Here is a 114492-nt window from a genome sequence, read left to right as displayed (position 1 = left end):
CGAAGTAGCTCGTCGCGCCTGGGCCGATGGCAAGCGCAGCGCCGTAGCCATGGTGCCGAAAGGCGAATGGGGCGACCGCGTTCTCGAAGCTTTTCGCCAGAGCTGGCAAGCCAAGGGCGGCACTTTCCTGGGGGTTGAGCGCATCGACCAGCCTGTTGCCCTCGCCCAGCAGGTGGCCGATCTATTCCAATTGCGTAACAGCGAAGGTCGCGCGCAGCGCCTGCAAAGCACCACCGGCGCGCAAATGGCCGCGCAGCCGAGCCGTCGCCAGGACGTCGACTTCATGTTCCTGGCCGCAACCCCTCAGCAAGCTCAACAGATCAAGCCGACCATGGTTTTCCAGTACGCAGGTGACGTTCCGGTCTATGCCACCTCACACCTGTTCACCAACAGCAACGATCAGGCGATGTATAACGACTTGAGCGGCGTGCGCTTCTGCGAAACGCCTTGGCTGTTGAACGCGACCGACCCGCTGCGTCAGCAGGTCACCGCGCAATGGCCACAGGCATCGGGTAGCCTCGGCCGACTGTACGCCATGGGTATCGATGCCTATCGTCTGGCGCCGCGTCTGACCCAGCTCAAAGCTTTGCCTGAAAGCCGTATCGACGGCCTGTCCGGTAGCCTGGCAATCGGTCAGGGTCAGCGCATCGAGCGTCAGTTGCCTTGGGCTCAGTTCGTCGATGGCAAGGTTCAGCGTCTGCCGGACACCGCTCCTTGACCGCAAGCTATACGCGACAGACCGCAGGGCGCGAGGCCGAAGCCTACGCCCTGCGGCACTTGCTGCGACATGGTTTACAACTGATCACGCAGAACTGGTCATGCAAACGGGGCGAGCTTGATCTGGTCATGCTCGACGGCGATACAGTAGTATTCGTCGAAGTTCGCTATCGACGCCACGCCGGATGGGGTGGCGCGCTGGAAAGCGTCGATTTTCGCAAGCAGGGAAAGCTCACCCTGGCCGCACAATGGTTTCTGCAAAGCGAGTCGAAATGGGCAGATTCCCCCTGCCGTTTCGACGTCGTGGCAATCAATGGCGACCCAGGCGCGGCCCCCGCGCTGAACTGGCTGCGCAACGCTTTCGACAGCTGATGGCATCGATCGCAAAGCCATGCCAGCACGCTCGCCGGAACACTCAACCCACACCGTTTTTTTTGCTCTTTGCTTTGCGGGCTGCACAGTTTTGTGCCGGGAAGCCGATGACCTGCTTCAGACGTCGCCCGACCAGCCGCCCCTATTAAGGTTTTCATAGATGGACATGCAATCCCGAATTCGCCAGCTTTTTCAGGCCAGCATCGATACCAAGCAACAGGCGATGGACGTTCTTGCACCTTACATCGAGCAAGCCAGCCAGGTGATGGTCAACGCCCTGCTCAACGAAGGCAAAATGCTTGCCTGCGGCAACGGGGGGTCGGCCGGCGACGCACAGCATTTCTCGTCCGAGTTGCTCAACCGTTTCGAGCGTGAGCGTCCGAGTCTGCCAGCCATCGCGCTGACTACCGATACCTCGACCATCACCTCGATCGCCAACGATTACAGCTACAACGAAATCTTTTCCAAACAGATCCGTGCGCTGGGTCAGCCAGGCGATGTGCTGCTGGCGATCTCCACCAGTGGCAATTCTGCCAACATCATCCAGGCGATCCAGGCCGCACATGACCGGGAAATGATCGTCGTGGCCCTGACCGGTCGCGACGGCGGCGACGTCGCGTCGCTGCTGCTGCCGGAGGACGTCGAAATCCGCGTTCCGGCCAAGGTCACTGCACGTATTCAGGAAGTCCACCTGCTGGCGATCCATTGCCTTTGCGACTTGATCGACAGCCAATTGTTCGGGAGTGAAGAATGATATCCAAACGTCTCAGCCTGCTGGCCCTGACGCTCTGCCTGGGCATCAGCGGATGCAGCTCGGTGATCAATGTCAGCCGCGAAGCGCCGATCGATGACGATCGCGGAACCCGCACTTTCGGCAGCAAGATCGATGACTCGCTGATCGAAACCAAGGTCGCCGTCAACGTGGCCAAGGCCAGTCCGGACCTGGACAACGCCTCGCACATCGTCGTGACCAGCTTCAACGGCGTGGTATTGCTCGCTGGCCAAACCCCGCGGGCCGACCTCAAGCAACTGGCCGAACAGACTGCCAGCCAGGTGCAGAAGGTCAAGAAGGTCAATAACGAGCTGCAGGTCATCGAGCCCTCCTCCCTGCTGGCGCGCAGCAACGACGCCTGGCTGACCAGCAAGATCAAGACCCAGATGCTGACCGACAGCGCCATTCCAGGCTCGCGGATCAAGGTCGTGACCGAGAACGGCATCGTCTACCTGCTCGGCCTGCTGACCCAGGCAGAAGCCACCCGCGCGACCAACCTGGTTCAGGGCGTGGCGGGCGTTCAGAAGATCGTGAAGTTGTTTGAGTACATCGATTAATACGCCGCAGTCGAAAACCTGCGAGAGTGAGCTTGCTCACGAATGCTGAGCTTCAACCAACAGATATCTCGGGAATATGCTGCCCCTTCTTGAGCGAGTTCATTCCCATAAGGTTCGGTGGTATGAGACACAAAAAAAGGCGACCCCTCGGGATCGCCTTTTTCGTTACTGCGCAGGGTGTTACTTGACCACTTTCAGACTCGGCCGGCCGCTCGGGCGGGGCGGCTCGTCGTCTGGTGGCAGATCGTCGTCCACGTCCAGGTCTTCATCCTCATCCACTGCCGGCTCCAGATCGAAGACCATGCCCTGGCCGTTTTCACGAGCATAGATGCCCATGACCGCGGCCACAGGAACAAAGAGACTGTGCGGAACGCCGCCAAAGCGGCCCTCGAAGCTCACCGCGTCATTGTCCATGTGCAGGTGGCGCACGGCGCTGGGTGAGATGTTGAGGACGATCTGGCCGTCGTTGGCGAAACCTTGCGGCACTTGCACCGCCGGGTATTCGGCGTTCACCAGAATGTGCGGCGTGCAATCGTTATCCACGATCCACTCGTAAAGCGCGCGGATCAGATAGGGGCGACTGGAGTTCATCGAACGGTTCCTTAGGCCTTAGCGCATGTCGCGTTCGGCAGCAGACAGACTTGCCTGGAATGCCTCACGCGCAAACTGGCGCTCCATATAATCAAGCAGCGGCTTGGCAGGCCGCGGCAACTCAATACCCAGAATCGGCAGGCGCCAGAGTATGGGCAATAGACAGCAGTCGACCAGACTTTGCTCGTCACTGAGGAAAAAAGGCTTTTCCGCGAACAGTGGCGATACGCCGGTCAGACTTTCGCGCAGTTCCTTGCGCGCCTGGACACGGGCAGCTTCTTTGCTGCGAGGGTCCAGAATGATATCCACCAACGCACACCAGTCCCGCTGAATCCGGTGGATCAGCAACCGGCTGTTGGCCCGGGCCACAGGATATACCGGCAGTAAAGGCGGATGCGGATAACGTTCATCCAGGTATTCCATCACCACCGTCGACTCATACAACGCCAGGTCTCGATCGACCAGCGTCGGCACGCTGCCGTACGGATTAACCTCGATCAATTTGGCAGGCTGACTACCCCCCGCAACATCGATGATCTCGGCGCTGACACCTTTCTCGGCGAGCACGATACGCACGCGATGGGAATAGTGGTCGGCGGGGTCGGAGTAACAGGCCAACCGATTGGTCACGCCCATGGCGGTCCTCCTCGCTTGTTGAATTTGGAAAGCACAAAAAAAACGAACGCGCCCTGAAGGCGCCTCCGGCAACATCCACAAGAAGCAGGTGTTCGTCGCGGGCGACAAGATAGCTCATTTACTCGAAGTAAATTCTGCAATCTTTCGCCCGCCACTATACCCGCTCTGCGGCCATTACCCGAGCGAGGCTCTCCAGAGCGCGTTTCGTTTGCAGCCGAACCAACCTCAGGTCAATGCACATCCTTCCAGTATTCGCGCTTGAGCAGGTACGCGAAGATGAACAGGATCGCCAGATACAGCAGCACGTATGTACCGATGCGCTGATGTTGCAGCTTGACCGGATTCGCCGAGTAAGCGAGGAAGGTCACCAGATTCTTCACTTTCTCGTCGAACTGCTCTTCGCTCAGCGTTCCGGTCTTGGGCACGATGGTCAGCTGATCGCAGGCTTCGTGGGTCAGTGGCGAGCCGGTAAGCGGGTCGTATTGCTTCTTGCCATCCTCGACCACCTGCACCTGCTTGCAGCCAATCACTTGGCGGCCCTGCAGCCCCACGAGCACATTGGGCATGCCCACGTTCGGGAACACCTTGTTGTTCACCCCCCAGGGGCGCGCAGGATCCTCGTAAAACGACCGCAGGTAGCCGTAGAGCCAATCCGTACCGCGCACCCGCGCTACCAGCGTCAGATCCGGCGGTGCAGCGCCGAACCAGGTCTTGGCGTCGGCCGGTTGCATTCCGGCAACCATGTGATCGCCAATCTTGGCACCGGTGAATACCAGCTTATCCAGCATCAACTCGTGAGGAATGCCGAGATCGTCGGCGACACGCTCGTAACGCTGGAATTTCGCGCCATGACAACCCATGCAGTAATTGACGAAGGTTCGCGCCCCATCCTGCATCGCGACCTTGTCGGAAACATCGATATCGACGCTCTCCAGCTCCGGGCCGCCATGCTCAGCAGCGAATGACAACGCAGGCAGCGCGACGAGGATAAAAACAGCCAGTAGCTTTTTCATCAGCCGGTCACCCTTTCTGGAACCGGTTTTGTCCTCTCCATCCGGGTATAGAACGGCATCAGAATGAAGTAGGCGAAGTACACGAAGGTACACACCTGGGACAGCAACGCGCGTCCGGGGCTGGGGGGCAGCACGCCGAGAATCCCCAGAATCACGAACGCCACACAAAACAGCAGCAGCCAGACTCGGCTCAGCCAGCCCTTATAGCGCATGGACTTGACCGGACTTCGATCCAGCCAAGGCAAGACGAATAGCACCGCAATCGCCGCGCCCATCGCCATGACGCCCATGAGTTTGTCAGGAATCGCACGCAGGATTGCGTAGAACGGCGTGAAGTACCACACGGGGGCGATGTGTTCCGGCGTCTTGAAGGCATTGGCCTGCTCGAAATTGGGTTTCTCCAGGAAATACCCACCCATTTCCGGAAAGAAGAACACCACTGAACAGAAGATGAACAGGAACACCACGACGCCGACGATATCCTTGACGGTGTAGTACGGATGAAACGCGATGCCGTCCAACGGCTTGCCGTTCTCGTCCTTGTGCTTCTTGATATCAACGCCGTCCGGGTTGTTCGACCCGACCTCGTGCAGCGCCAGTACATGCAGCACCACCAACCCGAGAATCACGATCGGCAACGCCACTACGTGCAAGGCGAAGAAGCGGTTCAGGGTGATGCCGGAAATCAGATAGTCACCGCGAATCCACTGGGTCAGGTCATTGCCGATCACCGGGATTGCGCCGAACAGCGAGATGATCACCTGAGCCCCCCAATACGACATCTGCCCCCACGGCAGCAGATAGCCCATGAAGGCTTCTGCCATCAGCGCCAGGTAGATCAGCATGCCGAAGATCCATACCAGCTCACGCGGCTTCTGGTACGAGCCGTAAAGCAGACCGCGAAACATGTGTAGGTAGACGACGATAAAAAACGCCGAGGCGCCAGTGGAGTGCAGCAGCCGCAGGATCGAACCGTATTCGACGTCACGCATGATGTACTCGACGGACGCGAACGCCTCCTCTGCCGATGGCGTATAGCTCATCGTCAGCCAGATGCCGGTGATGATCTGATTGACCAGCACCAGCAGCGCTAGCGAACCGAAGAAATAGAAGAAGTTGAAGTTTTTGGGCGCGTAGTACTTGCTGAGATGGTCTTCCCACATCGAAGTGGCAGGGAAACGCGCATCGATCCAGTCCATGAACTTGCTCATTACGCTTTCTCCTGATCGACACCAATGACGATGATTGAGTCCGACTCGTAGGAATGCGGCGGCACTGGCAGATTGAGCGGTGCAGGTTGCGCCTTGTAGACGCGCCCGGCCAGGTCGTAGTGAGAGCCGTGACAAGGACAGAAGTATCCGCCGACCCAGTCTTTACCGAGATCGGCGGGCGCTACTTCGGGGCGAAACGTGGGAGAACAGCCCAGGTGGGTACAGATCCCGATCAACAGCAGCATTTCAGGTTTGATCGAACGAACAACAGGATCAACGTAGGCAGGTTGAGTGGAGTTCTTGGACTCGGGGTCTGAGAGCTGCGCGGTAATCTTGTTCAGGTTGCTGAGAATTTCTGCAGTGCGGTGGACGATGAAGACCGGTTGCCCGCGCCATTCGGCAATCATCTGCTGGCCTGGCTCGATCTTGCTGATGTTGACCTTTACGGGTGCGCCTGCCGCCTTGGCTTTTGCGCTGGGAAACCATGACCCCACGAACGGGACCGCAGCGCCCACCGCTCCTGCTGCGCCAACCACGGAGGTGGCCGCGACGAGGAAGCGACGCCGGCCTGCATTCACGCCGTCATTGCTCATTCCGTCCTCTCCCATCAGCTTGTAGAAACCTGCTTGGCCAGGCTTCCTTTCGAATTATTCTTTTAGCTGTCCAAAATCCTGCCGAATGGTCATCGAAGATCTTCACGTCCCGAGGACGCTATCTTTCGGCGAAAAGCGGGAGCCCTGTGCAGAGGCGTCCATGGATGATTCGTGTCGTCACAATCAATAATAGACGCCCATAAAAAAACGCCCAGTTCCGTAAGGAAACCGAGCGTTCTTTTTGAACGAAAGCGAATTAACGCTTCGAGTACTGCGGACGCTTACGCGCTTTACGCAGACCGACTTTCTTACGTTCAACTTCGCGAGCATCGCGAGTAACGAAGCCTGCTTTGCGCAGAGCGCTACGCAGAGTTTCGTCGTAGGACATCAGAGCGCGGGTGATACCGTGGCGGATTGCGCCAGCTTGACCACTCACACCACCGCCGATGACGGTGACGTAGATGTCGAATTTTTCAACAGTCTCGGTCAGTTCCAGCGGCTGACGAACTACCATGCGGGCAGTTTCGCGACCGAAGAACGAGTCCAGGGAGCGGTTGTTGATGGAGATGTTACCGGTACCTGGACGCAGGAAAACGCGTGCGGTTGCGGTCTTGCGACGGCCAGTGCCGTAATTTTGAGTCGCCGACATAATGAACTATTCCGTTAAATCTTCAGTTCTTGGGGCTGCTGAGCAGTATGAGGGTGTGCAGCGCCCGCATAGACTTTCAGCTTACGATACATGTCGCGACCCAGCGGGTTCTTAGGCAGCATGCCTTTGACCGCGGTCTCGATCACGCGCTCAGGAGCTTTGGCGATCAGCTTTTCAAAGTTGATCGACTTGATCCCGCCCGGGAAACCGGAGTGAGAGTAGTAGATCTTGTCGGAGGTCTTGGCACCAGTAACGCGGATTTGCTCAGCGTTGATCACGACGATGTAGTCGCCAGTGTCGACGTGCGGAGTGTATTCCGGTTTGTGCTTGCCACGCAGACGGCTCGCGATCTCAGTGGCCAGACGACCCAGGGTCTGGCCAGCAGCGTCGACGACATACCAATCGCGCTTTACTGTTTCCGGTTTAGCGGTAAAAGTTTTCATTCTTTATAGCCTCAAAGGCCGCCCTGAAAAATAGACGGCGGAGCATACTCATTAGTACGGTCTTTGACAAGTCAAAGGCCGCCGGGCACGAACGCTATAGGGGGCTCGGGTCAGCGCGTTCGATCGCAGCGGTGTCTTGTGTCGCGGGGCATCACTCCCACGACAAAGAGACGCGGAATTATGCAGATTGCGAAAAAAAATTCAACCTGCTTTTATGGCTCTTTTCAAAAGGAGAGCCAGATGGACTATCGCAAACTGGGTAGAACCGACCTCAACGTCAGCGCAATCTGCCTCGGCACGATGACCTGGGGCGAGCAAAACAGCGAGTCCGAGGCCTTCGCCCAGATCGAACGGGCAAAAGCGGCGGGTATCAACTTCATGGATACCGCCGAGATGTATCCGGTGCCGCCAAAGAAAGAAACCTATGCCAGCACTGAAACCATTATCGGCAACTGGTTCAAGAAGAACGGCGATCGCGCCGACTGGATTCTGGCCAGCAAGATCGCCGGGCCTGGCAACGGTATCGACTACGTTCGCGACGGCCAGCTGAAATTCAACCGCGACCACATTGTTGCCGCCGTGGATACGAGTCTCAAACGTCTGCAGACCGACTACCTAGACCTTTACCAGTTGCACTGGCCGGAGCGCAGCACCAACTTCTTCGGCAAGCTGGGCTACACCCACAGCGACGAGCAGTTCACACCGCTGCTGGAAACCCTTCAGGCGCTGGACGAGCAGGTCAAGGCTGGCAAGATCCGCCATGTCGGCCTGTCCAACGAAACGCCTTGGGGCACGATGAAATACCTAGCCGAATCCGAGGCTCACGGCTTGACGCGCCCGGTGTCTATCCAGAACCCGTACAACCTGCTCAACCGCAGCTTTGAAGTGGGCCTGGCGGAGGTTGCGATCCGCGAGCAATGCGGTCTGCTGGCTTATTCGCCGATGGCCTTCGGCCTGTTGTCCGGCAAATACGCGAATGGCGCACGACCGGCGAAATGCCGTCTGAGCCTGTACAGCCGCTTCACCCGCTACTTCAACCCGCAATCGGAAGCAGCCTGCGCACGCTATGTCGCCCTGGCCCGCGAACACGGCCTGGACCCGGCCCAAATGGCCTTGGCATTCGTAACCGGCCGTGCGTTCGTGACCAGCAACATCATTGGCGCGACCACGCTGGAGCAGCTGGAAAGCAACCTGGCCAGCGCTGAGCTGGTGCTATCGGAGGAAGTGCTGGCAGGAATCGAAGCGATTCACAAGGATCAGCCAAATCCGGCGCCTTAATCGCATTCGTAGATACTGATTAACAACCGTGGGAGCGAATTCATTCGCGAAAGTGGTTCAGGCGATAAAGGTGCGTCGCCCGTACCGATCTCTCGCGAATGAAGTCGCTCCCACAGGGTTTTGTATCCCATCAAAGATGTGTGGTCGCGCGGCGAACTCTGCGAAACGCTACAAAGACCGAGCAATAATCTCTTTCATGATCTCGTTGGTGCCTGCATAAATCCGCTGCACCCGAGCATCTGCCCAGGCCCGGGCGATCGGGTATTCCCACATGAACCCGTAACCGCCATGCAACTGCACGCACTCATCGAGCACTTTGCATTGCAGGTCCGTGGACCAGTACTTGGCCATGGCCGCCGTTGGCACATCCAGCTTGCCTTCCAGATGCAACTCCAGGCAGCGGTCGATGAACGTGCGACCGATCTGAACCTCTGTGGCGATCTCCGCCAGCTTGAAGCGCGTGTTCTGAAAGTCGGCGACGGCCTGACCAAATGCCTTGCGTTCGCGCGTGTAGTCCAGCGTCCACTGCAATGCTGCTTCGGCTGAAGCGATAGCGCCGATGGCGACTGTCAGCCGCTCCTGTGGCAACTCCTGCATCAAATAGGCAAAGCCCATTCCGGCTTGCCCCAGCAGGTTCTCCTTGGGGATTCGTACGTCCTGAAAGAACAATTCCGACGTGTCCTGCGCCTTCATGCCGACCTTCTCCAGACGCTTGCCCTTCTCGAACCCCGGCGTGCCCGCCTCCACCAGAAACAGGCTGGTGCCCTTGGCGCCAGCCTTGGGGTCGGTCTTGGCGACCACGATCACAAGATCTGCGAGAAAGCCGTTGGTGATGAAGGTTTTCGAGCCATTGATGACGTACTCATCGCCATCCAGCACTGCGCTGGTCTTGACGCCTTGAAGGTCGGAACCGGCGCCCGGCTCGGTCATGGCAATGGCCGTGACCAGTTCGCCGGAGACCATCTTTGGCAGATACTTCTGCTTCAGCTCCTCGCTTCCGTAGTGGAGGATGTAAGGCGCGACGATGTCCGAGTGCAGGGAAAATCCAATGCCGGTCAGGCCCAGCCGGTAGATTTCCTCGATCACCACGGTGGTGTAGAGAAAATCCGCCGCCATGCCGCCGTATTCTTCCGGCAGGTGCGAACACAACATGCCCTGCTCCCCTGCGCGATTCCAAAGCGTGCGGTCGACATGCCCCTGCTTCTCCCATTGCGCATGAAAAGGCGCGGCTTGCTGCTCGAGAAACTTGCGGACGCTGTCGCGGAAAAGCTCGTGCTCGGAGCTGAAGAGTGTTCTTGGAAGCATGGGACACCTTGGGGTGGGGAATTGTCGGACACAATTGCAGCGAGAGCGTATTCCCAGCCGATCAAAGACGACACTGGACACATCCGACAAAAAATAAGACGATCACGCCGTTGCTTGACCACTTTCCCATATAAGAACAAAAGATTATGTCTATTCAACACACCGTGCCATTGCGGCGCGTCAGCATCCTCGCAATCGACGGGATCTTCGCTTCCACCCTTACCCAGGCCAAGGACTTCTTCCATTTGGCCAGCCTGCGCTACGGCAAACAGCTGGGCCAAGGCCTCAAAGCCGCCTTCGAAACCCGCCTGATCAGTCCGGACGGCAAACAGGTACGCAGCTTCAGCGAGGTGGTGCTGCCGGTCGACGGCGCGCTGGAAAACGCCGACATCATTATCCTGCCCGCCTTCGTCGACAACTTCGACATGCTGCGCGAACGCTATCCACAGATCTTGCCTTGGCTGCGCGAGCAACATGCCCGAGGCGCTGTGTTATGCGGCGAGGCCAGTGGCGTTTTCTGGCTGGCCGAGGCCGGACTGCTCGATGGCAAGGAGGCAACCACCTATTGGCGCTTCTTCAACGAGTTCGCCGAGCGCTTCCCCAACGTGCTGCTCAATCAGGAAAAGCACCTGACCGACGCCGACAACCTGTATTGCGCAGGCGGCAGCATTTCGGCATGCGATCTGTATATCTATCTGATCGAGCGCTTCTGCGGGGCCAACGTCGCGCAAACCGTCGCGCGCGACATTCTGTATGAGGTGCAGCGCAGCTATGCGCCGGGTCGTATGGGGTTCGGCGGGCAGAAGCTGCATCAGGACGTGATCATCCTGCAGATCCAGCATTGGCTCGAAGAGCATTTCGCCGACAAATTCCGCTTCGAGGATGTCGCACGGGAGCACGGCATGAGCATTCGCAATTTCATGCGCCGCTTCCAGACCGCAACCGGCGACAAGCCGTTGCACTACCTGCAACGGCTGCGCATCGAAACCGCCAAAGGCCTGCTGTCGGGCTCGCGTAAGAGCATCAAGACCATCAGCTACGAAGTGGGCTATGACGACGCCAGCTTCTTCGCGCGGCTCTTCCGGCAACATACCGAACTGTCGCCGAATCAATATCGCCAGCAATTCCAGCAAGCCGCCTGAAACCCTGTAGGAGCCGGCTTGCTGGCGAACCCAGTGGTCAGTCAGTCACATCGTAGTGACTGATTTGACGTGTTCGCCAGCAAGCCGGCTCCTACAACGATCGCGGTATCAGGGTTTGTGCGCGCGGGACAGGAACTCGTGGGATTGCATCTCCAGCAAACGGCTCAACGTGCGCTGGAATTCGAAGTTCAAGCGACCGCCGGTGTACAGATCCTTGAGCTCAACCTCGGCCGAAATGATCAGTTTGACGTTGCGATCGTAGAATTCATCGACCATGTTGATGAAGCGGCGAGCAATGTCGTCGGTAGTGACGCTCATCTGCTCCACACCACTGAGCAACACCGCGTGGAAGATTTTGCCGAGTTCGATGTAGTCGTTCTGGCTGCGCGGGCCGTCACACAATTCGCGGAAATCGAACCAAGCCACGTCATCACAAGTGCGTAGCGCCGTGATCTGGCGGTTCTCGATGATCAACACATCGTTTTCGATAGCCTTGGTGCACTCGGGAGTCAACGCGCGGAAGCTTTTGCGCATACTCTCCTGGGCGGCATCGTTCAGCGGGAAATGGAACAGTTCAGCCTGCTCCAGATGACGCAGACGATAATCCACGCCGCTGTCGACGTTGACGATGTCGGTGTTCTGCTTGATCAGCGCAATGGCCGGCAGGAAGCGCGCACGTTGCAGGCCGTCCTTGTACAGACCGTCCGGCACGATGTTGGACGTTGCGACCAGGGTCACGCCGTTCTTGAACAGCTCTTCCATCAGCGTGCCGAGGATCATGGCGTCGGTAATATCGGACACGAAGAATTCGTCGAAGCAGATGACTCGCGCTTCGCCCGCGAACTGCTTGGCGATCAGCGTCAGCGGGTTCTTCTCGCCTTTGAGGTTCTTCATTTCTTCGTGCACACGCTTCATGAAGCGGTGGAAGTGCGTGCGCATCTTGTCCTGAAATGGCAGCGCTTCGAAGAAGGTATCGACCAGATAGGTTTTGCCACGGCCAACGCCGCCCCAGAAATACAGGCCCTTGATCACCGTGACGTCTTTCTTGCCAAACAGCTTGCCGAACAAGCCCGGCTTGTTCTGATCGGCTGCGACCAGATCGTCGTACAGACGCTGTAGATGACGCACCGCATTTTCCTGGGCGGCATCATGGAAGAATTCGGGTTTTTTCAGGTCGTTCTGATAACTTTCTAAGGGCGTCATATTCGCTGGCTAGGGAGCAAAAACGGGCCGCCACTGTAGCGATGGCCCGTTGGAATGGCAATTAATCCTGTTGTGGCGCCAAGGCCAGTCTCAGGCTCTGGACCGCAGCATCACGGGAGGCAGCATCGGCGAACGCAGGGCTATCCGCGACGCACGTGCCTTCCAGCCATACGGTAAAGGCCTCGCCTTCTGTCCGAATGTCCAGTTCGCCACCTTGCTGCAGTTGTTTGGTCACCGCGCCAGCAGCCTTGCCGTCGGCGAAATTGCGCGACAACAGTAGTTGCTCTCCATCGGCCGCCAACAGCCGGAAACGGAAGCTGCCATCGTCTTCACGGAAGCTGACGAAACGCGCGCCTTTGCTGGCCTTTTTCTTGGTCGCGGCGACGGTTTGAGTGCTCGTGCGGAAAGATCGCAGGCCAACCGCCTCACGCAATTCACCGAGGAACGGCGTAGCGATGCGTCGGGCCTTCTGCGCGCCAGCCTGCAGAATGTCTTCCAGATCGGCTGGGCGTTCGATCAGACGATGATAGTTCTCGCGGGCTTCGCCCAATTCGCCATCGAGCAGCGTGAACAGCCGCTGCTTGGCGTCGCCCCAGCCCATACCTTGCAGCAGGTCGGCGCGGAACTCGTCGCTTTGTGCTTTGCTGGCAAACCCTTGGTACAGGGTGAACAGGTGCGAGCTGTCCGGATCCTTGGCCTCACCCGGCAGACGCGAGTCGGTGACAATGCGCGAGATCGCGTCTTTCATCTCCTTGGCGCTGCTGAACAACGGAATGGTGTTGTCGTAGCTCTTCGACATCTTGCGGCCATCCAGCCCCGGCAAGGTCGCGACGCCCTCCTCAATCAGCGCTTCGGGCATGACGAAGAATTCCTTGCCATTGCCGAACAGGTGGTTGAAACGCTGACCGATGTCGCGCGCCATTTCCACGTGCTGGATCTGATCGCGTCCCACCGGCACCTGATGGGCGTTGAACATCAGGATGTCCGCGGCCATCAGCACCGGGTAGCTGAACAGCCCCATGGTGATACCGGCATCCGGGTCTTCGCCGGCTTCGACGTTCTTGTCCACCGAGGCCTTGTAAGCGTGCGCGCGGTTGAGCAGGCCCTTGGCGGCGACACAGGTCAGCAGCCAGGTCAGCTCGGGAATTTCCGGGATGTCGGACTGGCGGTAGAAGGTCACGCGGTCGACATCCAGGCCGGCCGCCAACCAGGTCGCGGCGATTTCCAGGCGCGAGCGCTGAATGCGCAGTGGGTCATCACACTTGATCAACGCATGGTAATCGGCCAAAAAATAGAACGAATCGGCGTCGTTCTGGCGGCTGGCGACGATGGCCGGGCGAATGGCACCGGCGTAATTGCCCAAATGGGGCGTACCGGTGGTGGTGATGCCGGTCAGGATACGAGTGGTCATGGCGGGTCGCTTATTCTGGGTCTTGCAATCAGTTCGAAAGGCGCGGCAGGACCAGATCCTTGAGGTCGGTCAGCTTGCCGTGAAAAAAGTGTCCGCATTCTGCCACTTTCAGCAGCTCATGGGGGCGTGAGAGTGCGTCAGACCAGGCATATACGAGTTGTGGGTCGACGACTTCGTCGGTTTCCGGCTGGATAAGCGTCAACGACCCCTTTTGCGGCAGCGCGCTCGGATTGGCAATACGCATGACCGCAGGTGCGACCATGAACAGATGACTGAGGGTTTCGCCGCGGGCTTCAAGGCGACCGCCCAGGGTTGCGGCAACGAAACCGCCGAAGGAAAACCCGAACAGCGTCATCGGCAGATCGGGATGTTTTTCGCGCAGCCAGATCGCGGCAGCTTCGGCATCGTCGACTTCGCCCTGCCCCATGTCCGAGCTGCCAGCACTCTGGCCCACGCCCCGGTAATTGAAACGCAGGGTAACGTATCCAGCGTCCCGCGCCGTGCGTTGCAGGGTCGAGATGACCTTATTGAGCATCGTGCCGCCCTGAACCGGGTTAGGATGGCAGATCAGCGCCACGCCCTTGGCCCCTTCCAGGTCAAGGTAGAGGGCGTCGAGTTGGCCCACCGGGCCGTCGATGAATACAGGGGTTTCACGCATGAGCAAGAATGAACTCCGTGACCTTCAATTGGGTCGACTCGTCTAGCTGATTGTCTGCAACTGGCATATCGACGACGCGTCGCCGCTATACAGCGCAGGTTCGAGCCGTTAACGTAAAGCAAAGCCGTTTATAGAGGAAGGACTCGTGGATTACTCGCTCTTAGTTTGGTTGCTGCCGACTATTGCCCTGATCGTTGGTGTAGCCATCGGTTTCTTCGTGGCGCGCGCGCTGCCCAACGCCGCGCCTAACAGCACTCAGCGCCAGCTGGATGACGTTCAGGAGCGTTTTGACACGTATCAGCACGAAGTGGTGACTCACTTCAACAGCACGGCTAACCTGGTGCAGAAACTGTCCCAGAGCTATCAGGATGTACAGGAACACCTGGCCGAAGGCGCGAACCGCCTGGCCACCGATGACATCACCCGCCAACGCCTGCTCGCCGCGCTGCACCCCGACGCTCTGCAAGCGCCTCGTGACCGTCTGACTCCGCCGCGCACCGTCGCCGAGCCGCCGCGGGACTACGCGCCGAAGTCGCCCAACACGCCGGGCATGCTGGACGAGCAGTATGGGTTGAAGAAGTAAGCCGATACACATCGACAAGCCCGCCCCTGCAGTATCAGGGACGGGCTTTTTTTTGGGTTCGGAAAAGCCTTACGCAAATGCCGGAAAAGGCTGGTTACGGGCTCTTTGCGCGCGCCATATGCTCTCCTCCGATTTTTGGGAGGGGTCATGCACATCATCAAGACACTTGCAGCCTGCGTGATGTTGGCGGGCTGCGTTTCGCCCGGTTGCATCGAGGATTGCTACATCACTGAACAGCAGCAATATGAGTCCAGGCTGGATGCGTTGTGCGACAGGCATACGTTTGACAGGCGTTGCGAGGGGCGTTCGCCTTCAGCTTTTGCCCTGTGAGGGTGAGCACCTGAGTTTGATTCTGGTCGTGGAGCCTACACTTGGATCTGGAGAGTAACTTGCTCAGCTCACGAAAGGGACATTCAAGCTCACTCCCACGGGGGAATCGCATCGCGAGACAACCGCACAAACAAAAAACCCGCCATCACTGGCGGGTTTCTGTACAGCGAACGATGTTTAGATCGCGCCGCGAGTCCGCAGCAGATCCAGCACTTGCTTGACGCTGTCTTCGACGTTCAGGGTCTGGGTGTCGATCACCAGATCAGCATCCAGCGGAACGTCGTAGGGGAAGGACTCACCCGGGATGTTGTCCTTGCCCGCGGCATACAGGCCCTGGGGGTCGCGTTCGCGGCAAGCCTGAGGCGAAGCCTGGACGTAGACCGTGATCAGACGATCATCACCGATCAGCGCCCTGGCGTTCGAACGACCAGCCGCATCCGGTGCGACGAACGCGGCCAGGGTCAGCAGGCCCGCTTCGTTGAACTGGCGCGCCACATGCGCGGCACGCCGCCAATTCTCGGTGCGCCCGGCGCGATCCTGCGGCAGACCTTTGTTAAGGTCATGACGCAGATTTTGGCCATCAAGCACGTACACCGCGCGGCCCATGTCGAACAGCTTGCGCTCGACGGCATAAGCCAGGGTGCTCTTGCCTGCGCCGGACAGGCCGCTGAACAGAACGGTAGCCGGTTTCTGGCCAAAACGCTGAGCGCGCTCTTCAACCGAAACGTGAGCCAGTGCGCCGTGGTGGTTGCCTGCACCGGCAGCGACCGGCTTGGCGATGATCATGCCCGCCGCGACGGTGCCGTTGGTCAAGCGGTCGATGACGATGAAGGCGCCGGTGGTGCGGTTGCTGTCGTAACCGTCCAGGGCAATCGGCGCGTCGAGGCTGATCTTCACACGGCCGATTTCGTTCAGTTGCAACGCACTGGCGGGCCCCTCTTCCAGCGTGTTCACATCGACCCGATGGGTGATGCTGGCAATCGAACCGGGCACGTAGGAGGTAGCGCGCTTGATGTCGTATTTCTTACCCGGCAGCATCGGTTCTTCGGCCATCCACACCAGCATGGCGTCGAAGGCATCGGCCACCTGCGGGACGTTGTCGGCATGAACCAACAGGTCGCCACGGGAGATGTCGATTTCGTCTTCCATGGTAAGGGTCACGGCCTGACCTGGGCCGGCGTGCTCCAGCTCGCCCTCGAAAGTCACGATGGATTTCACGCGGCTGCTCTTGCCCGAAGGCAGAACGACGATTTCATCACCCTTACGCACGATACCGCTGGCCAGCGTACCCGCGAAGCCGCGGAAGTTGAGGTTCGGGCGGTTGACGTACTGCACCGGGAAGCGCAGATCGTCCAGGTTGCGGTCGTTGGCGATCTCGACGGTTTCGAGGATTTCCATCAGCGACTTGCCGGTGTACCAAGGTGAACGCTCGCTCTTGTTCACCACGTTGTCGCCCTTGAGCGCCGACATCGGAACGAATTCCATGGTGCTCGGCTTCAGGGAAATACGATCGGCGAACTGCAGATAGTCAGCCTTGATCTGCTCGAAGATGTTCTCGTCGAAGCCGTTGAGGTCCATCTTGTTGATGGCAACCACGATGTGCTTGATGCCCAGCAACGAGGCGATGTAACTGTGGCGACGGGTCTGAGTTTGCACGCCATAACGGGCATCGACCAGAATGATCGCCAGGTCACAGGTGGAAGCACCGGTGGCCATGTTGCGGGTGTATTGCTCATGACCGGGGGTGTCGGCAATGATGAATTTGCGTTTCGCGGTGGAGAAGTAGCGGTAGGCAACATCGATGGTGATGCCCTGCTCGCGCTCGGCCTGCAGACCGTCCACCAGCAGCGCCAGATCAACGTCGTCGCCGGTGGTGCCAGACTTCTTGGAGTCGCGAGTAATGGCTTCCAGGTGATCTTCGTAGATCATCTTGGAGTCGTGCAGCAGACGGCCGATCAGCGTGCTCTTGCCATCGTCGACGTTGCCGCAGGTCAGGAAACGCAGCATTTCCTTGCGTTCGTGCTGGCCCAGGTAGGCGAGGATGTCCTCGCTGATCAAATCAGATTGATGCGACATGACAACCCCTTAGAAATAACCTTGACGTTTTTTATCTTCCATCGAGCCTGCACCGTCGTGGTCAATGACTCGGCCTTGGCGCTCGGAAGTTCGCGTCAGGAGCATTTCCTGAATGATGTCCGTCAGGGTCTCAGCCTCAGACTCGACAGCGCCCGTCAACGGGTAGCAGCCAAGGGTACGGAAACGCACCTTCTTCTTGACGATACGAGCTTTCTCCTCATCGCTGAGGTGCTCGAGGATTCGATCGTCGTCGATCATGATCAGGGTGCCGTTCTTCTCGATGACTTCGCGCTCGGCGGCGAAGTACAGCGGAACGATCGGGATGCCTTCAAGGTAGATGTACTGCCAGATATCCAACTCGGTCCAGTTGGAGAGCGGGAATACGCGGATCGACTCGCCTTTGTTGACGTTGCCGTTGTACACGTTCCATAGCTCGGGACGCTGGTTCTTCGGGTCCCAGCGGTGCTTGCTGTCACGGAAGGAATACACGCGCTCCTTGGCGCGGGATTTCTCTTCGTCGCGACGGGCGCCACCGAAGGCGGCGTCGAAACCGTGCTTGTCCAAGGCCTGTTTAAGGCCTTGGGTTTTCATGATGTCGGTATGCTTGGAGCTGCCATGGGTGAACGGGTTGATGCCCTGCGCCACACCTTCCGGGTTGACGTGGGTGATCAGATCCAGTCCCATTTCCTCGACCATCTTGTCGCGGAAACGATACATTTCCTGAAACTTCCACTGGGTATCGACGTGCATCACCGGGAACGGCAGCTTGCCTGGAAAGAACGCCTTGCGTGCCAGGTGCAGCATCACGGCGGAATCCTTGCCGATCGAGTACAGCATCACCGGGTTATCGAACTCGGCGGCGACCTCGCGGATGATGTGGATGCTTTCCGCCTCCAGCTGTTTCAGATGCGTCAGTTTGTCGACCATGGTTACTCACGGGATAACGTACTTGTATGGAAAGCCTACGGGCTTTGTCGAGCGAGGCACTTTATCATGAGGCCCGATTCTAATCAGTGACCCATATAGATCGAAACGATCTAACCATATAGCTCAGTCTTTGGACCCGCTCCGCTGATTTCCCGTCCTCAAACCCAAAAATTTCTATAGCTCTGTGGTTTGCCGGCGGCAGCGATTCTCAGGACCTTACCGCCGATAGTCGCGCTGCTACAGGTGCTTAAGCTGTAGATCACCTATGCTCACGGCGCTGATCAAATGGGATTCGGGCAATCGATGAACAGATGCTCCAGCGCGAAGCGTCGTGCCAGATAGTCACCCAGCGCCTGAACACCATATCGCTCGGTAGCATGATGGCCGGCGGCGATGAAGCTGATGCCATTTTCCCGGGCGCTGTGAAATGTCTGCTCCGACGCTTCGCCACTGAGATACAGATCGACACCCGCGAGCACGGCCTGATCGATATACCCCTGCCCGCCTCCCGTGCACCAGCCGACACGACGGATCATTTCGCTGCCTTCTATCAGAAGTGGCTCACGCCCGAGCGCGCTCTGCACGCGATGGGCGAAATCACGGGGGGTCATCGGCTCTGACAACGATCCGACCAATCCCACGATGCGCGCATTGTCTGGATCGAGCGGCCCTTCGACGTTGATGTCCAGTTGCCGCGCCAGTTGCACGTTATTGCCCACTTCGGGGTGCAGATCCAACGGCAAGTGGTAGGCCAGCAGACTGATGTCGTGCTTGAGCAGGGTCTTCAGGCGTCGCTGCTTCATGCCGGTGATGCAGGGGCTTTCGCCTTTCCAGAAATAGCCGTGATGCACCAGAATCAGGTCGGCGTTGGCCTGGACCGCAGCGTCGAGCAAGGCCTGGCTGGCCGTTACTCCGGACACGATTCGGGTCACCTGCGGACGTCCCTCGACCTGCAGGCCGTTGGGGCAATAATCCTGAACGCGCCCACTGCCCAGATAGCGGTCCGCTTCCTCGACCAGAGTGCTCAGAGAAACAGCCATAAAAGTCTCCTAAATAGGCATTCCAGACCGTGTCGGTCCTCGTATAATGCCCGCCATTATGGCGCAGGCAAGCCTCAAACCCTGCGCATTCACCTTAGGACTCTCTAAATGTTCAAAGCACTGCGTTTTCTCGGCTGGCCGTTGCTCGCTGGTGTGCTTATCGCTTTATTGATTATCCAGCGCTACCCGCAGTGGGTTGGCCTGCCGAGTCAGGACGTGAACCTGCAGCAGGCGCCACAAACGGCGCTCATTCAACAGGGTCCGGTCTCCTATGCCGATGCGGTCAGCAGCGCGGCGCCAGCGGTGGCCAACCTGTACACGACCAAGATGGTCAACAACAAGCCAAACCACCCGCTGTTCGAAGACCCACAGTTTCGTCGGTTCTTTGGCGACAACCTGCCCAAGCAACGCCGGATGGAATCGAGCCTGGGTTCAGCGGTGATCATGAGCCCTGAAGGCTACCTGCTGACCAACAACCACGTGACCTCCGGCGCAGACCAGATTGTCGTGGCGTTGAAGGATGGTCGCGAAACGATTGCTCGAGTCATCGGCAGCGATCCTGAAACCGATCTTGCAGTGCTGAAAATCGATCTGAAGAACCTGCCCTCCATTACCCTCGGCAGATCCGACAGCATTCGTATCGGCGATGTCGCGCTGGCCATTGGTAACCCGTTCGGCGTCGGCCAGACCGTCACCATGGGCATTATCAGCGCCACGGGTCGGAACCAGTTGGGCCTCAACACTTACGAAGATTTCATCCAGACCGACGCGGCGATCAACCCCGGCAATTCGGGTGGCGCACTGGTGGATGCCAACGGCAACCTGACCGGCATCAACACCGCGATTTTCTCCAAGTCTGGCGGTTCTCAGGGCATCGGCTTCGCGATTCCGACGAAGCTGGCGCTGGAGGTGATGAAGTCGATTATCGAACACGGCCAAGTGATTCGTGGCTGGCTAGGCATCGAAGTGCAGCCCTTGACACAGGAACTGGCTGAATCCTTTGGCTTGAAGGATCGCCCTGGGATCGTTGTCGCCGGTATCTTCCGCGACGGCCCCGCGCAGAAAGCCGGCCTGCAACTGGGTGACGTGATCTTGAGCATCAACGGCGAACCCGCCGGGGACGGGCGCAAGTCGATGAACCAGGTCGCGCGCACCAAGCCTTCGGAAAAAATCGCGATTCAGGTCATGCGCAACGGCAAGGAATTGAAACTGTTGGCCGAAATCGGTCTGCGCCCGCCACAGACTCCGGCGCCTGCGGCTGAGGATTGATCCCAGACAGCATCGCTCACCCATTTGAACAGGCGGGCGGTGAATAAAACTGTGGGAGCGAATTCATTCGCGATACAGCATCCCAGACGACACACCTGCATCGCCTGAACCATTTTTCGCGAATAAATTCGCTCCCGCAGTGGGTTTCGCGTTCGGCCTCCTATCGCAGAAGGCCGAATGGCTGGTTCTACAGATCACCCAACGCGTCAATCAGCGCTTGATTCTGCTCAGGCGTGCCGATCGTGATACGCAGGAATTGCGCGATACGCTCCTGCTTGAAGTGACGCACGATCACGCCCTGCTCACGCACTTTGGCCGCAAGACCGGCAGCGTCGTGTTTGGGGTGGCTGGCGAAGATGAAGTTCGCTGCCGATGGCAATACCTCAAAACCCTTACCCTCCAGTTGCTCAACCAGCTTTTCACGGCTGGCGATGACCAGATTGCGGGTCTTCTCGAAGTAGTCGCGATCATCGAATGCAGCAGCAGCGCCAACGATGGCCATGCGGTCCAGCGGATACGAGTTGAAGCTGTTCTTCACACGTTCCAGGGCCTCGATCAGGTCGGGATGTCCTACCGCCAGGCCAACACGCAGGCCGGCCAGCGAGCGGGACTTGGACAAGGTCTGGGTTACCAACAGGTTTGGATAACGGTCCACCAGAGCGATCGCGGTTTGACCGCCAAAATCGATGTAAGCCTCGTCGACGATCACCACCGAATCCGGGTTCGCTTTCAGAATCTGCTCGACCGCATCGAGCGCCATCAGACAACCGGTCGGGGCGTTGGGATTGGGGAAGATGATGCCGCCGTTTGGACGCACGTAATCCTCGACGCGAATCCGGAATTGTTCGTCCAGCGGCACCGCCTGGTATTCAACGCCATAAAGGCCACAGTAAACCGGGTAGAAGCTGTAACTGATGTCCGGGAACAACAGCGGCTTTTCCTGTAGGAAAAACGCGTGATAAGCGTGAGCCAGTACCTCATCGGAACCGTTGCCGAGGAATACGCGGTTGGTATCCACGCCGTAATAGCGGGCCACGGATTGCTTGAGCAGGTCACTGTTCGGATCGGGGTACAGGCGCAGGTCGTCGTTGACCTCGGCGCGCATCGCCTCGATGGCCTTCGGCGACGGACCATAAGGGTTCTCATTGGTGTTCAGCTTCACCAGCTTGGTCAGTTTGGGTTGCTCGCCCGGCACGTAAGGCACGAGATCACGGACAAAAGGACTCCAGAATTTGCTCATGCTCACTTGCCTTCTTGTTGGTTATCGACGATCCGGTATTCAGCACTACGCGCGTGAGCAGTCAACGACTCGCCACGAGCCAGCACCGAAGCGGTCTTGCCCAGTTCCGATGCGCCCTGCTCCGAGCAGAAGATGATCGAGGAGCGTTTCTGGAAGTCGTAAACGCCCAGCGGCGAGGAAAACCGCGCGGTACCGGAAGTCGGCAGCACGTGGTTCGGGCCTGCACAGTAGTCGCCCAACGCTTCGGATGTGTGCCGCCCCATGAAGATGGCGCCAGCATGACGGATCTGTGGCAACCAGGCTTCAGGATCAGCGACGGACAGTTCCAGATGTTCAGGCGCAATGCGGTTGGCGACTTCAATGGCCTGAATCATGTCGGTCACCTTGATCAAGGCACCGCGACCGTTGATCGAAGTGTTGATGATTTCGGCGCGCTCCATGGTTGGCATCAGCCGGGCGATGCTCGCGGCGACCTTGTCGAGGAACTCGGCATCGGGGCTGACCAGAATCGCCTGCGCATCTTCATCGTGTTCGGCCTGAGAGAACAGGTCCATCGCGATCCAGTCCGGATCGGTCTGGCCGTCGCACACCACCAGAATTTCCGAAGGACCGGCAATCATGTCGATGCCGACCTGACCGAAGACGTGGCGCTTGGCCGTGGCGACATAAATGTTGCCTGGGCCTACGACTTTGTCGACCTGCGGAACGCTTTCAGTACCATACGCCAGCGCTGCGACCGCTTGTGCGCCGCCGATGGTGAACACCCGGTCGACGCCAGCGATGCAGGCAGCGGCCAGCACCAATTCGTTGAGCTCGCCGCGCGGGGTAGGCACGACCATCACCACTTCGCCGACGCCAGCCACTTTGGCCGGGATCGCGTTCATCAATACCGACGACGGATATGATGCCTTGCCACCTGGCACGTACAGACCTGCGCGATCCAGCGGCGTGACCTTCTGGCCCAGCACAGTGCCATCGGCTTCGGTGTAGCTCCAGGAGTCCTGTTTCTGCCGTTCGTGGTAATTGCGCACGCGGTCGGCAGCCTTTTCCAGCGCCTGCCGCTGAGCCGGAGTGATGCGAGTCAACGCCAGTTCGAGACGCTCGCGCGGCAGGATCAGGTCGGCCATCGAGGCGACGTCAAGACCATCGAAACGCTGGGTGTACTCCACCAGGGCGGCATCACCGCGCTCGCGCACGTTCTTGATGATGTCCAGCACACGCTGATTGACCGAATCGTCAGACACACTTTCCCAGCTCAGCAGATGATCCAGATGTCGCGCGAAATCCGGGTCAGCAGCGTTGAGTCGGCGAATGGTGTTGGAAATGGTCATAGCATGAGCCTCATTGATTGGCGTTTTCTCAGATGCCTTGTGCATAGGCAGGAGCCTAAAGCTACCAAGCCATCCGCGCAGGCACCTGAGAAATTTGGCTATGATACGGATAGCTGGGCGCAACCTTGGTTCTTGGTCAAAGTTGCGCGAAACAGTCAACCGCGGTGTCGCGACTCCACGGCATTACGCAAGGTGTCGATCAGCGATTGGAGGCGCGCGTGCTGCATTTTCATCGAAGCCTTGTTGACCACTAGCCGCGAGCTGATGTGGGCGATCAGGTCCTGAGGCTCAAGGCCATTGGCGCGCAGCGTATTGCCGGTATCGACAACATCGATGATCTTGTCCGCAAGGCCCACCAGCGGCGCAAGTTCCATGGAGCCGTACAGCTTGATGATGTCGACCTGGCGGCCTTGTTCGGCGTAGTAACGCTTGGCGACGTTGACGAATTTGGTGGCCACGCGCAGACGACCCTTGGGCTCGGCAGCGCCGACAGCACCTGCGGTCATCAGCTTGCACTTGGCGATCTGCAGGTCCAGTGGCTCGTAAAGGCCCTGGCCTCCGTATTCCATCAGGACATCCTTGCCGGCCACGCCAAGATCAGCCGCGCCATGCTCGACATAAGTCGGCACATCGGTCGCTCGTACGATCAACAGGCGCACATCGTCCTGAGTCGTAGGGATGATCAGCTTGCGGCTCTTGTCCGGATTCTCGGTCGGCACGATGCCCGCAGCAGCGAGAAGCGGCAGAGTGTCATCAAGGATTCGGCCCTTGGACAGTGCGATGGTCAACATGGGAAACGTCAGTCCTTATCAGCAAGCGCGTGTCGGGTCGCAATCGGCGCCCGCAACCTTCGAGTCGACGACGCAGACTCGAAGTGAAACGATTCAAGATCAAACCTTCACTCAGCGGCCCTGCTGCCTGTAGGTGATACAGGCAACGGGGCGCTGGAACTACTAGCCCGGTACGCGACGGATCTTCGCGCCCAGCATCTGCAGCTTCTCCTCGATGCACTCGTAACCACGGTCGATGTGGTAGATGCGATCGATCAGCGTGTCGCCCTCAGCGATCAACGCCGAGATCACCAGACTGGCCGAAGCACGCAGGTCGGTCGCCATCACTGGCGCGCCCTTGAGCTTGGCGCAACCGGTGACGATGGCTGTATTGCCTTCAACCTGAATCTGCGCGCCCATGCGGTGCATTTCATACACGTGCATGAAACGGTTTTCGAAAATGGTTTCGATCACTGCCCCGGTGCCTTCGGCGATGGCGTTCAGCGAGATGAACTGTGCTTGCATGTCGGTAGGGAACGCCGGGTACGGCGCGGTGCGCACGTTGACCGCTTTCGGACGCTTACCGTGCATGTTCAACTCGATCCAGTCGGCACCGGTGGTGATTTCAGCTCCCGCTTCGCGAAGCTTGTCGAGAACAGCTTCCAGAATCGTTGGATCGGTATCCTTGACCTTGACGCGGCCACCGGTGGCAGCAGCGGCGACCAGATAGGTACCGGTCTCGATGCGGTCGGGCATCACGCGATAGGTCGCCGAGCCCAGACGCTTGACGCCATCGATGGTGATGGTGTCGGTGCCAGCGCCGGAGACTTTTGCACCCATGGCGTTCAGGAAGTTTGCCAGATCGACAACTTCCGGCTCGCGGGCGGCGTTCTGCAACACGCTGCGGCCGTTGGCCAGTGCGGCCGCCATCATGATGTTTTCGGTGCCGGTCACGCTGACGGTATCGAAGAAGAAATGCGCACCATGCAGGCCACCTTCTGGCGCCCTGGCCTTGATGTAGCCGCCCTCCACGTCGATGATCGCGCCCATGGCTTCAAGGCCACGAATGTGCAGGTCGACCGGACGTGAACCGATGGCGCAGCCGCCAGGCAGCGCGACTTCCGCTTCGCCGAAGCGGGCAACCATCGGACCCAGAACCAGAATCGAGGCACGCATGGTTTTCACCAGCTCGTACGGCGCGACCAGGGTTTTAATGGTGCGAGGATCGATTTCGACACTGAGCTTTTCGTCGATGATGGGCTCGATGCCCATGCGCCCGAACAGCTCGATCATGGTAGTAATGTCGTGCAGGTGCGGCAGGTTGGCGACGGTCACAGGACCATCAGCCAGCAACGTGGCTGCGAGAATCGGCAGGGCAGAGTTCTTCGCCCCGGAAATGCGGATTTCGCCATCAAGACGAATGCCGCCAGTAATAATCAGTTTGTCCATTAGAATCTCGACGCCAATTTGGCTCAGGTGCGCTCGGCCCATGCAGCGCGGCTGAAAAATTTCATGGTGACCGCATGGATGCTGCCATCGGCGATCCATGGGTTCAAATGCGTGTAGATCTGCTGCTGGCGCTTGACTGGACTCAGTGTAGCCAGTTCGTCGCTGATCACGTTCAGCTGGAAGTTGCAGCCTTCGCCTTCAACTTCGACCTGGATTTCTGGCAGCTTACCTTCAAGGAAGCTTTTAACTTCTACGGCCTGCATGCTTAACCTCAATCGGCGCCCTACGCGCGCGGGTCGGCCATCATACAAAAAAGCCCTCTCGTTGCGAACCCTACTTTATAGGAGCCGGACGAGGGGCTTGATCGATGACAGCAATCAATGTTGTTCGAACAGTTCGGTGAGACCCGATACCTGTGCAATTTCTCGCATGTCTTCCGGCAGTGCGCGGACATTGACGGATTTGCCGGCGGCATGTGCGTCGCGCATGAACGCCAGCAACAGCGCCAGCCCCACGCTGCTGGATTTCTCCACCGCCGAGCAGTCCAGCACTATCGCCGGTGCATCACTGGCCTTGATCAGCTCGGCCCCCTGCTCGCGCAGGGCCGGGCCAGTCCGGTAGTCCAGCACGCCGAAGAGCTTCAGCTCGCCGCCACCCACGGCGGTGACACGTGCATCAGTCATTTAACGACCTTGTCGCTGGAGTTTTCAGTCGATTCCTTCGCTTTTGCAACTTCACCGGCCCAGCCATCGATGGTCTTGTCCAGGTTGTTGCCATTGCGCTGCATCGCGTCGGCGAACTGATCACGGAACAGCTTGCCGATGTTGATGCCGTTAATGATCACGTTGCGCACCTTCCACTCGTTATTGATGGTCACGAGGGTGTAAGACACAGGATAGACGGCACCGTTGTTGCCCTTGACCGACATGTCGACGGAAGTACGATCAGCCCCCTCTTCCTTGGCCGGCGCAACGGTAATGCCCTGGTTGTTGTATTCCAGAAGTGCGTTGCCGTAGAACTGGATCAGGCTGCGCTTGAAGTTCTCTTGAAAGCGTTGCATCTGCGCAGGAGAAGCATTGCGCGAGTACTTCACGGTCATGATGCTTTTGGAAATGCCGTCAGCGTCGATCACGGGACCGACGATGCCATTCAAAGCGTCGTAGAAAGCCTGCGGATCGGATTTGTACTTGTCCTTGTTGGCAGCAAGGTCGGCCAGCAGTTGCTTGGTTGTACGGTCCACCAAATCATGAGCGGAGGACGCAGGCGCTGCATTGGCGAACAATGGCAGGGCAGCCAGCAGCACTAAAAGGCCACGGCGCAGAATCGAGATCATGAAAAAACTCCTCATTTGGCGTCTTTACCCACGGAATTAAGCAGGAATTTACCGATCAGGTCCTCGAGTACCAGCGACGACTGGGTGTCATGAATCGTGCCGCCATCCTTCAACAACTGGTCATCACCGCCGACGCTGATGCCGACATATTTCTCGCCCAGCAAACCTGCGGTGAGAATGGACGCTGTGGAGTCGGAAGGCAGATTGTTCACTCGTTTATCCACTTCCATGGTTACACGGCCGGTGAAGGTATCGTGGTCCAGATCGATTGCTGTGACCTTGCCGACGGTCACACCGGCCATGGTCACCTTCGCTCTGACAGTCAAACCGGCGATATTGTCGAAATTTGCGTAAAGTTTATAACTGTCGTTGGTCGTGCTGGCGCTCAGACCGCTGACGCGCAGGGCGAGCAAGAGCAAGGCCAGAATCCCGGCCAGCAGGAACAGGCCGACACCGGTTTCGAGGGTGCGGTTTTGCATCAGAAGTCTCCAAACATCAAGGCGGTCAAAATAAAGTCCAGGCCCAGTACGGCCAATGAGGCGTAGACCACGGTCTTGGTCGTGGCGCGACTGATCCCCTCGGAAGTGGGTTCGCAGTCATAGCCTTGAAACACGGCAATCCATGTGACCACAAAGGCGAAGACAACGCTCTTGATGACGCCGTTGATCACATCGTTGGGGAAGGAAACGCTGTTCTGCATGTTCGCCCAGAAGGAGCCTTCATAGACGCCCAGCCAATCGACGGCGACCCATGAACCGCCCCAGATGCCGACAACACTGAAAATGATGGCGAGCACCGGCAACGAAATGAAACCCGCCCATAGGCGCGGCGCGACGATGTACTTCAGAGGGTCGACGCCGATCATTTCAAGGCTGGACAGCTGCTCGGTGGATTTCATATTGCCGATTTCAGCGGTCAGGGCCGAGCCCGCACGACCGGCGAACAGTAAGGCCGTCACCACCGGCCCCAGTTCGCGCAGCAGGGTCAGGGCGACCATTTGCCCGACTGCCTGCTCCGAACCGTACTTGGCGAGAATGCTGAACCCCTGCAACGCGAGCACCATACCGATGAACACACCGGAAACGACGATGATCGCCAGCGACATCACGCCAACCGAATAAAGCTGACGGACCAACAGTTGAAAGCCGCCGCCGATTCCGCCTCGTCCGAGCAAGGCATGAACCAGAAAAATCCCCGAACGCCCCAGTACTGCAACAATATCGATCGCGGAGCGCCCCATCAGGCGAACACGATCCATTAATGACTTTCTGCGCATCAGCGCTTCCCCAAAAGATCTTCGCGATAATCCGGCGCCGGATAGTGGAAAGGCACGGGGCCGTCTGGATCCCCTGTCATGAACTGACGGATGCGCGGGTTTTCCGATTGCATCAGGTCCTGCGGCGTACCCTGCCCCAGAACCTGACCATCACCGACCACGTATAGATAGTCAGCAATGCTCGCTGTTTCGGCCAGATCGTGAGAAACCACGACACTGGTGATGCCCAGCGCATCGTTGAGCAGGCGGATCAACCGCACCAGCACCCCCATGGCGATCGGGTCCTGCCCCACGAACGGCTCGTCGTACATGAGAATCTGCGGGTCCAGCGCAATCGCACGTGCAAGCGCGACGCGACGTTTCATGCCGCCCGACAGCTCATCGGGCATCAATTCGACCGCGCCGCGCAAACCCACCGCCTGCAACTTCAGCAGCACGATGTCGCGAATCATGTCTTCCGGCAGCTTGGTATGAACACGTAGCGGAAACGCTACATTTTCGAATACGTCGAGATCGGTGAACAACGCGCCGCTCTGGAACAGCACCCCCATCTGCTTGCGAGCATCGAAAAGATCGCTGCGCGAAAGCTTGGGCAGGTTCTGGCCATTGACCCACACCTCACCGCCGCTCGGACGCAGTTGTGCACCCATCAGACGCAGCAGCGTGGTTTTACCACTGCCCGATGGCCCCATGATGCCGGTGACTTTGCCCCGGGGAATGCGGATGTCCACATTATTGAAGATGCTGCGCGTACCGCGTTTGAAGGACATACCCTTCAATTCGACCGCGTAGGCGTTATCGGCACTCATCTAAACTCCTTGCGATGCAGCCTGTCTGTCAGATGCCGCGTCCTTGACGAACGACACACTGTCTGGAAGGGCCGAACAAGCGGCGAACTATAACACCGCCGTCGTACACCGCCAAAGCTCCAACACGGCAAGTCGCAATCAGGGACAAATATTTCAACGCCAGTGGAATTTTCCTGCACTGAGCGGGGCCATCTGCTGAACAGGAACTGACGGACCGAGCGGTTCTATAAACAAAGAGCGACGATGAAGCGTGAGGGTTTTGAACATTGTCGCTATAATCCCGGCCTTTTCACCCGACCGACCCTTTCCCGACATGACCAACGCCCGCGACCTGATTCAATCCGCACAACGCACCATTCGCCTCGAAATCGAGGCAGTAGAAGGCGTGCTTGCTCACATTGATGCCGATTTCGTAAGCGCTTGCGAGCTGATTCTTGCCAGCCAGGGCCGCGTGGTTGTGGTCGGCATGGGCAAATCCGGGCATATCGGCAAAAAGATCGCCGCCACTCTGGCCAGTACCGGCACCCCGGCCTTCTTCGTACATCCGGCCGAGGCCAGCCACGGCGATATGGGCATGATCACCGGCGCCGACATCATCCTGGCGCTGTCGAACTCGGGCAGCACCGCCGAGATCGTGACTTTGCTGCCGCTCATCAAACGTCTGGGCATCAAGCTGATCAGCCTGACCGGCAACGCCGAGTCAACACTGGCCAAGGCAGCTGACATCAGTCTCAACGCGCGCGTCGAAAAAGAAGCCTGCCCGCTGAATCTGGCGCCGACCTCGTCGACCACCGCAGCGCTGGTCATGGGTGACGCGCTGGCGGTCGCTTTGCTGGATGCGCGCGGCTTCACTGCCGAAGATTTCGCTTTTTCGCACCCAGGTGGCGCATTAGGCCGTCGTCTGCTGCTCAAGGTCGAGCACGTCATGCACACCGGCGCAGCCTTGCCTCTGGTGGTCCGCGGTACGCCACTGCGTGACTCGCTGATGGAAATGACTCGCAAGGGCCTCGGCATGACCGCCATTGTCGAAGCGGATGGCCGTCTGGCCGGGATTTTCACCGACGGCGACCTGCGTCGGACGCTTGATCGCGATATCGATATCCGCCGGGCGACCATCGACGACGTCATGACCGTGCACGGCAAGACCGTACGCGCCGAAATGCTGGCGGCCGAGGCGCTGAAAATCATGGAGGACAACAAGATCGGTGCGCTGATCGTGGTCGACGGGAACGATCACCCGGTCGGTGCGTTCAACCTTCAGGATCTGCTGCGCGCGGGAGTGATGTAAATGAGCGTCCATACCAACGAACTGATGCAACGCGGCAGACAGATCAAGCTGGCCGTCTTCGATGTCGACGGCGTGTTGACCGATGGCAGGCTGTACTTCCTTGAAGACGGCAGCGAATTCAAGACCTTCAACACCCTCGACGGTCAGGGCATCAAGATGCTGATCAATTCGGGCGTCACCACCGCCATCATCAGCGGCCGCAAGACGCCAGTCGTCGAGCGTCGCGCGAAAAACCTGGGCATCGCCCACCTGTATCAGGGCCGCGAAGACAAACTGGTGGTGCTCGACGAGCTTTTGCACGAACTGAACCTAAGCTACGAACAGGTAGCCTATCTGGGCGATGATCTGCCGGACCTGCCGGTCATTCGCCGGGTCGGCCTGGGCATGGCGGTCGCCAACGCCGCCGGATTCGTCCGCCAGCATGCCCACGGCACCACCCAGGCCAGGGGCGGCGAAGGCGCGGCCCGGGAATTCTGCGAGTTGATCCTGAGTGCTCAGGGTAATCTCGAAGCGGCCCACGCCGCCTACTTATAGAAGTGGATTTATGCTGAGCAAAAGAATTCGTACCTTCCTGATCCTCGGTGTGCTGGCAGTGCTGCTTGCAGCCGCCGGCTACTGGAATATCAGCCCGGAAAGCTTCATGGACCAGCCCAAGGTCGCCGTGGATGAGAGCGCCATCGACTACTATGCGACGAACGCCCACAGCATCCAGTACCTGCCCGATGGCTCCATGCAGTACGACATGACCGCCGACAAGGTCGAGCATCTGAAGGCCACCGACGTAACGCTGATGACCACTCCGGTGTTGCAGATGTATCGCGGCTCGGAATTTCCCTGGCACGTACAAAGCGTGCGCGCCGAAGTTTCTCCCGGTGGCGACCATGTGGAGCTGATCGACCAGGTTCGTATCAATCGCACCGACGAAAAGAAACGCACCACCATCATCACCAGCACCCGCATGACTGTCTTCCCTCAGAAGCAATATGCGGAAACCGCTCAACCCGTTAGAATCGACGGCTTCAACGGCGTGAGCACCGGTACGGGTATGAAAGCCTATCTCAAAGAAAGCAGGATACACCTGCTATCGAACGCAAGAGGACAGTATGAGGCTCCTTAAAACCCTCCCTATTTTGCTCGGCCTGGGCGCAGCACTGGGAAGCGTGAGCGCCTGGGCTCTGCCGAACGATCAGGATCAGCCTATTCGCATTCAGGCCGACGATGCTCAGCTGGATGACAAGCAAGGCATTGCCACCTACAAAGGCAATGTGATCATTACTCAGGGCTCGATGAAGGTTACCGGCAACACCGTGACCATGACCCGCACGCCGGACGGCGACATCGACGTCGTGACCTCGGTAGGCAACCTCGCCTACTTCGAGCAAGTGCAGACTGCAGGCGACCCCAAACCCGTCCAGGGCTGGGGCGTGACGATTCAGTACCACGCACCGCAAAACCGCATCGTATTGATCGACAGGGCCAAAGTGGTCGATAAGGACAACAACACCACCCAGGGCGAGAAAATCGTCTATGACACGGTCAAGAAGCTGGCCAGCGCCGGACGTGCCACCGGCAGCAAGGTCACCGAAGCTCGTCCGCGTGTCGACATGGTGATTCAACCGAAAAAGAAAACCGACCAGCAGAAGGCCCAGTAATGGCAACGCTGAAAGCCCAACACCTGGCCAAGGCCTATAAAAGCCGGCAGGTCGTACGCGACGTCAGCCTGTCCATCGACAGCGGTCAGATCGTTGGCCTTCTGGGGCCCAACGGTGCCGGCAAGACCACCTGCTTCTACATGATCGTAGGTCTGGTCCAAGCCGATCAGGGCCGCGTTTTGATCGACGATCAGGACGTCAGCCATCAGCCGATGCATGGTCGCGCTCGCGCGGGTATTGGCTATCTGCCACAAGAAGCTTCGATCTTCCGCAAACTGTCGGTATCCGACAACATCATGGCCATTCTCGAGACCCGCCAGGAGCTCGACCGCGCCGGACGTCGCAAGGAGCTGGAGAGCCTGCTGCAGGAATTCCACATCACGCACATCCGTGACAACCTCGGCATGAGCCTGTCGGGTGGTGAGCGCCGTCGCGTGGAAATCGCGCGCGCCTTGGCGACATCGCCGAAATTCATCCTTCTGGACGAGCCATTCGCCGGTGTGGACCCGATCTCCGTGGGCGATATCAAGCAGATCATTTACCATCTCAAGGCCAAAGGCATCGGCGTTCTGATCACCGACCACAACGTCCGTGAGACTCTCGACATCTGCGAAACCGCCTACATCGTCAACGATGGGCAGCTGATCGCAGAGGGCGACGCTGAAACCATCCTGGCCAACCAGTTGGTTAAGGAAGTGTATCTCGGCCATGAGTTCCGCCTGTAATCGGGCGCTGGCAAGCGGCTGGTCGGCATACGCAACATGCGCCTCATCGCCAACCCCGCAATAATTGCCATCACACCCTAGGCAAACACTCCGGTTTCAGGCATATAATTTGCTTAAGTTGGCGCCTCGGCGCCCTAGTAGTGGATGGCGCGCATGTGCGCCGGCGAATAAGGTATTAAGCCCCTGCCATGAAACCTTCGCTAGTCTTGAGAATGGGCCAGCAGCTGACGATGACACCGCAGCTGCAACAGGCCATCCGCTTACTCCAACTGTCGACGCTGGATCTCCAACAGGAAATTCAGGAGGCACTGGAGTCCAATCCTATGCTTGAGCGCCAGGAAGAAGGCGACGATTTCGACAATGTCGACCCCATGGCCGACAACATCGAGCAAAAGCCCAACCCTGACGTTCAGGAACCGACCTATCAGGAATCCGCACCCACCGTCGACAATCTGGAAGACGGCGAATGGAGCGAGCGCATTCCCAACGAGTTGCCCGTCGACACCGCCTGGGAAGACGTCTATCAGACCAGCGCCAGCAGCCTGCCCAGCAACGATGATGACGAGTGGGACTTCACCACTCGCACGTCAGCCGGCGAGAGTCTGCAAAGCCATTTGCTCTGGCAACTGAACCTGGCCCCGATGTCAGATACCGATCGCCTGATTGCGGTCACGCTCATCGACTGCATCAACAATCAGGGTTATCTCGACGAATCGCTCGCGGAGCTGCTGGACGCCTTCGATCCGGAGCTCGACATCGAGCTGGACGAGATCGAGGCCGTGCTGCACCGCATCCAGCAATTCGAACCGGCCGGTATAGGCGCCCGCACCCTCAGCGAATGCCTGCTCCTGCAATTGCGTCAGCTCCCGGCCAAGACCAAATGGCTCGCCGAAGCCCAGCGACTGGTCAGCGACTACATCGACCTGCTCGGCAGCCGTGACTACGCGCAGCTGATGCGCCGCATGAAGATCAAGGAAGATGAACTGCGCCAGGTCATCGAACTTGTGCAGAGCCTCAACCCGCGCCCCGGTTCGCAGATCGAATCCAGCGAAGCCGAGTACGTCGTTCCCGATGTCATCGTGCGCAAGGACAACGAACGCTGGCTGGTCGAGCTCAATCAGGAAGCGGTACCGCGCCTGCGCGTCAATCCACAGTACGCCGGCTTCGTGCGCCGCGCCGACACCAGCGCCGACAATACCTTCATGCGTAACCAGTTGCAGGAAGCGCGCTGGTTCATCAAAAGCCTGCAGAGCCGAAACGAAACGCTGATGAAGGTCGCGACGCAGATCGTCGAACATCAACGGGGATTCCTCGAGTATGGCGACGAGGCGATGAAGCCGTTGGTGCTGCATGACATCGCCGAGGCGGTAGGGATGCACGAATCGACGATTTCACGGGTGACCACGCAGAAATTCATGCATACACCCCGTGGCATTTACGAACTGAAGTATTTCTTTTCCAGCCACGTCAGCACCTCCGAAGGCGGTGAATGCTCGTCCACCGCCATCCGCGCGATCATTAAAAAACTGGTTGCCGCGGAAAATCAGAAAAAGCCGTTGAGTGACAGCAAGATCGCTGGTTTACTGGAGGCACAAGGCATTCAAGTGGCCCGTCGCACAGTCGCCAAATACCGCGAATCCCTGGGGATAGCGCCGTCCAGCGAACGCAAGCGGCTGATGTAGAGGTCACAGGCCACAGCGTTCCAGTGGCAGGCACCCAAGCCTGCCTCTTAATGCACTGGCAACGAAGGAGAAGCTGTATGCAAGTCAACATCAGTGGACACCAACTGGAAGTGACCAAGCCCCTGCGCGAATACATCGAGCTTAAGCTGAAAAAGCTCGAAGGGCATTTTGACAAGATTACGAACGTGCAGGTGACGATGGCCGTCGAGAAGCTCAAACAGAAGATCGAGGCCACCCTGCATATCCACGGTGGAGAGGTGGTCGCCAATGCCGAACATGACGACATGTACGCGGCGATCGACCTGCTCACTGATAAGCTAGACAGACAATTGCTCAAGCATAAGGAAAAGCAGCAAAGCATCCTCAAAGGTGCGGCAGCTCGCTGATACCCCCCATCCATGATCCGACTTGAAAACATCCTGACCCCTGGCCGTTCCCTCGTGAACGTGCCAGGCGGCAGTAAAAAAGCCGTACTCGAAGAGATTGCCAAGCTGATCGGGCGAGAAGTGCCCGAGTTCGAGTGGCAAACCGTCTACGAAGCCCTTATCGCCCGCGAAAAACTCGGTTCTACCGGATTCGGTAACGGAATCGCGATCCCTCATTGTCGACTCAAGGGCTGTACCTCACCGGTCAGCGCCGTGTTGCATCTGGAACGACCGGTGGATTTCGACGCCATCGACGGTGCTCCCGTGGACCTGCTGTTCGTTCTGCTCGTCCCCGAGGCCGCCACCGACGCCCATCTCGAGTTACTGCGCCAGATCGCCAGCATGCTTGACCGAGCCGAAGTCCGTGCCAGTCTGCGGGGTGCGAAGGATAGCGAGGAGCTTTACAACGTGGTGCTTCACGTCCAGAACGGTCACTAACCATGCGCATGATCATCGTCAGCGGTCGCTCCGGCTCCGGCAAGAGCACGGCCCTCGACGTTCTGGAAGACAGCGGGTTCTATTGCGTTGACAATCTTCCGGCCGGCCTGCTTCCCGAGCTTGCCGAGCGTGCACTGATCAACACCGAACTCGCCGAACCGCTGCTGGCGGTGTCCATCGACGCACGCAACCTGCCCAGTCATTTGACCCGTTTTCCACGCATGCTCGAAGAGGTTCGCGATCGGCACATCCAGTGTGATGTGCTGTTTCTGGACGCCGATGAACCGACGCTGCTCAAGCGCTTTTCCGAGACACGCCGACGCCATCCGCTGAGCAACGCCACGCGCTCGCTGGCAGAAGCCATTCGTGACGAAAAAACGTTGCTGGGGCCAATCATCGACTTGGCTGACCTCACCATCGACACGACCCATCTCAACCTTTATCAGTTGCGCGATACGCTCAAGTTGCGACTACTGAACAAGCCAGAGCCGGGCACGGCCTTCCTCATCGAGTCCTTCGGCTTCAAACGTGGCATGCCGGTTGACGCGGACCTGGTATTCGACGTTCGCTGCCTGCCCAATCCCTACTGGAAACCCGACCTGCGCGAGCAATCCGGGCTGGACCAACCAGTGGCGGACTATCTGGCGGCGCAACCCGATGTGGAAGAAATGTATCAGGACATCTCTTCATACCTGACCAAGTGGCTGCCGCGCTTCGCCGCCAGCAACCGCGCCTACGTCACCATTGCCATTGGCTGCACCGGCGGACACCATCGCTCCGTTTACCTGACTGAACGCCTGGGTCAGGCCCTGCAGCAATCGCTCAAGAATGTTCAGGTCCGCCACCGCGACCTAAGCTGAAAGGATCCCCAACGCGATGCCCGCTCATCAAATCACCATCATCAACAAGCTGGGCCTGCATGCCCGCGCAGCAGCCAAGTTCGTCGGCGTCGCCGGCAAACATCCTTGCCAGATCCGGGTCGGTCGTACACCAGACAGCATGGTCGATGGCAAAAGCATCATGGCCGTAATGATGCTCGCCGCTGGCAAAGGCACTGAAATTCATTTGCTGACCGAAGGCGAAAACGAACAGGCTGCACTGGATGATCTGATCAAGCTAATCAACGACAGGTTCGATGAGGGGGAGTGAGCGGTTCGCAACGTACGCTCTTGACTCCTTCACGCTGCGCATTCTGAAATCACCGCCCTACAAACCACGCCCTACAAACCATAAGCATAAAAAAACGCCAGACATGCTGGCGTTTCTCTGGATCAGAGGGCCGGATCGTTTGACCGACCCGGCACCAGATCAGCTAGTTCTGCGGACGCTGTCGCGCAGAGCCTTCACTTTGTCGTGATTGGCTTGCACGCCAGTCAGCTGACGTTGAATCAGGCTTGTCACGTTAACAGGCAGATTTTTCTCTACGGCCTTTTGCGATGCTTCTTTGTAAGCTTTCAGCGCATGGTCTTCACCGCGCTCAACTTCATTCAGCACAGCTTCGTCGCTCTTTCCGGTGACGGCTGCCTTCAGTTCAACCCACAGGCGGTGCAGGCCGCCGGTCGCGCTGGAAGAGTCATCCGGATCGCCACCCAAGGCACGGACTTCAGCTTGAAGCTCGGCAACAGCCGTTTTGCACTCGGTAGAACGAGAAAGGAAATAAGCCTTGATTTCAGGGTTCTTGATATCTTCAGCGGCGGTATGAAAACCTTTTTCGCCATCAATGCTGGTTTCGATCAGATCGTTCAGTACCGAAATCGCTTCTTTGTTGATATCCGTCATTTTGCAGTTCCTTTCTGGCAGGTTAATCGAATAGTGTGTGCAGCTACACTCGATGACCATAGTGTTGCAGCGTGCATGCCAGCTTTTGCTCCTTCAACAAATCTTTATTTTTCATATAGTTATGTTTATTAATGCACGGACATGTCTCGCTTTCTGCATGATCTACGCATTTGCATACATGCAGAATGCACGTATCTTTGAAATTCAATCGAAAGGACCAAAGGCGGCCGGATGAATCCCGAAAAGCTCAAACTTCTGGTGATGCGTGAAATGCCGTACGGCAAATATCAAGGGCGGCTACTTGCCGATCTGCCGGGTGACTACTTGAACTGGTTCGCCCGTAAGGGCTTCCCGGCTGGCGAACTCGGTAGCCTGCTGGCGCTGATGCACGAGATCGATCACAACGGCCTGTCTGCGCTGCTGGATCCGTTACGCAGCAAACCCCGTGAGGTCTTGCGGGGGAATCTACTGAAAACTCCGATTCGTTTTTCCTGACCACTTTTCTTGCCCCTCATGAGACGAGCCACCCGATGACCAGCGTTCAACCTGCAACAAAGGATTTAGCAATCGAACGTGCCCGCGACGAAGCCTTCTGGCGCGATGTAGCGCGCCAATACGATGTTGAGCCTGGCCCGATCAACTTCGAACACGGGTATTTCGGACGCATGACCCGAGAAGTGCTGCGCACTTACGAACAGCATCTGGCCTACGTTAACCGCAGCAATTCGGTGTACGTCCGTGAGCGGTTCGATACCGAGGATAGCGAGATCATTCGCGCCGACCTCGCTCAGTTGCTGGACGTCCCCAGCCGGGAAGTTGCCCTCACCCGCTGCGCATCGGAGTCACTGCAAACGCTGATCCGCAACTACAATGCGTTGCAACCTGGAGACCAGGTGCTGATCAGCGATTTGGACTACAACAGTGTGCGAACCGCCATGCGGTGGCTGGCCAAGCACCGCGGAGTCGAGGTGATCGAGATCAGCCACGCGCACCCGGCCAGCTACGACTCTCTACTCAAGGCCTATGGCGACGCCTTTGCTGCCAATCCCCGTCTCAAGTTGATGGCGCTGACCCATGTCACCCATCGCACCGGCCTCGTCATGCCTGTCCAGGACATCGCGCCCCTGGCCAAGGCCCATGGTATCGACGTGATTCTCGATGGCGCTCATGCCCTCGGACAGCTGGATTTCAACCTTGGTGAGCTGGGCGTGGCCTTCGCCGGTTTCAACCTGCAGAAATGGATGGGGGCACCGTTGAGCCTGGGCTTCATTTACGTGAAGCAGGAGCGGCTGGCATCCATTGACCCGGACATGGGTGACGCGCGTTATGCGCCCGACGATATTCTGGGTCGCGCGCCATATGGCACCCCTAATATTCCCGCCTTGATGACCTTGCCCCGAGTCTTCGCCGAGCACCGGGCTATCGGCGGATCTGCCGTGAAGGGTGCGCGCCTGGCGTATCTGCGGGATCTGTGGGTTCGCGAAGCTCGCAGCATGCAAGGCGTCGAAGTGCTGACCCCGGATGATTCGCGCCTGTATTGCGGGATTACCTCGCTGCGCTTCACTGGTCACGAAGATCAGCAGCTCATGGCCCGACGACTGCTCGACGAACACGGGATTTTTGCGGTGGCCAGAGAAGGTTCGGCATGCGGGCCGTGTATTCGCATTACGCCTGGCTTCGTCACCTCAGCGGAAGATGTCTCGCGCCTGATTGAGGCGCTTCGCGCATTGGCGTGAGCTTTTTTAGAAGCTGAAGAATGCAAAAAAAGCGGCGACCGTCGAAACGGCGCCGCTAAATGCTTCATGGAAAAGCGAACTACAAAGGAATGTTGAAGATACGCGCCCGGATGGATGCGTCTGCGGTACATATGTATTGCGCATCCACAACATTTCTGTGGGAGCGATTATTCGCGATTGGCCGGTACACCTCAAAGAGCTTTATCGACTGTACTGCCGCATCGCGAATGAATTCGCTCCCACAGAAATCCGCGATTGGCTGGTACATCCCAAAGGGCTTAATCGACTGTACTACCGCATCGCGAATGAATTCGCTCCTACAGAAATTCGCGATTGGCTGGTACATCCCAAAGAGCTTTATCGACTGTACTGCCGCATCGCGAATGAATTCGCTCCCACAGATACCCGCGCCGTTGTCTGGCCATCCCGAAATCCGGACAAAAAAACGGCGTTCCGGACCAAGGGAACGCCGTTAAACAGCCATGCAACAACGACTTCTGTAGCAGCGACCCAGCGCTTTAATTCATCATCCGAAAGATTAAAACAGCCCCCTCATGAACGGGAGCTGTCGAGAATCAATCAAAGGGGCGTTTGACACATGTCTCAGTCGAACAGCGCGATCGCTTCGGCGGTCGCGTCGGTGATACGACTCCAGTCACCATTCTTGACCCAGGCGTTGTCGATCATCCAGGTACCGCCCACGCACATCACATTTGGCAGTGCCATGTAGCTTTTCAGGTTGGCTGCGCTTACACCGCCGGTCGGGCAAAAACGCACTTCAGGGAAGGGACCGCCCAACGCCTTGATCGCGCCGACCCCGCCACTGATTTCCGCCGGGAACAGCTTGAAGCGCCGATAACCCAGGGCATAACCGATCATGATTTCCGAGGCGCTGCTGATGCCTGGCAGCAGTGGCAATTCACTTTGCGCAGCGGCTTCAAGCAGATCTTGCGTGCTGCCAGGCGTGACGATGAATTGCGAACCGGCCTCTTCTGCACCTTTGAGCATGTGGCGGTCGAGAATGGTGCCTGCACCGACACACAGCTCTGGGCGTGCATCACGCAGAATGCGAATGGCCTTGAGGCCGAATTCGGAACGCAGGGTGATTTCCAGCGCGTTCAGGCCGCCTGCTGCCAGCGCATCGGCCAGCGGCAGCACGTCCTGTTCACGTGCAATGGTGATGACCGGCAGAATCTTAGCTTTCGCGCAGAGTTCGTCGATCTGGGCAATCTTGCTCGCCATGCTATTCAACGGCTGTTTCACTTGGGTATTTTCCATGGCGGCTGATCCTTTGCTTATGGGCACCAGTAGATCTCTAAAGACGGGTTGAGGAACGCACGTACCGGCATTTTGGCGAGGTCATCGCCGGCCAGCGCCGTGCGCAGGGTTTCCAGTTTGGCCTGCCCGGAAATGGACAGGATCGGAGTCGTTGCCGACGCCAACAGGGAGCGCGTCATGGTCAGACGCTGATGGGGTGTGCTCGGCGCCAGCATCGGCAGACAACGACGCTCACCGTTCAGATCCAGCGCTTCAGCCAAGTTCGGGCTGTCGGGAAACAGTGAAGCGGTGTGACCGTCATCCCCCATGCCCAGCACCAGCACGTCGATCTTCGGCAGTTCCTTGAGCGCTTCGTCGGTAGCGGCAGCGGCCTCATCCACCGTGGTGGTCGGACGATAAAGGCTGAAGAAGCCCGCTTTGGCCGCCGGTCCCTGGAACAGATAGCGCTTGAGCAGTCCGGCATTGCTGTCGGCATGCTCGGTCGGCACCCAGCGTTCGTCGGCCAGGCTGATAACCACCTTCGACCACTCGATCGGCTTCTGCGCCAGCGCCTGGAAGAAGGCGACCGGGCTCTTGCCGCCCGATACGACCAACGTCGCAATGCCATGTGGATTGCTGGAGATAGCCGCGCTCAAACGCTCGGCTACATGATCGGCCAGCGCATTTGCCAGCAGTTCCGGATTATCGAATTGGTTGGCTTTCAAGCCTGCCGGAAATTCAAGTTCACATATCGCCATACCAGGACCTCCCGTCACGAGTAATGAGCGCAATGGAACTCATCGGCCCCCAAGAGCCGGCTGCATAAGGCTTAGGCGCATCGCCCGCCTTCTTCCAGCCGGCAATCAGCTGGTCGCACCATTGCCACGCATACTCGATCTCATCTTTGCGGACAAACAGGTTCTGATTGCCACGCATGACCTCCAACAACAACCGCTCATAGGCGTCCGGAATGCGGGCGCTGCGGTAGGCGTCGGAGAAGCTCAGTTGCAAGGGGTTGCTGCGCAATTGCATGCCTTTGTCCAGCCCCTGATCCTTGGTCATCACTTGCAGCGAGATACCCTCATCAGGCTGCAGACGAATGATCAAACGGTTGCTGATCTGCATCCGCTGTTCCGGGGCGAAGATGTAGTGCGGTGGTTCCTTGAAGTGAATCACGATCTGCGACAGCTTCTGCGGCATACGCTTGCCGGTACGCAGATAGAACGGAACCCCTGCCCACCGCCAGTTACGGATGTCGGCACGAATGGCAACGAACGTTTCGGTGTCGCTCTGGGTGTTGGAGTTTTCCTCTTCCAGGTAACCGGGGACCGGTTTGCCTTCGCTGTAACCGGCGATGTATTGCCCGCGAACCACTTGAGTCGCCAGGCGCTCCGGGGTGAACGGTGCGAGCGCCTTGAGCACTTTCACCTTTTCATCACGGATACTGTCGGCGGACAGATCGCTCGGGGGGTCCATGGCAATCAGGCACAGCAACTGCAACAGGTGGTTCTGGATCATGTCGCGCAGCTGACCGGCCTGATCGAAATAGCCCCAACGGCCTTCGATCCCTACTTTCTCCGCCACAGTAATCTCGACGTGGGAAATGTAGTTCTGGTTCCATTGGGTTTCGAACAGGCTGTTGGCGAAACGCAGCGCGATAAGGTTTTGTACGGTGTCTTTACCCAGATAGTGGTCGATGCGGTAAACGCGGTTTTCCGGCAGGAACCTGGCCACGGCGTCGTTGACCCGCTGCGACGAGGCCAGATCGTGGCCGATCGGTTTCTCCAGCACCGCGCGGGTGCGGTCGGTCAGGCCAACCAGTGCCAGGTTTTCGCAGATCGCGCCATACACCGACGCAGGCGTGGCGAAATAGGCAATCATGGTTTGCGCGTCGCCTACTTCCTCAGCCAGACCAACGTAATCTTCGCCCTTGAGGAAATCCACGTGCAGGTAGCTCAGGCGCTTCTGAAAACGCTCCACGTGCTCATTTTCAAGCTGGGATTCAGGGACGAAGCGACGCAGGCTCTTGTCGATATAAGCCAGGTGTTCCTGAGGCGTACCCGGCTCGCGGGCCAAGGCAAGGATTCGGGTCTCGGCATGCAGCAGTCCCGCACGGTCCAGCTGGTACAACGCGGGAAACAGTTTGCGCACTGCCAGGTCGCCCAGGGCTCCGAACAAGGCAAAAGTGCACGGTTCAACCGTAATCGAGAGCATAATGTTGGTTCTTTTATCAAGTTAGGCTACAAATACCTTTTTTAAAGGCGTTACTCAAGGCCATATGTAGTAATAACCACAACATTTCTTCAAAAAACACATTACGGTGGTGATCATCACAGGCCCTCAGTACGATAGGCCACCTTTGCTACAGGCTAAAGGCCCAGTTGAGCACCTTTTGCATAAATGCTCGCAGACAAGCCTGTTAAAGCTTCACGAGAAGGACTTTGAATGGACCGCGTACGCAACCTTCTGGAGCAGATCCAGAGTCGTCTTGCCGAACTGAACAAGGCCGAGCGCAAGGTCGCCGAGGTGATTTTGGGCAATCCCCAGCAGGCCACCCGCTTCAGCATTGCCGCGCTCGCGCAGGCCGCCAAGGTCAGCGAACCGACGGTCAATCGTTTCTGCCGCTCGTTCGATGTCAGCGGTTACCCGGAACTCAAACTGCAACTGGCGCAGAGTCTGGCCAGCGGTGCCGCTTACGTCAGCCGCGCAGTGGAAGCCGATGACAACCCCGAAGCCTATACCCGCAAGATCTTCGCCAGCGCCATCGCATCACTGGACAGTGTCTGCCAGGTGCTGGACCCGAATCTGATCAGCAAGGCCGTGGATCTGTTGATTCAGGCGCGGCAGATTCACTTCTTCGGCCTTGGCGCTTCGGCTCCAGTGGCGCTGGATGCGCAGCACAAGTTCTTCCGCTTCAATCTGGCGGTGACGGCCCATGCCGATGTGCTGATGCAGCGCATGCTGGCCTCGGTGGCGCATACGGGGGAGCTGTTCGTGATCATTTCCTACACTGGTCGCACCCGTGAGCTGGTGGAAGTGGCACGTCTCGCTCGCGAGAATGGCGCGTCGGTGTTAGGCCTGACAGCCGCCGATTCGCCGTTGGCCAAGGCCAGCACGCTGAGTCTGAACATCCCGCTACCGGAAGACACCGACATCTATATGCCGATGACCTCGCGGATCATTCAGCTGACCGTGCTCGACGTTCTGGCGACCGGCATGACCCTGCGCCGCGGCGTGGATTTCCAACCCCATCTGCGCAAGATCAAGGAAAGCCTCAATGCCAGCCGGTATCCGGCGGATGATGAGTTGGGGTGAGTCGGGCATTTGCCCAAACGATTCGGATTGACGCAAACCCTGTGGGAACGAATCCATTCGCGGAAAAATGTTCCAGACGAAAGAGATGTTCTGGAAGAACCGGCCTCTCGCGAATGAATTCGCTCCTGTAGAAAAGCCGTCAATCACCCCAAGAGACTCGCCTGTAAACTCAACCGCGCCTGCTGCCCCGGCGCCAGGCTCAGGCAATCGTCAACGCCGGACACCGCTTCAACCCGCAGAAACCCCATCGCTTCGCTGCCGCCCACGCCTAATAGCGGGCGACTGCCGGGATGCCAGACGGCGGTGTTGACGCTGTCACGAGCGTCGATGCTCAGCCGGCGCTGCCAGGCGTCATCGTGCAGTTGGAGCGGGCCTGCGTGCTCGAATACGCGCTGACAACTGCCCATCACCCGCAACTCACCTTTCTGCTCACAGACGCTGCGGCTAAGTTCGTCGTACCCCTGCGCGCCTTCCAGGCCTTTAAGTGCGACGTCGGCGATGTCACTGATGCGCCAGTATGCGTGCAAGGCGTGGCCGAACTGGCAAGGCTCGCTGTCTTCGTGTCGGGTTTCCAGGCGAAGGTCCATGCCCTGCCCCAGTTCGGCGTAGAGATCGGCCTGCCAGTCCCACAAGCTCAGACGCCAATGCAGCGAGACGCCCTCTTCATGCTCGTGGCTGTCGATCAGCTTCCAGTCGAGCAACCGCCCCCAGCCGTTGGCAGGCCAGCCACCTTCGCCCGGATGACGCCCCACCCAAGGCCAGCACACCGGCACGCCGCCACGAATCGCACCGACCTGCGGCCACTGAGCCGCGCACCACAACCAGGGTTTTTGACCTGCGGGCTGAAAATGCAGCAATTGCGCGCCCTGGCGACTGAACACGGCCTGACATTGCGGGTGATTGATCACCAACACATCACGCTGCTGATGACGCTCCCACTGAAAAGTCGGCTGAGGCCTGGCCGAGGTGAAAAAGCGTTGCAGAGGATGGTCGAGCGATGCGGTGTCCTTGATGGCCATTGTTTTCTCGTTGGCGATAAGTGGGCCGCCATAGATAACCTGTGGGAGCGAATTCGTTCGCGAGAGGCGCGCTCAGCCGATGCATCCCTATCGCCTGACCTATTTTTCGCGAATGAATTCGCTCCCACAGGCAAACCGCGTATGCCCAGGGTCGGCGGCGAGCCCTGCAAACAATAAAAAAAGCTCCGAAGACCAGAGCTGATACGACACAAAAAAACGGGCAGCCAGGCTGCCCGTAAAGCACACACGACCCTTGATCGTTTGTGAAGCACATCAGAGAGATGTGCGGAGGAGCGGTCCGCACAACGGTGGAGCTTTTAGAACTTGGATTGAATCTTGATACCCGCAACCAGAGCGTTCTGGACTTCGTCCACACCGCCTGGGCTCTTCACGTATTGCAGGTTAGGACGCACGGTCAGCCAGTCGGTGACGTGTACGCCGTAGTAGATTTCCGAGTTGTATTCGGTCTTCTGGATTGGCAGGTAGCCTGGGTTGTCGTAGTCGTCGATACCGTTGACGGCGTTGACCAGGCGACGGTTGTCCTGAGCATCATCGTTGACGTGGATGCGAGCGACGCCGATACCGATGTCATCCTTCGGACGTGCATCGAACGGACCTTTATAGACGAAACCGATCTGCTGATAGTTGTCGACCATGTTGGTGGCTTTGTCATGCACAGTGGCGTTGGCAAAAATGCTCAAACCACGCGATGTGTCGCCGTTGTGGGCGGTCAACTGTTGCTGAGCCACGACCCACCAGCCATGCTTGTCCTTGTGGGACTTGAAGTCACCGCCGGCAATGGCTTGCGGCTGGCCGTTTTCGTTTTCGTACAGGTCATCAGCGCTTGGGTTGCTGACGTAGTAACCCAAACGGTATTCGCCTGGCAGCGAGTTCACGCTTGGCGACCACACCACTTCCACAGGCACCACGGTGCCCTGGGAGCCGCTGCCGCTGAGCTTGAAGCTGTTGCCGGTTTCCAGGTAGGACGGGTTCTGCTCGTAGACACCGATCTGCGCGAACAACTCAGGTGTGATGTTGTATTTCACACGTGCTGCCCACTGGCTGACTGGCCAGTTGTACCAAGTGTTCACGTAGTTACCCACTTGCGAGCCGCAGAACGACAGGTTCTGGAAGTCGCATGGGAAGCTGTTGAAGTCTTCGCCTTCGCCGAAACGACCGACCTTGATGTCCAGGGCGCCGTCGAAGTACTTCTGTTTGACCCACATCTGCGTCAGACGCCAGGTCTGACCGCGACCCCAGACTTCTTGCGAGGAGCTGAGTGTGCCGGCGCGTGGATCGCCAATACGGTCGTTGGAAATGTTGTTGCCGCTACGCTCGGTGATCGCCAGCTTGAATTCCGCGTCATGCCAACCGAGGATTTTCTGCAGGTCCATTTGCACGCCGAACGCGAACTGGTCGCTGTAACGGCCGGTTCTGTCGTCGTTGTAGCCGCCATTGAGGTTGGAAGCCGCCTCGCCTACGTACTCGATCGGAAAATCGTACCCCTTGTCGTACAGTTCCTGGCGCAGACCGCCCCAGTCACCCGTCAAGTGCTCGCTGGCCTTGAAAGGCTCCATGGCGGAGGCCGTTCCGGACAACGTCAACGCGCTCAAAACAGACAACCCACCGATCAGGTGCAGCTGGTTAAGCGATTTGCCTTTTACCTTCTTCATCCCTTAAATCCTCGTTTTATTGTTATTAGCTCTAAAACAGCGTTGTAACCACTTGCTTCGTGTGCCTGCCAGGGCTCTTTTACGGCAGAAAAAATCGCCCCGACAGATGTGCTCCTTGACGCAGTACTCCTGCGCGCGGAATCAGTTGCGGTTGAGCCGCGTAACGTTCCCCATGTTCTCAACCGGCTGCGACTTTCCCAGGACGCCCAGACGTTCGCCGCTCTTGGCATCGAACAGCAGAACCTTGGCCGGATCGAATTGCAAGGTCAAGGTCTCGCCCACCGCTGGCGCCACATCCGGGGCAAGACGGCAGCAAACCTTGCTCTCGTTGAGCGTGACGAAAACCAGCGTATCGGGACCGGTCGGCTCGGTGACCTGCACCTCGGCACGAATGGTCGGCATCCCCGAAGTTTCTCCGGACGCTAGCACGATCTGTTCAGGGCGCAGGCCCAAAATCACCTCACGGTCCTCCAGGCCCGCATCGCTCATGCTCATCGGCAGTTCGCAACGCGCCTGACCACTGTCGAGCACGGCCAGCAGACGGCCATCCTTGCGTTGCAGGCGCAGCGGAATGAAGTTCATCGGCGGCGAACCGATGAAGCTGGCGACGAACAGGTTGGCCGGATCATTGTAGATCTGTTTCGGTGTACCGAACTGCTGAATGATGCCGTCCTTCATGACCGCCACTTTGTCGCCCAGGGTCATCGCTTCGATCTGGTCGTGGGTGACGTAGACCGTGGTGGTCTTGAGGCGCTGGTGCATCAGTTTCATTTCGGTGCGCATCTCGACCCGCAGCTTGGCGTCGAGGTTGGACAGCGGTTCGTCGAACAGATAAATCTTCGGGCGCCGGGCCAGCGCGCGGCCCATGGCAACCCGCTGCTGCTGACCACCGGAAAGCTGACCTGGCTTGCGATTGAGCAGGTGCTCGATCTGCAACAACTTGGCGACGCGGGCCACTTCGGCGTCGATGTCCGGCTGGTTCATCTTGCGAATCTTCAGACCGAATTCGATGTTCTCGCGAACGCTCATGGTCGGGTACAGCGCGTAGGACTGGAACACCATGGCGATGTCGCGATCTTTCGGGCTCATGCCGCTGACGTCCTGATCACCGATCATGATCGCGCCGCCGGTAATGGTTTCCAGGCCCGCGATGCAGTTCATCAGGGTCGACTTACCGCAGCCCGAAGGACCGACCAGAATCAGGAATTCGCCTTCCTTGATCGACAGTTCAATGTTCTTCAGGGTGTCCGGCAGACCGGCCCCGTAAGTCTTGTTTACATTGCGAAGTTCGAGCGTTGCCATGATTACCCCTTGACTGCGCCGGCCGTCAGCCCGCGCACGAAATACTTGCCTGCGACCACATAGACCAGCAGGGTCGGCAGACCGGCGATCATCGCCGCCGCCATATCAACGTTGTACTCCTTGGCCCCGGTGCTGGTGTTGACCAGGTTGTTCAGCGCCACGGTGATGGGCTGTGAATCGCCGCTGGAGAACACTACACCGAACAGGAAGTCGTTCCAGATCTGCGTGAACTGCCAGATCAGGCAGACCATGATGATCGGGGTCGACATCGGCAGAATGATCTGCCGAAAGATGGTGAAGAAACCGGCACCGTCCAGACGCGCAGCTTTGACCAGCGCATCAGGAATGCTCACGTAGTAGTTACGGAAGAACAGCGTGGTGAACGCCAGACCGTAGACCACGTGGACGAGCACCAGACCGGTCGTGGTGCTGGCCAGGCCCATCTTGCCGAGGGTGAAAGACGCCGGCAGCAAAACGGTCTGGAACGGCAGGAAGCAACCGAACAACAGCAGCCCGAAGAACATCTGCGAACCACGGAAGCGCCACATCGACAGTACGTAGCCGTTCAAGGCACCGATGGCTGTGGAGATCAGCACCGCGGGAACGGTGATCAGGATCGAGTTTACGAAGTAGCCCTTGACCGTCGCCCAGGCCTTGACCCAACCGATGGCGGTGACCTCAGTGGGCCAGCTCAGCAGGTTGCCGGTGCCGATGTCTTCAGGCGATTTGAAACTGGTGAGCAGCATCACTACCAGCGGAATCAGATAGATCAACACGGCACCGATCAGCACCGCATAAATCGCGATCCGGCTCAAGCTGATCGAAGGTTTGGCGGCGTGACTAGTCATTGCGCTTGGTCCTCAGCTCGGAATACAGGTAAGGCACGAGGATCGCGAGAATCGCACCGAGCATCAGAATCGCACTGGCCGAGCCCATACCCATCTGACCGCGGCTGAAGGTGAACGAGTACATGAACATCGCGGGCAAATCGGACGAATAGCCGGGGCCACCAGCGGTCATTGCGGCAACAAGGTCGAAGCTCTTGATCGCGATGTGCGCCAGAATCATTACGGCGCTGAAGAACACCGGGCGCAGGCTTGGCAGCACCACTTTCCAGTAGATCTTCGGCATGCTGGCGCCATCGATCTGGGCAGCGCGGATGATCGATTGATCTACGCCGCGCAGGCCCGCCAGGAACATCGCCATGATGAATCCCGACGCCTGCCATACCGCCGCGATAACCAGGCAGTACACCACGCGATCGGGGTCGATCAGCCAGTCCAGACGAAAGCCTTCCCAGCCCCAGTCACGCAACAGTTTGTCCAGACCCATGCCAGGGTTGAGCAGCCATTTCCAGGCCGTACCGGTGACGATCATCGAGAGCGCCATCGGGTACAGATAGATAGTGCGGATGAATCCTTCGCGACGAATGCGCTGATCAAGAAACACCGCCAACAGCACGCCAACTACCAGCGTGATGCCGATAAACATGCCGCCGAACACGGCGAGGTTCTTGCTCGCGACCCACCAGCGGTCGTTATCGAACAGCCGAGCGTATTGCGCCAGGCCCACGAATTTGTAGGACGGCAGGAAAGTCGAATTGGTGAACGACAGAACGAACGTCCACAGGATATAGCCGTAGAAGCCCACCAATACGATGAACATGCTTGGCGCCAGCACCAGTTTGGGTAGCCAGCGCTGCAGTGCATCGAACGGCGAGGCTTTGCTGAACACAGCAACAGAACTCATTGGAAGCATCCACTTCGAAACGATCAGGTCCAGCCCACAGCCGTGCGTGAAACCGGATGAGAAGGTTTCATCAGCACGAACTGCGGCTGGGGTTTACGTGTTACCGGATAACGCTTACTTGGCAGACTTGATGGCCGCACCCAACTTCTTCGCCGCGTCGGCTGGATCAGCTTTCGGGTCGTTGATGTAGTTGGTCACAACGTCAAAGAACGCACCTTGAACAGCCAACGTGGTTGCCATGTTGTGCGCCATGCTTGGTTGCAGGCCGCCGGTTTTGGCATCTGCGAGGAAGTCCTTGGCAGCGGTCTGTGCACACGAGTCGAAGCCGTAAGAGTCCATTTTGTTCAGCATGTCGTTGCGCACAGGGATTGAACCCTTGTTGATGCTAAAGACTTTCTGGAAGTTTTCACCCAGCACGACTTTGGCGATGTCCCGCTGACCATCGGCAGTGCCTTTGTCTTTCTGCTTGAACACCGCCAGGGAGTCGATATTGTAGGTGAATGCCTTGTCGGTGCCCGGGAAGGCTACGCACTCGTAATCCTTGCCAGCGACTTTCTTGGCAGCGGTCCATTCGCTCTTGGCCCAGTCACCCATGATCTGCATGCCGGCCTTGCCGTTGATGACCTTGGCCGCTTCCAGGTTCCAGTCCTGGCCTTTGCCGTCGGGATCCATGTAGGAAGCGACTTTTTTCAGCTCGGTCAGCGACTTGACCATCTCAGGACCGGTCAACGCGCCGTCATCCAGATCGACCAGGGCCTTCTTGTAACCATCGGCACCCATCACCGAAAGCACAACGGCTTCGAAAACAGTGCTGTCCTGCCAGGGTTGGCCACCGTGAGCCAGAGGGATGAAGCCTGCCGCCTTGAGCTTGTCGCCCGCTGCGTAGAACTCTTCGAGGGTGGTCGGGGCTTTTTCGATGCCGGCTTTCTTGAAGACTTCCGGGTTGATCCACAGCCAGTTCACGCGGTGAATGTTCACCGGAACGGCCACGTAATCACCATCGTACTTCACGGTATCGGAGACTTTCTTGTCGAGAAGGCTGTCCCACTTTTCTTGCTTGGAGACTTCCTTCAGAACGTCAGTGTCCAGCAGTCCGGTCGACGCCCATTCCTGAATGTCCGGACCTTTGATCTGGGCGACGCCAGGCGGGTTACCGGCAACGGCGCGGCTTTTCAGCACGGTCATGGCAGTCGAACCGCCACCGCCGGCCACAGCGCCGTCTTTCCAGGTAAAGCCGTCTTTTTCGACTTGGGCCTTGAGCACATCGACAGCCGCTTTTTCGCCACCGGAAGTCCACCAGTGGACGACTTCGACAGTGCCTTTGGAATCAGCGGCCATGGCGCTCAGAGGGAACAACGAGGCGAGAGAAACGAGTGCTGCGAGACGGGTAATCGAATTCATCTATTTGACCTTATTGTTGTTATGCATGAGCAAGTCTTGGTGCTTGCGCTGCATGGATTCTAAACAAGGGGCTCGCGCGGACGGTAACGAAGCGATGCGCAAGTGTCACTGGAAGGTTACATTCGGCAAATCTTCGAATTCTTGAAGGTAGAAGCCGCCTTGCTGGCAAAAGCGCTGGGCCGGACAACGCAATGCTGACCGGCCCTGTGCGTTCGCCAGCAAGCCGGCTTTTACAGGAATGTCCGTGGTGGTGGAGAGTTGGGCTATTGCGCCCCACGCGGCAGATACAATGTCACCCGCAACCCGCCATCGCGCAGGTTCTGCAATGTCACCTCACCGCCATGACTGTGGGCGATGTTGCGTGCGATCCCCAGCCCCAGCCCATACCCTTGCTGATGCTTGCCCGCGAGCCGAAAATGCGGCTCGAAGACCTGTTCAAGCCGCTGTTCGGGGACGCCTGGGCCTTCGTCGTCGACGTGCAGCACGAACGCCTCGGCGTTGTCTTCAATGTACAAATGCGCCTTGTCGCCGTATTTGATGGCGTTATCGATCAGGTTGCCCATGCAGCGACGTAGGGCCAGCGGCTTGCCATAAAACATCGACATCGCCCTACCTTCCACCGTGGCCCGGCCATCGCCAGAGGGCGACAGGTAGGGCTCGATCAGGCAATCGAGCGCATGGTTCAGGTCGACAGGCTCGATGTTCTCGTGAATATCGGTGTCCTTCACGCATTGCAGCGCGCCCTTGACCAACAGCTCCAGCTCATCGAGATCACGGGTGAATTTGACCTGCATCGCCTCGTCTTCCAGCAACTCGACACGCAAGCGCAGGCGTGTGATCGGCGTACGCAAATCGTGGGAAATGGCGCTGAACAGCTGGCCGCGTTCGGTCAGGTAACGGCTGATGCGATCGCGCATGGTGTTGAAGGCGCGTGTCACCTCGATCACTTCACTGCCGCCGCCCTCCACTACCGGCTCGACCTCGGTCCCCAGTGACAGATCCCGCGCGGCATGGGCCAGACGTTTGAGGGGGCCACTTTGCCAATGAACCAGCAGGCCGATGAATACCAGTAGGAAGATACTCGTCAGGCCAATGAACCAGACCTGTTGCGACGGCAGCCCTTCTTCCTCGAGCATGGTGTACGGCTCAGGCAGCAGCGACGCGATATACAACCACTCTCCCGGCGACAGCTCTATCTGGGTCACCAATACTGGCGGATTCACCGGTTCCAGTGTCAGCGCGTAATGCGCCCAGGAGCGGGGCAGCTCGTCGAGCTTCAGGCCGCTGTTGAAGATGCGCAGATCTTCGGGCCGCACGAACCGTACGAGGATATCGGGGTCGGCGCCGAGGTTCTGCCGCAAAACCTGCCCCACCACATCGATCACCGCTGTTTTACGCACGGTGGGTTCCAGCACCTGCATATCCAGCGGACGATCATTGAGGGAAACGAAGAAACGCGTACCACCCATGCTGCGCAGTTGATCGAGCACCAAGGGGCGGAAGGCCACGGGCAATGAGCGGAAATAGCTGACGCTGGCAGACATGGAAAAACCCAGGCTGCGAGCACTGGTGATCAGGCCTTCCATTTGCGTGGCGCGCAATTGGGAAAGCCAGATCAGGCTGGACAGGGTCTGGGCCAGTAATACCGCTAGCAAAGTGAGCAGCAACATGCGCCCCAGCAGCGAGCGCGGCACCGGCAGACGACGCTTTTTCTCGGCCACCATCAGCGGTCAGTAGCCGTTGCTGGCTTGTGGCAGCACGTTGGCCGCCAACAAATAACCACTGCCTCGCACAGTGCGAATCAACCGCGGCGCCTTGCCGGTATCGCGCAGACGCTGACGAAGACGACTCACCGCCATGTCGACGATACGCTCCAGCGGCATCAGCTCACGCCCCCGCGTGGCATTGCCGATGGTGTCGCGATCGAGGATTTGCTGCGGGTTATCGAGAAACAACTTGAGCAGCGCGAAGTCGGCGCCAGAAAGAATCACTTCTTCGCCATCGCTGTGAAACAGACGATGACTGACCATGTCCAGACGCCACTCATCGAACACCAGTACCTCACCGCCCACGCGCTCCTGGCCGAAATGTGCCCGGCGCAGCAGGGCCTTGATGCGGGCCTGGAGTTCACGTGGACTGAAGGGTTTGGCCATGTAGTCATCAGCGCCCAGTTCCAGGCCAATGACCCGATCGGCCTCATCGGAGCTGGCTGTGAGCATGATGATCGGCACATGGGGCTGTCGCGGGTGCTGCCTGACCCAGCGGCATAGGTTGAAGCCATCTTCGTCGGGCAGCATGACGTCGAGAATCAGCAGGTCAGTAGGCTCGTCATTGAACGCCTGACGAAACTCGGCGCCATCGCCAACTGTGCGTACCTGAAAACCTGATCGGCTCAGGTAGGCCTGAAGCAATTCCCGAATCTCCTGATCATCGTCGACCACCAGAATAGATTTACTGACAGCGTTCACTTTGGTCGTCCTTGTAAGCACTAAATTTATTGTTATAGACACTGCGCGTTCATTGCAGGAACCGGTTTGCTGGCGAGGGCGGTGTCAGGCGACATCACTGCGTCAGACAGATCACATTCGTCCGACCGCGGCCCGCAGCAAGCTGGCCCCTACAGGCATTCCAGCGGGTCGGTCAGCCCTGGGTGAGCAAAGCCTGATCCAGCGCCACCCCGGCGCCCATCAAGCCCGGATACTCGGCTGTCACCAGCCAGACCGGCACATCGTTGAAGTAATCCTTCATCAGGCCTTTTTCTGCAAGCGCCTTGTTGAAGCCACTCTGCATGAAGAAGTCGATGAAACGCGGAATCACTCCGCCGGCGATGTACACCCCGCCACGCCCGCCAACGGTCAACACATTGTTGCCCGCCACGCGACCGAGGAACACACAAAACTGTTCGAGCACCGCGCTGGCCACAGGATCGCCCTTGAGCGCTGCCGAGGTGATGGCTGCGGGGGATTTCAGTTCCGGCTCGATATCGTCCAGCGCACAGCTGACCTGATACAGCAACAGCAGACCGGCACCACTCAGGATCGTTTCCGCACTGACATGCTCGTGATCGGCCATCAGGCGCGTCCACAGCAAGGCTTCGCGCGCGGTGCCAATGGGCAAGTCGACATGACCGCCCTCGCCCGGCACCGCGGTCCAGTGGTTTTCGCCGGAGCGGATCAGCGTGCCGACGCCCAGGCCGGTGCCAGGGCCAATCACCACACGGGCGCCTCTCGGGTCGCCCTTACCGTGGCGCACGGTGAGATATTCATCGTCGCGCAGGCGGGTCATGCCCAAGGCCATGGCGGTGAAATCGTTGACCATGATCAGGTTGTCGATTTTGAGCGCCGCGCAGAACGACTTCCGATTGATCTTCCAGTGGCTGTTGGTGAAGTGGAAATCATCACCGGTTACCGGGCCTGCGACCGCCAGACAGATCGAACCGACATCACCCAGTTGCAGCTCGAGATCCTGCAGATAGACCAGCAGGGCCTTTTCAGGGCTGGCGTAATCGACCGTCGGGAACACCCGGATCGAATGCAATTGATCGTCTTCCCAAATGGCAAAACGAGCATTTGTCCCGCCGATATCACCCACCATTGCCAATGTCACTTGAGCGTCTCCAGATTCGAAGTAAAGGCGCTGGCGCCCTTCTCTGCGGAGCTGAAGGCCATGCGCATGAAACCGAACAATTCGCGGCCGCTGCCCACATTGTGGGACAAGCGCCCGATTGCCGGCTCTCTGGCGGCCAATTCTGCCGGTTCGACCAGAACTTGCAACGTTCCTTTCACGCCATCTACCCGAATGAGGTCCCCATCTCGCACAAGTGCCAGCGGGCCACCATCAGAGGCTTCGGGGCATACATGGATCGCCGCAGGAATTTTTCCAGAGGCGCCGGACATGCGCCCGTCAGTGATCAGCGCCACCTTGAACCCGCGATCCTGGAGCACGCCAAGGAACGGCGTCATCTTGTGCAACTCGGGCATGCCGTTGGAGCGTGGCCCCTGAAACCGCATGACCGCGACGAAATCACACTCAAGCTCCCCGGCCTTGAAAGCGTCGGCCAGATCCTGCTGGTCTTCGAATACTTTTGCCGGTGCTTCGACGATCTGGTGCTCCAGCGCCACGGCCGAAACCTTCATCACGCCGCGCCCCAGGTTGCCTTCCATCACACGCAGACCGCCTTCAGGTGAGAACGGCCGGACGATCGGCCGCAGGATGTTTTCGTCCAGACTCTCGATCGGGCCGTCACGCCATACCAGCTTGCCGTCGTCAAGGAACGGCTCTTGGGTGTAGCGGCGCAGACCACGGCCTACGACGGTGTTGACGTCTTCATGCAGCAGCCCGGCATCGAGCAGTTCACGAATCAGGAACGACATGCCGCCCGCCGCCTGGAAGTGGTTGATGTCGGCTTTACCGTTTGGATAAACGTGCGTCAGGGTCGGTACGACTTCCGACAGATCTGCCATGTCCTGCCAGGTCAATTGAATGCCTGCGGACTGCGCGATGGCCGGCATATGCAGCGTGTGGTTGGTGGAACCGCCGGTCGCATGCAGGGCGACGATCGAGTTGACCAGCGAGCGCTCGTCCACGATCTCCCCCAGAGGGATGAAATCGCCGCTTTGTTTGGTCAGACGCGTCACCTGGAACGCGGCCTCGCGTGTCAGGGCATCGCGCAGCGGCGTGTAGGGATTGACGAAGGAAGCGCCCGGCAAGTGCAGCCCCATGACTTCCATCAGCAACTGGTTGGTATTGGCGGTGCCGTAGAAGGTGCAGGTACCAGGGCCGTGGTAGGACTTCATTTCCGAATCCAGCAGCTCTTCGCGAGTCGCCTTGCCTTCGGCGTAGCGCTGCCGCACATCGGCTTTTTCCTTGTTGGAAATACCCGACACCATCGGCCCGCCCGGCACGAAAATCGTCGGCAAATGACCGAAACGCAGGGAGCCCATCAGCAGGCCTGGCACGATCTTGTCGCAAATGCCCAGCATCAACGCGGCATCGAACATGTTGTGCGACAAAGCGACCGCCGTTGCCATCGCAATGACTTCTCGGCTGGCGATACTCAGTTCCATGCCTGGCTCGCCTTGCGTGACGCCGTCACACATGGCTGGCACGCCACCGGCGAACTGGCCGACCGAGCCGATTTCACGCAGGGCCTTTTTGATCTGTTCAGGGAAATGCTCGTACGGCTGATGCGCCGACAACATGTCGTTGTAGGAGGAAACGATGGCGACGTTGGCCGCGTTCATCATCCGCAGGCTGTGCTTGTCTTCAGTGCCGCAGGCCGCAACGCCATGGGCGAAGTTGGCGCATTGCAGCTTGCCGCGCATCGGGCCGTCGCTCGCCGCGCCCCGGATCAGTTGCAGATAGCGCTGACGGGTTTCACGGCTGCGAGCTATCAGCCGTTCGGTTACCTCAAGGACGCGGGGATGCATTGTGATGAACTCCAGGCTAGCGGATGTGGTCACCCGTATAAGACGCGTGCAAAACCGATGGTCGAATCAGGCCTGTGGAGAAACGCTTCAGCAAAGGCTAGATTTTTCAAACAGTTGTGGTGGCTTTACGGGTTTCTATTTGTAGATAAACCAAAATACTGCCATTAAAAAGGCTTGTTTTCTATTTTTATGAGAATAATCTTGTAATTCCAACAACAAATTCACTGAGGACGGGTGTATGACTCTCCGCATCGCAATCAATGGCTTTGGCCGCATCGGCCGCAACGTCCTACGTGCACTCTATACCCAAGGCTACCGTCAGGACTTGCAGGTCGTCGCCATCAACGATCTGGGTGACAGCGAGATCAACGCCCACCTTCTGAAGTACGACACCGTTCACGGTCAGTTCGACGGCACGGTCGAGCACGACAAGGAAAGCCTGACGGTCAATGGCGACCGCATATCAGTCAGCGCCATTCGCAACCCGGCCGATCTGCCGTGGAAATCCGAAAACGTCGACGTCGTATTCGAATGCACCGGCTTCTTTACCGAACGTGATAAAGCCGCTGCGCATATCACCGCGGGCGCCAGGAAGGTCATCATCTCCGCGCCGGCCAAAGGCGCTGACGCCACTGTCGTTTACGGCGTCAACCATGATGTGCTGCGTCAGTCTCATCAGGTGATTTCCAACGCTTCGTGCACCACCAACTGCCTAGCGCCTGTTGCGCAGGTGTTGAATCGCGAGCTGGGCATCGAGAACGGGCTGATGACCACCATCCACGCCTACACCAATGACCAGAATCTGATCGACGTGTACCACACCGACCCGTACCGGGCACGTTCGGCCACTCAATCGATGATTCCGAGCAAGACCGGCGCTGCTGAAGCCGTTGGCCTGGTCCTGCCGGAACTGGCAGGCAAGCTGACGGGTATGGCGGTGCGTGTGCCGGTGATCAACGTTTCGCTGGTCGACCTGACCATCCAGCTCAAGCGCGATGCGACGGTCGATGAAGTCAACGCGATCATGAAAGAAGCAGCCCAGCATTCGAAGATCCTCGGCTACAACAGCCTCCCGCTGGTCTCCCACGACTTCAACCATAACCCCCTGTCGTCGATCTTCGACGCCAACCACACCAAAGTCAGCGGCCGTCTGCTCAAGGTGCTGGCCTGGTACGACAACGAGTGGGGCTTCTCCAACCGCATGCTGGATAACTGTCTGGCGCTGATGAACGCGGAATAAGACCTGCCGCCAACCTAACTGTGGGAGGAATTCATTCGCGATGATCGATCGGGCAACAGAAATGTGTCGCCGGTACCGTCATCGCGAATGAATTCGCTCCCACAGCATCGACCGTCGTTCCCAACACCTGCCTTTACATATTCTTTGCGGCTTCCCGCCTTGCCAATACAGCAGATGACAATCATTATCATTCGCTGATTTTCTGGTCGGGTATTCCTGTGACTCAGTCGCACTTCAATGACGTTTTCCTGGCAAGGCGCACGATTCTGCTGCGCACCCTGCAGCGTATGGTCCGCAACCCCAGCACTGCCGAAGACTTGCTGCAAGAAACCTACGTGCGGGTGACCCGCGCATTGGGCGAACGGGCTATCGATCATCTTGAACCCTTTGTGTTCCAGACTGCGCGCAATCTGGCGTTGGATCATCTGCGCGCCCGACGCATTCATGCGCGCACTATCGTCGACGACGCTCCGTTGTCCGAACTGCACAACGTGATCGCGCCCGACGCCGCACTCGAAGACGCCACCCACGCCAATCGTCTGCTGCAGAGCCTCAACGCGAGCCTTGAAAAACTCACGCCGCGCCAGCAGAAAATCTTTACCCTGAGCCGGCTCAACGGCTGCAGTTATCTGGAAATCGCCGAGCAACTGGGCGTTTCCGCCAGTACCGTCCAAAAGGAACTCAAGCTGATCATGGCCATTTGCGTCGGCGTTGCAGCCCGACTTGAACGCTAATGAGAGCAGCTTGATCCATATTTCATAAGAAACCTGGCAGCAGCGTGGCGACCGGCTCGCTACACTCCCGCCCCACACCGTGTATCCGAGGAAGCTCCTTGACGGACTCTCACTCACCTGGCCCTGCCAACGACAGCGCCATTGACCAGGCCCTGAACTGGCTGATCGAGCTGGAAAACGCCGACGCCGAGCAACGGGCGCGCTTTGAGGACTGGCTGGCGGCCGATCCCGCACATGGCGAAGCTTTCGCCAGGGCCGAGGCTGTCTGGAATTCGCAACCGGTGCTAGAAGCCGCGGTCAGCCTTGCTGCACCGAAAAAACCGTCAATGTTCAAACGCTTGCGTCCACATTGGGTCCCACTGGCCACAGCGGCGGCATTGCTGCTGGGTCTGTTCAACTTCAGCGACCTGCCGCTGCGGCTCAAGGCCGACCATCTGACCGTCGCCGGAGAGCGCCAGCGGCTGGAGCTTGGCGATGGTTCGAAGGTGCTACTCAATACTAAATCGGCGTTTTCCAGCGAGCTGGATGGCCGGCAACCCATCGCGCGACTTTACGAGGGTGAAGCCTTCTTCGAGGTGCCGACCGCCAAGGGCCTGCCACTGGAAGTCGAGGCCGGCCCGGTGCGCATGAGCGCCAGCAGCACGTCATTTGCCGTGCGCTATCTGAACGGCGTGGCGCAGATTCAGGTCGAGCAAGGCGCGGTAAACGTGCAGGACACCCAAGGCAGCTCTCAGGTCAACCTCAGCGCCGGCTACAGCCTTCGCGTCGGCCCCGAAGGCTTCGGCCATCGAGAGAAGATCGATCAGAGCAAGGATCTGGCCTGGGTTCAGGGTCGGCTGATTTTTGATAATTGCCCGCTCAAGGAAGTGCTGGCCGAGCTGCGTCGCTACTACCCAGGCTGGATCGTCAATGCCAATACCCGCCTGGATCAGGTCGCGGTAACCGGCAACTATCGCCTGGACAACCCGGTCGACGTGGTTCGCTCGCTTGCACAGATCACCTCTGCCCGCCTGCATGAACTGCCCGCTCTGGTGATTTTGAACTGAGAATAATTATTTTTACGCGATAGCCGTTCGTCGTACGTCTCGTCATAGCCAATGCAAGTGATTCCTATTACCAAAACACTTGCCAACACTATTTCGACCCGCACGAAGGGAGCGCTATCGATGCCGTCCACGTTTACCCCCGCCTTATCTGACTCGCCACGGACCACTCGCCATTTCACCCTCTCGGTGTTGACGGTCGCCCTGCTGGCCGCAGGTCTGCACAGCGCGCCGGTTGCCGCCGCCGAGCAAACAACTCGCGTGGCGGGCAACTATCGGTTTTCGATCAAGCAACAACCGCTGGTATCGGCGCTCAACGAGTTCAGTAAAGCCACCGGTTGGCAGGTGGGCATGTCGGCGGATCTGGCGCGCAACGTCACCTCGCCTGGGGTCAGCGGCACACTGTCGGCAGAGCAGGCTTTGGATCGGCTACTGGCGGGAAGCAATCTGAGCTATCGCAGCCTGGGCAATAACAATGTGGTGCTGGAAAAGCGCACCACCGCAGGCGCACTCGCGCTGGAACAAGTGACCGTCAGTGCGACGCGTCAGGCGCAATCGGTGGACTCAGTTCCCAATACCGTCACCGTGCATGACCGTACCCGACTGGATCGCCAGAACGTCAACAACATTCGTGATCTGGTGCGCTATGAACCGGGTGTTTCCGTAGGTGGCGCAGGCCAACGTGCCGGCACCAGCGGCTTCAACATTCGCGGCATCGACGGCGACCGCATCCTGACTCAGGTCGACGGCGTCGAAGTGCCGGACAATTACTTCTCCGGCCCTTACGCCAATACCCACCGCAACTACGTCGATCCGGAAATCGTCAAACGCGTCGAGATCCTGCGCGGCCCGGCTTCGGCGCTGTACGGCAGCAGCGCCATTGGCGGTGCCGTGAGTTATTACACCCTCGATCCTGAAGACATCATCAAACCAGGACAGGAAGTCGGCGCGCGCCTGAAGACCGGCTACAGCTCGGCGGACAACAGCTGGCTGAACTCGGCCACCGTGGCCGGTCGTGAAGGCGATCTCGACGGGTTGCTGCATGTCAGCCAGCGCAATGGTCGCGAGACCGAATCCTACGGCGAGCATGGCGGCACGGGCCTGAGCCGAACCGCAGCGAACCCGGCAGATGTCCGCGCCACCAATGTCCTGGCCAAGCTGGGCTGGAACTACGGTGATGACGATCGACTGGCGTTCACTTACGAGAAGTACAAGGACGACACCCACACCAATCAGAAAAGCGCAGTCGGCGGGCCGTTCGCTGGCGGCCGGGGCTTTGGTTTCTATCGCGGGCGGGAAGGCAACGACGTCATCACCCGCGAGCGTTTCGGCCTTGAAAACACCTTCGCGCTGGACAGCCTGCTGGTCGACAACGTCAAGTGGAGCCTGAACTACCAGATAGCCAAGACCGATCAGGACACCCTTGAGCGTTACGTGCCGGGCAGCCGCGATGTCTGGCGTACCCGCGACACCACCTATAAAGAGCGGCAGTGGATTTTCGACGCTCAATTGGACAAGGCTTTCAGCATCGCCGACAGCGAGCACCTGCTGACCTATGGCACCACCCTCAAACAGCAGAAAGTGACGGGCGAACGCAGCGGCACCGCCACGTGCGCAGCCGTGCTTGGCACCTGCCGCACCATCGGCGCCCCTAGCCCGACCGCGTCGGACGGCCTTGCCCCGAACAGCGACTTCCCGGACCCGACAGTCAACACTTATGCCCTGTTCGCGCAGGACCAGATCAAGTGGGGTGACTGGACCTTTACGCCCGGCGCGCGTTACGACTACACGACGCTCGATCCTCATGCGACTGAAGAGTTTCTGCGCGCGGTCGGCCTGACCAGCCCGGATCAATTCAACGACAAAGAGAAAAAGTGGCATCGTCTGTCGCCAAAACTGGGCGTGACCTACGCCATCAACGACGCCTACACCTGGTTCGGCCAGTACGCCGAAGGCTTCCGCACGCCAAGCGCCAAGGCGCTGTATGGCCGCTTCGAAAACGTCCAAAGCAACTACATCGTCGAGCCGAACCCCAATCTGGAACCGGAGAAAAGCAGAAGCTACGAAACCGGGCTTCGCGGTCACTTCGACGAGGGCTCGTTCGACTTGGTGGTGTTTTACAACAAATACCGCGACTTCATTAACGAAGATGCCATCCAACCGCCTTCGTCGAATGAGGCGGTGTTCCAGTCCAACAACATCAAGCACGCCACGATCAAGGGCGTGGAGCTCAAGGGCCGCCTGAATCTGGACAGCTTCGGCGCCCCGCAAGGCCTCTATACCCAAGGCTCGCTGGCCTACTCGCACGGTCGTAACGACGACACCGGCCAGCCGATCAACAGTGTCAACCCACTCACCGGCGTGTTCGGCCTGGGTTATGAGCACGATAACTACGGCGGCTTACTCAGTTGGACGGTGGTCAAGCGCAAGACTCGCGTGGACGACAGCAACTTCCATGCGCCGGATGGCTCGTCCTCGCAGTTCAAGACGCCGGGCTTTGGCGTGGTGGATTTGACTGGGTTCTACAAAGTCACCGATGACGTGACGCTAAGTGGCGGTCTGTACAACCTGGCCGACAAAAAATACTGGCTGTGGGATGACGTACGCGGCTACGACGGCGTCGGCGAAGCAGGCGTGACAGCGCCAGCCAGCCTGGATCGCCTGACTGAGCCGGGTCGTAACTTCGCGATCAATGTGGTGTGGGACATCTGACGCAATCGCGCCGCCCCCTGTAGCTGTCCGGCTCGCCGGCGATGGCGTACTCGCTGCCGCCACCGCCGCGAGCCGCACGCTACAGGGAATAGCGTCGCCAATCGCACCCTGAAGAAACACAGATTCTGTAGGAGCCTTGCTGGCGAACCGGGTGAGTCAGACGCAGCATCCGTCACTGACGCACCGCATTGGTTCCAACGCCGCCCGCAGCAAGCGGCGCCTACGAGTCGGTTTTTTTACGTTTGTTAAAGGCTCATTCGTCTCATCTAAAAGCGCCTCTTTTTACAAGGAAGACACCATGCCCCAAGACCCGATTCGTCGTTCCCAGCGCCTGAACCAGATTACCCACGCCCCTCATGAGCAACTGGACAAGGCAGTCAAGGCCAATGCGCCGTTCGAAACCCTGGCCAGCTATACCCGTTTTCTCAGCGCTCAGTATCTGTTTCAACTGGAGCTCAAGGCGCTTTACACCGATCCCCAACTGGTCGAACTGATCGCCGATTTGCCCCAGCGCTGCCGTGCCGAGCAGGCCAAAGCCGACCTGATCGACCTCGAAACGGCGATCCCCGCTCCTGTCGCGGGCGCAGTCGACAAACCCTCACAAGCCGAAGCGCTGGGCTGGCTGTTCGTCTCTGAAGGTTCGAAGCTGGGTGCCGCGTTTCTGATCAAGCGCGCTATTGCCCTGAACCTCAGCGAGACCTTCGGCGCACGCCACCTGGGCGAGCCGAAAGGCGGCCGCGCCGAGGGTTGGAAACGCTTCATTCGCATTCTTGACGAGCTGCCGTTCAGCGAGGAACAGGAGCGCGAAATCGACCAGGGCGCAGTGGCCGCTTTCGAGCGTTTCAATGTGCTGCTGGAACACGCCTATGCCACGGCTCCAGAGGCCGAACCTGTCTGAATCGAAGCGCTGGGCGCCTGGCACTGTTAAGCTGGGAGCCTTTGCCGGACCAATCCGCGCAACGCATCTTTACCCTGCCGTACCCGAGACTCATGACCAGCACACCCCCAGGCAGCAAACTGTCCCGCATCCTTTTCGGCATTCTGGCCTACGTCAGCCTTGCCATTGGCATCATCGCGATTTTCATTCCGGGGCTGCCTACCACAGAATTCATCCTGCTGGCCGCCTGGGCCGCGACCAAGAGTTCGCCACGATTGAGTGCCTGGCTGGAAAACCATCGGCTGTTCGGCCCGATGCTCAGCAACTGGCGCAATGGAAAACTCATCGCCCGTGGCGCCAAGATCAGCGCGACCGTGACCATGTTGATCTGTGCGGTGGTGATGCTGGTGGTGCTCAAGCACAACTGGTGGATCTACTTCGCGGTCACTGGCATGCTGCTGGTCAATCTGTGGATCTGGTCGCGGCCGGAGCCTGTGCCGCGAACCGCCGAGCAGGCGGAGTCTTCCGGCCAGCGCTGAACCCATGCCCTGGCGAATGGTCTGCTTGCTTACCGTCATCGTTATCTGAGGGAGCAGTCACATGTTCGAGTCAGGCCACCTGCACATCGCCCGCCCCGCCCTGCAACCGGAAGACATCGGCTACGACATCCATATCCGTTACGAAGTCAGCCAGACCGACTCAGGCGCCGGCATGAGTTTCAAACTGGAAGGCGAGATCAACGGCAAAGCCATCAATGAGACCTTCGACCTGCCCAAGGACAAGGCCTACAACTTTGCCAGCGAAGTCTCGCGCATCGCCGAAAAATATGGCTTGCCCAAAGATACCGATCTGCACGCAATGGATGGTCAGTACGACGCCATGTTCGAAGACATTCGCGACAAGCTCGACATGAAATCCGGCGATCCCGTGAGGCCGGAGCATTTGCAGTAGATAGACCAACAGGCGACGCAACCCCGCTGTGGGAGCGAATTATTCGCGATCGTTTATCAGGCGATCCATTCGCATCGGCTGTACGCCACTCTCGCGAATGAATTCGCTCCCACAGATTCATGCAGGACGACGATTCAACTGCGCCAACGCTATCGCCCGAGAACCTCTCGTTTGCTGGCATAATCGCCCCCGTCTATCGTCCGAATCTCCCCATACCCCATGCGCATCCACGTTACGTTCATCGACCGCGTCGGTATTACCCAGGAAGTGCTGGCGATTCTCGGTGGGCGCAATCTGAACCTCGACGCCGTGGAAATGGTGCCGCCCAACGTCTACATCGATGCCCCGACCCTGAGCCACGAGGTCCTCGAAGAACTCAAGGACCGACTGTTTCGCGTGCGCGGCGTGGAAGCGATCACTGTCGTCGACATCCTTCCCGGCCAGCGCCGCCACCTGCAACTCGACGCCCTGCTGGCCGCCATGACCGACCCGGTGCTGGCGCTGGACAGCGCGGGGCATGTGCTGCTGGCGAATCCGGCGTTGGTGGCTTTATGCGGTCGTGAACCTGCTGGTGAATCGGTAGCCGATCTGTTTTCCGACCCAGCGCTGCAAACGGCATTGCTCGAAAACGGTTTCCGGCTGCCGCTGCGCGAGGTCACGCTCAATGGCGAGGCGCTGCTGCTGGACGCCACACCGATCACCGACGCTGGCGCACTGCTGACGCTGTATCTGCCCAGCCGCATCGGCGAGCGGCTGTCGGCGTTGCATCACGATCACGCCGAAGGCTTCGACGCCCTGCTCGGCGACTCAACGCCCATTCGCACCCTCAAAGCCCGCGCCCAGCGTGTGGCTGCACTGGATGCGCCGCTGCTGATTCAGGGCGAGACCGGCACCGGCAAGGAGTTGGTGGCCCGCGCCTGTCACGCGGTAAGTGCGCGCAACGGTGCGCCGTTTCTGGCATTGAACTGCGCTGCGCTTCCGGAAAATCTCGCCGAAAGCGAGCTGTTCGGCTACGCACCCGGCGCTTTCACGGGCGCGCAACGCGGTGGCAAGCCCGGTCTGATGGAACTGGCCAACCAGGGCACGGTGTTTCTCGACGAGATCGGCGAAATGTCGCCCTATCTGCAAGCCAAGCTGCTGCGCTTTCTGAATGACGGCAGCTTCCGGCGCGTCGGTGGCGATAAAGAGGTGCAGGTCAATGTGCGCATCCTCAGCGCCACCCACCGCAATCTGGAAAAAATGGTGGCCGAAGGCACGTTTCGCGAAGACCTGTTCTATCGCCTGAACGTGCTGAACCTGGAGGTCCCGCCGTTGCGCGAACGCGGGCAGGACATCCTGCTTCTGGCCCGGTATTTCATGGAGCAGGCCTGCACGCAGATCCAGCGTCCCGTGTGCCGCCTTGCGCCAGGCACCTACCCGGCACTGCTCGGCAACCGCTGGCCGGGCAACGTGCGGCAATTACAGAACGTCATTTTCCGCGCGGCGGCAATTTGTGAAAGCGCGATCGTGGACATCGGCGACCTGGATATCGCAGGCACCTCGGTCGCTCGGCAGAACGACGGCGAGATCGAGAGCCTGGAAGCGGCGGTCGAAGAATTCGAAAAATCGCTGCTGGAAAAGCTCTACAGCCACTACCCCTCGACTCGGCAACTGGCTGCACGCTTACAGACCTCCCACACCGCGATCGCCCATCGGCTGCGCAAGTATGGGATTTCCGGCAAGAACTGACGCAGCGCAGCCCCTGTGGAGATGTGCCAACCCTTGATTTACCTAGCGATGCAAACCCTGCTGGGATGAGCCGACTCTTGATTTACTTGGCGATGCAAACCCTGCTGGGATGAGCCGACTCTTGATTTACTTGGCGACGCAAACCCTGCTGGGATGAGCCGACTCTTGATTTACTTGGCGACTCAAACCCTGCTGGGATGAGCCGAATCTTAATTACTTGGCGACTCAAACCCTGTGGGAGCGAATTCATTCGCGAAAATAGGTCAGGCGATGAAGATGTGTCGATCGGACCTACCTCGCGCATAAAATTCGCTCCCATAGCAGGATCATTTTTCTCCGGCGACAGCGCGGTTACGCGGCAACAGCTTCCGAGCGCCGTATCCAGCGGTTTCGGAACGATTTCGAAACACCGTAACGATTTCATTCCAAATCCCACATTGTCCCGCGTAACAAGGCCTTGATCCCACAACACTTTTCAAACCCCACATAACCGTATCGATTTCGCTACAGCCAAGACTCCGCAAAAAGCCCGAAGACCTCTGAAACCCTTGATCTACAGGCCTCGCTCAATGTTGGCCGCAAACTTGCTATACACGACCCATCATGCTCGCGCCGACGACGAGCAGTTTTTTCATTCAGGGGAGTTTCCATGAGCGAGTTGCGTTTTACCGAAGATCACGAGTGGCTGCGCGCCGAAGCGGATGGCAGCGTCACGGTGGGCATCACCGCCTTCGCCCAGAATGCTCTGGGTGACGTGGTTTTCGTGCAACTGCCGGAGCTTGCGCCCTACGACAAAGGCGCTGAAGCCGCTACCGTTGAGTCGGTCAAGGCCGCCAGCGGCGTGTATATGCCATTGAATGGTGAGATTGTAGAGACCAACCCGGCGCTGGACGCCAACCCCGAACTGGTTAACGAAGACCCACTGGGCCAAGGCTGGTTCTTCCGTTTTATCCCTTCCGACGCTACTGCTGTCGGCCAACTGCTGGATCAGGACGCTTACGACCGTCTGATCAAAGCCAACGCCGAAGCCTGAGGAACGCGTAATGACTGATCGCATCGAACTGAGCACCGCCAACGAGTTCATCGCCCGTCACATCGGGCCGCGCGCCGACGACGAAAAAGCCATGCTCGCCGTCCTGGGTTTCGACTCGCTGGAAGCGCTGAGCGCCAGTGTCATCCCCGAATCCATCAAGGGCACCAGCGTGCTGGGTCTGTCTGCCGGGCAGAGCGAAGCTGACGCACTGGCCGACATCAAGGCCATTGCGGGCAAGAACCAACTGTTCAAGACTTTCATCGGCCAGGGCTACTACAACACCCACACGCCCGCGCCAATTCTGCGCAACCTGCTGGAAAACCCAGCCTGGTACACCGCTTACACGCCGTACCAGCCAGAAATTTCCCAAGGTCGTCTTGAGTCGCTGCTGAACTTCCAGACGTTGATCAGCGACCTGACCGGCCTGCCGATCGCCAATGCTTCGCTGCTGGATGAAGCGACCGCCGCCGCCGAAGCCATGACCTTCTGCAAACGCCTGAGCAAGAACAAGGGCAGCCAGAAATTCTTCGCCTCGGCCCATTGCCATCCGCAGACGCTGGACGTGCTGCGCACTCGCGCTGAGCCACTGGGTATCGAAGTGGTGGTGGCGGATGAAAGCCAACTGAGCGATGTCAGTGAATTCTTCGGCGCGCTGCTGCAATACCCGGCGAGCAATGGCGACCTGTTTGATTACCGTGAGCTGGTCGAGCGCTTCCACGCTGCCAACGCATTGGTCGCCGTCGCGGCGGACTTGTTGGCCCTGACCCTGCTGACCCCGCCAGGCGAATTCGGTGCCGACGTGGCCATCGGCAGCGCTCAGCGCTTCGGTGTTCCGCTGGGCTTCGGTGGCCCGCACGCGGCGTACTTCTCGACCCGCGACGCCTACAAGCGTGACATGCCAGGCCGTCTGGTGGGCGTGTCCATCGACCGTTTCGGCAAGACCGCGCTGCGTCTGGCCATGCAGACCCGCGAGCAACACATCCGTCGCGAGAAGGCCACCAGCAACATCTGCACCGCACAGGTGCTACTCGCCAATATCGCCAGCATGTACGCCGTGTACCACGGCCCGCGCGGCCTGACCCGCATCGCCAACCGTGTGCACCACCTGACCGCGATCTTCGCCAAAGGCCTGAGCCAGCTGGGGTTGAGCGTCGAGCAGGCGTTCTTTTTCGACAGCATCACCCTGAGCACCGGCGTCAAAACCGCCGAGTTGCACGCCAAGGCACGCGCCCAGCAGATCAATCTGCGCGAAGTGGACGCCGAGCGTCTGGGGCTGTCGCTGGACGAAACCACCCAGCAAGGCGATGTGGAAGTGCTATGGAAACTGTTCGCTGCCGACGGCCAGGCCCTGCCTGATTTCGCCGCACTGGCGAGCAGCGTCGAAGCACGCCTGCCAGCCGAGCTGAAGCGCCAGTCGCCGATTCTCAGCCACCCGGTGTTCAATCGCTACCATTCCGAAACCGAGCTGATGCGCTACCTGCGTCGTCTGGCCGACAAGGACCTGGCGCTGGACCGCACCATGATCCCGCTGGGCTCCTGCACCATGAAGCTCAATGCCGCCAGCGAAATGATCCCGGTGACCTGGGCCGAATTCGGCAACCTGCACCCATTCGCGCCAGCTGCACAAAGCGCCGGTTATCAGCAACTGACCGACGAACTGGAAGCGATGCTGTGTGCCGCCACTGGTTACGACGCGATCTCCCTGCAACCGAACGCCGGTTCCCAGGGTGAATACGCGGGTCTGCTGGCGATCCGTGCCTATCACCAGAGCCGTGGCGACGAGCGTCGCGACATCTGTCTGATTCCGTCGTCCGCCCATGGCACCAATCCGGCCACCGCCAACATGGCCGGGATGCGCGTGGTCGTGACCGCCTGCGACGCTCGCGGCAATGTCGACATCGAAGACCTGCGCGCCAAAGCCATCGAACACCGCGAACACCTTGCTGCGCTGATGATCACCTACCCGTCGACCCACGGCGTATTCGAGGAAGGTATTCGCGAAATCTGCGGCATCGTTCACGACAACGGCGGCCAGGTTTACATCGACGGCGCCAACATGAACGCCATGGTCGGCCTCTGCGCACCAGGCAAGTTCGGCGGCGACGTGTCCCATTTGAACCTGCACAAGACCTTCTGCATTCCCCACGGCGGTGGCGGTCCGGGCGTCGGCCCGATTGGCGTGAAGTCGCATCTGGCGCCGTTCTTGCCGGGTCACGGCAAGATGCAGCGCAAGGAAGGCGCGGTCTGCGCGGCACCATTCGGCAGCGCAAGCATTCTGCCAATCACCTGGATGTACATCCGCATGATGGGTGGCGAAGGCCTCAAGCGCGCTTCGCAACTGGCAATCCTCAATGCGAACTACATCTCCCGCCGCCTGGAAGAGCACTACCCGGTGCTATACACCGGCAGCAGCGGTCTGGTGGCGCACGAATGCATCCTCGACCTGCGCCCGCTGAAAGACACCAGCGGCATCAGCGTCGACGACGTGGCCAAGCGCCTGATCGACTTCGGTTTCCACGCCCCGACCATGTCATTCCCGGTCGCGGGCACGCTGATGATTGAGCCGACCGAGAGTGAGTCTAAAGAAGAACTGGACCGCTTCTGCGACGCCATGATCAAGATCCGCGAGGAAATCCGCGCGGTCGAAAGCGGTGCGCTGGACAAGGAAGACAACCCGCTGAAAAACGCTCCGCACACGGCGGCGGAACTGGTCGGTGAGTGGAGCCATCCGTACAGCCGCGAGCAGGCCGTCTACCCGGTTGCCTCGTTGATCGAAGGCAAATACTGGCCCCCGGTCGGTCGTGTCGACAATGTGTTCGGTGACCGCAATCTGGTCTGCGCCTGCCCGTCGATCGAAGATTACGCGTAAGCCGTCCTGCGCGCTCCGATGTGCTGCACGGAGCGCACGACCTGTAGAAGCCGGCGTGCTGGCGGACGTGGTGCATCAGCGACTATTGCGTTGACTGACACACCGCCTTCGCCAGCAAGCCAGCTGCTACAGGGACCTTATTCATCACGATAATAAGAATTCCCGGAGCCTGACCATGTCCCTGAGCGTGTTTGACCTGTTCAAGATTGGCATCGGCCCCTCCAGCTCCCACACCGTGGGCCCGATGCGGGCTGCGGCGCGCTTTGCCGAGGGCCTGCGCCGTGATGATCTGCTCTGCGCCACCTCCAGCGTCAGGGTCGAGCTATACGGCTCACTCGGTGCCACCGGCAAAGGCCATGGTAGCGACAAGGCCGTATTGCTGGGCCTGGAAGGCGAACATCCGGACACCGTGGACACCGAGCACGTCGACGAGCGCCTGCAGCGAATTCGCAGCAGCGAGCAGATCAATCTGCTCGGCGAGCACAGCATTGAGTTCATCGAAAAACAGCATCTGGCGATGATCCGCAAGCCGCTGGCCTACCACCCCAATGGCATGATTTTCCGTGCCTTCGATGGCGCTGGCCTACAGATCCGCAGCCGCGAGTATTACTCGGTCGGCGGCGGATTCGTAGTGGACGAGGACGCAGCCGGTGCCGATCGCATCGTCGAGGACAGCACGCCTCTGCCTTACCCGTTCAAGACCGGCAAAGAGTTGATGGCCCATTGCGCGACCACCGGGCTGTCGATCAGTCAAGTGATGCTGGCCAACGAAGCCGCCTGGCGACCAGAAGCCGAAACCCGCGCGGGACTGCTGAAGATCTGGCAGGTCATGCAGGATTGCGTCGAAGCGGGCTGCCGCAACGAAGGCATTCTGCCGGGGGGCTTGAAGGTCAAACGGCGTGCCGCGGCATTGCACCGGCAACTGTGCAAAAACCCGGAAGCTGCCCTGCGTGACGCCTTGTCCGTGCTGGATTGGGTCAATCTCTACGCCCTGGCAGTCAACGAGGAAAACGCTAATGGCGGGCGTGTAGTCACCGCTCCCACCAACGGCGCAGCGGGGATCATCCCGGCAGTGCTGCATTACTACATGCGCTTCATCACCGGAGCCAACGAGGACGGCGTCGTGCGCTTTCTCCTAACCGCGGCGGCAATCGGCATTCTTTATAAAGAGAACGCGTCGATTTCCGGTGCCGAAGTCGGCTGCCAGGGTGAAGTGGGCGTGGCCTGCTCCATGGCTGCCGGTGCACTTTGCGAAGTGCTGGGCGGCAACGTGCAGCAAGTCGAGAACGCGGCCGAAATCGGCATGGAACACAACCTGGGCCTGACCTGCGACCCCATTGGCGGCTTGGTTCAGGTGCCATGTATCGAGCGCAATGCCATGGGCTCGGTTAAAGCCATCAATGCGGTGCGAATGGCATTGCGCGGTGATGGTCAGCACTTCGTCTCGCTGGACAAAGTGATCCGCACCATGCGCCAGACGGGTGCCGACATGAAAAGCAAATACAAGGAAACAGCCCGTGGCGGGCTGGCCGTGAACATTATCGAGTGCTGATCCCAGCCCATTTTCATCGCGTTCCGCGCCCCAGCGGCAGGAACCTGTAAACGCATTCAAGGAGTCATCGATGTCCACAGAACTGTTGAAAACCCCACTTAACGCCCTGCATCGGGAACTGGGCGCCAAGATGGTCGAATTTGCTGGTTACGACATGCCGGTGCAGTACCCGGCAGGCGTGATGAAGGAACACCTGCACACTCGCGAGCAGGCCGGTCTGTTCGACGTGTCGCACATGGGCCAAATCCTGCTCAGCGGTCCGAAAGCCGCCAAGGCCCTGGAAACACTGGTGCCAGTAGACATCGTCGATCTGCCCGTCGGTATGCAGCGCTACGCCATGTTCACCAACGAAACGGGTGGCATTCTCGATGACCTGATGGTTGCCAATCTGGGTAACGATCAGCTGATGCTCGTCGTCAATGCCGCGTGTAAAAACGAAGACCTGGCCCACCTGCGCAAGCACATCGGCGACCAGTGCGAAATCACCCCGCTGTTCGAAGAGCGTGCCCTGCTCGCTCTGCAAGGTCCGCAGGCAGTGACCGCACTGGCGCGCCTTGCGCCTGAAGTCTCGAAAATGACCTTCATGCAGTACACCGCAATCCAGATCGACGGCATCGACTGCTACGTCAGTCGCTCGGGCTATACCGGCGAAGACGGCTACGAGATCTCGATACCTGCCGATCGGGCCGAATCCGTCGCTCGTCGCCTGCTGGCCGAACCTGAAGTAGCACCGATTGGCCTTGGAGCCCGAGATTCCCTGCGTCTGGAAGCTGGCCTGTGCCTTTACGGTCATGACATGAACACCGAAACCACGCCGATCGAAGCGAGCCTGCTTTGGGCGATTTCGAAGGTCCGGCGTGCCGATGGCGCCCGTGCGGGCGGCTTCCCCGGCGCGGAACAGGTATTTGCCCAGCACCAAAGCGGTGCAGCACGCAAGCGCGTCGGCCTGTTGCCACAGGAACGCACGCCTGTTCGCGAGGGCGCGGAAATTGTCGATGCCAACGACAAGGTCATCGGTAACGTCTGCAGCGGCGGATTCGGCCCCACATTGGGCGCACCGCTGGCCATGGGCTACCTGGACGCCGCTTTCACGGCACTTGAAACACCAGTGTGGGCCATCGTTCGCGGCAAGAAAGTGCCGATGTTGGTCAGCAAAATGCCTTTCGTTGCGCCACGTTACTTCCGCGGCTGATTATCAACGTCAAAAATTGCGGCACCGCAACAGTGCATGAGACTGTTACGACGCCGCAGTTTGATACTTTTCGAAACAGCAATCGAACTGTCAAAAAAATGCACTTTCAGATGCCCTTCAACAGTAAAAACTATCGATCCCCGCTACTTGGTTAAACTTTTCAAAAACAGTCGAAACGCCCTGAAACCGGGCTTATCCGGGGGCTTGTTTTTTCTGCGAGAGTTAGCGTAGAGTTTCTCGACTGTGTTTGCATGGGTCGCTGGGATCGTGACCTGGGCAGTAGCGCCAAAAGCAATGCTACATCCCGCTCTACGTTTCTTCTTCCTGCAACCAGCCCAGTACTCTTTCGTGTGAAAGAGACTGTCATTAATTTATGCTTCAAGGAATAAGAAAATGTCTCAACGTCAGAGCGGCACCGTTAAGTGGTTTAACGACGAGAAAGGTTTTGGTTTTATCACTCCAGAGAGCGGTCCGGATCTGTTCGTCCATTTCCGCGCTATTCAAGGCAACGGTTTCAAGAGCCTGAAAGAAGGTCAGAAAGTGACGTTCGTGGCTGTGCAGGGCCAGAAAGGCATGCAGGCTGACGAAGTCCAGGCTGAAGCTTAAATAGCAGAAGCAAAAGCCCCTGATGGCAACATCAGGGGCTTTTTTATGCCTGCGATTCACTAAACTGCCTGCATTCAGGCGAATGAGCGCTGCGCATGCCCAGACATCAATTGCGTCCACAAGGTGACTTTCCCCCAGCTGGCTTGGGTCGGCGTCTGGCGGCGATCTTCTACGACACCCTGCTGTGCGTCGCGCTGCTGATGGTCACCACCTTCATCTACAAGTTGATCTGGATGGGCATGGTCGGCGAAGCGAAGTTGCGCCAGCTTTCGGAATCCGGCGCGCTTGACGGCGACCCTCTGCTCTCGACCATTCTGCTGTTCGCACTGTTTGCCTTCTTCGCCAAGTTCTGGACCCATGCCGGGCAGACGCTGGGCATGCAGGTCTGGGGCATCCGCGTGCAGAACGCCGATGGCACCGGCATCAGCCTGTGGCAGGCGCTGCTGCGGTTCGTAGTGGCGATCGCTTCCTGGCTGTGTGTCGGGCTGGGTTTTTTCTGGAGCCTGTTCGACAAACAGAAACGCAGCTGGCATGACATGTATTCCGAGACGCAGTTGGTGCGGATTCCGAAGCGTAAGAGGACCTGAGCGTTGTACGGAATCCAATTTGTAGGAGCCGGCTTGCTGGCGACCGGCGTTGGATCAGCTACACATGCGTTGTCTGACACTCCGCATTCGCCAGCAAGCCGGCTCCTACAGTGAACGCGACCATCCAATACATGCGCGGTGTGGCTTCCAGGGCAAAAGTGGCTCACAAAAAAGCCGACCCTGAGGTCGGCTTTTCCATTACAACCTGACGATCAACCCGCCCGACGAAGCAACCAGATACCCGCCAATGCGCAGATACCGGCAGGCACCAGCACCGCAAACAGCGGCGAGAAGCCGAAGACCAGGCTCGATGGGCCCAGCAGGTCCTGCGCGATACGGAAGGTGAAGCCCACCAGCACGCCGGTGAAAACGCGCTGACCCAGGGTTACTGATCGCAACGGGCCGAAGATGAACGAGATCGCCATCAACACCAGCGCTACCGTCACCAGCGGCTGCAGGATCTTGGTGTAGAACGCCAGCCAGTAGCGACCGTTAGCCAGACCCTGGTCGGCCAGATAGTGCGCATAACCGTAAAGGCCGGTCATGGACAGCGACTCTGGAGGAAGCACCACCGTGCTCAAAAGTTGCGGGCTGAGGGCAATGTTCCAGCGTTCTTGCGGGGTGCTGACCACTTCGGTGCGGCCCTCATGGAACAGCGTCGTCGAGACGTCCTTGAGCTCCCAGTATTCAGTCTTGTAGTTCGCCTGTTTGGCGAAACTGGCACTGATCATGTGCCGCTGATCGTCGAAACGGTAGCGGGTCACGCCATACAACAAGCCGTTTGGCTGCACGGTGTTGATGTGGATGAACTCGTCGCCCTGACGGTGCCACAGGCCATGGCGCGCACTTTGCGCATCGCCTGTACCCTGAGCCAGGGAACGCGCGGCCTGCGCCTGCGCTTCGGTGACCGGCGCAACGTACTCACCAATCAGCAGACCCGCAATCATCAGCACCAGCATCGGCTTCATGACCGCCCAGACGATACGCCCGATGGACACGCCCGCCGCGCGCATGATGGTCAGTTCGCTGCTGCTGGCCAGTGCGCCCAGACCGATCAGACAGCCAATCAGCGCGGCCATCGGCAGCATGTCGTAGAGACGGCGCGGCGCGGTCATGACCACGAAACTGCCAGCGTCCCAGAAGGTGTAGGTGTCGCTGATATCGGCCATCTCGTCGATGAACGCAAACAGCGAAGCCAGGCCGAGAATGATGCCCAACACGGCCAGAATGGCCATGAACACGCTTTTGCCGATGTACCAGTCGAGCTTAGCCATGGGCCACCTCCGACGCATCGCGGCGGCTCGCCATCTTCAAGCGCAAAGGCTCCCAGTAAAGCAGTCCCAGCCCGATGGACAGGAAGATCGCATGCACCCACCACAAGCCGAGCGGGCCAGGGATCTTGCCTTTCTCCAGCGCACCGCGAGCGGCAATCAGGATGGTGAGGTAAGCCATGTACAGGAGGATCGCCGGCAACAGCTTGAGGAAGCGGCCCTGGCGCGGATTGACGCGCGACAGCGGCACCGCCATCAGCGTCACGATGAACACCAGAATGGGCAGTGAGATCCGCCACTGCAGCTCGGCCTTGTTGCGCAACGAAGCCTCGCCGGTGAGCAGTTCACTGGTTGGAATCGCGTCACGGTCGGTGATCTCGTCACTGATATCCGGTTTTGGCAGCAGCGCGCCATAGGTGTCGTACTTGATGGCGCGGTAGTCGGCCTGCCCCGGATTACCGTCATAGCGGTAGCCGTTGTCGAGAATCAGATAACGGCTCCCATCGGGTCTGATCTCCTGCTTGCCCTTCTCCGCCACCAGCACGGTGATGCCGTGATCCTTCTTCTCCTCCAGTTTCTTCTCGGAGATGAAGACGCCACCAAGATTGATGCGGTCGTCAGTCATGGTTTCGGTATAGGTCACGCGGCTGCCGTCGCGCAGCAACTGGAAACGGCCCGGCACCAGGGTGTCGAACTCGGTCATCGCGTCCTGCTTGTTGATCAGCAGCTGGAACTGGGTCGCGCCTTGCGGCGCCAGGCTGAAGCTCAGCCATGCCACGAGCAGGGAGACCAAAGCAGCCGGCGCCAGGGTCATCCACAGCAGGCGTTGCTGGCTCATGCCGGTGGCCGCCAGAACGGTCATCTCGCTTTCCAGATACAGGCGGCCGTATGCCAGCAGAATCCCGAGGAACAGACCCAGCGGCAGAATCAGTTGCATGAACCCCGGCAGACGGAAACCCATGATCAGAAACAGCACGCCGGGATCGAGGGCACCGGACGCGGCCTGGGCCAGGTACTTGATGAAACGACCACTCATGATGATTACCAGCAGCACAGCGCTGACAGCGCTCAAGGTAACCAGCACTTCTCGGGACAGGTAACGGAAGACAATCAAACCAGACACTCCAGGGTCGTCACGCTCAGACAGCCTGACAAGGAAATGGGTCAATCATGGCGCGCGCGACCGCGAACCAGCGAAAAAATATGCGGCATTATCCTGTGATTGGGCGTGTCTGTCACTGAGCGCACCGGATACTTCCTTAACCCAAGCTGACGCCAGCGCACTTACGGGGTTGTCATCGGTCCTTTGGCGGGGTCAAACTGCGGGCTTTGCCGCGAGCAGCAGTGCTGCGGGTCTTGGCAGCTGCCAGGCCGCGCATTCATTTTGCGATAACCCATAGTTTATTCGGGGACCCCGACATGGAATTGGTTGTTAAGAGCGTCAGTGCAGAAACCTTGAAGACCGCCACACTGGTGGTTGCTGTCGGTGAAGGCCGTACCCTGAGCGATGTTGCACAAAGTATCGACACTCTGAGCGGCGGCGCGATCAGCGCTGTGCTCAAACGCGGCGACCTGGCCGGCAAAGTGGGCCAGAACCTGCTGCTGCACAGCCTGCCCAACCTCAAGGCCGACCGCATTCTGCTGGTGGGCAGCGGTAAGGAACCAGAGCTGACCGACCGTCAATTCCGCAAGATCATCAGCGGCGTGCTGAGCACGCTGAAAAGCCTGGGCGGCACCGATGCGGCCTTTGCGCTGGACCACCTGAACGTCAAGAACCGCGACATCTATGGCAAGAACCGCCTGCTGGTCGAGACGCTGGCCGATGGCGAATATGTGTTCGATCGTTTCAAGAGCCAGAAAGCCGACCCGCGCGCGCTGAAGAAAGTCACCCTGTTGACCGCCAGGTCCACCGTTGCCGAGGTCGAGCGTGCCGCCAAACACGCCCAGGCCATCGCCGCAGGCATGGCAGTGACCCGTGATCTGGGCAACATGCCGCCGAACATCTGCCACCCGACTTACCTGGGCGAACAAGCCAAGGCACTGGGCAAGGCGAACAAAGGTCTGAAAGTCGAAGTCTTCGACGAGAAGAAAATTGCCGATCTGGGCATGGGTTCGTTCCTGGCCGTCGGCCAGGGCAGCGCTCAGCCGCCACGCCTGATCGTGATGCAATACTCCAACGGCAAGAAAAGCGAAAAACCGTTCGTGCTGGTGGGTAAAGGCATCACCTTCGACACCGGCGGCATCAGCCTGAAACCGGGCCTGGGCATGGACGAAATGAAGTTCGACATGTGCGGCGCGGCCAGCGTGTTCGGCACTCTGAACGCCGTACTACAACTGCAACTGCCGATCAACCTGGTGTGCATCATCGCAGCGGCGGAAAACATGCCGAGCGGCACCGCGACCCGTCCGGGCGATATCGTCAAGACCATGAGCGGCCAGACCGTGGAAATCCTCAACACCGACGCCGAAGGCCGTCTGGTGCTGTGTGATGCCCTGACCTACGCCGAGCGCTTCAAGCCGCAGGCCGTGATCGACATCGCCACCCTGACTGGCGCTTGTGTCGTCGCACTGGGCGGCCATACCTCGGGCCTGCTGGGCAACAGCGATGCGCTGATCGATCAAGTGCTGGAGGCTGGCAAGCGCGCCGACGATCGCGCCTGGCAACTGCCGCTGTTCGATGAATATCAGGAGCAACTGGACAGCCCGTTCGCCGACATCGCCAACATCGGTGGCCCGAAAGGCGGCACCATCACCGCAGCCTGTTTCCTTTCGCGGTTTGCCAAGGCCTACGAGTGGGCGCACCTGGACATCGCCGGCACTGCATGGCTGAGTGGCGGCAAGGACAAGGGCGCCACTGGCCGTCCGGTTCCGCTGCTGACCCAATACCTGCTTGACCGCGCTGGCGTATAAACGCCTTTGAATCCTGCAGCTCCTCGCTCGATAACAAGCGGGGGGCTGCAGGACTGGCGTTCTGGAATCTTCATGACCCAAGTCGACTTCTATATCCTGCCCAGCGCCGATCCGCTCGCGCGCCTGGACTTCGCCTGCAAACTGACCGACAAGGCCTGGCGCCTCGGTCACCGGGTCTATCTGCATTGCAGCGACGCCGAGCAACGTGCGGAATTGGACGCGCGCCTGTGGCGCTTCAAGGGCGAAACCTTCGTCCCTCACGGCCCGGTGGAGAATGATCAGGACGCCCCGGTCGCATTGGGCATTGGCACCGACCCCGGACTTCATCAGGATCTGCTGGTCAATCTCGACCTGCGCATCCCCGAATTCTTCAAACGATTCGCGCGCGTCGCGGAGATCGTCGTGGAGGATCAGTCCATCCGGCTGGCAGCGCGAGAGAGTTTCCGCTTCTACCGTGAACAGGGCTATCCTCTGCAGGATCACCGACTGCAGCGTCTTTGAGCATACGATGGACAACTCAAAACACCTGAAAGACTCCGCGCACTTGCTGGACGACCTCGAGTCGATCCGCCAGTTGCTCGGCGATGACTCCCTGCAACCGCCTCTGTTGACCGACACGGTCCACGACGAAGGTCAGATTCCCTTGCTGTTCGACGTGGTCAGCGGTCGGGTGATTGCCGCCGATGAGCAACCGAACGCTGACGACATTCCTGTGCTGAGCGCCGAGCCGGACATCGCTATCGAACCGCCCGCCCAGCCAGCCCAGCCAGAACCGCAAACTCGCACGCCGAGCCCTGACGATCTGCTGCATCTGGACAGCGAACTGCGCGCCGCCGCGCAATTGATCATGCAAGACGTCATCGACGACTTCGCCCCGCACATCGAAAACGAAATCAAACGCCGTCTGGAAGCACGGATGGAGCGGCTTTTGAATCAGTACGAAAACTGATCCAGATGGATTGAAGGCTCGCTTGACGGCGCTGGACTCCGCTTCTGCCCGCAGGGCGTGGAAGCCTGGCTTGCCAGCGATCTGTCGCAAAGCGGCAGTGAACCCTGTGCACGCGATTTGCCTGGCACAACCAAAGTGACCGGTTTTGCTGCCGCTTCGCAGCAGATCGCAAGCAAGCTTGCTCCTACGACCTGCGGGCAGAATCAGAGGCCAATCCGCGAGTCTTGCTCAAAGCAATGCCCATCGCGCCTCGGGCAGAATCATAAGACCTGCTACACGCCACTCACCCTCTCGCCACTTGCCGCTTATAACTTGCAACTGCCCCGAGCTTGTAGCTTGCACCTGCCTTGAAAAGCTATACTTCCCGGCTTTTCCGACTGAAAGCAGATCAGGTTCCCGCCGCGCATGGACAAGACCTACCAGCCGCACGCCATCGAAACTTCCTGGTATCAGACCTGGGAGTCCGAAAACTATTTCGCTCCGCAAGGCGCGGGCGACTCGTACACCATCATGATTCCGCCGCCGAACGTCACCGGCAGCCTGCACATGGGCCACGGTTTCAACAACGCGATCATGGACGCCCTGATCCGTTTCCGCCGCATGCAGGGTCGCAATACCCTGTGGCAGCCCGGCACCGATCACGCCGGTATCGCCACGCAAATGCTGGTGGAGCGTCAGCTCGAAGCGCAGGGCCAGAACCGTCATGATCTGGGGCGCGAGCAATTCCTCGAGAAAGTCTGGGAGTGGAAGGATCAGTCCGGCGGCAACATCAGCCGTCAGATTCGTCGCCTGGGCTCGTCCGTCGACTGGAGCCGTGAGCGCTTCACCATGGACGACGGTCTGTCCGAGGCCGTTAAAGAGGCGTTCGTGCGCCTGCATGAAGACGGTCTGATCTATCGCGGCAAGCGTCTGGTCAACTGGGACACCAAGCTGCATACCGCCATCTCCGACCTCGAAGTGGAAAGCCACGACGAGAAAGGCAGCCTGTGGAACCTGCGCTACCCGTTGGCCGATGGCGCCAGAACCGCTGAAGGTCTGGATTACCTGATCGTCGCCACCACGCGTCCGGAAACCATGCTCGGCGATGCTGCCGTTGCGGTGAACCCGAACGACGAACGCTACAAGGCCCTGATCGGCAAATTCGTCGAGCTGCCGCTGGTGGGTCGTCGCATCCCGATCATCGCCGACGATTACTGCGACCCTGAATTCGGCACTGGCTGCGTGAAGATCACCCCGGCTCACGATTTCAACGACTACGAAGTCGGCAAGCGCCACAACCTGCCGCTGCTGAACATTTTCGACAAGAACGCACATGTTCTGGCCGCCGCTCAGGTGTTCAACCTCGACGGCACGCTAAACGAGTCCCTCGACGGCACGCTGCCAGCTGAATACGCAGGTCTGGACCGCTTCGAAGCGCGCAAGCAGATCGTCGCTGCATTCGATGCTGCGGGCCTGTTGGTCAGCGTTGACGATCACGCCCTGAAAGTCCCGAAAGGCGACCGCTCCGGCACCATCATCGAGCCGTGGCTGACCGACCAGTGGTACGTGTCCACCAAGCCGCTGGCCGAGCCTGCGATCGCTGCCGTGGAAGACGGTCGTATCGCCTTCGTGCCCAAGCAGTACGAAAACATGTATTTCTCCTGGATGCGCGATATTCAGGACTGGTGCATCAGCCGTCAGCTCTGGTGGGGCCATCGCATTCCGGCCTGGTACGACGCCTCCGGTAAGGTCTACGTCGGCCGCGACGAAACCGAAGTACGTGCCAAGCACAACCTCGGTCCTGACGTTGCGCTGCAACAGGACAACGACGTGCTCGACACTTGGTTCAGTTCGGGCCTGTGGACCTTCTCTACGCTGGGCTGGCCTGAACAGACCGATTTCCTGAAAACCTTCCACCCCACCGACGTGCTGGTCTCGGGCTTCGACATCATCTTCTTCTGGGTCGCCCGGATGATCATGCTCACGATGCACCTAGTGAAGAACGAAGACGGCACTCCGCAGGTCCCGTTCAAGACCGTTTACATGCACGGTTTGGTGCGCGATGGCCAGGGTCAGAAAATGTCCAAGTCCAAGGGCAACGTCCTGGACCCGCTGGACATCATCGACGGTATCGACCTTGAGACGCTGGTGCAGAAACGCACCTCGGGCCTGATGCAGCCGAAGCTGGCGAAGAAGATCGAAAAGCAGACCCGCGATGAATTCCCTGACGGTATTGCCAGCTACGGCACCGACGCCCTGCGCTTCACCTTCTGTTCGCTGGCATCCACCGGTCGCGACATCAAGTTCGACATGGGCCGCGTCGAGGGCTATCGCAACTTCTGCAACAAGATCTGGAACGCTGCGCGCTATGTGCTGGACAAAGGCGAGGACTGCGGCCAGAACGGCGAAGAAGTCGAACTATCGCTGCCGGATCGCTGGATTATCTCGCAGTTGCAGCGCACTGAAGCCGAAGTGACTCGCCAACTGGATCAGTTCCGTTTCGACCTCGCGGCACAGGCACTGTACGAGTTCATCTGGAACCAGTATTGCGACTGGTACCTGGAGCTTTCCAAGCCGGTACTGTGGGATGAGAACGCGCCGATCGAACGTCAGCGCGGCACCCGTCGCACACTGGTTCGCGTGCTGGAAGTGGCGCTGCGTCTGGCCCATCCGTTCATGCCGTTCATTACCGAAGAAATCTGGCAGCGCCTGGCGCCACTGGCAGGTAGCACGGGCAAGACCATCATGCTGCAGCCATGGCCGGTGGCGAACGAAGCACGCATCGACGTGGCAGCCGAAGGCGACATCGAATGGCTCAAGGGCCTGATGCTCGGCGTGCGTAACATCCGCGGCGAGATGAACATCGGTCCGGGCAAGCCGCTGCAGCTGTTCCTCAAGAATGTCAGCGCCGAAGACCAGCGCCGTCTGAACGAGAACGAACACCTGCTCAAGAAGCTGGCCAAGCTCGAATCGTTCACCGTGCTGGCTGCAGGCGCCGAAGCGCCATTGTCCGCAACCGCGCTGGTTGGCGAAATGGAAGTGCTGGTGCCGATGGCGGGCCTGATCGACAAGGGCGCCGAGTTGGCACGTCTGGACAAGGAAATCCAGCGTCTGCAGGGCGAAGTGCAACGCGTGGGTGGCAAGCTGTCCAATGCCGCGTTCGTTGACAAGGCGCCGCCTGAAGTCATCGCCAAGGAACGCGCCAAGCTGACCGAAGCCGAACAGGCGCTGGGCAAGCTGGCCGAGCAGCATGCGCGGATTGCCAGTTTGTAATAAATGAATCAGCCAGCCTGAATCGCAGGCTGGCTGACCACCACAAACCCTGTAGGAGCCGGCTTGCTGGCGAACCCGCCGGATCAATTGACATCCAGGTGTCCGATCTGACGCTTTCGCCAGCAAGCCGGCTTCTACAGGGTTTTGTGTTCTTTCAAGAAGCGATCTTCCACATGACCGGCCCAGACAGACCCAAACCACCGCGCCAAAAGCCCAAATCCGCTCAGGCAGCCAAGCCTGCCGAGCCGCGTGAAAAGGCCAGCCTGCACCCGCGCAATCGCCATCAGGGCCATTACGACTTCCCGCGCCTGATCAAGAGCAGTCCTGAACTGGCAAAGTTCGTGATCACCAACCCCTATGGCAAGGAGAGCATCGACTTCGCCAATCCGGCGGCGGTTAGGGTGTTCAACCGTGCGTTGCTCAAGGCCTTCTATGGCATCGCCCATTGGGACATTCCGGCGGATTACCTGTGCCCGCCGATTCCCGGCCGTGCCGATTACCTGCATTTTCTCGCTGACCTGTTGGCCGAACACAACGACGGCGTCATCCCGCGCGGTGCGGCGATCAAGGCGCTGGACGTCGGCACCGGCGCCAACTGCGTCTATCCGCTGATTGGACACAGCGAATATGGCTGGCACTTCCTGGGCTCGGACATCGACAAGATCGCCCTCGCCTCGGCCGCCACCATCGTCAAGGCGAACAATCTGGGGAAGGCCATCAACCTGCGTCAGCAGAACGACCGCAAGCACATCCTCGTCGATCTGCTGCTGGCCAATGAGCGCTTCGACGTCAGCCTGTGCAACCCGCCCTTCCACGCCTGCGCCGAAGAAGCCCTGCGCGGCAGCCAGCGCAAATGGCGCGCGCTGGGAAAGGCCGATCCCAAGCGCAAGCTGCCGGTGCTGAACTTCGGCGGCCAGGCCGCTGAATTGTGGTGCGAAGGGGGCGAGGCGCGTTTCGTCTCGCAACTGATCACCGAGAGCGCACGAGTACCGACTCAGGTGCTGTGGTTCAGCACGCTGGTCTCCAAGGCTTCGAATCTGCCATTGATCCAGAGCGCGCTGAAAAAAGTCGGGGCCATCGAAAGTCGGGTCGTCGAAATGTCACAAGGACAGAAGCAGAGCCGCTTCGTCGCCTGGACATTCCATGATCGGGCGCAGCAGGCAGCGTGGCGGGCGGAGCGTTGGAGCACGGGTACCCGATGACGATCACTTTCGGCTTTTGATTCTGGCCGCAGGCGCCGGCTTGCTGGCGAACGCGTACGGTCAGTCGACATTTGTGTAGCGGACACTTCGGGTTCGCCGCAAGCCGGCTCCGGCAGCGTCATGCGTAAACCTTAAATCACAGGCACAAAAAAACCGTGTCCGGATCGCTCCGTCACACGGCTTTTCCTGCAAGTAGCGTTTTCGCTTACTTGTTGACTGCGTCAGTCAGGCCTTTGGCAACAACCAGCTTGATCACTTTCTTGGCGGCGATTTCGATGGCAGCGCCAGTCGAAGGGTTACGGCCAGTACGGGCAGGACGCTCGGTCACTTTCAGCTTGCCGATACCTGGCAGGGTGATTTCGCCGCCATTTTCCAGCTGGTCAGCGACGATTTGGCCCAATTGGTCGAGAGCGTTGCGCGCGGTGGTTTTAGGCGCGTCGATAGCTTCTGCGATATCGGCGATCAATTGGTCTTTAGTCAGAGCCATGGTGGTGTTCCTTCCCTATCAAATTCATATGGTTTGCAGAGTGTGTACAGACGCGAAATGTAGATACCGAAATCGGCCTTTGGTTCGGCCGAACGCCCACAAACTGCGTGCTTGGCGCGCTTCAGTGCGCAAGACCGGGCAAAACTAGCACAGAGCTACGCAAATATCCGCACCTACCTAGCCATTTGGTCAGCTTTATCACGGTTGGAACCCAAAAAAGTCATATTAATGGGCATCAAGCCCTGTTTCAGGCCTCGCCAGCGCGTTCTCGCCCAAGTCTGCGGTACACTTGCCGACTTTCCCAGGGGCCATGCTTGCCCTCGTTCAGTTCCACTTCAGCAGTCGAGAAATCCATGCCGATCCGTCATGCCATCGTTCACCTGATCGACAAGAAACCCGACGGTACGCCCGCAGTCCTCCACGCTCGAGATTCCGAACTCGCGGAGTCCCAGGCCATCGAGAACATGCTGGCCGACCTCAACGAGAGCTACAACGCCAAGCAAGGCAAAGCCTGGGGGTTGTTCCACCCGGAGTCCGGCGCGCACCCGTTCAGCGGCTGGCTCAAGGAATACGTCGATGAAGGCACGGATTTCACCGCCTTCAGCCGCGTGGCGGTCGAGCACCTGCAAAAGCTGATGGAAGAATCCAACCTCTCGGTGGGCGGTCACGTACTCTTCGCCCACTACCAACAGGGCATGACCGAGTACCTGGCGATCGCCCTGCTGCACCATAGCGAAGGCGTGGCGGTGAACGAAGAACTGGATGTTACGCCGTCGCGCCATCTGGACCTGGGTCAGCTGCATCTGGCCGCGCGGATCAACATCTCCGAGTGGCAGAACAACAAGGCATCCAAGCAGTACATCTCGTTCATCAAGGGCAAGAACGGTAAGAAAGTCTCCGAATATTTCCGCGACTTCATCGGTTGCCAGGAAGGCGTTGACGGCCCCGGCGAAACCCGCACCCTGCTCAAGGCCTTCAGTGATTTCGTCGAAAGCGAAGACCTGCCGGAAGAATCCACCCGCGAGAAAACCAAAGCCTTGGTCGATTACGCCAGCAGCCAGAGCAAAATGGGCGAGCCTATTGCGCTGGAAGAGCTCTCCGGTCTGATCGACGAAGACCGCCCGCGTGCGTTCTACGAGCACATCCGCAACAAGGACTATGGCCTGTCGCCGGAAATCCCCGCCGATAAACGCACGCTCAATCAGTTCCGCCGCTTCACCGGCCGCGCCGAGGGTCTGTCGATCAGCTTCGAAGCACACCTGCTGGGCGACAAGATCGAGTACGACGAAGAAAAAGGCACGCTGATCATCAAGGGTTTGCCCACACAGCTGACCGACCAGTTGAAGAGGCGCTGACATGCTCGTGCGCACCCTCAAAAAGTTCGTGCTGATCATGCTGGTCGTGGTCGTCTATCAGAACTGGGGCAAGATCGAGAACTTCATCCACCCCTCATCCGCTGTATCGGCGCAGGTTCAGGCGAACGCGAAAGTCACGCTCTACGCGACCGACTGGTGCGGTTACTGCAAACAGACTCGACGCTTCCTCGACAGCAAGGGCATCCCCTACACCGAGTTCGACATCGAGAAGTCCAGGGAAGGCCGCAAGGCTTACGAGGCGCTCGGCGGGCGTGGCATCCCTCTGATCGACGTGAACGGCACGTTGATCAGAGGGTTTTCACCGGATGAGATACTGGCGGCGTTGAAATGATTCAGCGCTTCTCGATACGGAAGCCATAACGCGGGAAGTGCACATGCAACGTGCCTGCACGTTCGTCCTCGCGACGCACAATGATTTCCTCGCGGCCGTTGAATACCAGCTCGCCCTCCACCGGGTCCACGCCGTAGTCCACGGCTGACACGCTGACCTGATCTCCCACGTTGAATCCGTTTGGATCAGTGAACGCCTCCTCGGGCAACTGCGCCGGGGTCGCGCTGTGCGCGATCTCAATGGCATCGGCCGGACTTAGCTCACTGGCGGCCCCATGCCCGAACCCGATAACCCGCTGATACCACGCCGACACGGCCGGGTAATCATCGACCAGCGGCGCGGTGACGGGCGTCTGTTTCAGGAACCACAAGGTATGGGCCACGGAGAAGTCGGCAATCGACGGGACACCCAACAGAAAATCGCCATTGCGCTCCAGCTGGGTTTCAAGGCGACTCATCAACGTCGGCCACTGATGCTGCGCCAATTCCAAAGGCAGGCGAGTTGCGCTGCCGCCGTCAAAGAAAGTCGAACGATCGGCCACGAACGCCTTCACCGCTTCAGGCGGCACCTTGGCAAAGCGCACGGCCAGCGAGGCCGGCTGGAACACCAGACTGACCGAATGCAGAAACAACACTGTATCCGCCCAGTTCGCCAGGCTCGCGGCAGTGAATTCCTGCCCTTGCGGATAGAAGCTCGGCGATGACTTTTCAGCCTCCAGACGACGAGCAATCAGTGCGGTATCGCAGTAAATATCCGCTCCGACCTGCAGCACCGGCGTCTTACGATAGCCGCCGGTGAGCGTAGTGAGATCAGGCTTTGGCAGGATCGACGGAACGATCACGGAACGCCATGAGAGCCCTTTGTAGCCGAGCATCAAGCGCGCCTTTTCGGCGAACAGGGAGGTGGGATAGTGATGCAGGATCAGTTCTGACATTTGCTCTCGAGCCTCGTCTGGGAAGGGCTCAGCCTAGTGGGTCTGCGAAGAGCCGTCGAGTGACGACACTGCCAAATCCGATGCCCGCGATAACCCGGGCGGGACTTATCGCGAGATGTTCCAACACGAACTTCGTCGTTGCAAACCAAGGCGCCTAACCTTTGAGTCAGTACCAGGGAAGGAGTCCTCATCATGAAGATGCTCGTAAACAGTCTTATCGTTTGCAGCTTGCTGCTAACCGGCTGCGAATCCGCGACACCGCAGCGTCCCGTCCCGCCTGTGACCACGGCGCATAACCCAGCACATGCGGCTCAGTCATCCGATGATTTGGTGGCGTCTCTTAATCGCCTGTACAACGATGAGCAACAGGACTGCAGGGAGATAGGCAGCAATCTGCCTCGCGGCCATTACTACTGCAGCGGCATCATCATCCGCGCGACGGCAGACGGCGATTACCTGCCCTGGACTCATAGCCCGGCCTCGATGACCCGCGGATCAGCGTCATTTTCATGGTTTCGCAAAGATGACCATCCGACGCTGTTGCTCCAACCGTCTGGCTTCATTTTGCGCAATGCAGTCGAAGCTGATCGCCTGGGATTGCCGGGGTTTGACGCGGGCTTCATTTGCCTGTTTCCCAAGGACGCCGAAACGGCCGGTAACCCTCTCCACAACGGCTGCATCAGCCGATTTGCAGAGCCGGTCGTCCATCAGATCCATCCGCAGCCGGATACCCCTCATCGCAACGCGCAATTCGCCTGGGGCTCATGCGAGGACATCGGTATCACTACGCTGGAACAATGGATGGCCTACACCGGGGATATGTTGGGTAGCAATGCCACGACTACGCAGTGCTCGTGGAACGTCGACAGCCAGAATGGATGGCGTAACTCGATTGCCATGCAAGGTCACTACCCCGACTTCGATTTTTATTGGAATGAATTGCTCATGGCGACCGTGGACGACGGCTATGGCTTGAAGGATCAGATTTCAGCTGTTTTTCTGGATGCCGCGGGCTATGCGCAAGGTATCGAGCCGGCCCGAAACTTTCAGCGCAAGCTCATCGCCAATGACAGTTACGCGCCTATCGTGCGCCTTGATCTTTCATCCGCCAGGCCGTTTTCATTCCATCAGGAAGATCAGGTCACGGATGTACGTTGAAGTCGCTCGCTGAAAACGCAGAAGTGCCGGTTGCGGCCAGCGCCTCCTTGGCGCTCTTGCGCAGCTTCTTGATCAAGCGCTCTTGACGCAGCGCCTCGCCCTTGTCGCGACAGGCTTCGATGTAGACCAGGGCCACAGCCGGACTTGAGTAAAAAAAGCGCGCGCCCTTGCCGCTCTGATGTTTCTGGAAACGACGATGGGGGTCATCGCTGACGCCGCAATACAGCGAGCCGTTGGCAGCGCGAACCAGGTAAACGAACCACGGCTTCACGCTGACGGTTTCAAGTACAGGCTCTTGGACGATAGCAATATCGGTCATGGAAGATCAGAAAGTGTAAGCAGGGGAGCGGCGATTCTAGCAGAGCATTACCGGCCGGCCTGAAACGCCTTCAACCCCTTCTGCGCCTGAGCGCGAATGGCGCCTTGCACGAAAGGCGTCCAACCCAGCAGCGCGCCCTTCGCACCGAGGGCCTGTCGCGACCAGCGCCAAAGATCGAAGCTGTCGTGATGCTCGCAGATCTTGCCATCACGAAAGACAAAGCGCGCCTGAATATCGTTGGTCACCGTGCGGCCGGTCTGACTGAACAGGTAAGTGGCGACCCAATGAGCGGCACCGATACGTTCGTCTGCCCGCACGGTGTCGAACCGCAGCGAGAAGGCCTTCGCCCGCGACGTCAGCATCCGCCACATGTCACCTGCCTCATGGCCGCGTAACTCGCCGAACACCGGATCACTGAACAGCACGTCATCGCTGTAACAGGCGACCATGGTTTCGGCGTCGAGACGATTGAACGCCTCGTAGAACCGGGTGATCAGTGCGTGGTTGCGCTCACACTGGTTGATTTCGCTCATGCGGCAGGCATCCAGGAAAAAAGATGCCTTCACGATAAGCGTCGGCCCGGCGTTTTGCCATGAACATTCGCCGCACAACTATTCAACGATTCAGACTTTTTCGCTGGTGACGTCCACATACAGCGCACGACCGGCGCCCATGCCCGCGAGGATCGCAGCTACGCCAATAATGCCGAAGATCCATCCAACTGCGCTCCAGCTGCCAGTCCAGTCGTGCACCACCCCGACCGCGAACGGACCGAGCGACGCCACGGTGTAACCCACGCCCTGGGCCATGCTAGACAGGTTGGCGGCGACGTGAGAGTCGCGCGAGCGCAGTACGATCAGCGTCAGCGCCAGACTGAACGTTCCGCCCTGCCCCAAGCCCAGCACCACGGCCCAGACCCACAATTGGTTGAGTGGCGCATACAGACAGCCGAACAGGCCGCCGAGGGTCAGCAGCATGACTAACAGAATCGCCAATCGCTGGTCCTTGCCACGGGTAGCGAGCCATGGCGCGGTGAGGGAGCTGATCAACTGAACCATGATCGAGCCCGACAGCAGCAGGCCCGCTTCGGTGGGCGTCAGGCCGCGACCGATGAGAATCGAAGGCAGCCAGCCGAACACGATATACGCCAGCGAAGATTGCAGGCCCATGTACAGCGTCACCTGCCAGGCCAGGCGGTCGCGAAACAGACCGCGCACGCGATAGGCCGCCTGGTGTTGACCCTGACGTTGGCGAGTCTGCGGCCACCAGAAGATCGCGGCCAGAAGCGCCGGGACGATCCAGAAGCCCAGGCCAATGGTCCAGCTGTCACCAAAGTGCTGACTCAACGGCACCGTCGAGCCTGCCGCCACCGCCGCGCCCAGGCAAAGCGCCATGGTGTAGACGCCGGTCATGGTGCCCGCCTGTTTGGCGAAATCCCGTTTGACGATGCCCGGCAGCAGCACGCCGATGATGCCGATACTCGCACCGGCCATGATGCTGCCCGTGAACAGGCCAACCTGGCCGAATGAACTGCGCAGCAGGATTCCGCAGGTCAGCGTCATCAGAATGCCCAAAACGACGCGCTCACTGCCGAAGCGCCGCGCCAGAATCGGCGCCAACGGCGCGAACAGCCCCAGACACAGCACCGGCAAGGTCGTCAGCAGCCCGGCTTTGGCTGCAGACAGCCCCAGGCTCGCCGACACTTCACTGAGCAACGGCGCCATACTCGACAACGCCGGACGCAGGTTCAGCGCCACCAGCACCAGCCCGAACAGCAGAAACCAGGGGCGCTTCAACACCGGACGATGCTGTTGAACCTGCTCGTCGTCAGCCTCCGCGTCGATCAGCAATTCGTTGATTTCATGATGTTGTGGGGAATGGGATAGCGTGTCGCTCGCCAGTGGCGCCTTGGTCGTCATGGGATTCTCATGTAGGCAGGATGTGTAACAGCGCATTGCGCAAAGGTGCAATCCTGTTGGAGATCGGCAGAGAACACAAGTTTTGCGGGGATTGAGTACAGTTTTGCGGCACAGCCAAAGTACGAATCGATCCCTGTGGGAGCGAATGCATTCGCCCTGCGGTCGCGCGTCCGGAGGATCTTTTGTGCCTGCGGTATTTTTCGCGGATAAATCCGCTCTCATAGTTCTCGTACGTGCCGCACCACGTGCCACAAACAAAAAACCCGGACACAAGATCCGGGCTCTTTGGAAACGCAGCTGTTAACTCAGTGCAAAATCTGGCTAAGGAACAGCTTGGTACGGTCGCTTTGCGGGTTGTCGAAGAAGTCGTTCGGTGCGGCTTGCTCGACGATTTCGCCTTTGTCCATGAAGATCACACGGTTGGCCACGGTGCGGGCGAAGCCCATTTCGTGGGTCACGCAGAGCATGGTCATGCCTTCTTCCGCCAGGCCGACCATGGTGTCCAGAACCTCTTTCACCATTTCCGGGTCAAGGGCCGAAGTCGGCTCGTCGAACAGCATGATTTTCGGCTTCATGCACAGGGCGCGGGCAATGGCCACACGCTGCTGCTGGCCGCCTGACAGCTGGCCCGGGTATTTATGCGCCTGCTCCGGAATGCGTACGCGCTCCAGATAGTGCATGGCGATTTCTTCGGCCTTTTTCTTCGGCATCTTGCGCACCCACATCGGCGCCAGCGTGCAGTTCTGCAGGATGGTCAGGTGCGGGAACAGGTTGAAGTGCTGGAACACCATGCCGACCTCGCGGCGGATGGTCTCGATCTGCTTAAGGTCCGAAGTCAGCTCGGTGCCATCGACGACGATGCGACCTTGCTGATGCTCTTCCAGACGATTGAGGCAGCGAATGGTAGTCGACTTGCCAGAGCCCGACGGGCCGCATAAGACGATACGCTCACCTTGACGCACGTTCAGGTTGATATCTTTCAATACGTGGAACTGGCCATACCACTTGTGTACGCCTTCCATCCGGATCATGCCTTCGGCGCCCAGAGGCTTGCTGATAGCTTCACTCATCACATAACTCCTAACGCTTGTGGCCTGTGTCCAACTTACGCTCCAGGTGCATGGAGTAGCGGGACATGCCGAAACAGAAGATCCAGAACACCAGGGCCGCGAAGACGTAACCCTCGGTCGCCATGCCGAGCCAGTTCGGGTCGGCGGCAGCTTGCTTGACGCTGTTGAGCAGGTCGAACAGGCCGATGATGATCACAAGACTGGTGTCCTTGAACAGCGCAATCACCGTGTTTACCAGACCGGGAATCACCAGCTTCAGGGCTTGCGGCAGAATCACCAGGCCCATGCGACGCCAGTAGCCCAGGCCCATGGCCGCGGCCGCTTCATACTGCCCCTTGGGAATGGCCTGCATGCCGCCGCGCACCACTTCGGCCACGTACGCCGACTGGAACATGATCACGCCGATCAGGGCACGCAGCAGCTTGTCGAAGTTCATGCCTTCAGGCAGGAACAACGGCAGCATCACTGAGGACATGAACAGTACGGTAATCAGCGGTACGCCGCGCCAGAACTCGATGAAGGTCACGCAGATCACGCGAATCGCCGGCATGTCGGAGCGACGGCCCAGCGCCAGGATCACGCCCAGCGGCAGCGCACCGGCGATACCCACGGTCGCGATGACCAGCGTCAGCATCAGCCCGCCCCACTGGCTGGTCGCCACTTCGGCCATGCCGAAGATCCCGCCGTGCAGCAGAAAATAGGCAACGATCGGGTAGATCACCAGAAAGCTCAGGCCGTAGACCGCCTTGCGTGGCATGGCTTTGATGAACAGTGGTGCGGCACCGATGATCGCCAGCCAGACGGTCAGGTCGACCCTCCAGCGCAGTTCCTGCGGGTAGTAGCCGTACATGAACTGGCCGAAGCGCTGCTCGATGAACACCCAGCAGGCGCCGGCCTTGGTGCAGTCGGCGCGGGTAGTGCCGACCCAGTTGGCGTCGAAGATCGTCCAGCTCAACAGGGGTGGAATCACCAGCCAGATCAGATAGATCGCGAACAGGGTCAACAGCGTGTTGATCCAGCTCGAGAACAGGTTCTGGCGCATCCATGCCACCGGGCCGAAGACTTTGCTCGGCGGTGGCATGTCAGGTTTGAAAGTATGGGGTGTCATGCGCGTTTCCTCACCGCTCGATCAGCGCAATGCGCTTGTTGTACCAGTTCATCAGCAGGGAAATGCTGATACTGATCGCCAGGTACACGCTCATGGTGATGGCAATGACTTCGATGGCCTGACCGGTCTGGTTCAATACGGTGCCGGCGAACAGCGAAACCATTTCCGGATAACCGATACCGGCGGCCAGCGAAGAGTTCTTCGCCAGGTTCAGGTATTGGCTGGTCAGTGGCGGAATGATCACCCGCAGTGCTTGCGGGATGATGACCTTGCGCAGGGTCGGGCCCGGACGCAAGCCCAGCGACCGCGCCGCTTCGGTCTGGCCGTGGCTGACCGACTTGATGCCCGAACGCACGATTTCGGCGATGAACGCCGCGGTGTAGACCGTCAATGCCAGGGTCAGGGCGAGCAGTTCAGGGATCAATACCCAGCCGCCCACGAAGTTGAAGCCTTTGAGCTCTGGCATCTCCCAATGCACCGGCGCCCCGAAGATCAGCGCGCACAGCGCCGGGATCACGATGAACAGCGCCAGGCCCGCCCAGAACTTGTGGAACGGGACGCCAGTGGCTTCAAAGCGCTTGTTCGCCCATTTCGCCATGAACACGATGGCGACGATGGCCAGCACCATGCTGATCACGAACGGCCAGGCAGCGTCGGTCGCAATCGCGGCCGGCATGTTCAGACCGCGACTGCTGACGAAGAACGAACCGAAGAAGCCGTGTGCTGCGCGAGGGCCTGGCAGGGTCAGGAACACCGCGAAGTACCAGAACAGAATCTGCAGCAGTGGCGGAATGTTGCGGAAAACTTCGACGTAGACCGTCGCCAGCTTGTTGATGATCCAGTTGTTGGACAGACGCGCCACGCCGACGATGAAGCCGAGCAGGGTCGCGAGAATCACGCCGATGAAAGTCACCAGCAGCGTGTTGAGTAAGCCGATGAGGAAAACACGTGAATACGAGTCCGACTCCTTGAACGGAATCAGGTGCTGCGCGATGCCGAAGCCGGCGCTGTTTTCAAGGAAACCGAAACCTGACGTGATGCCCCGGTGTTGCAGGTTGGTTTGAGTGTTATCGAACAGATACCAACCCATCGCGACTACTGCGATAACCGTGATTATCTGAAATAGCCACGCACGCACTTTGGGATCGCTGAGGGTTAGCCTCTGCTTGGGTGCGCTGATTTGATTTTGCATGGAGTGCCCCAGAAGAAATGCAACGAAGCACCCGGCTGCGGATCACGCAGCCGGGTACAGGTCAATCAACGCACTGGTGGTGCGTATTGAATGCCGCCGTTGGTCCACAGAGCGTTCATGCCACGGTCGATTTCCAGAGGAGTGCCTTTACCCAGGTTCTTCTCGAAGATTTCGCCGTAGTTACCGACTTGAGCAACGATCTTGACGACCCAGTCTTTCGGCAGTTTCAGCTGCGGACCGTAGTCACCGTCGGCACCCAACAGACGGGCCACGTCAGGGTTCTTGGTGGATTTGGCTTCAGCTTCGACGTTCTTCGACGTCACGCCAGCTTCTTCAGTGTTCAGCAGCGCGTAGCCAACCCAGCGAACGATGGATGTCCACTCGTCGTCACCACGGGCGACAACCGGCGCCAGAGGCTCTTTGGAAATGGTTTCAGGCAGAACGATGTAGTCCTTCGGATTAGCCAGCTTGGAGCGTTGTGCGTAGAGCTGCGATTTGTCGGAGGTCAGCACGTCGCAACGACCGGATTCCAGCGACTTGGCGCTTTCGTCGGAGGTGTCGAAGGTGATCGGGGTGTATTTGAGGTTGTTGGCGCGGAAGTAGTCGGAGACGTTCAGCTCGGTGGTGGTACCGGCCTGGATACAGATGGTCGCGCCATCCAGCTCCTTGGCACTTTTCACGCCCAGCTTGTTGCTGGCCAGGAAGCCAACGCCGTCGTAGTAAGCGACGAAGCCTGGAAACACCAGACCCATACTCGCGTCGCGGGAGCTGGTCCAGGTGGTGTTACGCGACAGGATGTCGATTTCGCCGGACTGCAGCGCAGTAAAACGCTCTTTGGCGTTCAGCTGGCTGAATTTCACTTTCTTGGCGTCGCCAAAAACGGCAGCCGCGACTGCGCGGCAGAAGTCCGCATCGATACCTTGAATGGTGCCGCTTTTGTCAGGTACCGAGAAGCCTGGCAAACCGTCGCTCACGCCGCACTGGATGAAGCCTTTCTTTTGGATGGCATCCAGTTTTGCGCCCGCTTGAGCGAAACCGGTCATGCCGAGCGCTGCTGCGGCGGCTACTACAGCCAGGGTGGATTTCAACATCTTCATTCAAACCTCCAGTTTGCTCTTTGTTGTGTGGGAGCTTTAGTCCGTCGCACCCTTGTGAGGCATTCATGACCCGTGCTGGCTTGTTTTTGGGTCATGCGACGCAGGAACCGAATCCGAGACCGGCATCTGGCGTCTCGTCCACCGTGTAATAGGCTCGTTCGGATCAGATGGACTGAAGCCCCATGATGTCCCTGACCCTCAAGGGATCAAGGCGAATCGTGCCGGAGATCCTGTCGATGGACTCCATGCTGCCTCGGCGTAACAATAGGTCGCGTGATTAATAGCCTAGTAGTGTTACCGCCGAGGTGAGCGCCTTCACTCCGACTGATTTGTAGCAAAGCTCGTACCACCATGGTGGCAAACTCGAATTAGCGACAGGTCAAGATCAAAACTTGTAACCTTGCGACATCTTCTTTCATATCTGAATACGTACGCGCACCGCCCTGGAGCATGAGCCCAGAGCATCCGCACACAAATGGAGCGCACATGAGCGAACCCTTGATCATTGAGCCTGAAAAAACGGTCGACGCCTGCGTTATCTGGCTGCACGGCCTGGGTGCAGACCGCTACGACTTTCTGCCTGTGGCCGAAGCGCTGCAGCAGTCATTGCTCACCACCCGCTTCATTCTTCCGCAAGCGCCGACCCGCGCGGTTACCGTTAATGGCGGTTATGAGATGCCCAGCTGGTACGACATCAAGGCCATGAGTCCGGCGCGCGCCATTGACCGTGATCAGTTGGAAGCCTCGGCCCAGCGCATTCTTGCCCTGATCGAGGAGCAACGGGACAGCGGCATCGACCCGGCCAGAATCTTTCTGGCAGGCTTCTCCCAGGGCGGCGCGGTCGTGCTGCACACCGCCTTTCTGCGCTGGCAAGGCCCGCTGGGCGGGGTCTTGGCTCTGTCCACCTATGGTCCGACGTTTAGCGAACAGATGAGCCTGTCAGCCAGTCAGCAGCGCATTCCGGTGCATTGCTTGCATGGCATCTACGATGAAGTCGTGCACAACGCGATGGGCCGGACCGCCTACGAGCATCTGAAAGCCCAGGGCGTCACCGCCACATGGCAGGAATACCCAATGGGCCACGAAGTGTTACCGCAGGAAATTGCCGATATAGGCGTCTGGCTCGGGGATCGGCTGCGCTGAGCAGCTCATTTGTTCCTTTCTTTTGTCTGGCGGATTTGGTATGGCACTACGCCGCGCCGGGTTCTTGCTTTACACTGCCCGGCGTATATTCCTTAATCAATCGATGAGATGACCGTGCTCAAAGCACTTAAAAAAATGTTCGGTAAAAGCGAGGCTGAGCAGCTCGCGCCAGCTGCTCCTCTCCCCGTTTCCAAGAGTCCGACCGAAGGCACTTACCAGGAAACCACCACATCTGTTGCGCCTGCGGCAGAAACGCAGGTCATCAGCCAGCCTGCGCGTTCACGCCCCAAGACCGAACGCCCACGCCGCGAGCGCGCACCGAAGCCTGTCGTAGCGCCGTGGAGTGTCGATGAGTTCGTCGTTGAGCCTCAGGAAGGCAAAACCCGCTTTCATGACTTCCCATTGGCGCCAGAGCTGATGCACGCCATTCAGGATCTGGGCTTTCCGTATTGCACGCCGATTCAGGCGGGCGTGCTGGGTTTCACGCTCAAGGGCAAGGACGCGATCGGTCGCGCGCAGACCGGGACCGGTAAAACCGCAGCCTTTCTGATCTCGATCATCACTCAACTGACCCAGACTCCGCCGCCGAAAGAACGCTATATGGGCGAGCCCCGGGCGCTGATCATCGCGCCGACCCGCGAGTTGGTGGTGCAGATCGCCAAGGATGCCGCGGCATTGACCAAATACACCGACCTCAACGTCATGACGTTCGTCGGTGGTATGGACTTCGACAAACAGCTCAAGCAGCTCGAAGCCCGTCATTGCGACATCCTGGTGGCCACTCCCGGCCGTTTGCTGGACTTCAACCAGCGCGGCGAAGTGCATCTGGACATGGTCGAGGTGATGGTGCTGGACGAAGCAGACCGCATGCTCGATATGGGTTTCATCCCTCAAGTGCGCTCGATCATTCGGCAGACCCCGCACAAGGGCGAGCGGCAGACGCTGTTGTTCTCGGCGACCTTCACTGATGACGTCATGAACCTCGCCAAGCAATGGACCACCGACCCTGCAATCGTTGAGATCGAGTCGGAAAACGTTGCCAGCGACAACGTCGAGCAGCACATCTATGCCGTCGCTTCGGCTGACAAGTACAAGCTGCTCTATAACCTGATCAACGACAACGGCTGGTCGCGGGTGATGGTCTTTGCCAACCGCAAGGACGAAGTGCGGCGCATTGAAGAGCGTCTGGTGCGCGATGGCGTCAACGCTGCGCAGTTGTCCGGCGATGTTCCGCAGCACAAACGTATCAAGACGCTGGAAGGCTTTCGCGAAGGCAAGATTCGTGTGTTGGTGGCGACTGACGTTGCCGGTCGCGGGATTCATATCGATGGCATCAGCCACGTGATCAACTTCACCCTGCCAGAAGTGCCGGACGATTACGTACACCGCATCGGGCGTACCGGTCGCGCCGGGGCGGATGGGGTGTCGATCAGCTTTGCGGGGGAAGACGACTCGTATCAGCTGCCGTCCATTGAAGAGAAGCTGGGTCGCAAAATCAGCTGCGAAACGCCGCCGACCGAGTTGCTGCGAGCTGTGGTGCGTCGGCCAAAGGTACAGCCTGCGGCGGAGTGATCCCGCCCGTTCTTCAAATACGGCGCTGCTTTGAACTCTGGGAGCGAAGTCATTCGCGAGAGGCTGGTACAGCCGATAGAGATTTTCGGCAGCGCCACCGTATCGCGAATGAATTCGCTCCCACATTGTTTTTGCGTCCGGCCGGCAAGCCGATTATTTCCAGCGATCCGCCGCCTGGTGATCGCTCTCCCGCCCTTCCACCCAGCGCGGCCCTTCTGAAGTGTTCTCCTTCTTCCAGAACGGCGCACGGGTCTTCAGATAATCCATCACGAAATCGCAGGTCTCGAATGCCGCCTGACGATGAGCGCTGGCAACTCCGACAAAGACAATCGGCTCTCCCGGCTCGAGCGCACCGACACGGTGCAGCACCTCGACCTTGAGCAACGGCCAGCGCTGCTGTGCCTCATCGACAATTTTGCCCAACGCCTTTTCTGTCATGCCCGGATAGTGTTCCAGAAACATCCCCGACACGTCCCGGCCATCGTTGAAATCCCGAACGTAGCCGACGAAGCTCACCACCGCACCGACACCCACATTGGCATCATGCATCGCGTTGACCTCAACCCCTGGGTCGAACGCCGAAGCCTGCACACGAATGGCCATGCTCAACCTCCGGTAACGGTCGGAAAGAACGCCACTTCGTCCCCAGGCTTCACGGGCTCGTCGAGCGAGCAGAGTTCCTGATTGCGCGCGCACATGATGCTCTGCTCGCTCAGTACTTCCCACACGCCGCCGCGCTGCAACAGGTGCTGACGCACGGCGTCGACTGTGGCGAAATCGCCTTCGATATTTTCGCTTTCAGTGCCCAGCGTCTCGCGGAAACGGGCGAAGAATTGAACCTGAACATGAATAGTCATTGCGCCCCCACCTGGTCGTCGGCCACAAAATGGCCGCTCTTGCCGCCGAGTTTTTCCAGCAGCCGCACGTGCTCGATGACCATGCCACGGTCTACTGCCTTGCACATGTCATAGATCGTCAGCGCGGCGACGCTCGCAGCGGTCAGCGCTTCCATTTCCACACCGGTCTGCCCGGAGAGTTTGCAACGGGCGACGATGTGTACGGTGTCAGTGCCTTCGGCGTTGAGCTCGACCTTGACGCTGGTCAGCATCAGCGGGTGGCACAGTGGGATCAGGTCGCTGGTTTTCTTCGCCGCCTGAATCCCGGCGATACGTGCCACCGCGAATACATCCCCTTTCGGATGGCCGCCGGCAACGATCATTTGCAGGGTTTCGGGAAGCATGCGCACGCGCGCTTCGGCCACGGCTTCACGGGACGTCACGGCTTTTTCGGTGACGTCGACCATATTGGCGCGACCTTGGGAATCGAGATGAGTAAGCACGGGATGACTCCTGGACAGGAGTCGGGATTGTAGCGCTTGTAAACGCGGAACTGTAGGAGCCGACTTGCTGGCGAGTACTGCAGGTCAGTCAACATAGATGTGGATGACCCGCCGCATTCGCAGCAAGCCGGCTCCTACAAAGGATTTGGCGAGGCACCCTGTAACGGTCCGGCTGGCCCGACGGCAGCGATTTCAACGGCGCACCGACGGCAAGCCGGACCGCTACAGGGTTGGAAATGGGCGCCGACATTCGGCGCCCACAGGATCGAGCAGCGTTTTTACAGATGGCTCTCCGCATACTCGGCGAGAATCGAGCGTGGAACCCCTTGCAGGGTGATGTGCACGCCACTGGGGAAATCCTTGAAACGCTCCGTCAGGTAGGTCAGGCCAGAACTGGTGGCTGACAGGTAAGGAGTATCGATCTGCGCCAGGTTGCCCAGGCAGACCACTTTGGAGCCGGCACCGGCACGGGTGATGATGGTTTTCATCTGGTGCGGGGTGAGGTTCTGGCACTCATCGATCAGAATCAGGCTTTGCTGGAAACTGCGGCCTCGAATGTAGTTGAGTGATTTGAACTGCAGCGGCACCTTGCTGAGGATGTAATCGACACTGCCATGGGTGTTCTCGTCATCCATGTGCAGCGCTTCCAGGTTGTCGGTGATAGCGCCAAGCCACGGTTCCATCTTTTCCGCCTCGGTGCCGGGGAGGAAGCCGATCTCCTGATCGAGGCCCTGCACGCTGCGCGTGGCGATGATGCGGCGATAACGTTTGCTGACCATGGTCTGCTCGATGGCAGCGGCCAGCGCCAGGATGGTCTTGCCCGAGCCCGCGGCGCCGGACAGATTGACCAGGTGGATGTCGGGATCGAGCAGCGCAAACAACGCCAGCCCCTGATAGATGTCACGCGGTTTCAGGCCCCAGGCTTCCTGATGGAGCAGCGGCTCCTGGTGCATGTCCAGCAACAGCAACTCATCGGGTTTGACGCCTTTGACCCAACCGACGAAGCCCTGCTCATCGATGATGAACTCATTGATGTGAACCGCCGGAATCTGTTCCGTCATCTGCACTTTATGCCAAGTGCGGCCATGATCCTGACGGGTATCGACCTTGCTCACGCGGTCCCAGAAGGAACCGGTCATGGTGTGGTAGCCGCGCGACAACATCGACACGTCGTCGACCAACTGGTCGGTGCTGTAGTCCTCGGCTTCTATGCCACAAGCACGTGCCTTGAGGCGCATGTTGATGTCTTTGGTGACCAGCACGATGCGCACTTCCTTCTTGCGCGCGTGCATGTCGATCAACTGGTTGATGATGATGTTGTCGTTCAGGTGTTCCGGTAGAAGACTGTTGGGTTCTTCACGCTTGCTCATCAGGATGGACAGGTAACCCTTGAAAACGCCTGTACCGCGATCGATCGGTACGCCTTGCTCGACCTCCTCCGGGGTCGCTTCGCCAAGTGTCTTGTCGATCAGCCGGATAGCCTGGCGGCATTCAGCGGCGACCGAGTGTTTGCCCGCCTTGAGCTTGTCCAGTTCTTCCAGGACAGTCATGGGGATTGCGACGTGGTGTTCTTCGAAATTCAGCAGTGCGTTTGGATCGTGAATCAAAACGTTGGTATCGAGCACATAGAGGATTGGCTGGTTAGAGGAAGGGGTGCGTCCGTGGTCATCCATACTCGCTCACCTTTGTAGAAGCCAGATAACGCAACACATAGCGATGCTGCGCTAATAAAAGGCCGCCGAGGCTCCCATCCTTGAGGCTTCGTACGAAAAGTGGCTGCGCTCGGCCATGCTGCGTTAAAACCGGCTCGGAATGCTCATTTAGGAGCCTAAACTCCGCTTCCTCGCCTGTTTTTGCCTTGCCTGGCCTTCGCTCGCCGACTTTTCGTACAAACCCATAGCAGGAGGGAATTGCGCAAAGTGGGGTCTGGGTGACGCCACCTGTGTTGCAGGGTTCGGCGGTCTGTTGTCGTAATACCGCAAAACCGATGACATAAAAAAGCGTTTTGATTGGAATTTGAAGTTTATTTCACAGCATGACGAATAGCCCTTGGCGGATGCCTCCCACGCGTTTACATTCGGAAGTCCGGTCGGCGAGAAACCCTCGCGAAAATCCGACCGTCCCTGCCTAACGTCTACCCTACTCCCCTTGTTCTCCGGGCTCTTCAGCCTGATCGGTGGACTGCTGCGGCTGATCTGCAGGCTGCTGATCTTCCGGTTCATCGCTGTCCTCGTCCCCGGGCGCGTCCTGATCGGCTTCGTCCGACAGTTGCTGAGGATAAATATGACAGTCCTCCCACGAAATCCCGCTCTGCGCGAGATTGGCCATCAGCCACGGCACGGCCTGTTGCGCCTTGTCGGTGGTGTCGTGGAAAACGATATTGCCGCGACGCCACAGCAACATCAGGGTCAGCACCCGGTGCGCGGTCTGCTCGGCGCTGATACGTCCGGTTGCGTCCTGGGAATCGATGTTCCAGAGCGAAACGCGCAGCTGTTGATCGCGGAAAAATTGCGCGCTGTCGGCCCGGCGATGCCCGTAAGGCGGGCGGAACAGCGGGACAAAATTGTCCGGCAGCATCTGCTGGGTCAGCGTCGCGGTGCGTTCGATGGAGTCCTGCCAGCCGTTCCAATGGGCGTGAGAGCGATATTCCCAACCCTGCAGGCCGACACACTGCTGACGGTAGAGGGTCTGCAGCGCCTGGGGCGAGGTGCTGTCGATACGACTTTGCAGACTCTTGCCAAGGACAAAGAATGTGGCGTTGATCTTCTGTTGGCGCATGAAATCGGCCAACCAGTCGGTCGCGCCATCGGCGGCCGTCGGACCGCTCTCGAAATTGAGCAGAAAGGTGCGATCCGGCATTTCATCGCCACTGAGCTCGTCCGAGTTGTAGCGTTCGACTTCACTGCTGGTCTGCGGGAACAGCGCCGCCATGCGCAGCAATTCGTTCAGGTAACGCTGGCTGAAGGCGTCGGCGGGCGCCGCCCAGCGCGCATAAAAGGAGTCATCGGCGACTTTGTACTCCGCCGCGCGCTGACGCAGCATCGGCACGTCGTCGACCAGCACACAGAAAGACGCATCGGCTTCACAGGATTGCTCGGCGGCTTTCCAGTTATCGAACAGACGCGCCCACAGACGGTTCCGAATCAGATTCACCGTCGCCATATTGAGTTGGCGGAGTCCCAGCCGATCGGCCAGTTGAATATCGCTGAGGTTCTCACTCTCCAGTAACTGGTGGGCGAAGCTGAGGATCTGGGCACGGGAAGCCACATCGAACAATTGCGGGGTCTCCAGGGCTTCAGGCCAGACACTGCGATCGATCGTCGCGATATCCCCGGTCGCCGCCTGAGCGTTGAGCCCCAGCAGACAGGCACCGATCAATAACAACATGCGCAAAACGACGTGCTCCCAATCCTTGAACAAAGAGGCCGAAACCGGCGAGGCACTATAGCGGATTTGCATGCTGGAGCCGCAAGAGCGCCTCAGAACTGCAGAAGCCGGCTTGCTGGCGAATGCGTCGGGTCAGTTACAGATAGGTGACTGACTGGCCCGGCTCGCCAGCAGGCCGGCTCCCACGAGAGATCAGCGCAAGCATTGTGCTGCACCTATCACCACCATAGCTGGAGTCATCCGCGCGCAACCCCTAGAATCGCCCCCACGATTAAAGGAGACGACCGCATGCTGATGGTGATATCCCCGGCGAAAACCCTCGATTTCGAAACACCGCCGACCACCGAACGCTTCACTCAGCCTCAATATCTGGATCACGCGCAGGAGTTGATCACACAACTGCGCGAATTGAGCCCGGCGCAGATTGGCGAGCTGATGCACCTTTCCGACAAACTTTCAGGCTTGAATGCGGCCCGCTTCGGCAGCTGGACCCCGGCCTTCACGCCGAGAAACGCCAAACAGGCAATCCTGGCATTCAAGGGTGACGTGTACACCGGCCTGGACGCTGAGACCCTCGGCGAAACAGACCTGGATTACGCCCAGCAACACCTGCGCATGCTCTCGGGCCTCTATGGGCTGCTGCGCCCCCTAGACCTCATGCAGCCTTATCGTCTGGAGATGGGCACCAAACTGACCAACGCCCGTGGCAAGGATCTTTATGCGTTCTGGGGCAATCGCATCAGCGAATGGCTCAATGAAGCCCTGGCGGAACAGGGCGACGACATCCTGCTCAACCTCGCCTCCAATGAATACTTCTCGGCTGTCAAACGCCCAGCTCTCAAGGCACGCGTCATCGACACCGAATTCCGCGATCAGAAAAACGGGCAGTACAAGATCATCAGCTTCTACGCCAAAAAAGCGCGCGGCATGATGAGCCGATTCGTGATCTCCGAGCGCATCGACAAGCCAGAACACCTGAAACAGTTCGATGCGCAGGGATACCGATTCAGCAAAGATCTATCCACCGCAGACAAGCTGATCTTCCTCAGGGATGAAGCTGACGCCTGAAAGCCAAGCCCGGATACGCCACCGTGCTAGTAGGAGCCGGCCTGCTGGCGAACGCGGCAGGTCAGTCACAAATGCGCTGTCTGACACTCTGCGTTCGCCAGCAAGCCGGCTCCCGCAGGTTTTGCAAGGGGCTCTGATTTCTGCAACCCACACACATCCGCTATAGCAGCCCGGCTCGCCAGCTGTAGCGGTCTCGCGGATGCCACCTCCGGCAAGCCGTGCTGCGGTTACGCCTCCCAGCGGCGGGATTTAATCCGTGCCATTCGAAACACCCGATATACATCCCCAACTTAGCCCCGCCTCCAATCCACAAGAAAGGCAAAGTACGCCAGCGCACCAAAACAGCCCTCTTCCTTCCAACTTTCCAAGTTCCCAATTAGCCGTTTTTCCAGACGAACGGCATCAACGACAACGGCTTGGCGCCAATAACCAGACACCCCTTAAAGTCCCGAGGATTTTCTCAAAAATTTAACAACTTTTTTTTGTAATGGCGTATCGCCTTATCACACTAGTGGCAGATTTAGATGCGCTTCCCCTAACCCCTTAATACAAAGGACTAAACCGAAAGTGCTATCACAATGCAACCATCTTCAATATCGAAGCTGTATTGAAAATTCTCGAAAAGAGGACGAGCGGCCAGGAACTTATAGGGAAACCTCACGCTCCTACATCCCGTAACAATTCTCGTCCACCTTGTGAGACATCTCTTACATGGCATAAGGACAGATCTGAAAGTTACAAGTCAACGTAGTAAGACCAACCCGGTCTTGTGGTACGTACACGGAGAGGACGCACCAAACTAGTTGAGATAGGTCGAGCAAGCACCAATCGGGTGCTGAAAGCCACTGACGAGCAGGATAATACTGAATCATGGCCACAAGCCCTGAGCCAGAGGCGCGGCAGCGACTCGCAACCATCCGGTGGAGTGTTATGCCATATCCCAGATCGGGAACTCATACATATATATATGGGCTACCCGACGCTTGAAATCTGTAACATTCGAGCCCGCCTGACGAAACAGGTCGCTCCTATTAAATTCTGCCTGTGCTTGTGTCACGACATTAACTTGTTGTGCGGACGAGTGCGCGAAACTTGTTAGACAGTACTTATATCCAGCCAACTAATGGCGTAAAAATCGAGGAGATTACGATGCATATCAGCATCTTTGGTTTGGGCTATGTCGGTGCAGTATGTGCCGGCTGCCTCTCGGCACGTGGTCATGATGTGGTTGGTGTGGATATTTCCAGCGCCAAGATCGATCTGATCAATCAGGGCAAATCTCCGATCGTAGAGCCGGGTCTGGGCGAGCTTCTGGAAAACGGTATCAAGAACGGCAAACTGCGCGGCACCACCGACTTTTCGGAGGCAATTCGTGCCACCGACCTGTCGATGATCTGCGTCGGCACCCCTAGCAAGAAAAACGGCGACCTGGAACTGGACTTCATCGAATCGGTATGCCGCGAAATCGGTTTCGTACTGCGTGAAAAAACCTCCCGCCACACCATCGTCGTGCGCAGCACCGTTCTGCCGGGCACCGTCGCCAACGTGGTCATTCCTATTCTGGAAGATTGCTCGGGCAAGAAGGCCGGCGTCGATTTCGGCGTTGCCGTAAACCCCGAGTTCCTGCGTGAAAGCACTGCGATCAAGGACTACGACCATCCTCCGATGACCGTAATCGGCGAGTTCGACAAGGCGTCCGGCGACGTTCTGCAATCGCTGTACGAAGAGCTCGACGCACCGATCATCCGCAAGGACATCGCCGTTGCCGAGATGATCAAGTACACCTGTAACGTCTGGCACGCGACCAAGGTCACCTTCGCCAACGAAATCGGCAACATCGCCAAGGCGGTCGGCGTCGACGGCCGCGAAGTGATGGACGTGGTCTGCCAGGACAAATCGCTGAACCTGTCGCAGTACTACATGCGTCCAGGCTTCGCATTCGGCGGTTCCTGCCTGCCGAAAGACGTGCGCGCCCTCACCTACCGCGCAAGCTCCCTGGACGTCGAAGCGCCGCTGCTCAACTCCCTGATGCGCAGCAACGTGTCCCAGGTGCAGAACGCCTTCGACATCGTCGCGGCGAGCGACACCCGCAAAGTCGCGCTGCTGGGTCTGAGCTTCAAGGCCGGCACCGACGACCTGCGCGAAAGCCCGCTGGTTGAACTGGCCGAGATGCTGATCGGTAAAGGTTTCGACCTGAGCATCTACGACAGCAACGTCGAATATGCCCGTGTCCACGGCGCCAACAAGGACTATATCGAGTCGAAGATCCCGCACGTTTCGTCCCTGCTCAACTCGGATTTCGATGCAGTGATCGACAACTCCGACGTGATCATTCTCGGCAACCGCGACGAGCGTTTCCGTGCCCTGGCCAACAACGCTCCGGCCGGTAAGAAAGTCATCGATCTCGTCGGCTTCATGACCGGTACCACCACCGAGAACGGTCAGACCGAAGGCATCTGCTGGTAAAGCAGCGGCAAGCTGCCAGCTTCAAGCGACAAGTATTTAAAGCCAGCCCCAGGCCTCAGGTCCTAAGCATTTCGCTTGGACTTGTGGCTTGAAGCTCGCGGCTTGCAACTGATTTTAGGGATCCGACTATGCACAGGCTCAGACATGGCTTTCTTCAGGCCGCCGGTTGGTTGTTTTATTTAAGTTTGCTGGCTGCCATCGCAATGGCGCTGCCGGCAACTCTGTTCGACTCGCAGTCCAAAGACTTTATTTTCCTGGTGGGTATCGTTGGTATCTGGCGTTACTCGATGGGCGCAACGCACTTTGTGCGCGGCATGATCTTTCTCTACATCGTTTATCCACACTTGCGCCGCAAAGTACGCAAGTTGGGCAAGGCGGCCGACCCGTCTCACGTGTTCCTGATGGTCACCAGCTTTCGTATCGACGCGCTGACCACCGCTCAGGTCTACAGCTCGGTAATCCGCGAAGCCATCGCTTGTGGCTACCCGACCACTGTTGTCTGCTCGCTGGTTGAAATGTCCGATGAGTTGCTGGTCAAGGCGATGTGGGCCAAGCACAACCCGCCCAAGCACGTGACACTGGACTTCGTACGTATCGCCGGCACCGGCAAGCGTGACGGTCTGGCCTTCGGTTTCCGCGCCATCTCGCGTCACATACCGGACGACCGTGCGGTGGTTGCCGTAATCGATGGTGACACTGTCCTGGCCGAAGGCGTGGTGAAGAAAACCGTGCCGTGGTTCCAGTTGTTCGGCAACGTCGGCGGCCTGACCACCAACGAATTCTGTGAGGTGCGCGGCGGCTACATCATGAGCGAGTGGCACAAGCTGCGCTTCGCTCAGCGTCACATCAACATGTGTTCGATGGCCCTGTCCAAACGCGTACTGACCATGACCGGACGCATGTCGGTCTTCCGCGCCACGGTGGTCACCGACCCCGCCTTCATCGCAGACGTCGAAAGCGACTCGCTGCAGCACTGGCGTCTGGGCCGCTTCAAGTTTCTGACCGGCGACGACAAGTCCAGCTGGTTCAGCCTGATGCGCCTGGGTTACGACACCTTCTACGTACCGGACGCCGCGATCAACACGGTCGAGCATCCGCCGGAGAAGAGCTTCCTCAAGGCCAGTCGCAAGCTGATGTATCGCTGGTACGGCAACAACCTGCGCCAGAACTCGCGCGCGCTGGGTCTGGGTGTCCGCCGTCTGGGTGTGTTCACCAGCATCGTACTGTTCGACCAGCGTGTGTCCATGTGGACCTCGATCCTGGGGCTGACCGTTGCCGTGCTCGCAAGCTTCAAGTACGGCGTGAGTGTACTGCTGGCCTACCTGCTGTGGATCGGCATTACGCGCCTGATCCTGACGCTGCTGCTGTCCTGCTCGGGACACAAGATCGGCCCTGCCTATCCCGTAATTCTCTATTACAACCAGATCGTCGGCGCACTGATGAAGATCTACGTCTTCTTCCGCCTCGACCGCCAGTCCTGGACACGCCAGGACACCAAACTGAGCCGCGACATGGCCAGCTTCCAGGGTTGGTTCAACACCTGGTCGTCTCGAACCATGACTTTCTCGGCTGGCAGCATCTTCGTTGCCGTGCTGCTGACAATGGTCTGACGGGTCTCTGACCGCACCAATGGATCAACTTGATTAATCAGGAATTACCGCCATGAATACAGCCGTGAATGCAAACGTCGTCCATGAATCCGAAGCCCAGCGCCAGCACGCACGGGTCAAGATCCCAGCCAAGCTGCGCCTGCTCAACGGTCAGCCGAACGCGCCGCTTGTGCGTATCGAAGATCTTTCCGCCGGTGGCCTTAGCTTCGTGGCGCCAAGCAACCTGAAGCTGACCCCCGGTCAAGTGATCAAGGGCCGTTTGCAATTCCTGATCGACAATCTCGGACTGGCGATGGACGTCGAATTGCAGGTCCGTTCCGTCGATTCGGCCAGCGGCCGCGTCGGTTGCCAGTTCCAGCATCTGGAAGCTCAGGACATCGCTACCCTGCGTCACCTGATCACCTCGCACCTGTCAGGCGACATCGTCAGCATGGGCGAAGTGCTCGCTACCCTGCAGCGCGACAATTTCACCAAGGCACGCAAGGTCAAGGACAGCGGCAGCGGCCTGAGCGCATTCGGTCGCCTGCGTGCGGTCACGTTCAGCGCCGGTATCTTCGTCGTGGGCCTGGTGGCGTTCGGTTTCGTCGCGAAATCCGTTTACGGCATGTACTTCGTCAGCCATTCCACTTCCGGTCTCGTCAGCGTACCGACCTTGGATGTGACGATGCCGCGTGAAGGCACCATGACCAGCCTGGTCGCGCCTAACGGCCAGGTTGCCAAAGGTGCACCGCTGGCCACGTTCAACACCAGCATGCTGGATATGCTCAAAGGCAACCTCGACCCGAATGAAATGCAGCCGGCGAAGATCGAAGAACTGTTCGGTCGCCAACTGGCCGGGACCATGACCAGCCCCTGTGATTGCGTCGTCGGCAAGCAACTGGTCGCCGACGGTCAGTACGCCAGCAAAGGTCAGGTGATCTTCCAGATGATCCCGCGCAACGTGGCCGCCAACGTCGACGCCCGCTTCACCTATCGCCAGTTCTCCGACGTGCAGCCGGGTGCTCGCGTCAACTTCCAGGTGGCCGGTGAAAACACCACGCACAGCGGCAAGATCGTCAACGCCACTGCCCTGAGCCCGGCCGATCTGTCGTCCGATATTCGTGTGCAGATCCAGCCTGACGAATCGTTGAGCAGCACGCTGGCAGGTCTGCCGGTGGAAGTGGTCAGCGATCGCGGCCCTTCGCTGAACTGGTTGATCGATAAAGCCACGGCCGCAGGTCTCTAAACATGGCTAGCCCACTACGAAGCTTGTCAGCCCCTACGTTGTTGAGCCTGGCGATCGCAATCGGCCTTGGCGGCTGTGCCGGTCTGCCCGATCAACGCCTGGCCAATGAAGCCTTGCAACGCGGCGATACCGCGCTGGCGGAGCAGAACTACCGGCAACTGGCGGACCTGGGTTATAGCGATGCGCAGGTCGGTCTTGCGGACATTCAGGTCGGTACCCGCGATCCGGAACTGATCAAGCAGGCCGAAGCGACTTACCGCGCGGCAGCCGAGACATCGCCACGGGCGCAATCGCGTCTGGGCAAGCTGCTGGCGGTCAAACCCAACTCCACCGAGGCCGAGCAGCGCGAAGCCGAAGGTCTGTTGAAGAAAGCCTTTGCCAACGGCGAAACCGGCACCTTGATTCCGCTGGCGATGCTCTACCTGCAATACCCGCACACGTTCCCCAACGTGAACGCGCAGCAGAAGATCAACGATTGGCGCGCGCAGGGTTATCCGGAAGCCGGTCTTGCCCAAGTGCTGCTGTATCGCACCCAAGGCACCTATGACCAGCATCTGGCTGACGTCGAAAGCATCTGCAAACAGGCACTGCGCACCAATGATGTCTGCTACATGGAACTGGCCACGGTCTATCAGAAACGTGGAGAAGCCGACAAGCAGGCTGCGCTGCTGGAGCAGATGCAAAGCGGCTATGCCAACGGCAGCGTCCCGGCCATGCGGGTCGACACCGTCGCTCGCGTGCTTGCCGACGCCACCTTGGGCAAGCCTGACGAAAAGACCGCCCAGCAACTGCTGGAGAAAGTCGCCCCTGGCTACCCTGCTTCCTGGGTAAGCCTGGCGCAACTGCTCTACGACTATCCCGAGCTGGGTGACGTCAACAAGATGATGGAATACCTGGACAACGGCCGCGCCGCGGATCAACCGCGCGCCGAACTGCTGTTGGGCAAGCTGTATTACGAAGGCAAGCTGGTCCTGCCCGATGCGAAGAAAGCCGAGGAGCACCTGACCAAGGCCGCTCCGACACAGATCTCCGCGCACTACTACCTGGGCCAGCTTTACCGCCGTGGTTACCTCGGCCACCCGGACGCGCAAAAAGCCGTCAACGAGTTGCTGACCTCAGCCCGTGGCGGCCAGAACAGCGCCGACTTCGCCCTCGCGCAGCTGTTTTCGCAAGGCAAGGGCATCAAGCCCGATCCGGTCAACGCCTGGGTTTTCGGCCAGCTCGCGCAGGCCCAAGGCACTCCGCAGGCTGCGGATCTGATGCAGCAACTCAACGATCAACTGCCGCCTGAGAAGCGTGCCCAGGCGCAGAGTCTTCTCCAACGCGAACAGCAGGTCCGTGGCACCACAGCGCAGAACGCGCTGGCCTTGCAGACCCTGCAAGAAGAAAAAGACGGCGAGGACGCACCTCTATGAAGCTTAAGTTGAACCCTCTGATGGCGGCCGGGCTCGGCCTGGGCTTCACCCTGATCTGGGCCACGCCGACATTGGCTGCACTGACCGAAGACAAGAATTTCGGCATCGAAGTGAAAGCCACCGGCCAGTTGGAAGACGACCGTGACCTGGGCACCCGTGGTGGTGGCGACGTCAACGGTGTCGGTCTGGACCTGCGCCCATGGATGTACGGCCAATGGGGCAACTGGAGCGGCTATGCGATGGGCCAGGTGGTGACCGCCACCGATACCATCCAGACCGACCCGCTGGATCAGCAAGTGACCGACACGAATGGCCAGGCCAGCCAGCGTGCCCGTAAAACTTCCAGCAGCCGTGAAGTGGACGACAGCTATGCGGCCTTGCGTGAATTCTGGATTGGCTACAGCGGTTTCACGCCCTACCCTGGCGAGCTCCTCAAGTTCGGCCGTCAGCGTCTGCGCAATGACGACGGCCAATGGCACGACACCAACATCGAAGCGCTGAACTGGACCTTCGACACCACGCTGCTCAAAGCGGAAGTCGGCGCTGCACAGCGCTTCAGCGAATACCGTACCGACTTGACCGAACTGTCAGCTGAGGACAAGGATCGCCAGCACGTCTTCGGCGACGTGGCTTATCAGTGGACCCCTGGCCAGTGGGCCGGTATACGCGCCCATCATAGTCATGACGGCGGCAGTCTTAAACGTCCGGGCAAGTCCATCGATGACCTGGACAAGACCAGCCGAGGCGACCTGACCTGGCTCGGTATTCAGGCCAACAGTGACGCCTACAACTATCGCAACCTGAACACCGTCAATTACTGGGGCAGCCTGACTTGGCTGACCGGTGATCGTGATCGACTCGCCACCACTTACGACGCCCCTGCCGACCAGTATGTCGCGGGCCAGAAAAACAACGAAAACGTCAACGGCTGGGCAACCGACCTGGGGCTGCGTTTCCGTCTCGACCCGATGTGGCAAGTCGGTGGCGCCTACTCCCGCGCCAGCAAGAACTATGAACAGAACGGCCTTGAGAGCAACCGCTCGAACTGGACCGGTACCCGCTCGCGCGTGCATCGCTTCGGCGAGGCCTTCCAAGGCGAAATGGCCAACGTAGAGTCTGGCTCCCTGTTCGCGTCCTGGCAGATGCAGGACGAGTACGACGCCTCGCTGATCTACCACAAGTTCCGTCGCGTCGATGGTCATGCCGGCATTGGTGGTGCGGGCATCAACCCGGCGCGCGAGAACGTCGATTCCGACGGCATCAGTACCTTCGATTCTCTGCCGCTGGAAGACGGTCGCAAGGATCTGGGCCAGGAGATGGACCTGGTGGTCACCAAGTACTTCAAACAAGGCCTGCTGCCCGCTTCGGTGAGCCAGTCCTTCGACGAACCGTCGGCGCTGATCCGTCTGCGCGCGGGCGTGTTCAAGCCAGGCGATGCGTACCACAGCGGTGTCGACGACTACATGCACCGCGCCATCGTCGACGTCATCTGGCGCTTCTGATGCAAGCCGCTATAGGAGTGCAATGAGATGAACAGCCAAGCAAACAGTTTGCGGCCCCTGACCAGACCACGTGCCTGGCCACACGCCCTGCTTGAAAGCGCAGTGCTGAGCAGCGCTCTGCTGTTGGCCAGTGCCTCGGCCATGGCCAACAGCCCTGCGCCGGCCCATGCTCCCGCCGTGCAACCGGCCGCGGGCGAGGAAGTGGTCAAGGGTCTGCATCAGGCCAAGACCTATACCATCACCAGTCCGCCTGCCGGGCCGCTGATGATGGACAAACCCAAGTTGCCGGACCTCTCGGGTTACACCCAGCAGGCCATGCAGAAGAAGATCGTGCGCAGCAAACCGGGCAAGGTTTCGATCCGCCGCATGATGCAGGAAGACTCGCTGAAGGAGTTCATCGGCGGCGACAACAAGATGGCCGAATGGGTGGCGCGTCAGCACGGTATTCCGCAGGCGATCTTCGTCGACGATGGCTACATGAACCTGCAGGAGCTGGCGAAAAAGGTGCCTAAGCAGTACCTGAACGAGACGTCGCCGGGCGTATTCCTGGCGCGCCTGCCGATCGTGGTCGGCAAGAAAGGCATCTTCGAAGTCGACAAGAAGACCACCGAGCTGCGCCTGTCTCAGGAAGCCGGTGCGTTTCTGGTCAATGACAACCAGCTGTTCATGGCCGACACCAGACTGACCGGCTGGAGCGAGAAAGCCAACGGCCCGTCCACGTTCAAGGCGCCGAAGGAATTCCGTCCGTTCCTGCTGTCCTGGGGCGGTTCCCAGACCTACATGTTCAACACCAAGGTCGCAAGCCTGGGCTACAACAACAGCAAGTCGTACGGCGTCAGCATTTCCCAGTACACGCCGAACATGAAGGCGCAGATGAACCGTCCGGATCCGACCGGCTGGATCGTCAATTCCGAGTTCTCTGATCTCTGGTACGGCTTCTATTGCTATGAAACCCGCGACTTCGTGATCAAGAGCAACACCTACCACGACAACATCATCTACGGCATCGACCCCCACGACCGTTCCCACGGTCTGATCATTGCCGAGAACACGGTCTACGGGACGAAGAAAAAGCACGGGATCATCGTGTCCCGTGAGGTGAACGATAGTTTCATCATCAACAACAAGAGCTATGAGAACCACCTGTCCGGCATCGTTCTTGACCGTAACAGCGTGAACAACCTGGTGGCCTACAACGAGATTTACCGTAACGACACCGATGGCATCACGCTGTATGAAAGCGCCGACAACCTGCTGTGGGGCAACCGCGTGTTCGCCAACAAACGTCACGGCATTCGGGTCCGCAACAGCACCAACATCAAGCTGTACGACAACCTGGCCATTGGCAACGGTCTGATGGGCGTCTACGGCCACATCAAGGATCTCTCCGATACCGATCGCGACATCAAGCTCGATCCGTTCGATGCCGAGGTGTCGCTGCTCCTGGTCGGCGGTGAACTGACCTCCAACGGTTCCGGCCCACTGTCCATCGATTCGCCGCTCAGCGTCGAGCTGTACAAGGTATCGATGCTGGCGCCGAGCAAGAGCACCGGTATCAGCTTCAACGGCGTGCTGGGCGAGCGTCAGGATGAAATCCTCGATCTGCTGGTTCGCCAACAAAAGCCCGTGTTGATTGACCCGGTCGAAAGCCAGAAACAACTCCGGGACTGAGGAAGCCATTTCTATGCACGCACATTTGATCAAACTGCTCAGCCTCTCGGGCCTGACCGTCGCACTGTTCGCAGCCGCCAATGCCGCCCGTGCCGACGATGCGGCAGCGCCGAGCTTTACCGCCGAACCTTGCTGCAGCCTGTGCCCCGAAGCGCATGACGAGAAGAACTACGTCAGCCGCTACCAGCAGAACTTCACCACGCTGGTCCAGGCTCAAGGTGACTGGCTGTTCAGAACGAAAGAAGACCTGCGCACCGAGTTCGATACCACCCCCGAAGGCTACCGCCGCATGCAGCAATTGCACGACGCGTTCAAGAGCAAGGGTGTCGAACTGGTCGTGGTGTATCAACCGACCCGCGGGCTGGTCGATCGCAACAAGCTGTTCCCGGCCGAGCGCGACAAGTTCGACTACAACACGGCGCTGCGCAACTATCAGGCCATGCTCGGTCGCTTCGCGAAAATGGGCTACACCGTACCGGACCTGTCGCCGCTGACCAACGAACAGCAGGCCCATGATTTCTACTTCCGCGGTGACCAGCACTGGACGCCATACGGTGCTCAGCGCACGGCGAAAATCGTCGCCGAATCGGTGAAGAAAATGCCGGAATTCGCGAGCATTCCCAAACGCGAATTCGAGACCCATCTGTCTGGTCGCATGGGCAAGAAGGGCACTCTGCATAACATGGCCGGTCAACTGTGCGGCACCAGCTACGCGATTCAATACATGGATCAGTTCGAGACCGAACCCAAAGGCGAAGCGGCTGACGGCGATCTGTTCGGCGACTCCGGTAACCCGGAAATCACCCTGGTGGGTACCAGCCACAGCGGCAAGAACTACAACTTCGCCGGCTTTCTGCAGGAATACATCGGTGCTGACGTGCTGAACGTCGCCTTCCCCGGTGGTGGCCTTGAAGGGTCGATGCTGCAGTACCTGGGCAGCGATGACTTCCAGAAACACCCTCCGAAAATCCTCATTTGGGAATTCTCGCCCCTGTACCGCCTGGACCAGGAGACCATCTATCGCCAGATGATGTCGCTGCTGGACAACGGTTGTGAAGGCAAACCGGCGCTGATGACCACCAGCACCACTCTCAAGCCAGGTACCAACGAGCTGTTGGTCAACGGCAAAAACGGCATCAAGGACGTGCGCAACGGCAGTAATCAGATCGACATCAAGTTCGCCGACACCTCGGTAAAAACCCTTCAGGCGCGCCTCTGGTACATGAATGGCCGCCACGAAGACCTGAAGATCGAAAAACCTGAAACATCTGAAACCGACGGGCGCTTCTCCTTCGAACTGCGCGATGACAAGGACTGGGCCGACCAGCAACTGCTCGCACTGGAAGTGCAGGGTCCTGAAGCGGGCGCGGCGCCACAGCAGGTCGAAGCGAAAGTATGCAAACGCAACGTGTTCCCGAATGTCGCGCATCAAACCGCGCAAGCCGGGTTATGAGGCTCTTATGCACACTCCAAAACTGATGCTCCCCACCCTCCTCTCGCTGGCAATACTGTCTTCGGCGGCGTTCGCCGCCAGTGCCAGCGCTGCGTCGACACTCGTGCCGCCGAAGGGTTACTACGAAGGCGTCGAGAAATTCAAGAGCGGCGAAGGCAAGTTCAGCTGTGACGCCACACCGCAGCCCTATACCGGCTCGCTGCAGTTTCGCAGCAAGTACGAGGGTTCGGACAAGGCTCGCGCGACACTGAACGAGGCCTCGGAAAAAGCTTTCCGTGATACCACCAAGGACATCACCACCATGGAGCGCAACACCAGCAAAGTGGTGATGCAGTACATGCGTGACGGTCGTCCGGAACAGCTGGACTGTGCGCTGGGCATGCTCACCACCTGGGCCAAGGCCGATGCCCTGGAGTCCAAAGACTTCAACCACACCGGCAAGTCGATGCGCAAATGGGCGCTGGGCAGCATGTCATCGTCCTACCTGCGTCTGAAATTCTCCGATTCGCATCCGCTGGCCACCCGTCAGCAGGATGCGCAGGTGATCGAGGCCTGGTTCAGCAAGCTGGCCGATCAAGTGGTCAGCGACTGGGACAACCTGCCGTTGGACAAGACCAACAACCACTCCTACTGGGCAGCATGGTCAGTGATGTCCACCGCCGTGGCCACCAATCGCAAGGACCTGTTCGACTGGTCGGTGAAAGAATTCAAGGTCGCGGCCAATCAGGTCGATCAGCAAGGCTTCCTGCCTAACGAACTCAAGCGCAAGCAACGTGCGCTGGCGTACCACAACTACGCCCTGCCACCGCTGGCGATGATCGCCAGTTTCGCCCAGGCAAACGGCGTTGATCTGCGTCCTGAAAACAATGGCGCGCTGAAGCGTCTGGGTGATCGGGTACTGGCTGGAGTCAAGGATTCGGGCAACGAATTCCAAGCCCGTGATGGCCAGAAGCAGGACATGACGGACCTGAAAACCGACATGAAATTCGCCTGGCTGGAACCTTATTGCTCGCTCTACGACTGCGGCCCGGACGTTCTGGATCAGAAGCACAAGATGCAGCCATTCAAGAACTTCCGCTTGGGCGGCG

Annotated in this window: 107 protein-coding genes and 4 pseudogenes (2 of these 111 running past the window's edge); 56 read left to right on the top strand and 55 right to left on the bottom strand. The window is 58.9% G+C overall.

Translation table 11 applies throughout. The features are described from left to right. From ACRER8_RS14200 to ACRER8_RS14185, 4 genes are all read left to right on the top strand, one after another. Window positions 1-718, top strand: partial view of a penicillin-binding protein activator gene (locus ACRER8_RS14200; RefSeq protein WP_431746878.1) — the final stretch only. The gene continues 1097 nt to the left of window position 1, outside the view; only the last 718 of its 1815 coding nucleotides appear in the window; its start codon lies off the left edge, out of view; its stop codon occupies window positions 716-718. Next, entirely contained in the window at window positions 715-1089 is a 375-nt protein-coding gene (locus ACRER8_RS14195) for a YraN family protein (RefSeq protein ID WP_431746877.1), read from the top strand. Before ACRER8_RS14200 ends, ACRER8_RS14195 begins: the two co-directional genes overlap by 4 nt. A 160-nt stretch (window positions 1090-1249) precedes the next feature. Next, complete coding sequence (locus ACRER8_RS14190; RefSeq protein WP_092408443.1) at window positions 1250-1843, top strand: phosphoheptose isomerase; 594 nt, start codon at window positions 1250-1252, stop codon at window positions 1841-1843. Continuing rightward, window positions 1840-2418 carry a BON domain-containing protein gene (locus ACRER8_RS14185; protein ID WP_431746876.1) on the top strand — a complete coding sequence of 193 codons (579 nt, stop codon included), beginning with the start codon at window positions 1840-1842 and terminating at the stop codon, window positions 2416-2418. Before ACRER8_RS14190 ends, ACRER8_RS14185 begins: the two co-directional genes overlap by 4 nt. 180 nt (window positions 2419-2598) lie before the next feature. Here ACRER8_RS14185 and ACRER8_RS14180 read toward each other — a convergent pair whose 3' ends face one another. From ACRER8_RS14180 to rplM, 7 genes are all read right to left on the bottom strand, one after another. Further along, window positions 2599-3009, bottom strand: a complete 411-nt coding sequence (locus ACRER8_RS14180) for a ClpXP protease specificity-enhancing factor (RefSeq protein ID WP_431746875.1) — start codon at window positions 3007-3009, stop codon at window positions 2599-2601. 18 nt (window positions 3010-3027) lie between these two features. Continuing rightward, window positions 3028-3645, bottom strand: coding sequence for a glutathione S-transferase N-terminal domain-containing protein (locus tag ACRER8_RS14175; protein ID WP_431746874.1), 618 nt, complete (start codon window positions 3643-3645; stop codon window positions 3028-3030). Between the two features lie 230 nt (window positions 3646-3875). Next, the gene (locus ACRER8_RS14170; protein WP_431746873.1) at window positions 3876-4658 is read right to left on the bottom strand and encodes a cytochrome c1; all 783 of its coding nucleotides are present in this window, start codon (window positions 4656-4658) and stop codon (window positions 3876-3878) included. Beyond that, window positions 4658-5869 carry a cytochrome b gene (locus ACRER8_RS14165; protein ID WP_431746872.1) on the bottom strand — a complete coding sequence of 404 codons (1212 nt, stop codon included), beginning with the start codon at window positions 5867-5869 and terminating at the stop codon, window positions 4658-4660. Before ACRER8_RS14165 ends, ACRER8_RS14170 begins: the two co-directional genes overlap by 1 nt. Beyond that, a complete protein-coding gene (gene petA / locus ACRER8_RS14160) occupies window positions 5869-6462 on the bottom strand; it encodes a ubiquinol-cytochrome c reductase iron-sulfur subunit (RefSeq protein WP_431746871.1) in 594 nt (197 codons plus the stop codon). The genes ACRER8_RS14165 and petA overlap by 1 nt, the downstream gene beginning before the upstream one ends. Before the next feature lie 256 nt (window positions 6463-6718). Continuing rightward, window positions 6719-7111, bottom strand: coding sequence for a 30S ribosomal protein S9 (rpsI, locus tag ACRER8_RS14155; RefSeq protein ID WP_166596464.1), 393 nt, complete (start codon window positions 7109-7111; stop codon window positions 6719-6721). A 14-nt stretch (window positions 7112-7125) separates the two neighbouring features. Beyond that, a complete protein-coding gene (gene rplM, locus ACRER8_RS14150) occupies window positions 7126-7554 on the bottom strand; it encodes a 50S ribosomal protein L13 (protein ID WP_431746870.1) in 429 nt (142 codons plus the stop codon). A gap of 240 nt (window positions 7555-7794) precedes the next feature. Between rplM and ACRER8_RS14145 the strand changes: the two genes are divergently transcribed. Beyond that, a complete protein-coding gene (locus ACRER8_RS14145) occupies window positions 7795-8832 on the top strand; it encodes an NADP(H)-dependent aldo-keto reductase (RefSeq protein ID WP_431746869.1) in 1038 nt (345 codons plus the stop codon). 168 nt (window positions 8833-9000) lie between these two features. Here ACRER8_RS14145 and ACRER8_RS14140 read toward each other — a convergent pair whose 3' ends face one another. Further along, window positions 9001-10137, bottom strand: a complete 1137-nt coding sequence (locus ACRER8_RS14140) for an acyl-CoA dehydrogenase family protein (RefSeq protein ID WP_431746868.1) — start codon at window positions 10135-10137, stop codon at window positions 9001-9003. A gap of 245 nt (window positions 10138-10382) precedes the next feature. On the opposite strand from ACRER8_RS14140, the gene ACRER8_RS14135 reads away from it, so the two are divergent. Then, window positions 10383-11279: a GlxA family transcriptional regulator gene (locus tag ACRER8_RS14135; protein WP_431746901.1), complete on the top strand. Its 897-nt coding sequence runs from the start codon at window positions 10383-10385 to the stop codon at window positions 11277-11279. A gap of 108 nt (window positions 11280-11387) precedes the next feature. Here ACRER8_RS14135 and zapE read toward each other — a convergent pair whose 3' ends face one another. From zapE to ACRER8_RS14120, 3 genes are all read right to left on the bottom strand, one after another. Continuing rightward, entirely contained in the window at window positions 11388-12482 is a 1095-nt protein-coding gene (gene zapE / locus ACRER8_RS14130; protein ID WP_431746867.1) for a cell division protein ZapE, read from the bottom strand. 61 nt (window positions 12483-12543) lie between these two features. Beyond that, complete coding sequence (locus ACRER8_RS14125) at window positions 12544-13893, bottom strand: tryptophan--tRNA ligase (protein ID WP_431746866.1); 1350 nt, start codon at window positions 13891-13893, stop codon at window positions 12544-12546. A gap of 28 nt (window positions 13894-13921) precedes the next feature. Next, entirely contained in the window at window positions 13922-14551 is a 630-nt protein-coding gene (locus ACRER8_RS14120; RefSeq protein WP_431746865.1) for an alpha/beta hydrolase, read from the bottom strand. A 145-nt stretch (window positions 14552-14696) separates the two neighbouring features. Between ACRER8_RS14120 and ACRER8_RS14115 the strand changes: the two genes are divergently transcribed. Both ACRER8_RS14115 and ACRER8_RS14110 read left to right on the top strand, forming a co-directional pair. After that, window positions 14697-15134 (top strand): YhcB family protein, encoded by a 438-nt coding sequence (locus tag ACRER8_RS14115; RefSeq protein WP_431746864.1) that lies wholly within the window; start codon window positions 14697-14699, stop codon window positions 15132-15134. Window positions 15135-15281: 147 nt separating this feature from the next. After that, the gene (locus tag ACRER8_RS14110; RefSeq protein ID WP_431746863.1) at window positions 15282-15464 is read left to right on the top strand and encodes a hypothetical protein; all 183 of its coding nucleotides are present in this window, start codon (window positions 15282-15284) and stop codon (window positions 15462-15464) included. A 177-nt stretch (window positions 15465-15641) separates the two neighbouring features. Here the strand turns inward: ACRER8_RS14110 and cysN are convergent, their stop codons facing one another. From cysN to ACRER8_RS14095, 3 genes are all read right to left on the bottom strand, one after another. After that, window positions 15642-17540 carry a sulfate adenylyltransferase subunit CysN gene (gene cysN / locus ACRER8_RS14105; protein ID WP_431746862.1) on the bottom strand — a complete coding sequence of 633 codons (1899 nt, stop codon included), beginning with the start codon at window positions 17538-17540 and terminating at the stop codon, window positions 15642-15644. Between the two features lie 9 nt (window positions 17541-17549). Continuing rightward, window positions 17550-18467 (bottom strand): sulfate adenylyltransferase subunit CysD, encoded by a 918-nt coding sequence (gene cysD / locus ACRER8_RS14100; RefSeq protein ID WP_431746861.1) that lies wholly within the window; start codon window positions 18465-18467, stop codon window positions 17550-17552. A 281-nt stretch (window positions 18468-18748) separates the two neighbouring features. Beyond that, complete coding sequence (locus tag ACRER8_RS14095; protein WP_431746860.1) at window positions 18749-19507, bottom strand: Nif3-like dinuclear metal center hexameric protein; 759 nt, start codon at window positions 19505-19507, stop codon at window positions 18749-18751. Window positions 19508-19615: 108 nt separating this feature from the next. Here ACRER8_RS14095 and algW point away from each other — a divergent pair, with 108 nt between their 5' ends. Further along, window positions 19616-20776: a Do family serine endopeptidase AlgW gene (algW, locus tag ACRER8_RS14090; protein WP_431746859.1), complete on the top strand. Its 1161-nt coding sequence runs from the start codon at window positions 19616-19618 to the stop codon at window positions 20774-20776. 187 nt (window positions 20777-20963) lie between these two features. Here the strand turns inward: algW and hisC are convergent, their stop codons facing one another. From hisC to ACRER8_RS14040, 10 genes are all read right to left on the bottom strand, one after another. Beyond that, a complete protein-coding gene (gene hisC / locus ACRER8_RS14085; RefSeq protein WP_431746858.1) occupies window positions 20964-22016 on the bottom strand; it encodes a histidinol-phosphate transaminase in 1053 nt (350 codons plus the stop codon). A gap of 2 nt (window positions 22017-22018) precedes the next feature. Further along, window positions 22019-23347, bottom strand: a complete 1329-nt coding sequence (gene hisD, locus ACRER8_RS14080; protein ID WP_431746857.1) for a histidinol dehydrogenase — start codon at window positions 23345-23347, stop codon at window positions 22019-22021. Window positions 23348-23502: 155 nt separating this feature from the next. Beyond that, window positions 23503-24138 (bottom strand): ATP phosphoribosyltransferase, encoded by a 636-nt coding sequence (hisG, locus tag ACRER8_RS14075; RefSeq protein ID WP_431746856.1) that lies wholly within the window; start codon window positions 24136-24138, stop codon window positions 23503-23505. 162 nt (window positions 24139-24300) lie between these two features. Further along, window positions 24301-25566: a UDP-N-acetylglucosamine 1-carboxyvinyltransferase gene (gene murA / locus ACRER8_RS14070; protein WP_431746855.1), complete on the bottom strand. Its 1266-nt coding sequence runs from the start codon at window positions 25564-25566 to the stop codon at window positions 24301-24303. A 23-nt stretch (window positions 25567-25589) separates the two neighbouring features. Further along, window positions 25590-25829 carry a BolA family protein gene (locus ACRER8_RS14065; protein WP_062384295.1) on the bottom strand — a complete coding sequence of 80 codons (240 nt, stop codon included), beginning with the start codon at window positions 25827-25829 and terminating at the stop codon, window positions 25590-25592. Window positions 25830-25943: 114 nt separating this feature from the next. Next, entirely contained in the window at window positions 25944-26249 is a 306-nt protein-coding gene (locus ACRER8_RS14060) for an STAS domain-containing protein (protein ID WP_431746854.1), read from the bottom strand. Next, window positions 26246-26899 carry an MlaC/ttg2D family ABC transporter substrate-binding protein gene (locus ACRER8_RS14055; protein ID WP_431746853.1) on the bottom strand — a complete coding sequence of 218 codons (654 nt, stop codon included), beginning with the start codon at window positions 26897-26899 and terminating at the stop codon, window positions 26246-26248. Before ACRER8_RS14055 ends, ACRER8_RS14060 begins: the two co-directional genes overlap by 4 nt. 11 nt (window positions 26900-26910) lie before the next feature. Then, on the bottom strand, window positions 26911-27378 hold the full coding sequence (gene mlaD / locus ACRER8_RS14050) for an outer membrane lipid asymmetry maintenance protein MlaD (RefSeq protein ID WP_431746852.1): 468 nt from the start codon (window positions 27376-27378) through the stop codon (window positions 26911-26913). Beyond that, window positions 27378-28175: a lipid asymmetry maintenance ABC transporter permease subunit MlaE gene (gene mlaE, locus ACRER8_RS14045; RefSeq protein WP_074753863.1), complete on the bottom strand. Its 798-nt coding sequence runs from the start codon at window positions 28173-28175 to the stop codon at window positions 27378-27380. Before mlaE ends, mlaD begins: the two co-directional genes overlap by 1 nt. Further along, window positions 28175-28984 carry an ATP-binding cassette domain-containing protein gene (locus tag ACRER8_RS14040; protein WP_431746851.1) on the bottom strand — a complete coding sequence of 270 codons (810 nt, stop codon included), beginning with the start codon at window positions 28982-28984 and terminating at the stop codon, window positions 28175-28177. Before ACRER8_RS14040 ends, mlaE begins: the two co-directional genes overlap by 1 nt. Window positions 28985-29297: 313 nt before the next feature. On the opposite strand from ACRER8_RS14040, the gene ACRER8_RS14035 reads away from it, so the two are divergent. The 10 genes from ACRER8_RS14035 to ACRER8_RS13990 all read left to right on the top strand — a co-directional run bounded on the left by ACRER8_RS14035 (window position 29298) and on the right by ACRER8_RS13990 (window position 36343). After that, the gene (locus ACRER8_RS14035; protein ID WP_431746850.1) at window positions 29298-30272 is read left to right on the top strand and encodes a KpsF/GutQ family sugar-phosphate isomerase; all 975 of its coding nucleotides are present in this window, start codon (window positions 29298-29300) and stop codon (window positions 30270-30272) included. Continuing rightward, on the top strand, window positions 30273-30806 hold the full coding sequence (locus ACRER8_RS14030) for a KdsC family phosphatase (protein ID WP_431746849.1): 534 nt from the start codon (window positions 30273-30275) through the stop codon (window positions 30804-30806). A gap of 10 nt (window positions 30807-30816) precedes the next feature. Beyond that, window positions 30817-31389 (top strand): LPS export ABC transporter periplasmic protein LptC, encoded by a 573-nt coding sequence (gene lptC / locus ACRER8_RS14025; RefSeq protein ID WP_431746848.1) that lies wholly within the window; start codon window positions 30817-30819, stop codon window positions 31387-31389. Further along, window positions 31376-31924: a lipopolysaccharide transport periplasmic protein LptA gene (lptA, locus tag ACRER8_RS14020; RefSeq protein ID WP_431746847.1), complete on the top strand. Its 549-nt coding sequence runs from the start codon at window positions 31376-31378 to the stop codon at window positions 31922-31924. The genes lptC and lptA overlap by 14 nt, the downstream gene beginning before the upstream one ends. After that, on the top strand, window positions 31924-32649 hold the full coding sequence (gene lptB / locus ACRER8_RS14015) for an LPS export ABC transporter ATP-binding protein (RefSeq protein ID WP_431746846.1): 726 nt from the start codon (window positions 31924-31926) through the stop codon (window positions 32647-32649). Before lptA ends, lptB begins: the two co-directional genes overlap by 1 nt. Window positions 32650-32837: 188 nt before the next feature. Beyond that, window positions 32838-34331 carry an RNA polymerase factor sigma-54 gene (locus ACRER8_RS14010; protein WP_431746845.1) on the top strand — a complete coding sequence of 498 codons (1494 nt, stop codon included), beginning with the start codon at window positions 32838-32840 and terminating at the stop codon, window positions 34329-34331. 77 nt (window positions 34332-34408) lie between these two features. Beyond that, window positions 34409-34717 (top strand): ribosome hibernation-promoting factor, HPF/YfiA family, encoded by a 309-nt coding sequence (gene hpf, locus ACRER8_RS14005; protein WP_062384329.1) that lies wholly within the window; start codon window positions 34409-34411, stop codon window positions 34715-34717. Between the two features lie 12 nt (window positions 34718-34729). Further along, entirely contained in the window at window positions 34730-35194 is a 465-nt protein-coding gene (gene ptsN / locus ACRER8_RS14000; protein ID WP_431746844.1) for a PTS IIA-like nitrogen regulatory protein PtsN, read from the top strand. 2 nt (window positions 35195-35196) lie between these two features. Continuing rightward, window positions 35197-36054 (top strand): RNase adapter RapZ, encoded by an 858-nt coding sequence (rapZ, locus tag ACRER8_RS13995; RefSeq protein WP_431746843.1) that lies wholly within the window; start codon window positions 35197-35199, stop codon window positions 36052-36054. Window positions 36055-36070: 16 nt separating this feature from the next. Then, window positions 36071-36343: an HPr family phosphocarrier protein gene (locus ACRER8_RS13990; RefSeq protein WP_431746842.1), complete on the top strand. Its 273-nt coding sequence runs from the start codon at window positions 36071-36073 to the stop codon at window positions 36341-36343. 159 nt (window positions 36344-36502) lie between these two features. Here the strand turns inward: ACRER8_RS13990 and ACRER8_RS13985 are convergent, their stop codons facing one another. Continuing rightward, window positions 36503-36973: a PA2169 family four-helix-bundle protein gene (locus tag ACRER8_RS13985; protein ID WP_431746841.1), complete on the bottom strand. Its 471-nt coding sequence runs from the start codon at window positions 36971-36973 to the stop codon at window positions 36503-36505. A 231-nt stretch (window positions 36974-37204) separates the two neighbouring features. Here ACRER8_RS13985 and ACRER8_RS13980 point away from each other — a divergent pair, with 231 nt between their 5' ends. From ACRER8_RS13980 to ACRER8_RS13970, 3 genes are all read left to right on the top strand, one after another. Beyond that, window positions 37205-37468, top strand: coding sequence for a DUF3820 family protein (locus tag ACRER8_RS13980; protein ID WP_431746840.1), 264 nt, complete (start codon window positions 37205-37207; stop codon window positions 37466-37468). Between the two features lie 35 nt (window positions 37469-37503). After that, window positions 37504-38709, top strand: a complete 1206-nt coding sequence (locus ACRER8_RS13975; protein ID WP_431746839.1) for an aminotransferase class V-fold PLP-dependent enzyme — start codon at window positions 37504-37506, stop codon at window positions 38707-38709. Window positions 38710-38845: 136 nt separating this feature from the next. Beyond that, entirely contained in the window at window positions 38846-39304 is a 459-nt protein-coding gene (locus tag ACRER8_RS13970) for a hypothetical protein (RefSeq protein WP_431746838.1), read from the top strand. An 8-nt stretch (window positions 39305-39312) separates the two neighbouring features. On the opposite strand, the gene ACRER8_RS13965 is transcribed toward ACRER8_RS13970, so the two are convergent. The 3 genes from ACRER8_RS13965 to zwf are packed head-to-tail and all read right to left on the bottom strand — an operon-like array spanning window position 39313 to window position 42180. Next, window positions 39313-39987 carry a bifunctional 4-hydroxy-2-oxoglutarate aldolase/2-dehydro-3-deoxy-phosphogluconate aldolase gene (locus tag ACRER8_RS13965; protein ID WP_431746837.1) on the bottom strand — a complete coding sequence of 225 codons (675 nt, stop codon included), beginning with the start codon at window positions 39985-39987 and terminating at the stop codon, window positions 39313-39315. A gap of 17 nt (window positions 39988-40004) precedes the next feature. Then, window positions 40005-40724: a 6-phosphogluconolactonase gene (pgl, locus tag ACRER8_RS13960; RefSeq protein WP_431746836.1), complete on the bottom strand. Its 720-nt coding sequence runs from the start codon at window positions 40722-40724 to the stop codon at window positions 40005-40007. Then, a complete protein-coding gene (gene zwf, locus ACRER8_RS13955; RefSeq protein WP_431746835.1) occupies window positions 40711-42180 on the bottom strand; it encodes a glucose-6-phosphate dehydrogenase in 1470 nt (489 codons plus the stop codon). The genes pgl and zwf overlap by 14 nt, the downstream gene beginning before the upstream one ends. A gap of 231 nt (window positions 42181-42411) precedes the next feature. On the opposite strand from zwf, the gene ACRER8_RS13950 reads away from it, so the two are divergent. Continuing rightward, on the top strand, window positions 42412-43281 hold the full coding sequence (locus tag ACRER8_RS13950) for a MurR/RpiR family transcriptional regulator (RefSeq protein WP_431746834.1): 870 nt from the start codon (window positions 42412-42414) through the stop codon (window positions 43279-43281). A gap of 143 nt (window positions 43282-43424) precedes the next feature. Here ACRER8_RS13950 and ACRER8_RS13945 read toward each other — a convergent pair whose 3' ends face one another. From ACRER8_RS13945 to edd, 11 genes and pseudogenes are all read right to left on the bottom strand, one after another. Further along, the gene (locus ACRER8_RS13945) at window positions 43425-44300 is read right to left on the bottom strand and encodes a D-hexose-6-phosphate mutarotase (RefSeq protein WP_431746833.1); all 876 of its coding nucleotides are present in this window, start codon (window positions 44298-44300) and stop codon (window positions 43425-43427) included. A 317-nt stretch (window positions 44301-44617) separates the two neighbouring features. After that, window positions 44618-45973 (bottom strand): carbohydrate porin, encoded by a 1356-nt coding sequence (locus tag ACRER8_RS13940; protein WP_431746832.1) that lies wholly within the window; start codon window positions 45971-45973, stop codon window positions 44618-44620. A 141-nt stretch (window positions 45974-46114) separates the two neighbouring features. Further along, window positions 46115-47275, bottom strand: a complete 1161-nt coding sequence (locus ACRER8_RS13935) for an ABC transporter ATP-binding protein (protein WP_431746831.1) — start codon at window positions 47273-47275, stop codon at window positions 46115-46117. A gap of 2 nt (window positions 47276-47277) precedes the next feature. Beyond that, entirely contained in the window at window positions 47278-48123 is an 846-nt protein-coding gene (locus ACRER8_RS13930; protein ID WP_431746830.1) for a carbohydrate ABC transporter permease, read from the bottom strand. Then, window positions 48116-49024 carry a carbohydrate ABC transporter permease gene (locus ACRER8_RS13925; RefSeq protein ID WP_431746829.1) on the bottom strand — a complete coding sequence of 303 codons (909 nt, stop codon included), beginning with the start codon at window positions 49022-49024 and terminating at the stop codon, window positions 48116-48118. Before ACRER8_RS13925 ends, ACRER8_RS13930 begins: the two co-directional genes overlap by 8 nt. A 114-nt stretch (window positions 49025-49138) precedes the next feature. After that, window positions 49139-50425: an ABC transporter substrate-binding protein gene (locus tag ACRER8_RS13920; protein WP_431746828.1), complete on the bottom strand. Its 1287-nt coding sequence runs from the start codon at window positions 50423-50425 to the stop codon at window positions 49139-49141. A 263-nt stretch (window positions 50426-50688) separates the two neighbouring features. After that, a pseudogene (locus tag ACRER8_RS13915) lies at window positions 50689-50952 on the bottom strand (sensor histidine kinase); the annotation flags it as partial. A gap of 261 nt (window positions 50953-51213) precedes the next feature. Continuing rightward, a pseudogene (locus ACRER8_RS13910) lies at window positions 51214-51561 on the bottom strand (histidine kinase dimerization/phospho-acceptor domain-containing protein); the annotation flags it as partial. A gap of 594 nt (window positions 51562-52155) precedes the next feature. Beyond that, entirely contained in the window at window positions 52156-52893 is a 738-nt protein-coding gene (locus ACRER8_RS13905; protein ID WP_431746827.1) for a response regulator, read from the bottom strand. A gap of 172 nt (window positions 52894-53065) precedes the next feature. Next, window positions 53066-54019: a glucokinase gene (locus ACRER8_RS13900; RefSeq protein ID WP_431746900.1), complete on the bottom strand. Its 954-nt coding sequence runs from the start codon at window positions 54017-54019 to the stop codon at window positions 53066-53068. An 8-nt stretch (window positions 54020-54027) separates the two neighbouring features. After that, window positions 54028-55854 (bottom strand): phosphogluconate dehydratase, encoded by a 1827-nt coding sequence (gene edd / locus ACRER8_RS13895; RefSeq protein WP_431746826.1) that lies wholly within the window; start codon window positions 55852-55854, stop codon window positions 54028-54030. Between the two features lie 238 nt (window positions 55855-56092). On the opposite strand from edd, the gene gap reads away from it, so the two are divergent. From gap to ACRER8_RS13825, 14 genes are all read left to right on the top strand, one after another. After that, window positions 56093-57094: a type I glyceraldehyde-3-phosphate dehydrogenase gene (gene gap, locus ACRER8_RS13890; protein WP_431746825.1), complete on the top strand. Its 1002-nt coding sequence runs from the start codon at window positions 56093-56095 to the stop codon at window positions 57092-57094. A gap of 218 nt (window positions 57095-57312) precedes the next feature. Continuing rightward, window positions 57313-57828 (top strand): RNA polymerase sigma factor, encoded by a 516-nt coding sequence (locus tag ACRER8_RS13885; protein WP_431746824.1) that lies wholly within the window; start codon window positions 57313-57315, stop codon window positions 57826-57828. Window positions 57829-57926: 98 nt separating this feature from the next. Next, entirely contained in the window at window positions 57927-58874 is a 948-nt protein-coding gene (locus ACRER8_RS13880; RefSeq protein WP_431746823.1) for a FecR family protein, read from the top strand. A gap of 120 nt (window positions 58875-58994) precedes the next feature. Next, window positions 58995-61583 (top strand): TonB-dependent receptor, encoded by a 2589-nt coding sequence (locus ACRER8_RS13875; protein WP_431746822.1) that lies wholly within the window; start codon window positions 58995-58997, stop codon window positions 61581-61583. A 298-nt stretch (window positions 61584-61881) separates the two neighbouring features. After that, entirely contained in the window at window positions 61882-62481 is a 600-nt protein-coding gene (locus ACRER8_RS13870; RefSeq protein WP_431746821.1) for a biliverdin-producing heme oxygenase, read from the top strand. Between the two features lie 92 nt (window positions 62482-62573). Further along, complete coding sequence (locus tag ACRER8_RS13865; RefSeq protein ID WP_431746820.1) at window positions 62574-62999, top strand: YbaN family protein; 426 nt, start codon at window positions 62574-62576, stop codon at window positions 62997-62999. Between the two features lie 61 nt (window positions 63000-63060). Then, entirely contained in the window at window positions 63061-63411 is a 351-nt protein-coding gene (locus ACRER8_RS13860; RefSeq protein ID WP_431746819.1) for a DUF5064 family protein, read from the top strand. A gap of 219 nt (window positions 63412-63630) precedes the next feature. After that, window positions 63631-65139: a sigma-54-dependent transcriptional regulator gene (locus tag ACRER8_RS13855; protein WP_431746818.1), complete on the top strand. Its 1509-nt coding sequence runs from the start codon at window positions 63631-63633 to the stop codon at window positions 65137-65139. 649 nt (window positions 65140-65788) lie between these two features. Then, the gene (gcvH, locus tag ACRER8_RS13850; RefSeq protein ID WP_431746817.1) at window positions 65789-66172 is read left to right on the top strand and encodes a glycine cleavage system protein GcvH; all 384 of its coding nucleotides are present in this window, start codon (window positions 65789-65791) and stop codon (window positions 66170-66172) included. Window positions 66173-66182: 10 nt separating this feature from the next. Beyond that, window positions 66183-69041, top strand: a complete 2859-nt coding sequence (gene gcvP / locus ACRER8_RS13845) for an aminomethyl-transferring glycine dehydrogenase (RefSeq protein ID WP_431746816.1) — start codon at window positions 66183-66185, stop codon at window positions 69039-69041. A 175-nt stretch (window positions 69042-69216) separates the two neighbouring features. Beyond that, window positions 69217-70593 (top strand): L-serine ammonia-lyase, encoded by a 1377-nt coding sequence (locus ACRER8_RS13840; protein WP_431746815.1) that lies wholly within the window; start codon window positions 69217-69219, stop codon window positions 70591-70593. A gap of 70 nt (window positions 70594-70663) precedes the next feature. Beyond that, complete coding sequence (gene gcvT / locus ACRER8_RS13835) at window positions 70664-71785, top strand: glycine cleavage system aminomethyltransferase GcvT (protein ID WP_431746814.1); 1122 nt, start codon at window positions 70664-70666, stop codon at window positions 71783-71785. Between the two features lie 393 nt (window positions 71786-72178). Further along, a complete protein-coding gene (locus ACRER8_RS13830) occupies window positions 72179-72391 on the top strand; it encodes a cold-shock protein (RefSeq protein WP_003175786.1) in 213 nt (70 codons plus the stop codon). Window positions 72392-72486: 95 nt separating this feature from the next. Next, entirely contained in the window at window positions 72487-72978 is a 492-nt protein-coding gene (locus ACRER8_RS13825; protein ID WP_431746813.1) for an RDD family protein, read from the top strand. A 212-nt stretch (window positions 72979-73190) separates the two neighbouring features. Here the strand turns inward: ACRER8_RS13825 and lptG are convergent, their stop codons facing one another. Together lptG and lptF are read right to left on the bottom strand one after the other, a co-directional pair. After that, window positions 73191-74252, bottom strand: coding sequence for an LPS export ABC transporter permease LptG (gene lptG / locus ACRER8_RS13820; protein ID WP_431746812.1), 1062 nt, complete (start codon window positions 74250-74252; stop codon window positions 73191-73193). Continuing rightward, window positions 74245-75363, bottom strand: a complete 1119-nt coding sequence (gene lptF, locus ACRER8_RS13815; RefSeq protein WP_431746811.1) for an LPS export ABC transporter permease LptF — start codon at window positions 75361-75363, stop codon at window positions 74245-74247. The genes lptG and lptF overlap by 8 nt, the downstream gene beginning before the upstream one ends. 305 nt (window positions 75364-75668) lie before the next feature. Here lptF and ACRER8_RS13810 point away from each other — a divergent pair, with 305 nt between their 5' ends. The 5 genes from ACRER8_RS13810 (at window position 75669) to rlmF (ending at window position 82562) form a co-directional block, all read left to right on the top strand. Next, window positions 75669-77159, top strand: a complete 1491-nt coding sequence (locus tag ACRER8_RS13810; RefSeq protein ID WP_431746810.1) for a leucyl aminopeptidase — start codon at window positions 75669-75671, stop codon at window positions 77157-77159. 72 nt (window positions 77160-77231) lie between these two features. Beyond that, a complete protein-coding gene (locus ACRER8_RS13805) occupies window positions 77232-77660 on the top strand; it encodes a DNA polymerase III subunit chi (RefSeq protein ID WP_431746809.1) in 429 nt (142 codons plus the stop codon). A gap of 7 nt (window positions 77661-77667) precedes the next feature. Further along, window positions 77668-78108 carry a DNA polymerase III subunit chi gene (locus tag ACRER8_RS13800; RefSeq protein ID WP_431746808.1) on the top strand — a complete coding sequence of 147 codons (441 nt, stop codon included), beginning with the start codon at window positions 77668-77670 and terminating at the stop codon, window positions 78106-78108. Between the two features lie 405 nt (window positions 78109-78513). After that, window positions 78514-81360 (top strand): valine--tRNA ligase, encoded by a 2847-nt coding sequence (locus ACRER8_RS13795; RefSeq protein ID WP_431746807.1) that lies wholly within the window; start codon window positions 78514-78516, stop codon window positions 81358-81360. Window positions 81361-81533: 173 nt separating this feature from the next. Continuing rightward, window positions 81534-82562, top strand: coding sequence for a 23S rRNA (adenine(1618)-N(6))-methyltransferase RlmF (gene rlmF, locus ACRER8_RS13790; protein ID WP_431746806.1), 1029 nt, complete (start codon window positions 81534-81536; stop codon window positions 82560-82562). A 205-nt stretch (window positions 82563-82767) separates the two neighbouring features. Here rlmF and ACRER8_RS13785 read toward each other — a convergent pair whose 3' ends face one another. Continuing rightward, window positions 82768-83049, bottom strand: coding sequence for an HU family DNA-binding protein (locus tag ACRER8_RS13785; RefSeq protein ID WP_007905514.1), 282 nt, complete (start codon window positions 83047-83049; stop codon window positions 82768-82770). Window positions 83050-83402: 353 nt separating this feature from the next. On the opposite strand from ACRER8_RS13785, the gene yejK reads away from it, so the two are divergent. Beyond that, window positions 83403-84404, top strand: coding sequence for a nucleoid-associated protein YejK (gene yejK, locus ACRER8_RS13780; protein ID WP_431746899.1), 1002 nt, complete (start codon window positions 83403-83405; stop codon window positions 84402-84404). 1 nt (window position 84405) lies between these two features. Next, the gene (locus tag ACRER8_RS13775; protein WP_431746805.1) at window positions 84406-84756 is read left to right on the top strand and encodes a glutaredoxin family protein; all 351 of its coding nucleotides are present in this window, start codon (window positions 84406-84408) and stop codon (window positions 84754-84756) included. Window position 84757: 1 nt separating this feature from the next. Here the strand turns inward: ACRER8_RS13775 and ACRER8_RS13770 are convergent, their stop codons facing one another. Next, entirely contained in the window at window positions 84758-85690 is a 933-nt protein-coding gene (locus tag ACRER8_RS13770) for a glutathione S-transferase family protein (protein ID WP_431746804.1), read from the bottom strand. A gap of 192 nt (window positions 85691-85882) precedes the next feature. Between ACRER8_RS13770 and ACRER8_RS13765 the strand changes: the two genes are divergently transcribed. Then, window positions 85883-86848, top strand: a complete 966-nt coding sequence (locus ACRER8_RS13765) for a hypothetical protein (protein ID WP_431746803.1) — start codon at window positions 85883-85885, stop codon at window positions 86846-86848. Here the strand turns inward: ACRER8_RS13765 and ACRER8_RS13760 are convergent. The 7 genes from ACRER8_RS13760 to ACRER8_RS13730 form a co-directional block, all read right to left on the bottom strand. Further along, window positions 86832-87167, bottom strand: a complete 336-nt coding sequence (locus ACRER8_RS13760) for a GIY-YIG nuclease family protein (RefSeq protein ID WP_431746802.1) — start codon at window positions 87165-87167, stop codon at window positions 86832-86834. The two genes, ACRER8_RS13765 and ACRER8_RS13760, sit on opposite strands and share 17 nt — an antisense overlap. 47 nt (window positions 87168-87214) lie before the next feature. After that, window positions 87215-87700, bottom strand: a complete 486-nt coding sequence (locus ACRER8_RS13755; protein WP_431746801.1) for a nuclear transport factor 2 family protein — start codon at window positions 87698-87700, stop codon at window positions 87215-87217. Between the two features lie 90 nt (window positions 87701-87790). Beyond that, entirely contained in the window at window positions 87791-89086 is a 1296-nt protein-coding gene (locus tag ACRER8_RS13750) for a CynX/NimT family MFS transporter (RefSeq protein ID WP_431746800.1), read from the bottom strand. Window positions 89087-89391: 305 nt separating this feature from the next. Next, a complete protein-coding gene (locus ACRER8_RS13745; protein ID WP_081565416.1) occupies window positions 89392-90156 on the bottom strand; it encodes an amino acid ABC transporter ATP-binding protein in 765 nt (254 codons plus the stop codon). A gap of 10 nt (window positions 90157-90166) precedes the next feature. Next, complete coding sequence (locus tag ACRER8_RS13740) at window positions 90167-91264, bottom strand: amino acid ABC transporter permease (RefSeq protein WP_431746799.1); 1098 nt, start codon at window positions 91262-91264, stop codon at window positions 90167-90169. Between the two features lie 10 nt (window positions 91265-91274). Then, window positions 91275-92456, bottom strand: coding sequence for an amino acid ABC transporter permease (locus tag ACRER8_RS13735; RefSeq protein ID WP_431746798.1), 1182 nt, complete (start codon window positions 92454-92456; stop codon window positions 91275-91277). A 65-nt stretch (window positions 92457-92521) separates the two neighbouring features. After that, a complete protein-coding gene (locus tag ACRER8_RS13730) occupies window positions 92522-93553 on the bottom strand; it encodes an amino acid ABC transporter substrate-binding protein (RefSeq protein WP_431746797.1) in 1032 nt (343 codons plus the stop codon). A gap of 486 nt (window positions 93554-94039) precedes the next feature. Here ACRER8_RS13730 and ACRER8_RS13725 point away from each other — a divergent pair, with 486 nt between their 5' ends. Then, window positions 94040-94696: an alpha/beta hydrolase gene (locus ACRER8_RS13725; protein ID WP_431746796.1), complete on the top strand. Its 657-nt coding sequence runs from the start codon at window positions 94040-94042 to the stop codon at window positions 94694-94696. A gap of 285 nt (window positions 94697-94981) precedes the next feature. Then, a pseudogene (gene rhlB, locus ACRER8_RS13720) lies at window positions 94982-96268 on the top strand (ATP-dependent RNA helicase RhlB); the annotation flags it as partial. A 153-nt stretch (window positions 96269-96421) separates the two neighbouring features. Here rhlB and moaE read toward each other — a convergent pair. The 5 genes and pseudogenes from moaE to ACRER8_RS13695 form a co-directional block, all read right to left on the bottom strand. Further along, the gene (moaE, locus tag ACRER8_RS13715) at window positions 96422-96871 is read right to left on the bottom strand and encodes a molybdopterin synthase catalytic subunit MoaE (RefSeq protein ID WP_431746795.1); all 450 of its coding nucleotides are present in this window, start codon (window positions 96869-96871) and stop codon (window positions 96422-96424) included. Between the two features lie 2 nt (window positions 96872-96873). After that, complete coding sequence (gene moaD / locus ACRER8_RS13710; protein WP_431746794.1) at window positions 96874-97125, bottom strand: molybdopterin converting factor subunit 1; 252 nt, start codon at window positions 97123-97125, stop codon at window positions 96874-96876. Next, on the bottom strand, window positions 97122-97607 hold the full coding sequence (gene moaC, locus ACRER8_RS13705) for a cyclic pyranopterin monophosphate synthase MoaC (RefSeq protein ID WP_431746793.1): 486 nt from the start codon (window positions 97605-97607) through the stop codon (window positions 97122-97124). The genes moaD and moaC overlap by 4 nt, the downstream gene beginning before the upstream one ends. A 278-nt stretch (window positions 97608-97885) precedes the next feature. Then, complete coding sequence (locus ACRER8_RS13700; protein ID WP_431746792.1) at window positions 97886-99280, bottom strand: PhoH family protein; 1395 nt, start codon at window positions 99278-99280, stop codon at window positions 97886-97888. 613 nt (window positions 99281-99893) lie between these two features. Beyond that, a pseudogene (locus tag ACRER8_RS13695) lies at window positions 99894-100994 on the bottom strand (polysaccharide deacetylase family protein); the annotation flags it as partial. A gap of 288 nt (window positions 100995-101282) precedes the next feature. Here ACRER8_RS13695 and yaaA point away from each other — a divergent pair. The 9 genes from yaaA to ACRER8_RS13650 all read left to right on the top strand — a co-directional run. Continuing rightward, complete coding sequence (gene yaaA / locus ACRER8_RS13690; RefSeq protein ID WP_431746791.1) at window positions 101283-102062, top strand: peroxide stress protein YaaA; 780 nt, start codon at window positions 101283-101285, stop codon at window positions 102060-102062. A 1149-nt stretch (window positions 102063-103211) separates the two neighbouring features. After that, window positions 103212-104528 carry a nucleotide sugar dehydrogenase gene (locus ACRER8_RS13685; protein ID WP_431746790.1) on the top strand — a complete coding sequence of 439 codons (1317 nt, stop codon included), beginning with the start codon at window positions 103212-103214 and terminating at the stop codon, window positions 104526-104528. Between the two features lie 128 nt (window positions 104529-104656). Beyond that, window positions 104657-106138: a mannuronan synthase gene (gene alg8 / locus ACRER8_RS13680; protein WP_431746789.1), complete on the top strand. Its 1482-nt coding sequence runs from the start codon at window positions 104657-104659 to the stop codon at window positions 106136-106138. A gap of 52 nt (window positions 106139-106190) precedes the next feature. Beyond that, the gene (locus ACRER8_RS13675) at window positions 106191-107363 is read left to right on the top strand and encodes a PilZ domain-containing protein (RefSeq protein ID WP_431746788.1); all 1173 of its coding nucleotides are present in this window, start codon (window positions 106191-106193) and stop codon (window positions 107361-107363) included. A 2-nt stretch (window positions 107364-107365) separates the two neighbouring features. After that, window positions 107366-108778, top strand: a complete 1413-nt coding sequence (algK, locus tag ACRER8_RS13670; RefSeq protein ID WP_431746787.1) for an alginate biosynthesis TPR repeat lipoprotein AlgK — start codon at window positions 107366-107368, stop codon at window positions 108776-108778. Next, window positions 108775-110280 carry an alginate export family protein gene (locus ACRER8_RS13665; RefSeq protein WP_431746786.1) on the top strand — a complete coding sequence of 502 codons (1506 nt, stop codon included), beginning with the start codon at window positions 108775-108777 and terminating at the stop codon, window positions 110278-110280. Before algK ends, ACRER8_RS13665 begins: the two co-directional genes overlap by 4 nt. Before the next feature lie 27 nt (window positions 110281-110307). Further along, the gene (algG, locus tag ACRER8_RS13660) at window positions 110308-111951 is read left to right on the top strand and encodes a mannuronan 5-epimerase AlgG (protein ID WP_431746785.1); all 1644 of its coding nucleotides are present in this window, start codon (window positions 110308-110310) and stop codon (window positions 111949-111951) included. A 13-nt stretch (window positions 111952-111964) separates the two neighbouring features. Beyond that, window positions 111965-113404 carry an alginate O-acetyltransferase gene (locus tag ACRER8_RS13655; protein ID WP_431746784.1) on the top strand — a complete coding sequence of 480 codons (1440 nt, stop codon included), beginning with the start codon at window positions 111965-111967 and terminating at the stop codon, window positions 113402-113404. 7 nt (window positions 113405-113411) lie between these two features. Next, window positions 113412-114492, top strand: the 5' portion of a protein-coding gene (locus ACRER8_RS13650; protein WP_431746898.1) for a mannuronate-specific alginate lyase. 56 nt of this gene lie beyond the right edge of the window; the window shows 1081 of its 1137 coding nt (coding positions 1-1081); the start codon lies at window positions 113412-113414; its stop codon lies off the right edge, out of view.

The sequence above is a fragment of the Pseudomonas sp. genome (assembly GCF_050739935.1).
Classification (GTDB): domain Bacteria; phylum Pseudomonadota; class Gammaproteobacteria; order Pseudomonadales; family Pseudomonadaceae; genus Aquipseudomonas.
This window is presented reverse-complemented; position numbering and strand designations above follow the sequence as displayed.

Bases quoted from the DNA above. Each gene is read 5' to 3' on its own strand.
- ACRER8_RS14190 (WP_092408443.1), top strand. From the start codon at position 1,250: ATGGACATGCAATCCCGAATTCGCCAGCTTTTTCAGGCCAGCATCGAT.
- ACRER8_RS14185 (WP_431746876.1), top strand. From the start codon at position 1,840: ATGATATCCAAACGTCTCAGCCTGCTGGCCCTGACGCTCTGCCTGGGC.
- ACRER8_RS14180 (WP_431746875.1), bottom strand. From the start codon at position 3,009: ATGAACTCCAGTCGCCCCTATCTGATCCGCGCGCTTTACGAGTGGATC.
- ACRER8_RS14175 (WP_431746874.1), bottom strand. From the start codon at position 3,645: ATGGGCGTGACCAATCGGTTGGCCTGTTACTCCGACCCCGCCGACCAC.
- ACRER8_RS14170 (WP_431746873.1), bottom strand. From the start codon at position 4,658: ATGAAAAAGCTACTGGCTGTTTTTATCCTCGTCGCGCTGCCTGCGTTG.
- ACRER8_RS14165 (WP_431746872.1), bottom strand. From the start codon at position 5,869: ATGAGCAAGTTCATGGACTGGATCGATGCGCGTTTCCCTGCCACTTCG.
- petA (WP_431746871.1), bottom strand. From the start codon at position 6,462: ATGAGCAATGACGGCGTGAATGCAGGCCGGCGTCGCTTCCTCGTCGCG.
- rpsI (WP_166596464.1), bottom strand. From the start codon at position 7,111: ATGTCGGCGACTCAAAATTACGGCACTGGCCGTCGCAAGACCGCAACC.
- rplM (WP_431746870.1), bottom strand. From the start codon at position 7,554: ATGAAAACTTTTACCGCTAAACCGGAAACAGTAAAGCGCGATTGGTAT.
- ACRER8_RS14145 (WP_431746869.1), top strand. From the start codon at position 7,795: ATGGACTATCGCAAACTGGGTAGAACCGACCTCAACGTCAGCGCAATC.
- ACRER8_RS14140 (WP_431746868.1), bottom strand. From the start codon at position 10,137: ATGCTTCCAAGAACACTCTTCAGCTCCGAGCACGAGCTTTTCCGCGAC.
- zapE (WP_431746867.1), bottom strand. From the start codon at position 12,482: ATGACGCCCTTAGAAAGTTATCAGAACGACCTGAAAAAACCCGAATTC.
- ACRER8_RS14125 (WP_431746866.1), bottom strand. From the start codon at position 13,893: ATGACCACTCGTATCCTGACCGGCATCACCACCACCGGTACGCCCCAT.
- ACRER8_RS14120 (WP_431746865.1), bottom strand. From the start codon at position 14,551: ATGCGTGAAACCCCTGTATTCATCGACGGCCCGGTGGGCCAACTCGAC.
- ACRER8_RS14110 (WP_431746863.1), top strand. From the start codon at position 15,282: ATGCACATCATCAAGACACTTGCAGCCTGCGTGATGTTGGCGGGCTGC.
- cysN (WP_431746862.1), bottom strand. From the start codon at position 17,540: ATGTCGCATCAATCTGATTTGATCAGCGAGGACATCCTCGCCTACCTG.
- cysD (WP_431746861.1), bottom strand. From the start codon at position 18,467: ATGGTCGACAAACTGACGCATCTGAAACAGCTGGAGGCGGAAAGCATC.
- ACRER8_RS14095 (WP_431746860.1), bottom strand. From the start codon at position 19,507: ATGGCTGTTTCTCTGAGCACTCTGGTCGAGGAAGCGGACCGCTATCTG.
- algW (WP_431746859.1), top strand. From the start codon at position 19,616: ATGTTCAAAGCACTGCGTTTTCTCGGCTGGCCGTTGCTCGCTGGTGTG.
- hisC (WP_431746858.1), bottom strand. From the start codon at position 22,016: ATGAGCAAATTCTGGAGTCCTTTTGTCCGTGATCTCGTGCCTTACGTG.
- hisD (WP_431746857.1), bottom strand. From the start codon at position 23,347: ATGACCATTTCCAACACCATTCGCCGACTCAACGCTGCTGACCCGGAT.
- hisG (WP_431746856.1), bottom strand. From the start codon at position 24,138: ATGTTGACCATCGCACTGTCCAAGGGCCGAATCCTTGATGACACTCTG.
- murA (WP_431746855.1), bottom strand. From the start codon at position 25,566: ATGGACAAACTGATTATTACTGGCGGCATTCGTCTTGATGGCGAAATC.
- ACRER8_RS14065 (WP_062384295.1), bottom strand. From the start codon at position 25,829: ATGCAGGCCGTAGAAGTTAAAAGCTTCCTTGAAGGTAAGCTGCCAGAA.
- ACRER8_RS14060 (WP_431746854.1), bottom strand. From the start codon at position 26,249: ATGACTGATGCACGTGTCACCGCCGTGGGTGGCGGCGAGCTGAAGCTC.
- ACRER8_RS14055 (WP_431746853.1), bottom strand. From the start codon at position 26,899: ATGATCTCGATTCTGCGCCGTGGCCTTTTAGTGCTGCTGGCTGCCCTG.
- mlaD (WP_431746852.1), bottom strand. From the start codon at position 27,378: ATGCAAAACCGCACCCTCGAAACCGGTGTCGGCCTGTTCCTGCTGGCC.
- mlaE (WP_074753863.1), bottom strand. From the start codon at position 28,175: ATGCGCAGAAAGTCATTAATGGATCGTGTTCGCCTGATGGGGCGCTCC.
- ACRER8_RS14040 (WP_431746851.1), bottom strand. From the start codon at position 28,984: ATGAGTGCCGATAACGCCTACGCGGTCGAATTGAAGGGTATGTCCTTC.
- ACRER8_RS14035 (WP_431746850.1), top strand. From the start codon at position 29,298: ATGACCAACGCCCGCGACCTGATTCAATCCGCACAACGCACCATTCGC.
- ACRER8_RS14030 (WP_431746849.1), top strand. From the start codon at position 30,273: ATGAGCGTCCATACCAACGAACTGATGCAACGCGGCAGACAGATCAAG.
- lptC (WP_431746848.1), top strand. From the start codon at position 30,817: ATGCTGAGCAAAAGAATTCGTACCTTCCTGATCCTCGGTGTGCTGGCA.
- lptA (WP_431746847.1), top strand. From the start codon at position 31,376: ATGAGGCTCCTTAAAACCCTCCCTATTTTGCTCGGCCTGGGCGCAGCA.
- lptB (WP_431746846.1), top strand. From the start codon at position 31,924: ATGGCAACGCTGAAAGCCCAACACCTGGCCAAGGCCTATAAAAGCCGG.
- ACRER8_RS14010 (WP_431746845.1), top strand. From the start codon at position 32,838: ATGAAACCTTCGCTAGTCTTGAGAATGGGCCAGCAGCTGACGATGACA.
- hpf (WP_062384329.1), top strand. From the start codon at position 34,409: ATGCAAGTCAACATCAGTGGACACCAACTGGAAGTGACCAAGCCCCTG.
- ptsN (WP_431746844.1), top strand. From the start codon at position 34,730: ATGATCCGACTTGAAAACATCCTGACCCCTGGCCGTTCCCTCGTGAAC.
- rapZ (WP_431746843.1), top strand. From the start codon at position 35,197: ATGCGCATGATCATCGTCAGCGGTCGCTCCGGCTCCGGCAAGAGCACG.
- ACRER8_RS13990 (WP_431746842.1), top strand. From the start codon at position 36,071: ATGCCCGCTCATCAAATCACCATCATCAACAAGCTGGGCCTGCATGCC.
- ACRER8_RS13985 (WP_431746841.1), bottom strand. From the start codon at position 36,973: ATGACGGATATCAACAAAGAAGCGATTTCGGTACTGAACGATCTGATC.
- ACRER8_RS13980 (WP_431746840.1), top strand. From the start codon at position 37,205: ATGAATCCCGAAAAGCTCAAACTTCTGGTGATGCGTGAAATGCCGTAC.
- ACRER8_RS13975 (WP_431746839.1), top strand. From the start codon at position 37,504: ATGACCAGCGTTCAACCTGCAACAAAGGATTTAGCAATCGAACGTGCC.
- ACRER8_RS13965 (WP_431746837.1), bottom strand. From the start codon at position 39,987: ATGGAAAATACCCAAGTGAAACAGCCGTTGAATAGCATGGCGAGCAAG.
- pgl (WP_431746836.1), bottom strand. From the start codon at position 40,724: ATGGCGATATGTGAACTTGAATTTCCGGCAGGCTTGAAAGCCAACCAA.
- zwf (WP_431746835.1), bottom strand. From the start codon at position 42,180: ATGCTCTCGATTACGGTTGAACCGTGCACTTTTGCCTTGTTCGGAGCC.
- ACRER8_RS13950 (WP_431746834.1), top strand. From the start codon at position 42,412: ATGGACCGCGTACGCAACCTTCTGGAGCAGATCCAGAGTCGTCTTGCC.
- ACRER8_RS13945 (WP_431746833.1), bottom strand. From the start codon at position 44,300: ATGGCCATCAAGGACACCGCATCGCTCGACCATCCTCTGCAACGCTTT.
- ACRER8_RS13940 (WP_431746832.1), bottom strand. From the start codon at position 45,973: ATGAAGAAGGTAAAAGGCAAATCGCTTAACCAGCTGCACCTGATCGGT.
- ACRER8_RS13935 (WP_431746831.1), bottom strand. From the start codon at position 47,275: ATGGCAACGCTCGAACTTCGCAATGTAAACAAGACTTACGGGGCCGGT.
- ACRER8_RS13930 (WP_431746830.1), bottom strand. From the start codon at position 48,123: ATGACTAGTCACGCCGCCAAACCTTCGATCAGCTTGAGCCGGATCGCG.
- ACRER8_RS13925 (WP_431746829.1), bottom strand. From the start codon at position 49,024: ATGAGTTCTGTTGCTGTGTTCAGCAAAGCCTCGCCGTTCGATGCACTG.
- ACRER8_RS13920 (WP_431746828.1), bottom strand. From the start codon at position 50,425: ATGAATTCGATTACCCGTCTCGCAGCACTCGTTTCTCTCGCCTCGTTG.
- ACRER8_RS13900 (WP_431746900.1), bottom strand. From the start codon at position 54,019: ATGGTGGGTGATATCGGCGGGACAAATGCTCGTTTTGCCATTTGGGAA.
- edd (WP_431746826.1), bottom strand. From the start codon at position 55,854: ATGCATCCCCGCGTCCTTGAGGTAACCGAACGGCTGATAGCTCGCAGC.
- gap (WP_431746825.1), top strand. From the start codon at position 56,093: ATGACTCTCCGCATCGCAATCAATGGCTTTGGCCGCATCGGCCGCAAC.
- ACRER8_RS13875 (WP_431746822.1), top strand. From the start codon at position 58,995: ATGCCGTCCACGTTTACCCCCGCCTTATCTGACTCGCCACGGACCACT.
- ACRER8_RS13870 (WP_431746821.1), top strand. From the start codon at position 61,882: ATGCCCCAAGACCCGATTCGTCGTTCCCAGCGCCTGAACCAGATTACC.
- ACRER8_RS13865 (WP_431746820.1), top strand. From the start codon at position 62,574: ATGACCAGCACACCCCCAGGCAGCAAACTGTCCCGCATCCTTTTCGGC.
- ACRER8_RS13860 (WP_431746819.1), top strand. From the start codon at position 63,061: ATGTTCGAGTCAGGCCACCTGCACATCGCCCGCCCCGCCCTGCAACCG.
- ACRER8_RS13855 (WP_431746818.1), top strand. From the start codon at position 63,631: ATGCGCATCCACGTTACGTTCATCGACCGCGTCGGTATTACCCAGGAA.
- gcvH (WP_431746817.1), top strand. From the start codon at position 65,789: ATGAGCGAGTTGCGTTTTACCGAAGATCACGAGTGGCTGCGCGCCGAA.
- gcvP (WP_431746816.1), top strand. From the start codon at position 66,183: ATGACTGATCGCATCGAACTGAGCACCGCCAACGAGTTCATCGCCCGT.
- ACRER8_RS13840 (WP_431746815.1), top strand. From the start codon at position 69,217: ATGTCCCTGAGCGTGTTTGACCTGTTCAAGATTGGCATCGGCCCCTCC.
- gcvT (WP_431746814.1), top strand. From the start codon at position 70,664: ATGTCCACAGAACTGTTGAAAACCCCACTTAACGCCCTGCATCGGGAA.
- ACRER8_RS13830 (WP_003175786.1), top strand. From the start codon at position 72,179: ATGTCTCAACGTCAGAGCGGCACCGTTAAGTGGTTTAACGACGAGAAA.
- ACRER8_RS13825 (WP_431746813.1), top strand. From the start codon at position 72,487: ATGCCCAGACATCAATTGCGTCCACAAGGTGACTTTCCCCCAGCTGGC.
- lptG (WP_431746812.1), bottom strand. From the start codon at position 74,252: ATGGCTAAGCTCGACTGGTACATCGGCAAAAGCGTGTTCATGGCCATT.
- ACRER8_RS13810 (WP_431746810.1), top strand. From the start codon at position 75,669: ATGGAATTGGTTGTTAAGAGCGTCAGTGCAGAAACCTTGAAGACCGCC.
- ACRER8_RS13805 (WP_431746809.1), top strand. From the start codon at position 77,232: ATGACCCAAGTCGACTTCTATATCCTGCCCAGCGCCGATCCGCTCGCG.
- ACRER8_RS13800 (WP_431746808.1), top strand. From the start codon at position 77,668: ATGGACAACTCAAAACACCTGAAAGACTCCGCGCACTTGCTGGACGAC.
- ACRER8_RS13795 (WP_431746807.1), top strand. From the start codon at position 78,514: ATGGACAAGACCTACCAGCCGCACGCCATCGAAACTTCCTGGTATCAG.
- rlmF (WP_431746806.1), top strand. From the start codon at position 81,534: ATGACCGGCCCAGACAGACCCAAACCACCGCGCCAAAAGCCCAAATCC.
- ACRER8_RS13785 (WP_007905514.1), bottom strand. From the start codon at position 83,049: ATGGCTCTGACTAAAGACCAATTGATCGCCGATATCGCAGAAGCTATC.
- yejK (WP_431746899.1), top strand. From the start codon at position 83,403: ATGCCGATCCGTCATGCCATCGTTCACCTGATCGACAAGAAACCCGAC.
- ACRER8_RS13775 (WP_431746805.1), top strand. From the start codon at position 84,406: ATGCTCGTGCGCACCCTCAAAAAGTTCGTGCTGATCATGCTGGTCGTG.
- ACRER8_RS13770 (WP_431746804.1), bottom strand. From the start codon at position 85,690: ATGTCAGAACTGATCCTGCATCACTATCCCACCTCCCTGTTCGCCGAA.
- ACRER8_RS13765 (WP_431746803.1), top strand. From the start codon at position 85,883: ATGAAGATGCTCGTAAACAGTCTTATCGTTTGCAGCTTGCTGCTAACC.
- ACRER8_RS13760 (WP_431746802.1), bottom strand. From the start codon at position 87,167: ATGACCGATATTGCTATCGTCCAAGAGCCTGTACTTGAAACCGTCAGC.
- ACRER8_RS13755 (WP_431746801.1), bottom strand. From the start codon at position 87,700: ATGAGCGAAATCAACCAGTGTGAGCGCAACCACGCACTGATCACCCGG.
- ACRER8_RS13750 (WP_431746800.1), bottom strand. From the start codon at position 89,086: ATGACGACCAAGGCGCCACTGGCGAGCGACACGCTATCCCATTCCCCA.
- ACRER8_RS13745 (WP_081565416.1), bottom strand. From the start codon at position 90,156: ATGAGTGAAGCTATCAGCAAGCCTCTGGGCGCCGAAGGCATGATCCGG.
- ACRER8_RS13740 (WP_431746799.1), bottom strand. From the start codon at position 91,264: ATGACACCCCATACTTTCAAACCTGACATGCCACCGCCGAGCAAAGTC.
- ACRER8_RS13735 (WP_431746798.1), bottom strand. From the start codon at position 92,456: ATGCAAAATCAAATCAGCGCACCCAAGCAGAGGCTAACCCTCAGCGAT.
- ACRER8_RS13730 (WP_431746797.1), bottom strand. From the start codon at position 93,553: ATGAAGATGTTGAAATCCACCCTGGCTGTAGTAGCCGCCGCAGCAGCG.
- ACRER8_RS13725 (WP_431746796.1), top strand. From the start codon at position 94,040: ATGAGCGAACCCTTGATCATTGAGCCTGAAAAAACGGTCGACGCCTGC.
- moaE (WP_431746795.1), bottom strand. From the start codon at position 96,871: ATGGCCATTCGTGTGCAGGCTTCGGCGTTCGACCCAGGGGTTGAGGTC.
- moaD (WP_431746794.1), bottom strand. From the start codon at position 97,125: ATGACTATTCATGTTCAGGTTCAATTCTTCGCCCGTTTCCGCGAGACG.
- ACRER8_RS13700 (WP_431746792.1), bottom strand. From the start codon at position 99,280: ATGGATGACCACGGACGCACCCCTTCCTCTAACCAGCCAATCCTCTAT.
- yaaA (WP_431746791.1), top strand. From the start codon at position 101,283: ATGCTGATGGTGATATCCCCGGCGAAAACCCTCGATTTCGAAACACCG.
- ACRER8_RS13685 (WP_431746790.1), top strand. From the start codon at position 103,212: ATGCATATCAGCATCTTTGGTTTGGGCTATGTCGGTGCAGTATGTGCC.
- alg8 (WP_431746789.1), top strand. From the start codon at position 104,657: ATGCACAGGCTCAGACATGGCTTTCTTCAGGCCGCCGGTTGGTTGTTT.
- ACRER8_RS13675 (WP_431746788.1), top strand. From the start codon at position 106,191: ATGAATACAGCCGTGAATGCAAACGTCGTCCATGAATCCGAAGCCCAG.
- algK (WP_431746787.1), top strand. From the start codon at position 107,366: ATGGCTAGCCCACTACGAAGCTTGTCAGCCCCTACGTTGTTGAGCCTG.
- ACRER8_RS13665 (WP_431746786.1), top strand. From the start codon at position 108,775: ATGAAGCTTAAGTTGAACCCTCTGATGGCGGCCGGGCTCGGCCTGGGC.
- algG (WP_431746785.1), top strand. From the start codon at position 110,308: ATGAACAGCCAAGCAAACAGTTTGCGGCCCCTGACCAGACCACGTGCC.
- ACRER8_RS13655 (WP_431746784.1), top strand. From the start codon at position 111,965: ATGCACGCACATTTGATCAAACTGCTCAGCCTCTCGGGCCTGACCGTC.